This is a genomic window from Isoptericola sp. Y541 (assembly GCF_059445465.1).
Genome location: NZ_JCAIUJ010000007.1, coordinates 53992 through 164602, shown reverse-complemented (window position 1 = coordinate 164602; position 110611 = coordinate 53992). Strand labels below are relative to the sequence as shown.

Here is a 110611-nt window from a genome sequence, read left to right as displayed (position 1 = left end):
TGCGTCGCGGCGATCCACGGGCGGCCGTCGACAGTCACCCGGCGCAGCACCTCGGACAGGGGGCGGGGCTCCAGCGCCCTGGCATGGCGCAGCAGTCCGGCCGCGTCACCCACCGTGGCGTCGAGGCGGTGCCCCAGGATGTCGGGCAGGTCCCGCCCCAGCAGGTCGGGCGCGTTCGCCGACGCCTGGACCACGATGTCGTCGTCCACCACGAGCAGCACACCCCGCGGCTGGACGGCCCCGGGAGCGTGGATGGGCTCCGTGGCACAGGCCTCGAGGTCGACGTCGTCCACAGGGTCGTCCATCGTTGCCTCGCTCATTTTCGGCACACCGCCCAGGGCCGCACTTTCCCACGGCGACCGCCTCGCGCTCAACACGTCGCCCGGGGAGGGCTCAGGGCGCGGTGACGAAGACGTCGAAGAGCTCGGGGTGGTGGCCGTGCACCAGCACGGCGAACACCACGGCGTCGAACAGCAGGTGCACCGTCACAACGTACGGCAGGCTCTTGTAGCGGGCGAAGATCCAGCCCTGCACCAGCGCGAACGGCACGGTCAGCAGCGGCCCCCACTCGCGGTAGCCGAGCTCCCACAGGAACGACACGAAGATCACGGCCTGCAGGGCGTTCGCCGTCCACACCCCGAAGTGGCGCCGCAGCAGGGCGAACACCGTGCACACGAAGAACAGCTCGTCCCAGATGCCCACGGCGTTGACGCCGACGAACAGCCGCGCGATGTCCTCCCCGCCCTCCAGCGCCGGCCAGTTGAGGTACGCGCCCGACCCGAGGAAGTACCAGGGCAGCACCAGGTAGCCCACCAGCACCACGATCGCCAGGTACACGTACTGCCCCGGCGACCAGCGTCGCCCCGTCGCGATCGGGAAGCGCACCACCCCTGGCCCGGTCCCCCCTGAGCCTGTCGAAGGGTCGCGGAACAGGTACCGCGACGCCGCCCACGGCACCAGCACCGCCAAGGAGAGGACGACGGCGAAGCGCGCCATCCCGGCATCGGACAGGTCCGCCTCGAGCGAGATGGTGGAGATGATGCCGAGCGCGACGGCGATCAGCGCCAGGTCGCGGCCCAGCCGCCGGTCCACCAGGAGTCCCAGCCCGACGCCCGCGACCAGCGGCACGTACGCGACCGGGCGTACGTGCACCGCGAACAGGAGGACCGCCGACGCCGATACGAGCGCCGCGGCGACGAGCCGCAGCACCGTCCGCCGCGTCGAGGAGGCGGACGTCGGGGTGCGGGCGGCGATGTCCATCGTCCGGCGAGGATAGCCGTCCCCGTGGAACAATCCGAGCATGGTCGCGGGTCGACGGGCGCACAGCGGGGACGAGGGCGCGGCGCGATGACGACCTCCTACTCCTACCCTGCGCAGGCGCTCGAGGCGGCCGGGCTGGCCCGCGCCGCGGCAGACGCGTCGTTCGACCGCTTCGCCCGGCTGGTGCAGCGCCAGCTCGGGGTGCCCACCGCGCTGGTGACGATCGTCCTGCCCGACGCGCAGGTGTACCCCGGGGCCCTCGGACTGCCCGAGCCCTACCAAGCCGCCCGGCGCACCACCCTGACCGAACCGCTGTGCGGCGAGACCATCAGCCGGGGCGGCCCGCTGGTGGTGGAGGACTTGCGCGCCGACCCGCGCCTGTCGCAAACCGCGACCGTCACCGAGCTGGGCATGGGCGCATACGCCGGGTTCCCGATCTACGACCGCCACGGCACCGCAGTCGGCACGGTGTGCGCGCTCGACCAGGAGGCGCACGCGTGGAGCTCCACCGACCTCGCCACCCTCGCCGACCTCGCCGCCGCCTGCACCGCCGAGCTGCGGCTGCGCCTGGAACGGCATCGCGCCCACCGCATCCAGCAGGTCGCCGTGCACGCCACTCGACGCACCCGGATGCTCCTCGACCTCACGGGCCGGTTCGCCGAGGCGACCACCCTGGACGAGGTCGTCGACGCTCTGCGGGCCTCCGGCCAGGGGCTCGGGACGATCTGGGCCACGCTCGTCCTCGCCGACGGGGCGGGCGCGACGCTCACCCTCGTCGAGCGCGAGGGCGCCTACCCGTATCTGCCCCGGCAGTGGCGCCTCGACCACCCCGCCGTGGCCTCCGTGGCCCGCACCCGACGACCCACCTTCTATCGCGACGGCGCTGCGGCCCTACGCGACCAACCGTCGCTCGCCCCGTGGGTCGTCCCGTCGCTCGGCGGGCTCGCGCTGCTGCCGATGGTCACCGACGACCGCCTGCTCGGCATCGTCGTGCTGGTCTGGCACGGCCCGCACGACCACGGCGACGAGAACAGGCGCACGGCCGTCACGCTCGCGACCTGCGTGGCCCAGGCCCTGGTACGCGTCCGCGTGCTGGAGGACCGGCACCGTGTGGCGACCACGCTCCAGGCGGCGATGCTCACCGACCTCCCCCCCGTGCCGTACCTCGAGCTCGCCTCGACGTACGCGTCGGCCACCAGCACCGACAAGGTGGGCGGCGACTGGTACGACGCCGTCGTGCTCGATCCCCGCTCGAGCGTGCTCATGATCGGCGACGTCACCGGGCACGACATGCAGGCGGCCGCCCGGATGGGTCAGCTCCGCTCGATGCTGCGCACGCTGGTGTGGTGCCACGATGTGCCGCCGGCGCGGCTCCTGGGCGAGCTCGACCGCGCCAACCGAGGCCTGGCGCTGACGGCGACCGGCACCGCCGTCGTCGCCCGGCTGGACCGCACCGGCAGCGAGGAGCCCGGGGCGGCCGACGGCGGCTGCCGCGTCTGGTGGGCGAGCGCGGGCCACCCGCGCCCGGTCGTGATCCGGGCCGACGGCACCGTCGAGGAGCTGCCCGGCCACCCGGACCTCATGCTCGGCGTCGACCCGACGGCCCCGCGCCATGACCACTCCGCCGAGCTCTCCCCCGGCGACACCCTGCTGCTGTACACCGACGGGCTCGTGGAGTCGCGCACCGTCGACTCCACCGCCCGCGCCCGCGACCTGCACCGGACGCTGCAGGACCTGGCCGGCTGCCCGACGGCCGAGCTGCCCCGGCGGCTCGTGGACCGGATGGTGCAGGGCCTGCAGCGCGACGACGTGGCCGTGCTCGCCGCCCGAGTCCGCTGAGATAGTCCGGATCCCCGCGAGGTAGTTCGGATCCCCGCGAGGTAGTTCGAATCTCGGCGAGGTAGTTCGAATCTCGGCGAGGTAGTTCGAATCTCGGCGAGGTAGTTCGGGTCGGGCCGGTAGAGCCTCGGCAGGCGCGGTCAGGGGTGTGCGACGCCCAGCTCGACGAACATCGCGCGGTTCAGCCGAAAGGCCTCCTGGGCCTCGGTGACCGCGAGGTCGACCTCGGCGTCGTCGAGGTCCAGCGCGTCCAGTCGCTCGCGGTAGAGATCCTTGAACGGCTTGGCCTTGGGGATCTCGGGGAACGCGTAGAACTCCAGACCCGCGCCGGACTCCCCTGAGCCGGTCGAAGGGTCGAGCACGTAGTGGCGCTCGAGCATCCGCTTGATGACCTGGCCGCCCGAGAGGTCCCCGAGGTAGCGCGTGTAGGCGTGCGCGGCGTAGCACGCCACGTCCTCGGTGACGGCGAGCAGGCGCGCGACGTAGCGCTCCGTCGCCGGCAGCATGCGGACGACGTCGCGCCACTGCGGACCGTACAGGTGCGCGAGGTCGCGCTCGATGGCGGGCACGCGGGTCAGCTCGTCGAAGACGAGCCCTCGCCCGCGCGCGTCGTCCCGCATCCGCGCGCTGCCCCGCTCCAGGGCCGTGTAGACCGCGAGCTGCTGGGCGGCGAGGTCCGCGTACGCCGCGACGTCGAGCCGGCCGGCGAGGAGACGCTCCACGAACCCCTCGGACTCCGCCCGCGTGTGCTCGGCGCGCGTCCCCTCTCGCAGCAGGGTTGAGAGCAGCGCAACCTCCGTGAACATCGTCAGGGGACCTCCAGGTCGAGAACCGCCGGACGCCCGGCGCGACGTCGTGACAGTTCGTCACGACGTGGCGTCACCGTAGCAGGCAAGGTAAGCCTTGCCTACCTCTTGCCGAGTGGTCCTGGATCCCAGCGAGGTAGTGGGTGGGAACCGCGAGGTAGTTCGAAATTCGGCGAGGTAGTTCAAGATCCGGTGAAGTAGTTCAAGATCCGGCGAAGTAGTTCGGGACTACCTCGGCGATTCTTGAACTACCTCGGAGAAAGGGGTCGCGGGATGTCGGTGGGCGCGGGCACGCTGGGGCGATGACGACGACGCCCCCGGACGCCAAGCCCGTGCTCCGCCGCTACCTGCAGGCCGCCCGCGAGGCGCTGCTGTGGAAGGTCGAGGGTCTGCCCGAGCGGGAGGCCCGCCTGCCCCGCACCCCGACGGGCACCAACCTGCTCGGGCTCATCAAGCACGCGGCAACGGTGGAGATCGGCTACTTCGGCGGGGTGTTCGGGCGTCCGTGGCCCCGCCCGGACGAGACACCCTGGCTGGCGGCAGCCGACGCCCCCGACGCCGACGCCGACGCGCTGCAGGCGGAGTTCTTCGCGACCGCCGACGAGTCGGTCGAGCAGATCGTCGGCCTGTACCGGCGGGCGTGGGACTTCGCGGACGAGACCATCGAGGCGCTGCCCCTCGACGCGCCCGGGCGCGTCGGCTGGTGGCCTGCCGACCGGCACGACGTCACGCTGCACCAGATCCTGGTGCACGTGATCGCAGAGCTGCACCGGCACGCGGGCCACGCGGACATCCTGCGCGAGCAGGCCGACGGCGCCGCCGGACTCCGGGCGGACAACTCGAACCTGGCGGAGGGCTTCGACTACGCCGCGTTCACCGTGACCCTGCGCGGCATCGCCCAGCAGTTCCCCGAGGAGGTCCGATGACCGACGCCCACCAGCCCGCCGTCCCCACGATCCTCCAGGTGGTGGTGGACACCACCGACGCGCGGGGGCTCGCAGAGTTCTACCGCGAGATGTTCGGTCTCGCCTACCGGCCCGGCGACGAGCCGCCCGCTCACGGCGGGCCCGACCCGCGCGGCGCCGACTGGCTGGTGCTGCGCAACCCCGGCGGCGCGCAGCTCGCATTCCAGCAGGTGGAGACGCTGACGCCGTCCACCTGGCCAGACCAGACCGTCCCGCAGCAGCTGCACCTCGACACCACCGTGCCCGACGTCGCCGAGCTGGACCGCCAGCACCAGCGCGCACTGGCCCTCGGGGCGCGGCTGCTGCACGATCGGTCCGACGACCCGGAGGAGCCGCTGCGGGTCTACTCCGACCCCGCTGGCCACCCGTTCTGCATCTTCGTCGCTTAGAGGTCGCACGATGACCTTCACGGTGCTGGCGCGCGACGCCGCGAGCGGCGACGTCGGCGTCGCAACCGCGAGCTTCGTCCTCGCGGTAGGCGCGCGGGTCCCCGTGGTCGTCCGCGGCAAGGGCGCCGCGGCCGTCCAGGGCGAGACTCCGCTGCACGTACGGGACACCGTCCGCGAAGGCCTGCTCGCGGGCCAGTCAGCCCAGGACATCGTCGACGGCGTGGTCGCGGGCCTTCCCGCTGCCTCCCAACTCGGAGTCGTCGACTCCACGGGCGCGGTCGCGGTCCACAACGGCCCGGCGCTCGAGGCGCACGTGGCAGTCGCCCAGGTGCCGGGCCTGCTGGTGATCGCGAACCTGATGGAGCGCGCCGACGTGGCGGATACCGCGCTGCGCGACGCGGCCCCCATGCTGGGGCGGGCGACGCTGCCGGAGGTCCTGCTCGCTGCCCTGGCGGCGTCGGACGAGCGGGGAGGCGACCTGCGAGGGCGGATGTCGGCCGCGCTCGTGGTCGAGGGGCCGAGCACCGAGGACCTCCGGGTCGACCGGCACCCGCGGCCAGTCCCCGAGCTGCAGCGCCTCCATGAGGTGCACCTGGCGCACGCCGCCCTCGAGCGGACCCGGCGGCGGCACGGTGCGTACCGCGACCTCGACGACGTGCGGGCAGCTCATGCGCTCGCGCCCGAGGACCCGGTCTGCCTCGGCGCGCTGCTCCTGGCCCTCGTCCGGTCGGGGGCCGTCGAAGACGCCGTCGCCCACGCCCGCGCGCTGCTGGTGTCGGAGCCTCGGACCGCCGCACGCCTGCGACGCGCTGCCGCGACGGGTGACATCGATCCCGGCGCGGTCGAGGAACTCCTCCAGCAGGCCGGGGAGGGCTGACCGCCTCAGCCCCACTGCCCGGGAGACAATGGGCGGGTGCAGTGCCCCCACTTCGACGCCGGCCGCTGCCACTCGTGCACCCTGCTGGCGACGCCGTACCCCACGCAGGTGCGTGAGAAGCAGGAGCACGTGGCGGCCCTCCTCGCCGACGACCGGATCGCCTGGCTGCCGCCGGTGACCGGCCCGGAGTCCGGGTTTCGGAACAAGGCGAAGATGGTGGTCACGGGCACGGTCGACGACCCGGTGCTCGGCATCCTCGGCTCGACGTCGGGGCCCTTCGCCGGGCAGGGCATCGACCTCACCGACTGCGGCCTGTACCCGCCCGCGCTGCAGGAGTCGTTCCCGGTCCTGGCCGAGCTGATCACCCGCGCCCGGCTCCAGCCGTACGACCCGACGGCGCCGTCCCGCGGGCCCCGGCGCCGCGAGACCCCGCGCGAGTCGGCCTGGCGGGGCGAGCTCAAGCACGTGCTCGTGACTCTCTCCGCCGACGGCGAGCTCATGGTGCGGTTCGTGCTGCGCAGCCAGGAGCCCGTCGCCCGGATCCGCAAGCACCTGCCGTGGCTGCTCGGCGCGCTGCCGCAGGTGGCGGTCGTGAGCGTCAACGTGCAGCCCGCGCACGCCGCCGTCCTCGAGGGCGAGCAGGAGATCGTGCTCACCGAGCGGCAGTCCTTGCCGATGCGGCTCGACGGCATCACGCTGAACCTGCGCCCCCAGAGCTTCTTCCAGACCAACACCGCCGTGGCCACCGCCCTGTACGCGCAGGCGCGGGAGTGGGTGGGCGAGGTGGCGCCCGCCTCCCTGTGGGACCTGTACTGCGGCGTCGGCGGCTTCGCGCTGCACTGCGCCGCGCCGGGCCGTGCCGTCACCGGCATCGAGATCTCTGCGGAGGCGATCGCCAGCGCCGGCGTGACGCGGGACGAGCTCGCCCACCTGCCCGCGGGCACCACGGTCGGTGGGCACGACGCCGCGTGGTGGGCCGACGCCGTGCGCGACGTGCGCTTCGCCGCCGGCGACGCGACCGCCTTCGCCCGCGGCGGCGACGCGCCCGAGCTGGTGGTGGTCAACCCGCCGCGGCGCGGCATCGGCGCCGACCTGTCGCACCGGCTCGAAAAGTCCGACGTCGCGCACGTGCTCTACTCCAGCTGCAACGCCGTGACGCTCGCCGAGGATCTCGCGCGCATGCCGTCGCTGCGACCCCGCCGCGCACGGCTGCTCGACATGTTTCCGCAGACCAGCCACTACGAGGTCCTCGTCCTCCTCGAACGGGCGCCATTCGTCGGTTGAGCTTGCGCCGTCTGGGTTTCCTGGACGCCCGCTGAGGCTTACGCTCACGCCAACCGCACCCCGCAACGTCGCGCTGTGTGTCGGGGCCCGACCCGGGCCTCGCGGGGTCACCCATCAGGAGGTCGACCGTGAGAACAAAGATGTTCACCACGGCCGTCGCGACTGCCGCCCTCAGCGGGCTGGTCGTCGCGGCGTCCCTCACCCCCACCGCGACGGCGGCGCCGTCCGTGGTCACGGGCAGGCACGGCCCCGGCCCACACGTCCCGGGCCCGGACCTGTCCAAGAAGGTCACCGGCGAGCGCGTCTTCCGGCACCTGGAGGAGCTCCAGGAGATCGCCGACGAGAACGACGGCAACCGTGCCGCGGGCTCCGACGGCTACGAGGCATCCGCGCGGTACGTCGAGAAGACCCTGCGCAAGGCCGGGTTCACACCGGAGCGGCAGTACTTCGAGTTCGACACCTTCGACGTCCTCGATCTGGCCGTTGCGGTGCCGGGCGCCACGTTCGATCCTGCGGCGATGACGTACTCCACGTCCACGCCCGACGACGGCGTGACGGCCGGCCTGGTGCAGCCCGCGATCGTGGACGGCTGCCCGGCCAGCGACGACCCCGAGGCCCCGCACGACGACTCGTGGGCCGGCGTCGATGCCACCGACAAGATCGCCGTCGTGCAGCGCGGTGCCTGCACCTTCGGGGCGAAGGCCCTCGCCGCGGGCGAGGCCGGCGCGGCAGGGCTGATCATCTACAACAACGAGATCGGCGCGCTCAACGGCACCCTGGGCGAGCGCAACGACGGGTACGCGCCCACCGTGGGCGTCACGCAGGCGGAGGGCGAGTCGATCCTCGCGGTGCTCGCGGCCGACCCCGCCGTGCAGGCGTCGTTCGACCTGCAGGCCGAGATCGGCACCGCCGAGACGTTCAACGTCATCGCCGAGACCCGCAAGGGCCGCGACGACAACGTGGTGATGCTGGGCGCCCACCTCGACGGCGTCCCGGAGGGCCCGGGCATCAACGACAACGGCACCGGCTCGGCGGCGATCCTGGAGACCGCCGTCCAGCTGAACAAGAGCAAGAAGCTCAACAACACCGTGCGGTTCGCGTGGTGGGGCGCCGAGGAGCTGGGGCTCGTCGGCTCCACGCACTACGTGGACGATCTCGTCGCGAACGACCCGGAGGCGCTGGACGACATCGCGACCTACCTCAACTTCGACATGGTGGGCTCCCCCAACTACACGATCGGCGTGTACGACGCGAACGAGTCGACCTTCCCCGCCCCGGTCACGGTGCCCGAGGGCTCCGTGGCGACCGAGGCGCTTCTCACGGACTACTTCGACGCGATCGACCAGCCGTGGGTGGACTCGGAGTTCTCCGGCCGCTCGGACTACGACGCGTTCATCAGCAACGGCGTGCCGGCCTCAGGCCTGTTCACCGGCGCGGACGCCATCAAGACGGACGAGGAGGCCGCGATCTTCGGCGGCACGGCCGGCGAGGCGCTCGACCAGAACTATCACTCCGTCGGTGACAACCTGGCGAACGTGAACCCCGAGGCGCTCGACATCATGTCCCGCGCCATCGGGAACGCCGCCCAGCAGCTCGCCTGGAGCACCGAGGCGATCAACGGCGTCGAGCCCGGCCGTCCGGGTCATGGCCACGGTCACGGCCACGGGCATGGCCACGGGCACGGGCACGGTGGTGGACATGGTCACGGCCACGACCGCGGGGCGCACGGCTTCGACCGGCGCTGACGCGTCGCTCTCCTCGCTGGTTGAGCCTGTCGAAACCGGGTTTCGACAGGCTCAACCAGCGGTCGGTTTCGACAGGCTCAACCAGCGGTCGGTTTCGACAGGCTCAACCAGCGGTCGGTTTCGACAGGCTCAACCAGCGGTAGGCGTCAGCAGGAGCTCAGCCAGCCCGGCCAGATCCCGGTCCGGTCGAGGATCACGTCGGGCGGCACGCCCGGCGGCGCCTCGACCTCGACGCTCACGTCGGCCTCGTCGTTGCGCTTCGAGGCGATATACCAGCCACCGCCGTCGCACTCGCGTGCCCGGACCCAGCTGTTTCCGGACTTGACGCCGACGACCTGCTGCGTGTCCGGGTCGGACACGTCCACCCGGAAGACCCCGCGCAGCCCCGGCACCTCGGCGTTGACCGTGGTGCGCACGGGGTCGGGCTCGTCGGTCGGCGTCGGGTCGGGCGTCGGAGTCGGGCTGGGCGAAGGCGTGGCGGTGGGCGAAGGCGTCGCGGTGGGCGTGGCCGAGGGCGTCGGCGACCACGTCGGCGTGGACGTCGGCTCCGAGGTCCCGGTGGGTTGCGGCGCGGGGGCGGGGGTGGTCGACGTGGGCGCCGGCTCCGTGGGCTCCGTGCCCGGCGCCCCCGTGGGGGTCGTCGTCGGGGAGATCGGGTCGTCGGTGGACGGCTCGGTCGGCTCCGGCGTCGGCGCGGGGCCGGACGTGCCGCCGGGCGTCGGCTCGGGCGCGGCCTCCGGCGTCGGCTCGCCGCCGGGCGCGGGCGCCGCGGCGGAGGATGTGGCCGACGGCACGGGCGGGGCCGCCACGGGGCCGCCACCGCCACCGCTCATGGCGACCGCGACGGCAGCCACGGCGACGCCCGCCACGGCCCCGGCGCCGATCAGCCCGACCTTGCCGAGGTGGGTGCGCCGCAGCGCCAGCACCCGGACCCACTCCCACGCGACCGCGAGCGCGGTGCCCACGGGGCGGACCAAGGCGAGGGCCCCGGCCGCCGCCGACCCGGCGCCCAGCGCCCCCACGACCACCGGGGCCACCGCACCGCCCGCGACCGTGCCGGCGAGCAGCAGTGGGCCGGCGTCGCGCAGCGCCCAGCGGGCCTCCCGCACGTCGATGAACGCGCGCATGCAGCCGTCGCAGCCGAAGAGGTGGCTCTCGAGCGTGGTGCGGCGCCCCGGCGTGAGCCGGTGCCGCGCGTAGGCGTGCAGGGACTGCCGCGTGTCGACGCACCCCGGCGGGCAGGCACGGGTGTGCGCCGCCGCGAACGCCGCGGCGAGCCGCTGCTCCGCCCGCCCGAGCCGCCGCAGCACCGCCCGGCCGTGCAGGCCGAGCTCGGTCGCGATGGCGCCGAGGTCGCGGCCCATGACGTGCCGGTCCCACAGCAACCGCTGGTCGTCGTGCGGCAGGGTGGCGAGCACGGTGCGCAGCACGTCCGGGTCCGCGGTGCCGGCGGCGCCGGGTCCGCCGTCGCGCCCGGCCCTGGTGGCCACGGCCCGCATCCGCCGGATCACGTCGTCGACGGCGGACCGGCCCTCGGGCGCGTCGTCGCCGTGGATCGCGGTCACACGACGCCCCCGTCCCAGCATTTTCCAGCGGTCTCGCGGCGCGCCGACATGCGCGCCGGGGGCAATGATCGCAGCGACCCACGGGGCGAAAGCAAATCCCGGCGCCGTCCCGGGGCCCGGAACGGCGCCGTTTAGGGGTCAGCCGCGCACGGTCGCGAGCGGCTCGGCGTGCCCGCGGCCGGCCAGACCCATCAGCCGGTCGAGGGCCTGCCGCCCTGAGGCGAGATCGTCCTGCTCGCCCGCGCGCACCAGGGAGAACAGGTCCTTGGGGTCGTCCGGCTCGGCGACGAGGTCGAGGTGCTGCAGCAGCGCGGCGGGCACGTCGTCGCGCACGAACCGGAGCGCGGCCCAGTCCTCGACGGCGAACCCCACGGAGTCGAACACGGTGAGCGTCTCGTCGTCGCCGGCGCGGCGACCGTCCCGGCGCCCGGCGACTACTTCCCACAGCTCGGTGACGGCGATGTCCGGCGTCTGCTGGATCTCGCCCTCGATGCGGGTCTGCGGCTCGTACTCGACGAACACCTCGGCGGCACGCAGGATCGCCGGGTCGAGCTCGGTCTTGCCGGGGCAGTCGCCGCCGATGGCGTTGACGTGCACGCCCGGGCAGGCGAGGGCGGTGACCATCTCGTAGGTGAGCACGGTGGCGTTCGTCTTGTCGGCGGTGCAAGTAGTGACGACGTCGGCGCCCGTGACGGCGTCGGCCGCGCTCGCCGCCTCATGCACCTCGAAGCCGAGCGCGCGGGCGTTGCGCGCGAGCTTGGCCAGCGCACCCGGGTCGGTGTCCCACGCCCGCAGGTGCGTGACGCCGAGCTCGGCCCGCATGCCCAGCGCCTGGAACTCCGACTGCGATCCCGTGCCGATCAGCGCGAGGGTGCGGGAGCCGGGCCGGGCCAGGTGCCGCGCGGCGAGCGCCGACGTCGCCGCGGTGCGCAGCGCGGTCAGCAGCGTCATCTCGGCGAGAAACGTGGGATAGCCGTTGCGCACGTCGGCGAGGACGCCGAACGCGGTGACGGTCTGGAAGCCGCGGGCCGGGTTGCGCGGATGGCCGTTGACGAACTTGAAGCCGTAGGTGTCGTCGTCGGAGGTGGGCATGAGCTCGATGACGCCCTCGCGGGAGTGGGTCGCGATCCGGGGGCGCTTGTCGAGGTCGGGCCAGCGGGCGAAGTCGACGGCGAGGGCGTCCACGAGGCGGCCGATCACGGCCTCGGGCCCGCGGTGGGCGACCCACCGCGCCGTCGAGGCGACGTCGAGGAACGGGACGGTTGTCATGCGCGGGCCTCCGCTGGCGTGGTGGTGCTCGGGCGGGTCGTGGTGGGGGGTGCGGTCCGCAGCTCGAGCGTGCAGCACTTGACCGAGCCACCGCCCTTGAGCAGCTCGGACAGGTCGACGCCGACTGGCTCGAAGCCGCGCTCGCGCAGCCGCGCGTGCAGCCCGGTGGCCCGGTCGGTGAGGAAGACGTGGCGGCCGTCGGAGACGACGTTGAGGCCGAGGACGGCGGCGTCCTCGGGGGTCGCGAGGATCGCGTCCGGGTATCGCTCCGCGAGCACCGCCCGCGACGCGGGGCTGAACGCCTCGGGGAGGTAGGCGATCGTCGCCGGCGAGGTGCCGGTGTCGAGCACGGCCAGCGCCGTGTCGAGGTGGTAGAAGCGCGGGTCGACCAGCTCGAGCGTCAGGACGTCGACGCCCAGCCGCTCGGCGACCTCGGCGTGCGCGGCGCGGGAGGTGCGGAACCCGGTGCCGGCCAGCATGACGTCGCCGGCGAGGAGCAGGTCGCCCTCGCCCTCGTCCTGCTCGGCGGCCTGGCCGAGGCTCGTGACGCCGAGGGCCCCGGCGCCGGCGAACCAGGCCTCGTATGCCGCGCCCTCGGGCTGGCGCTCGGGGAACGTGAACCGCGCCGCCAGCGCCCGGCCGCCCACCACCACGCCGCCGTTCGCGGCGTACACCATGTCGGGCAGGCCCAGCACGGGGTCGATCACCTCCACCCGGTGGCCGTGCGCCTCGTAGGTGGCCCGGAGCCGCTCCCACTGCGCGACCGCGCGCGCGCCGTCCACCGGCACGCCGAGGTCCATCCAGGGGTTGATCTCGTAGACCACGTCGAAGTAGGTGGGCGGACACATGAGGTAGTGCCGCGGGGTCGCCGTGCGCTCGGTGGCCGGTGTAGTGGCCGGAGCGGGAGCCAGGTCGGGCTGGGGCGCTGAGACCGACGTCGTCGTCGGTGAGGTGAGGGCCGTCATAGCCGGACGCTAGGGCCGCGGTCGTTGCGCGGGATGCGCGATTCGTTGCGCGTCCTCGCGGTAGACCTGGCGGATCATGCGCGGGAGCTGAAGAATCCGACCATGGACTGGTCATGGACACGGTGAACCGGAAGATCGTGGGACACCTGCTGCGCGACGGACGGGCGACATACGCCGACATCGGCGCCGAGGTGAGGCTGTCCGCGCCCGCGGTCAAGCGCCGCGTGGACCTCATGCTCGCGCGCGGCGAGATCACCGGCTTCACGGTGCGGGTGGCGCCGGAGGAGCTGGGCTGGGGCGTGGAGGCGTACGTCGAGCTGTTCTGCCGCGGCAACGTCTCCCCCGCCACGCTCCGCCGCGATCTCGCCACGATCCCCGAGATCGTGCGGGTGGACACCGTGACCGGCGAGGCCGACGCGATGGTGCAGATCATGGCCGGCGGCATGACCGACGTCGAGCGCACGGTCGAGGCGATCCGCGGCAGCGCCCGCGTGGACAAGACGCGCACGTCCCTGGTCATGACGCGCGTCATCGACCGCCCCGCGCGGGCGGGGTCGCCGCCCTCGGGCGAGGCGTGAGATGCGACGCCCCACCGTTGCGCTCGCCATCACGCCCGCCGCTGCGCTCGTCGTGGCGCTGACCGGCGTGCTGGCTGCCTGCACGGGCACCGGGCCCGACACGCCCGACCTGCCCGGCGGCGTCGCCGAGCACCTGAGTTCGGAGCTGCGCCAGGACCGCACGCAGTACGCGGACCGCACCGCGTCGCTGCGCGTGGTCAACGACTCGGACCGGACGATGACGCTGCTCGGCGGCTCGCTCGACGCACCCGGATTCGGGCCGAGCGGCCCGGACGGCGACCCGCACGTCCGCACCCTCGCCCCCGGCGCGGGCCGCGACGTGCGGCTGCGGCTCGGCGAGGTGGACTGCGACGCGGACGCACCGGACGCGCTCGCCGGCAGCGCAGCCACCACGACCGAGGTCGCCACCGCCACCGTGCGGCTGGCGCCCGGCGAGGACGGGTCGGCCTCGGAGGGTGTCGACGTCGAGGTCGGCGTCACCGACCCGCTGGGCCGTCTCGCCGCCGTGCACGCGGAGGCGTGCGCCGAGCGGCTGGTCGAGTCCGGCGTCACGCTCCGCGTCACCGCGGTGGAGACTGCCCAGGTACGCACCAGGACGGGGACCGAGCCCGGCGGGCGCGTGACGCTCGCCGTCGACCCCGTGCCCGACGGTCCGGCCGTCGAGCTCGTGCGGGTGTCCGGCACGACGCTGCTCTCCCCCGCCGCCGGGGACGCCTGGTCGGGCGACGACCTGGCCGGCCAGGCGGACGGCAAGGTCGTGCTCGACCTCGTCCCCGCGCGGTGCGACCCGCACGTGGTGGCCGAGGACAAGCGCGGCACGTTCCTGCCCGTCACCGCGGACGTCGAGGGCGCCCGGCAGCCCGTCATCTACGTGCCTATGACCGACGAGCAGCGCGCCGCGACCTACGGCCTCGTGCACGACGCCTGCGGCTGGGGCTGAAACTTCACCCGCGGCGTGTCCCAATCGTTACCCGCCTCCGTCGCCACTATTGAGGCTGCATCAGTAGGCTCCCTCCAGACCTGTCGACGGCGACGGGCCACGGCCCGGTGCCGTGCTGGGACTGCGTCGACGACGACGCGGACTGGAGTGAGGCTCCGATGACCATGACCACCCCCGCGCGTCGCCGACCGCACCTCCCGACAATCTCGACGGTCGTCGCGCTCGCCGCGCTGGCCCTCGCCGCGCTCGTCGCGCTCGTCGTCCTCGTGCTGATGGACGGCCAGATCGCCGACGGCACCACCCGCCTCGACGCCGGGGCGGTGCAGGTCGACGACGGCGCGGCCCAGCTGTCCGAGGGCAGCGATCAGCTCGCCGACGGCGCGAGCACGCTGTCCGACGGGGCTGTGGAGCTCGCCGCCGGAACCACCCGCCTCGTCGACGGCACCGACGACCTGACCTCCGGGTCGGCCCGGCTGGCCACCGGTGCGGCCGAGCTGTCCGAGGGACTCAACGACCGACTGAGCCCCGGCACGACGCAGGCGTCCGCCGGGATCGTCACGCTGCACGACGGCACCGTCCAGCTCCACGCAGGCAGCGGAGAGATCGCTGACGGCGCCGCGCGAGCGAACGACGGAGCCGGCCTGCTTGCCGAGGGCTCCGGGCAGGCGGCCGACGGCGCCCTCTCGCTCGCCGGCGGGGCGTTCGCGCTCCGGGATGGCAACCACCAAGCGGCGAAGGGCGCCGGCGCGCTCGCCGAGGGCACAAGTCGGCTCTCGGCCGGTTCGGCGGCCATCGCAGACGGCGCCGACACGCTCGCGTCGGGAGCGGGTCAGGTCGCAACGGGGACCGGCGCCATGGTCACGGGGAGCGCGAAGCTCGCCACTGGCTCCGGCGACCTGTCGACCGGCGCGGCCGACCTCTCTGGCGGCGTCAGCGCGCTGTCACAAGGCATCGACGAGCTCGTCGGCAAGGGCAGTGAGCTTGCCGACGGTGCCCGCGAGGTCGCGACCGGAGCACAAGACCTGGTCGGCGGCGCCGACGCCCTCGCTGATGGCGCCCAGGCCGTTGCCGCGGGGGCATCGGAACTCTCAAAGGGTGCGGCTGCGGCCGCCACCGGTGCGGCGCAGGTGGGTGGCGCGACCGTGCAGCTTGTCGACGGCCTGAAGGGCGCCTCGTCCCGGGCAGCACAGGTCGCCGCGGGCACGAGCGGCCTCGCCGACAGTCTCGCGAAGCTGGCCGCCGCCACGGAGGACTCGGAGACCAAGGGACGCCTCGAGGCGCTCGCCGTGGAGGCCGAGAAGCTTGCCGGGGGTGCATCGAACGTGGCCGACGGCGTGGCGAAGGGCAGCGACGGTGCCGCTGCACTCTCCGCGGCGCTGCAAGGCGACGACGGTCTCGTCGCCGGAACTGATGCCGTGCGCCAGGGCGCGGCGGGCCTCGCTGCGGGTCTGACGAGCAAGGACGGCCTCGTCGCCGGAGCGACGAAGGTGGCCATGGGGGCGGGAGCCCTCGCCGACGGCAGCGCCCGCGTCAGCGGTGGTGTCGACGCCGTGCTTGAAGGCGGCGGCCACCTGCAGGAGGGAGCCCAGAAGACCGTTGATGGCGCGATCAGTGTCGCCTCGGGCTCCGCACGCCTCGACGCAGGAATGACGGACCTGGCGGGCAAGAGCGTCACTTTGAACGACGGCGCGCTGCAGATCTCGACAGGCAACACGACTCTCGCGGCCAACACGTCGACGCTCGCGACGCGGATGGGTGAAGCCGACACCGGTGCCCTCTCGCTGGCGGACGGGACGGCGAAGCTCACATCCGGTGCCGACGAGGTGGCCGGGGGCTCATGGTTGGTCGCCCTGGGTACCAACAGCGTTGCCAACGGCGCTGCCGAGCTCGCGGGTAACCTGCCAGAGCTCGCCGCCGGTTCGGCGACACTGGCCTCGAAGATCGGCGACGCGGAGGCAGGAGCCAGCAGGCTGGTCGACGGTCTGGACGAGCTGGCGACCGGCGCCACCGACGCCGCAGCCGGTGCCAAGCAGCTCAGCACCGGCGCACAGGACCTCGACGAGGGCGCCGGGGAGCTGGCGGACGGGTCGACGGAGCTCGCGGACGGCGCGGGCCAGCTGTCCACCGGCGCCACACAGCTCGCGGACGGCAGCACCGACCTCGCCGACGGGGCGGCCACGCTCGCGGCGGGCACCACGGAGCTCGCGGACGGCACCACCACCATGCGCACGGAGGTCGAGACGAGCCTCGCCGACCCCGCGGCACTGGCGGGCGGGCTGCTGCTGGCGCTCGGACTCCTGGGCGGGGTCGTGGCCCTGACGCTCCACCTCCGCCGGCGCGGGTAGCCGGGAGGACGACGGACGGCCCGGCTCGGGAACTCGAGCCGGGCCGTTCGTCGTGGTGCTACCGCTCCGGCGGGCGACCTACCAGGCGCGGCGTACGCCGGCCTTGGCACCGGTGACGAGGCTCCGGGCCGGGACGTCGTCGGCCACGACCGCGCCCGCGGCGACCACGGCGTCCCGGCCGATGCTGACGCCCGGCAGGATCGTCGCGCCCGCGCCGATCCAGACGTTCTCCCCGATGTCGATGGGCCCGCCGGTGAGGTACAGCCGCCGCTCGGCCGGGTCCACCGGATGGCTCATCGTGATGAACGTGGCCCGCGGGCCCACCATCGTGCCCTCCCCCAGCCGGATGCCGGCGTAGTCGAGGAACGTGCAGTTCTGGTTGATGAACACACGCTCGGCCAGGTCCAGGCGCAGCCCGTGGTCCGTGAAGAAGGGCGGGTAGACCGTCACCCCGGTGGGGAGCGAGCGCCCGAGGATCTGCTCGAACAGCGCCGCCTTGCCCGCGTCGTCCTCGAACGGGAGCACGTTGAGCCGCGACGTGAGCGCCGTGACCTCCAGGACCCGCTGGGACATCGCGGTGAACTCGGCCCCGAGGTGCCGCTCGGTAGCGGTCGGCACCTCGGGGTCATGGATGGGCATGAGCCGTTCGCTGGTCACCGCGCGATCCTCTCAGCGGCCACCGACGGTTCCCACGGCTCGGTCCCCACCGACTCAGCGCCCATCGACGACTCAGCGCCCGCCGAAGATGATCTCCCACAGGCTCTTGACCCGGATGGTGGTGGTCGTGGTGGCCGCCTCGGTCGCGTCGTCGCCGGAGTAGCGGAGCTCCACCTCGACGGTGCCGGGCGCGAACGGGCCGACGCGCAGCGCGGCGTCGCCCTTCTTGTTCAGCGTGTCGGCGTCCACCTTCTTGCCCTTGATCACCGCGGTGACCTTGCCGGTAGGCGTGCCGTCCGGGGTCTCGACCGAGACGTCGATGCGCGGCGCCTGGAACCAGGCGACCACGGTCTCGGGCGCGTCGACGGTGAGCGTCGGGGTGGCCTGGGCGGGCTCGGCCACCTCGATCGGCACGGTCACCTCGGTGCCGGTCGCGGCGCCGGTGAGGGTGAGCGACGTGGCGCCGGCGGGGGCGTCGGCCGGGAGCTGGACGCTCACGGATGCCGTGCCGATCGTGTCCTCCGGCGTGGCGCCGGCGGTGCTGTCCACGGCGGCGGTGCCGAGCGCCTGGTCGCCGAGGGACACGGTGAGCTCCGGGTCGGTGACGTCGCCCGGGGCCGACATCGACCAGGACGAGACGTCGAACGCGACGGTCGCGCCGGGCTCGTACGCCTCGGGGGCGTCGGTCGGGAACGAGACGCCGACGGCGCGCTGGCTCGGGTCGACGGCCAGCGGCTCGTCGGCGGTGTGCGCCGCCATGTAGTCGACGAAGGCGGTGAGGTCGGCCTTGCCGGTGTCGCGGGCGCCCGCGCCGTCCGCGAAGGCGCGGAAGTTGTCGCCGCCCGAGGCGAGGAACGAGTTCACCGTGACGGAGTACGACGTGGCCGGGTCGATCGCCTCGCCGTCGAGCCACATGCCGGTGATGCGGTCGCCCTCGTCGCGGTTCGCGTCGAACGTGGACGTGAACCCGTCCGAGACGCCGAGCCGCAGGAACGGGCGCGACGGCACGTTGCCGTCGGCGTCGCGCTGCCACTGCTGCTCGAGGACGGCCTTGATCTGCTCGCCCGTGAGGTCCATGTTGACGAGCGTGTTGGCGAACGGCTGCACGCCCGCCGCCTGCTTGTACGTGAGCGTGCGGGGGAACGCGTCCGTGCCGGAGCCCACCATGTCGGCCCGCAGGCCGCCCGGGTTCATGAACGCGATCTGCGCCTCGCCCGACTCCGGGGCCTCCGTGGCCCAGCGCTGCACCTCGGCCACGAGGTTGCCGAGCGTGGACTCGCCGCCGCGGTTCTCCGCGCCGTCGGCGAGCTTGGCGCGGTTGAACGCGCCGCCGATCTCGCCCAGCGGCTCGGCCCCGAGCACGTCGGCCTCGGCGACGGCGTCGTCGACGATGGCGGTGACGTCCGGGTCGGCCGGGTAGTTGCCGGCGAGCGGCAGGACGGCGGTCTCGACCCCGCCCACGTCGCCGGTCGCGGCGTCCACCGAGTAGGTGAGCTGGTTGAGGTTGTAGCCGTACTGGCCCGCGGACACGACCGGGCGGTCCGTCACGGCCTCGCCGGCCCACTCGTCCACGGGGAACGCGCAGTCGTAGGCGAGGTGCGTGTGCCCGGAGACGATGGCGTCCACCTCGGGGCTCACGTCGTTGACGATGCTCGCGAACGCGTTGTCCGCCGTCGGCATCGACGCGCAGTCCGTGGACTCCGCGCCCTCGTGCACCAGCAGGACGACGACGTCGGCGCCCTCGGCCTTGAGCGCGTCGGCCTCCTCGTTCGTGGTGTCGACGATGCCGGCCACCTCGAGGTCCGCGATGCCCGCCGGGCTGACCAGGGCGGGCAGCTCCTCCGTGACCGCGCCGACGAAGCCGACCTGCACGTCGCCGAAGTCCTTGATCCACGTGGCGGGGACGGCGTCGTCGCCGGTCGCCTTCACCTTGAGGTTGGCCGCGAGATACTGCCACTGCGCGCCGCCGTACGGGTTGGTGTCGGCGTCGTACGGCGCCATCACGCGGTTCACCAGGTCGTCGTAGCCCTGGTCGAGCTCGTGGTTGCCGACGGCCGAGACGTCGAGGCCCGCGGCGTTGAGGGCGTCGATCGTCGGCTTGTCGTGCTGGATGAACGACTCGAACGTGGAGGCGCCGATGAGGTCGCCCGCCGCCGCGAAGACGGTGTTGGGGTTCTCCCCGCGCAGCTGCTGCACCGCGCCGGAGAGCACCGCGGCGCCGGCCTCGGCGCCGTTCTCCTGGATGCGACCGTGGAAGTCGTTGGTGGCGAGGATCTGCACGTCGACGATCGGGTCGGCGCTGGCCGACACGGCGCCGGTGGCCGCCAGACCCGCGAAGGCGAGGGTCAGGCTCGCGACGCCGGCGGTCCGCCGTCGCACAGAGGGACGGGCGAGAGACATGGTGCGCTCCTGGGTATGCAGTGGTGACCGAGGCCACGCTAGCGGCGTCGTGCGACACCGGCGTGTCCCCGGGGATAACGATTCGGAAATCCCTCCCGCCGCGCCCCCGCGGGTGCCACCCTCGGTGGATGACACAGGACACGCGCACCGTCGTCGGCAACATCTCCGTCTCGCTCGACGGCCGGGTCAACGGGCCCGGCGGCGACAACGACATGGGCTGGGTGGCGAAGCACGCCGTGAGCGACGAGGCCTTCGAGAACCTCCTCGACCTCATGCGGACCAGCACCACCGTGCTGCTCGGCCGGTCGAACTTTCCAGGGCTTCGGCTCCTACTGGCCCGCGGTCGCGGACGACGAGGACGCGGACCCGCGCAGCCGGGAGTTCGCCCGCTGGCTGAACGACGTCGAGAAGATCGTCGTGTCCCGCACCCTCACCGAGGCGACCTGGTCCGGGTCGCGCGTCGTGGCCGACGATCCTGCCGACGTCGTCGCGGGGCTACGCGAGCGCTCCGGCGGGGACGTGTGGGTCATGTCGAGCCCGGTGCTCATCCGCCGGCTCGTCGCGGCCGGTCAACTCGACCGCCTGCGGCTGCTGCTGTGCCCCGAGATCTCCGGCGGGGGCCGACCGCTCTTCGACGACGGCCTCACACCGTCGAGCTGGCGCGTGACGAGCTCGACGCCGACCGGGTCAGGGGCGCTGCAGCTCGAGCTCGCCGTCGACCGCTGAGCCCGGCGGCACCACACCGCCCGCGGTGTCGGTTTCGACCCTTCGACAGGCTCAGGACGGCGCAGGCTCGACCAGCGTGGCGCTCAGGTGGCCGGTGCGGCGCAGCCAGCGCTCGGCGAGCAGCGTCGTCAGGGGCGGGACGGCAGCGGCCAGGGCGACCAGCGTGCGGAACCAGCCCCAGCGCAGCAGCACCGCCGCGACCAGCGTGATCACCACGTAGGCCACGAACGCCGCGCCGTGCAGGCGCCCGAACAGCCAGACGCCCGCCTCCGTCGTCCCGGTGACGTACTTGAGGAACATCCCCACGAGCAGGCCCGCCCAGGTGAACGCCTCGACGACGGCGATGACCGCGAACAAACGGCCGACGCGGGAGAGCGGGGGGCGGGTGGACGACAGGGTTGTCGGCGTGGTCGACGTGGGCGACGGCGCAGGCATGGCGGGCCTCTCGTGGTGCGGGCGGTCGGACCAGTCTGCCGTGATCAGACCGCGGCTCGGGACGGATCCAGGACGACGGGCTGCCGGATTGATCACGGCTTGCCGTCAGGATCCGTCGGACGGCGCGAGCGGGCCGTACGCCGCACGCCGGTCGGCGCCCGCGAGCGCCGCGGCGACGGCCGGCTCGTCGAGCACGTCGACCAGCCGCTTCTCCTCGTACCGGAAGTGGGTCTCCATGACGGCGTCGATGCCGTCGAGGTGACGTTCTAGCGTGGCGGCGTCGGCGCCGGCGTCCACGGCACGGGCGAGCTCGCCGAGCAGGTGGTCGAGCATCGTGTGGTCGCGCTGCAGCTCGGCGACGAGGCCGGCGAGGTCCGGCCGCAGCTCGAGCAACGCGGTGAAGACGGTGGAGTCCTCGCCGCGGTGGTGGCCTTCGAGGGCCCGGCAGAAGGCGTGGCAGTACAGGCCCGGCAGGCGGCGCGGGTCGGCGTCGGGGGTGGCGACCGCCTCGCGCGCCGCCTCGAGCGCGTCGCGCAGGCGGCCGTGGACGGCGAGCAGCTCCTGGCCCCACGCGACGAGGCGGGCGGTGTCGGAAGACGGGTCGGGGCTCGGGTTCGGGTTGGGGTTCTGGTTGGGCACGATGCGCCGACGATAGCAACGCGGGGCGGTCGAACCCCTGGTCACGGCCTCGCCGCCCGGCGTCCACCCGCGCGTCGCCGCGCGGTCGCCCGCCCCCGATGGGATGGTCGGGCAACAAACACGCTTCCACCAGCCCGACCAGCAGCCCGACCCGAACACGACACGGAGGACCACATGGATCACCGCAGCTCCGACGCTCCCACCGGCATCACCCGACGCGGCGCGCTGACCGCCGCGGGCACGCTCGGCGCCCTGGGCGTCGCCGGCGCGCTCGCCGCCCCGAGCGCCTCGGCGGCGACGGCCGCGACGACCGCCAAGCCGGGCAAGGGAGCGCTGTTCGGCCCTGCCAAGGGATCCACGATCCACGCGATGAGCTTCAACATCCGCCTGGACCGCGAGGACGAGACCCAGCCCGGCGAGCCCGACCACTGGCCCGACCGCGCGCCGCTCGTCACGGCGCTCCTCGCGCTGGAGCAGCCGACGATCCTGGGCGTGCAGGAGGCGGAGTTCCAGCAGCTGGTGGTCGTCGAGGACGGCCTCGGCACGCACTACCGCACCGTCGGGTACGGGCGGTCGGGCGGGGCGGACGGCGAGCACTCCGCGATCTTCTACGACGCCCGCCGCCTCACCCTTCTGTGGTGGGACCAGTTCTGGCTGTCGGACACCCCCGACGTCATCGGCTCGGCCACGTGGGGCAACTCGGTGACCCGCATCGTCACCTGGGCACGCTTCCGCGACGAGCGCACGGGGTCCGAGTTCGTGCACGTCAACTCGCACTTCGACCACGAGTCCGAGAACGCGCGCGTGCGCAGCGCCGAGGTGGTGCGCGACCTCGTGGCCGGCTTCGGGCTGCCCGTCGTCTTCACCGCCGACTGCAACGTGCCCGCGGGCGCCTCCGCGCCCTACGACGTCCTCGTCCCCGACGGCGGCCTGCTCGACGCGTGGGTGACCGCGGACGAGCAGCTCACCCCCGCGGTGGGCACGTTCCCCAACTACGACGAGCCCGTGCCCGACGGCGAGCGCATCGACTGGGTGCTGGCCACCCCCGGCACGCAGGTACTCGCCGCCGCCATCAACACCTGGACCAAGAACGGCCGCTACCCCAGCGACCACACGCCGATGCAGGCGCTGCTGCGGCTCAACTGACCCGCGGCCCGCACCCCGTCGTCGATGAGTTCGGCGGCCCACCGGCGTCCGACCCCCATGAGATCCACGATCGGGGCAGCGGGCATCGGTCCCGCCAGCGGCGACGCGCTCGGCCCGGAGAGGTTCGCCGAGGTTTCGGCCCTTCGACAGGCTCAGGACGGCGCGGGCTCAACCGGCGACGGGGTGCGGCTGTGCTTCCAGTCCGTCGGCGACCCGGCCGACCCGAACGTCCTGCTGGTCGGCGGCGTCGGGTCGTCGATGGACTGGTGGCCGGCGGACCTCTGCGCAACCCTCGCGGCACAGGGGCGGCACGTCGTGCGCTACGACCACCGCGACACCGGCCGGTCCACCACCGGCCGGCCCGGCAAGCCGGACTACACCGGGCGCGACCTCACGGAGGACGCGCTGCGGGTGCTCGACGCCGTCGGCGCCGTGAGCGCGCACCTCGTCGGCCTGTCGATGGGCGGCGTCATCGCTCAGGAGCTCGCGCTCGAGCACGCGGACCGTGTCGCGTCGGTCACGCTGGTCGCCACGAGCCGGGCCGTCCGCGGCCCCGACGACGCGGACCTCCCGCCGTCGGCGCCCGAGATCGCAGGGCTCTGGGACGGCCCCGCCCCCGATCCCGCGGACACGGCCGCGCTGATCGACGCCGCCGTCGCGGAGGACCGCGCGCTCACCGGCCGGGGTGACTTCGACGAGGCGCGCACCCGCGCCATCGCGACCCGCGCCGCCGAGCGCTCGATCGACCCGACCGCGGGCGCCAACCACTTCGCGGCAGAGGGCGGCGGCCCGTTCGCGGGCACGCTCGCGGACGTCCGCGTGCCCACCCTCGTGGTGCACGGCACCGAGGACCCGCTGTTCCCCGGCCATGGGGCGGCGCTCGCCGCGGCGATCCCCGGCGCCCGGCTGCTGCTGCTCGAGGGGATGGGCCACCAGGCGCCGCCGCCGTCGTCGTGGGACGTGCTGCTCCCGGCGCTCCTCGAGCACACCACCGAGCGCACCACCGGGCACACCACTGAGCGCACCACTGAGCGCACCACTGAGCACCCGCGCCGGTAGCGGGGAGAGGATGGCGGTATGTCGACCACCACCCTCACCACCTGGGGCCACGCCGGCGTCCGCCTGGAGCGCGACGGCCAGGCCCTCGTCATCGACCCCGGCACGTTCACCGACCCCCACATGCTCGACGGCGCCGCAGCGGTGCTGATCACCCACCAGCACGCCGACCACGTGGACCTGCCTCGCGTGGTGCCGGCGCTCGCCGCCGACCCGGCCCTGGAGCTGTGGGCCCCACGGCCCGTCGTCGACCAGCTCGGGGAGGCAGGCGCCCCCGCCGACCGGCTGCACGCCGTCTCCGGGGGTGACTCCTTCACGGCGGCCGGCTTCGCCGTGCAGGCCCTGGGTCACGTGCACGCCACGATCCACCCCGACATGCCGCCACCCGCCAACGTCGCGTTCCTCGTCGACGGCGCCGTGCTGCACCCGGGCGACTCGTTCACCCCCGCGCCGCAGGGCGCGACCGTGCAGGTGCTGGCGCTGCCCGTCGCCGGGCCCTGGATGAAGCTCGGGGAGGCCGTCGACTACGTGCGGCAGGTGGCGCCCCGCGTCGCCGTCCCCATCCACGACGCGATCCTCAACGACGCCGGCTGGGCTCTCGTCGACCGCATCGTCGGCGGGCTCGCGGGCGTCGAGTACCGCCGCCTCGCGCACGGCGAGGGCCTCGAGGTCCCCAGCGCTGGTTGAGCCCGTCGAAGCCGTCGGTTGAGCCTGTCGAGACCGTCGGTCGAGCCTGTCGAGACCGTCGGTCGAGCCTGTCGAGACCAGGTTTCGACAAGCTCAACCAGCGGGTATCGACAAGCTCAACCAGCGGCGAGGCGCCGCGTCGGCACGACGTCGGCGAGGGACGCCTGCAGGTCGGCCGAGCCGCCGGCGGGCCGGAAGCCGAGCGCCACGTTGATCGCGAGCATCGGCGCGTTCGTCTCGTTGTTCCACGTGGAGATGCGGCGGGTGTCGGGGCGCAGCCGGGTGTGCTCGCGCAGGTTCACGGCCTTCAGCAGCATGCCCAGCCGGTGCCCGCGGTGCTCGGGCAGCACCACGGTGCTGTCCTGCTCGGTGAGCTCGGGGCGATCGGCGTCCCAGATGAACAGCGTCATCCCCGCGAGGGTGCCGGTGGGCACGTGCTCCGCCACCGTCACCAGCGCGCCCTGCCCGCGCTCGGCGCGCTTGGCCTCCTCGAGCCGGATCCGCTGCCCGTCCCACTGCTCGACCTCCAGGGCGAGGCCACCGTTCGGCTCGTCCTCGGACAGGCGCTGCTCGAGGGCGGCGAGCTGGTCGACCCACGCCTCGGGCACCGGGTCCTGCCAGGTGTTCAGGCGGTAGGCGTCGCCCGCGTGCGCGGCGGCCTCGGCCACGAACCCCTCGACGACCTCGTCGGGCAGGGGGACGTCGAGCACGGAGCGTCGCGAGACGATCTCGAGCCCCAGCCCGGCGCGACGCGCGAGCCGCATCCCCGGCAGGTCGGCGGACACGAGGCCGTCTCCCTCCCGCGGCACGACGGCGTCCGGGGCGTCGGCGGGCGGCTCCTCGGCGAACTCGACCTCGGCGACGACGGTCGTGCGCCCCTCGGTGAGCGCGATCCGCCGCAGCCGGTCGGCGATCGCCGAGCCGATTCCCCGCCCGCGGTGCGACGGCAGCACCGCGATGCGGACGACGGCGAGGTGGCGGTTGTCCGTGACGGGCAACGTGAGGACCCCGTGCCCGACGACGCGCGGCGCCGCCCCGGGGGCGCCGGGACCGTCCTCGACCGCGACGAGGCGGTGGCGGCGCAGGTGCTCCTGGTGACGGTCGCCCACGAGGAGGTCGACGGCGCGGGGCGGGAAGTCGTCGTGACCGAGGTCGGCGAGCGCGACGGTGCGCTCGAGCTCGGCGATGCCGTGGTACGCCCAGGCGTCCGAGACGTCGAGCGTGTCCGGCCGGGGCGGGTCGACGAGGCGCCACGTCGGTGTGGCCGCTGCGGTGTTCATGCCCCTAGGGTGCGTCGCGGGCCGCGGCACCGTCACGCCAATTCTGCGCCGCCAGCAGCCATCGAACTGGTGGCCGGGCCCGGCAGGCGCCGCACCTGCGCGGCGTCCGGCAGCTTCGCCCACCAGTGGTCGTAGCGGCGGTACGGGTGCCGGTCCCGGTCGCCGAGCATCGCCAGCAGCGACGCCGCCTCGTCGGCCAGCGCCGCCCACACGGCGTCGGGCAACGGCGTGAACGCATGTGCCTCGACGCACGGCGCCCCGTCGGCGTCGTCGACCGTGCGCCAGACGCCCGCCACGTACCCGTCGACGAGCAGGGTCGGCAGGATGTCGCCGTTCAGGCGGGTCACGACCCGGCGGTACTCGGCGGGGATGAGGCGGCTGCGGTCCAGGTAGGCGAGCAGGGCGTTGTCCCACATGCCCAGCAGACGCGGCGGCGCCGGGGTCTCCGCCGCCGGGCGCAGGCCGCCCGGGACGTCGAGGAGCACCATGCCGTCGGGGCCCTCGAGCACCTCGAGCTCGTCGCCGAGCGCCGCCACCGCGGCGCGCACGCGGGCCCGTTGCACGGTGAGGAAGTGCGCGACGTCGAGCACGGACGCGGGGCCGAACGCCTCCAGGTAGCGCCGCACCAAGGGCACGAGGGCGGCGTCGGGTTCGCCGTCCAGCTCCGCCGGCACGGAGTCCTCGACGTCCGGTACCGCCACCGACTCGAAACCTGGCGCCGGCAGCCACGCGACCTTCGTCCCGAACGACCACGGGGCGTCGGTGGGCGCATGCACGAAGGGCCCGTAGTGCCGCAGCGCCCACCAGGCGCGCTTGCCGCCCTCGGGGTGGATCGCGTCGATCCACCCCACCAGCTCGTCCGCCGGGCGCGGCCGGTCGAGCAGCTCGAGCAGCCGGGGCCGCAGCGCGTCCGCGTCCGCGGGCGTGAGGCCGGTGTCCGTGAACCGGCGGTCGCCCAGGCGGGCGCCGCGCAGGGTGGGCTGCATGGCCGTGCGGAATCCGGGATGGTCCGCGGCGCCCACGGTGTGCAGGGTGATGCGCAGCAGCGTGCCCCGCACCAACGCCCGGCGGGCGTAGGCGGCGTCGAGGTCCGCGGGGTCGAAGTCAGCCACCCGGTTCCACAGCGCGAGGTACGGCGACGCGGGGTGCTGGGCCTGCAGCGCGACGAGGCGGCGCACCGCCGTCGTGGTCCCGCCGGGCCCAGGGAACGGCTCCCGGCGCAGCAGCAGCTGCCTGGCAAGGGTGGCCCGGTTGAGCTGGCGCGGCGCGATCGTCATCCGCCCAGGATCGCCGCCCGGTGCCGCGGCCCGCCACCCCTCGGCGCGTGCCGGCGAGCGCGGCAGGCTAGGGTGCCTCTCCGTGACGACCGAGACACCCCTACCGGTGACCACAGGTCGGCTCGTGCTGCGCGCGTACCGGCCGGAGGACCTCGAGCCCCTGCTCTCCTACTACTCCGACCCGGAGGTGGCGCGCTACCTGCTCGAGGAACCGTGGACGCCCGCGGACGGCGAGACCCAGCTCGCCAAGCGCCTGGCACGTACCGGGATCGACGGCCCCGGCTCCGCCCTCGCGCTGATCGTGGAGCACGACGGCCAGGTGATCGGCGACGTCTCCCTGTGGACGACGGGCGACACCGTCTCGCGTGGCGAGATCGGCTGGACGTTCCACCCCGAGCACACCGGCCAGGGCTTCGCGACGGAGGCCGCGCGCGCCGTCCTCGACCTTGCCTTCGACTTCTACCGCATGCACCGCGTGGTGGCGCAGCTCGACGCCCGCAACGCACCGTCCGCCCGGCTGTGCGAGCGGGTCGGGATGCACCGCGAGGGTTACCTGCGCCAGGACTGGTGGTCCAAGGGCGAGTGGACCGACACGCTCGTCTACGGCCTGCTCGCCGCGGACCGGAAGGCCGGCTGACCCCACCCGCGACGAGCTCGCGGTGCACGATGGGGCGATGACGTCCGACATCGTCGTCCGACCCGCCAACGAGGCCACCTGGCACGACCTCCAGGCCGTCTTCGGCCCCCGCGGCGAGGCCGCGCGCTGCCAGTGCCGGTGGTTCCAGACCCCCTCCGCCGAGTGGCGCGAGTCCGCCCGCGAGGAGCGCGAGGCCGAGCTGCGCCGCGACACACACTGCGGCGATCCGGCCGCCGACACGACGAGCGGGCTGATCGCCTACCTCGACGGCGAGCCGGCCGGGTGGTGCGCCGTCGAGCCCCGCACCGCGTACGTCCGGCTGCGCACGGCGCGGGTGCCCTGGTCGGGCCGCGAGGAGGACAAGGACGACGACGGCGTGTGGGCCGTGGTCTGCTTCGTCACCCGCGCCGGGTATCGGCGGCGCGGGATCAGCGCGGCCCTCACGGCCGCCGCCGTCGAGCACGCCCGCTCGCGAGGCGCGCGCGCCGTCGAGGGCTACCCGATGGTGATCGGGCCCGACTACAAGGACTCGTGGGGCGAGCTGTACGTGGGGGTGGCGTCGGTGTTCGAGGCCGCGGGGTTCCGCGAGGTGAGCCGCCCGACGTCACGCCGTGCGGTGATGCGCGTCGACCTGTGAGTCACCGCCGCTCGACGTGCTCCGCGAGGAACTCCGCCCACGTCTGCTTGCCGACCGCACGGTCCGGGGCCAGGTTGGCACCCGCCGCGTACGCGCGGGACGCGCCGCCCGGCACCCGGACCGGCACGGTCGGGCGCCGGGAGCCGACGGCGTCGAGGTAGCCGCGCACCATCGCCCGGAACGTGTGCACCTCCGGGCCGGCGACGTCGGGCACCCGGCCCTGCGGCTCACCGAGCGCCAGCTCCACGAGCCGTGCCGCCACCTCGTCGGCCGCGATCGGCTGCGCCCGCCAGCCCGAGGGCGTCGGCACCACGGGCAGCTTCGCGAGGCCCCGGGCGGCAATGAGCACCAGCTCGTGGAACTGCGTGGCGCGCAGGTTGGTCCACGGGATCCCGGAGCGCTCCAGCACGCGCTCCTGCGCCAGTTTGCTCGGCATGTAGCCGAGCACGCGGCGGTCGAAGCCGGTCCGCACCGGCACCTTCTCCGCGCCCACCACCGAGATATTCACCAGGTGCGGCCGCGTGCCCGCCTCGCGGATCGCGCGCACCAGCGTCTCCGCGGTCGCCTCGTTGTGCAGCTGGTCGCCGGCCAGGTGCACGACGACCTCCGCGTCGCGCACCGCTGCCGTCAGGCCTTCGCCCGTCGTCCAGTCCGCGACCGCGTACCGCACACCGTCCCCCGCCGCGTGCGGGCTGCGGCTGACGACCCGCACCTCCTCGCCCGCCCGCACCAGCCGCGGCACCACCAGCCTTCCGAGGTGCCCCGTGCCGCCGGTGACCACGATGCGTGAGCTCATCTGCCGTCCTCCTCCGTCGTCGCGCTGTCCGCGCGTCCTGCACCTCCGACGATGCGGAGGGCGAGGACGTGACGAGTGGCACGGGGCTCCGAGTGAGACCGACCGTGTACTGGGACCACAGCGACATGAGGGTCCGGCTGCGCACCCATGCCGGAGATGATCTGTGCCACCTCGCAGCAAGCCACCCGGACTCTAAAATCGGTGACCTTCACCAATCACACGGTTCACTTTCTAGATTGTTCCAGGATGGCACCGAGTCCAAATTCCATGACATGCACGAGCACTGTGACTGCGAGCGCTGTCCATGCTCCGACGAGCAGATTCGCAATAATGACGGCACCCAGCGAGAGAACCCAGCCGGCACCTAGCATTGAAACAGCGGCTCCGCGACCAGCCTTTGCTTCAAATCTGCGAACATATCGCACTGGTGAGGACGCATCATGCCGTCGTGCGAACAATGCGTGAGCAAGTACGCCGCTCGGCAGACTAGCGGCCGCGGCTGCCACCACCATCGCCCCGTACCCAATAACTGCGCCGCCAAGCGTCACGGCAATCGCCAGAACGTATGTGCCAATCCATCGGGCGCTACTAATTCTTTCCATGGTCCTCGTCGAGCGCTGACCCGCATTACCTGATTCAGCCATCATGGTTGCCCGCCAAAGACCATCTCGAACCGCCGATCATCGTCCCTCTACCTCTCGTCGCTACCCAACCCAGCTATCGACGCCATCGACGCGCCGAACGTATCCCGCCCAACTTCGAGGCAGGATACGCATCAGATTCTCGACGTCGTCCCCGGTGTAGGCCGCGTGCAGCACCGAACAAGACGAGGCCCTGAACTTCGTCCGCAATGCCGCTATCCCTCGCCCTTGCGGGTGAACTCGCGCGCAAGAAGGAGTTCAATCGCCAGCAAAGGAATGCAGACTGCTGCCGCAGATTGGGCCGCCCCGGTCCGCTCGGCGAGCCACACCACGCTGGCGATGAGCGCAACCTGTGTCGCAACAAGGAGCACGATCACGGCGAGCCTTCTATCCGAGCCGCGACCGCGCGCCAGGCGCTGCCATCGGTTCTTTAGCAGCCAATGGAAGCCCATAGGCATGGAGATTGCCCCGAATGCAACGGGAACCCAGATCACGATTGACACCGAGAATATGGCACCAAGAAAGATCGCGCCAATACAAACCACTAATGTCATTACGTCCCTAGACCGCCAGAACGCCTGATCCATTTCACGGAGCTTCTTATTCACTTCTGACACGTCATCGCCCTCGATTCGTCGCCATACCTTCACCAGCGGCGATCAACGCCCATCCAGGCTCTGACCAGCGAGTTGGCAGAAAGTTACCGCGGCAAACCAAGGCCTGAAGAGATTCGTAGCGGGTGAAAACCCGACCCGGCACGTGATGATGGTCACAGCAGGCATGATTCGGCAGTCGGGCGCCCCGGAAGGACGATGCCTCCAGCGCGCCGGTCCTGCAGTCGGAGCAGGGCCAAAACCAGGGTGTCGCGGATGTCGGTCAGCTCCGGCGTCGGCTCCCGACGACCGCTTCCAGGACGCGCGCGGCCAGCGCTTCGTGAACCGCGACGTTCGGGTGCAGGCCGTCGTCGCCGAGAGCGTTCGGGCCGACGCCGGACAGCACCGTCGAGCTGTCGACGACGAGATCGTTCGTCGCGGGCAGCCTGTCGGCGAGGGCACGCAGGCCGTCGTTCCTCCAACCGATCCCGGAGCCGCGGAAGAACGGGAACCGGCCGACGCGGGCCTCGTCGACTGGGTCGGCCTCACCCACACCCACGAGGCCCCGTCGTTCGGGAGGGCTCGTGCCCGCAGCTCGCTGAGGTTGCGCAGCGTCTACCAGGAGAGGTCCGTCGAGGGCTCTAGGAGCACCCGCAGGATCTCGAACCAGGACTGCCGGTCGGCCATGGTGCTCTCGCCGACGGCGACCAGGTGGGTGCCAGCTCTGAACGGGACCTCGCGCAGGAAGGCGTCGACGGGCGGCCGGCCGGCGACTCGGGCGGCGGCAGGCGTGCGCTGGCGGTCGAGCTCGTCGAGGAGCGACCGGAACTCCGACTCCTCGGCCCCGAAGTTGCCGGACAGGGTTCGTGCGCTGAGGTTCTGGGCGAAGGGGAGCACCCGCTCCGGTCGTTGGAACCGGACCAGCCTCTCGAGCATCGGGCTGATCATCGGGTCCCCTGCCTCGCCTGGGCGTCCGGCACCGGCCCGGATCGCCGCATCCACCCGAACTCGCCGGTCACTCGCGGGATCGTCCCGAGATCGTTCCAGTCGACCGGTCGCGTGGCGAAGGCCAGGATCGCCGCCAGTGCCAGGTGCAGCGGCGCGGAGAAGCTCTCGAACAGCGGGTCCTGATTCACGAGGTGGGTGACCAGGCCGCCCGCGGTGATAGTCATCAGCAGGGCCGCGCCGAGGAATCGGAATCGTGGGATGAGCAGCGCTGCGGCCCCGACCAGCTCGCCCAGCCCCACGGGGAACCGGAACCAGGACGGGTACCCCCAGTCCACGAACTTCACCGAGTAGGGCGGGCCGAAGAAGGTCTCACCGGGCAGGAACTTGGTGACCGCTCCCACGGTGAACGACACGACCAGCCAGACGATGAGGGCGATGAGAAGTCGGCGACGCCACTGCGCGGCAGGTGGGGTGGCTTCTGAGGTGATGGTTGTCATGTCAGCCACGCTAGGGAGGCAGGCGACGCCCGGGCTTCTCGATTCCTGATGGATCGTGCACGGGATCCCGATGGTCGGAGCGTGCACGTCCGGGCGACGAAGCTCACCGTCCACGGCGGCGACGTAGGCGCCGAGTTGCCCGACGAACGCCGGCTTTAACGGACCGACCTTGAGCTCCACCACGACGTACCGCGGCTGTTCCACGTGGAACAGCAGGAGGTCCACCGAACTCGGCCCCTTCACCGAGCGGCAGATGGAACTGCCGTCCGACCAGCGCCATGCCGCGACCGAACTCCAGGAGGGTGTCCTGCCCCGAGTGCCCCGCGTAGGTTCATCGCGATCTGGTACTCGAGGACGCTCCGCGACCAGGCGTCCACACCGCCGCCCGCTCGGCGTACCAGTCGCGGTCCTCGCGGCCGTCGAGGCGGTCGAGCAGCGCCCGCATCTACATGAGGTTCGACCGCGACCAACCGCGCTGATCGGGGAACTCGCGTTTGAGGTCTGCGGCGAGGCGGTCGACGACCTTGCTGCCCCAACCCGCGTGCTGCTGGCGATCGAGGATGTCCCGCCCGATCGACCAGTACAGACGCAGCACCTCGGTGTTCGCAGCCCACGGCAGCAAGACTCGTCGGTCGAGCTCGTCGAGACCACGGACCGGGTTTCGACAAGCTCAACCGGCGGATCGTGCCGACGACTCAGCTACCCACGTAGTCGGCCAGGTGCTCGCCGGTGATGGTGGACCTCGCGGCCACGAGGTCGGCGGGCGTGCCCTCGAAGACGACCTTTCCGCCGTCGTGCCCGGCGCCGGGCCCGATGTCGATGATCCAGTCGGCGTGCGCCATCACGGCCTGGTGGTGCTCGATGACGATGACGGACTTGCCGGCGTCCACCAGCCGGTCGAGGAGGCCCAGCAGGTTCTCGACGTCGGCCAGGTGCAGGCCGGTGGTGGGCTCGTCGAGGATGTACACACCGCCGGGGTCGCCCATGTGCATGGCGAGCTTGAGCCGCTGCCGCTCGCCGCCGGACAGGGTGTTGAGCGGCTGGCCGAGCTTCACATAGCCGAGGCCGACGTCCTCCAGGTGCGCCAGGATCTTGTGCGCAGCGGGGATCTTCGCCTCGCCCTCGCGGAAGAACGCGTGCGCGCGGGCCACGGACAGGTCGAGCACCTCGGCGATGTTCAGCCCGCCGAGTCGGTACTCCAGCACCGAGGCCATGAACCGCTTGCCGCCGCAGTCCTCGCAGGGCGTCTCGACGGTCTCCATGAAGCCGAGCTCGGTGTAGATGCGCCCGTTGCCCTTGCAGGTGGGGCACGCGCCCTCGGAGTTGGCGCTGAACAGGGCGGGCTTGACGCCGTTGGCCTTGGCGAACGCCTTGCGGATCGGCTCGAGCAGGCCGGTGTACGTGGCGGGGTTGGAGCGGCGCGAGCCCTTGATCGCACCCTGGTCGACGACGACCACGCCCTCGCGCCCGGCGAGGTTGCCGTGGATCAGGGAGCTCTTGCCGGAGCCGGCGACGCCCGTGACGACGGTCAGGACGCCGGTCGGCACGTCGACGTCGACGTCCCGCAGGTTGTTCTGCGACGCCCCGCGGATCTCCAGCGCGCCCGACGGCGTGCGCACCGACTCCTTGACCTGGGCGCGGTCGTCGAGGTGGCGGCCCGTGAGGGTGCCGCTAGCGCGCAGGCCCTCGACCGTGCCCTCGAAGCAGACCGTGCCGCCGTCCGTCCCGGCGCCGGGGCCGAGGTCGATCACGTGGTCGCCGACCGCGATCGCCTCGGGCTTGTGCTCGACGACGAGAACCGTGTTGCCCTTGTCGCGCAGGTCGACCAGCAGGGAGTTCATCCGCTGGATGTCGTGCGGGTGCAGGCCGATGGTGGGCTCGTCGAAGACGTAGGTGACGTCGGTCAGCGCGGACCCGAGGTGCCGGATCATCTTGGTGCGCTGCGCCTCGCCGCCGGACAGCGTGCCCGCGGGCCGGTCCAGCGACAGGTACCCGAGGCCGATCTCGACGAACTTGTCGAACAGGTGCAGCAGGCTCCGGACCAGGGGTGCCACGCCCGGGTCGTCGACGCCCCGCGCCCAGGTGGCGGCGTCCGTGATCTGCATCGAGCACACGTCCGCGATGCTGGCGCCGTTGACCTTGGCCGACCGAGCGGACTCGTTGAGCCGGGAGCCGCCGCAGGCCGGGCACGGCACGAACACGGCCGCCCGCTCGACGAACGCTCGGACGTGCGGCTGCAGCGACTCGGGGGCCTTGCTGAAGATCGACTCACGGAGCTTGGGGATGAGGCCCTGGTAGGTCATGTTCATCCCCAGCGCCTTGATCTTCTCCTTCTCCCGGTACAGGAAGTCGTGGCGCTCGGTCTCCGTGTAGTCGCGGACCGGCTTGTCGCCGTCGAGCAGGCCCGTCTCGGAGAAGCCCTTGACCATCCAGCCGTCCGCCTTGTAGCCGGGCACGAGGATCGCGCCGTCGCGCAACGACCTCGACTCGTCGACGATGACGGACAGGTCGAGGTCGGAGACCGTGCCGCGGCCCTCGCACTCGGGGCACATGCCGCCCAGGTACACCTGGTTGCGCACGACCTTCTTGTCGGTCTTGCCCTCGGCCTTGTCCGTGCTGAACACGCCGCTCGCCGTCGACGTCGGGATGTTGAACGAGAAGGCGGTGGGCGGCCCCACGTACGGGTCGCCGATGCGGCTGAACAGGTTGCGCAGCATGGCGTTCGCGTCGGTGACGGTGCCGACCGTCGACCGCACGTTGGCGCCCATCCGCTCCTGGTCCACCAGGATCGCGGTGGTGATGCCCTCAAGCACGTCGACGTCCGGGCGCGGCAGCGACGGCATGAAGCCCTGCACGAACGTCGAGTACGTCTCGTCGATGAGTCGCCGCGACTCGGCGGCGATCGTCGCGAACACCAGCGAGCTCTTGCCCGACCCGGAGACCCCGGTGAAGACGGTGAGCCGCCGCTTCGGGATCTCGACGTCGACGTCACGCAGGTTGTTCTCGCGCGCGCCCTGCACGCGGATGACGTCGTGCGCGTCGGCGGCGTGGGACGACGTGGTGCTCGGGGATTCCGTGGCGGTCACCTGGGGTATCTCCTTCGGGTCGAGTTGCCGGTCGAGCCTGCGCCGTCCTGAGCCTGTCGAAGGGTCGACACCTGGTTTCGACAGGCTCAACCAGCGGTGTCTCGACAGGCTCGACCGGCGGCTCGACCGGCGAGGTCTCGACAGGCTCAACCATGGAGGGCCTGAGGCCCGGGATGCACACGGCGGTCAGGCCTCGGCCGGCGTGAGTCGGACGACCGGGTACGGCCGGTCGCTCTTGCGCTGGTGCTTGTCGATGGTCGGGGCCGCTGCGGCGATGCGGGGCCAGACCACGGCCCGCTCCGCGTCGTCGAGCACGTGCGGCGTCACCGGGACGGTGCCGCCGCCGTGCAGCTCCACGGCGACCTGCTCCGGGTGCGCGGTCAGGTTGGCGAACCAGCCGGGGTTGCGGCTGCCGCCGCCGGAGGCGACGACCAGCCGGCCGCCCTCGCCGTCGTCGAACCAGGCCAGGGGGTTCTCCCTCGGCTCGCCGGTGCGGCGCCCGACCGTGTGCAGGACCAGCAGGTCCATGCCCATCATCTGCGCCCCCTTGCGCCGGATCTTGGCGGCCGTCGAGGCGTTCGCCTTGCGCTGCATCCACAGCGACAGCGCGCCGGGGGTGCCCTTCGGGCGTCGTGCCTGCTCCGTCGAGGTCATGGCGATCACCGGACCTCGTCGATGCGGACCATGTTGCCCGCGGGGTCGCGGAACGCGCAGTCGCGCACGCCCCACGGCTGCTCGGTGGGCTCGGAGACGACCTCGGTGTCGGCGGCCTGGAGCCGCTCGAAGGTGCCGTCGAGGTCCTTCGTAGCGAGGATGATCGACTGGTAGCTGCCCTTGGCCATCAGCTCGCGGATGGTGCGCTGCTCGTCCTCGGTGATGCCGGGGTCAGCGGCGGGCGGGTTCAGCACGAGCCGGACGTCGGGCTGCGACGGCGCGACGAACGTGAGCCAGCGCATCTCGCCCTTGCCGACGTCCATGGCCAGGTCGAAGCCGAGCAGGTCGCGGTAGAAGGCCAGCGAGGCCTCCGGATCGGTGTGCGGGAGGAACGTGGTGTGAATGGTGATGTCCATGGATTTCACGCTAGATGCACGTCCGTGGCCGGCGCTTCTCGATTCCTGATCGGTCTGGTGGCCTGCTTGGTGACGCACGACGGCAGCTCGCCCGCCCCCGCCGACCGGGCCCGCCGGGCGTACTCGCTGGGCGACATGCCCACCAGCTCCGTGAAGCGCGTGCTGAACGTGCCCAGCGAGGAGAACCCCACGGCGAAGCACACCTCGGTGACGTTGAGGTCGCCCCGCCGCAGCAGGGTCATCGCGCGCTCGATGCGCCGCGTCATCAGGTAGCTGTACGGCGACTCGCCGAACGCCTGCTTGAACTGGCGGCTCAGGTGGCCGGCCGACACGTGCACGCCGCGCGCCAGCGCCTCGACGTCGAGCGGCTGGGCGAACTCCCGGTCCATGCGGTCGCGGACGCGGCGCAGCAGCGCGAGGTCGCGCAGGTGGTCGGCGTCACTGCTGGTCACGGTGCGATGCTTCCACGGCCCTCCGACACCCGCCCAGCGGTCCGCGGCTGCCCCGACGGTGGTGTTCGGTCGGCGTCACTCCGCGAACCGCGCGTGCAGGTGCATGTCGTGCCAGCCGTCGGCGTGGCGCACGGACTCGCGCAGCACGCCCTCGGCGGCGAAGCCGGCCTTCTCGGCCACGCGGCACGACGGCGGGTTGGCGGTGGAGTGCACCAGCTCCAGCCGGTGGAAGCCCCGGCCGAAGGCCCAGCGGGACGCCGCCGCGAGCGCGGCCGGCGCCACCCCGCGGCCGCGGGCGCCCGGGGCCGTCCAGTAGGCCAGGACGCCGACCCCGTGCGGGTCGAACGTCTTGACGACCATGCGGCCCAGCACGGTGTCGTCCGCGGCGTCGGCCACCGCCCAGCTCGATTCGGTGCCCTTCTCCCAGCCGCGACGCCAGCCCTCGAGGATCTCGCGCGCCTCGTCGTCCGTGTCGAGCGTGCGCACGTGCCACCGCCTGATCGCCTCGTCCTCGTACACCGCGCGCACGGCGGGCGCGTCGTCGACCGGGCGCCAGGGGCGCAGCATCGCGCGCGCCGCGGGCACGTCGAGCACGGGCTGCTCGGGGTCTGTGAAGGGCGCGAACGTCACGGGCAGCAGCGTGGGCATCTCGCGATCCTGGCACCGCGCCGCGCGCCGTGCCAGCACCTTTGCCTGCTCAGCCGTGGTCGTGGCCGGCGACGGACCGCCGCGGGCCGTACCCGTCCCCCACGGCCTTTCCCGTCGTGCCCGCGTGGTCGGCGTGGTCGGCGTGTCCGGTCAGGTGCTCCGACGGCCCTGGCTGCGCGTCCGAGCCCGGCTCGACGACGAGCAGCTGGCCCATCATCCCCTCGTCCTCGTGCAGCAGCATGTGGCAGTGGTACATGTACGGCAGCCGAGAGTCGGTGTAGTCGTCGAACCGCATCAGCAGCCGGTACGTGCGGTTCGGTTCCAGGTAGACGGTGTCCTTGGGGCCCGCGAGCTCGGGCGGCGGTGCCTTCCCGTCGATCGTCAGCACCCGGAACTGCACGTCGTGCACGTGGAAGCTGTGCGGCATGGGAATGGTGTTGCGCACCTCCCACACCTCCGTGTCGCCGACCGTCGCGACCTCGTCGATGCGCCCGGCGTCCATCTCCTCGCCGTTGATGGTGCGCTCGTCGAGGTCGAACGTGCGGCGCACGGTGGCCTCTTCCTCGTGCAGCGCGTCCTCGTCGGCGTGCTCCGACGGCTCCCACGACGGCTCCGGGGACGGCGCAAGCTGGTCCGCCGCGCGCAGCTCCAGCACGTCGAACGCGTCGTTGCCGCCCATCGCGAACGGCGCGGCGACGCCGCCGAGGTCGGCCTCGAACGAGTGCAGGCGGGCGCTCTCGCCCGGGGACATCGCGACCACCACCTCGGCCCGCTCCCCCGGCGCGAGCCGCACCTGGTCCAGGCGGACCGGGGCGTCGAGCAGCCCGCCGTCCGTCGCGACGAGGTCCATGTCCCGGTCCTCGAAGCCAAGGGCGTAGGTGCGCGCCGTCGAGCCGTTGAGCAGCCGCAGCCGCACCCGCTCGGTCGTGACCTGCTGGTACGCGCCCGCGACGCCGTTCGTCACCACCGTGCCGCCGAGCGTGCCCGGCTCGCCGCCGTCGTCCTTCAGCTCGAGCTGCCCGTCGTCGTCGAGCACCTTGTCCTGCATGACGACGGGCACGTCGTCGACGCCGTACTCCTGCGGCAGGTCGGCGGCGCGCGAGGCGTCGTCGTCGAGCAGGAACAGCCCCGCGAGGCCGCGGTACACCTGGTCCTCCGTCTCGCCGTGCGGGTGCGGGTGGTACCAGAGCGTCGCGGCAGGCTGGTCGATCGTCCAGGCCGGGCGCCACGTCCCGCCGGGCTCGACCGGCTGGTGCGGCCCGCCGTCCATCGCGGCGGGCAGGTGCATGCCGTGCCAGTGCACGCTGGTCGTGGCGCCCAGGTCGTTCGTCACCTCGACGGCGACCTTCTCGCCGCGCTCGGCCCGCAGCGTGGGGCCGAGGTAGGGACCGTCGTAACCCCAGGTCCGGGTCTCGACGCCGGGCAACAGCTCCGTCGTCCCCTCCTGGGCGGTCAGGTGGAACGTGCGCACCCCGTCGACCACCTCCGACTCCGCGAGCGGCGGGATCGGGAGCTCGCGCGTGAACTCAGGCTCGTCCACCGTCGTCACCGAGCCGGGGATGCCGCCGCACCCGGCGGCCAGGAGCGCGACGACGGCTGCGAGCGCCGCCGCCGTCCCCCGCCTGTGCCGCGACCGGCGAGTCGTCCCCCGGGTCATCGGGCGTCGTCCCGCCTTGCCGAGCCCCACGCCCGCTGGATGCCGAGCGCGATCACGCCGGCGAGCGCGCCCCAGCCGGCGTCCATCGCCAGTGCGGGGATCGCCGTCCACGCGGCGCCACCGCCCATGCCCGCGCCCCCGAAGAGGGTGGACACGAGGATGGTGACGACGCCGAACGCGAGGCCCGTCATGGTCAGGGTCAGCACGGGCCGCGGCACGCGCCCGAACCCGACCACGCCGATCCACACGACGGCGGTGATCGCGATGATGCCGAGCGCGCGCGGCGCGCCCGAGCCGCCGATGCCGGCGAGCCCGGTGAGCGGCCAGAGCAGCGCCATCGACGCGAGCCCGGCCACGAGCGGCCAGGAGATGCCGGCCGTCGGCCTGGGGTCGGAGGTCTGCGGGAGGGGCTGGTTCGAGGTCATGGCTCGACGATCCCGCCGGAGCCCTGCCCGCCACATCGGCCCGGGAGCGTCTCCTGGTGTCGCCCCGGGGCGACACCGACCCTGACCCACCCCGGGGTGGCGTCACCTAGCCTGGCGGCATGACCTCGTCGATGCGGTCCGCCGGGATGCCCGCGCCGCCGAGCCCGTGGGTGACCGACGCCGTGCTGGCCCTGGCGACGACGCTGGTGATCGCCGTCGTCATCGCCGCGGACGGCGAGGGCATGGGCGGCACCGGGCCGGCGGCGTTCCTGTTCGCCGTGGGCTTCGGCGCACTGGTGCTGCTGCGCCGACGGGCCCCGCGCGTGATGCTCGTCGCGACGTTCCTCGGCGTGTGCGCCTACTACGCGCTGGGTTTCGCCCCGATCGGCATGGTGCTGCCGGCCGTCGCCGCGCTCTACGCCGCCGCCGAGCGCGGCCGCACGGGCTGGGCCGTCGGCACGGGCGTCGTGCTGATCGCCGTCGCCACCTATTTCCGGCTGGACGAGACCGACCCCAGCGCCTACCTGACCTCCTACGACCTGGTCACGAACGTCGCCCTCACCGCCGCGGCGGTGGGCCTCGGCGCTGCCGTCCGCCTCGCCCGCGACTCCCGCGAGCGCACCGCGCTGGTCCGGGACCTCACCGCCGCCGAGGAGGCGCACGCCGCTGCGGAGCGGCTGCAGGACGAGCGCCTGCGCATCGCCCGTGACCTGCACGACACCGTGGGCCACAACCTGTCGGTGGTCGCTCTGCACGCGGGCGTCGCGGCGGAGGCGGTCGGGCGGGACGACGACGCCGCACGGGGCGCGCTCGCGCACGTCCGGGAGGCGACGTCCGGCACGCTCGACGAGCTGCGGGCCACCGTCAAGGTGCTGCGCGGGCCCGGGCCGGCGGGAGCCGCGTCACGACGACCGGTGGTCGCCGGCCTGCGCGGCGTGGACGCGCTCCTCGAGCCGGCCCGGGCGGCGGGCCTGGACGTGGAGGCCGCCGTGACGGTGCGGCCGGGGGCGGTGTCCGACGCGACCGACGCGACCGCGTACCGGATCGTGCAGGAGGCGCTGACCAACGTGGTGCGCCATGCCGGAGCGCGGCGCGTGCGCGTGGAGGCCGCCGTCGCGGACGGCGTGCTGCGACTGTCCGTGGCGGACGACGGTCATGGCGCCGGGCCGCGGGCCTCGGCCGGCGCGGGTCTCGCCGGGATGCGCGAGCGGGCCGGCCTGCTGGGCGGCGCGCTCGACGCGCGGGACGCACCCGGTGGCGGGTTCGCCGTCGTCGCCGAGCTCCCGGCGTACCCCGGCTGAGCCCGGCTGCCCCCCGAACACGACGGTGCGGCAGTTTCGGCACGGTGCGGCAGTTCGAACTGCCGCACCGAACTCAAACTGCCGCACCGTCGCGCGGGCACCGGCACACTGGGCGGATGATCCGGATCGTGCTGGTCGACGACCAGGAGCTGGTGCGCGCCGGGCTGCGCCCGCTCGCCGAGCTCGACGGCGACATCGGCGTGGTCGGCGAGGCGGCCGACGGGCGCACCGGGCTCGCGCGGGTCCGGGAGCTGCGGCCCGACGTCGTGCTGATGGACGTGCGGATGCCGGGCCTGGACGGCATCGAGGCGACGCGGGCGATCGCCGCCGACCCCGCGCTGCGCGACGTCCGCGTGCTGGTGCTCACCACGTTCGACGAGGACGAGCACGTGACGGAGGCGATCCGCGCAGGCGCCGTCGGCTACCTGCTCAAGGACGTCTCCCCCGGCGACCTGCGCGCCGCGATCCGCACGGTCGCCGCCGGCGGGTCCCTGCTCTCCCCCGCCGTCACCGCCGCCGTGCTGCGCGCCGTCGCGGCCGGGCCGCGCCGCCTCGACGACGACGCCCTCGCCGGCCTCACCGACCGCGAGCGCGAGGTGCTGGAACGCGTGGGCCGCGGCCTCACCAACGACGAGATCGCCCGCGACCTTTACCTGAGCCCCGCCACCGCCCGCACGTACGTCAGCCGGCTGCTCACCAAGCTCGACGCCCGCGACCGCGCCGCCCTCGTCGTGCTCGCCTACGAGACGGGGCTGGTGCGCCCTGGCGGATGAAGGGCGCGTCGGCGTTCGCTGAGAGCGCGTCGGGTGCTCGACGGGCTCGCCCAGCTCACCGGGGTTGCTCGTCGAGGCCCACCAGATGCGCCAGACGTCACAGGCCGGGTCGTACAGACGCAGCTGTGACCGCTGCACCACGCCCCGTCGGGAGGGTGCCCGAGGTGTCGTCCGCGTTGCCCAGGCCGTCGAGGGTGGGGGCGACCGTGGCGACGGTGTCGAAGTCGTGCCGCGATCCCATGGGTCCTCCGCACCGTGTTGTCAGGAGCCGCGATCGTGGCACGCACCTCCGACATCGTGCGGCTCGTCGCCGTGCTCCTGCGCCCAGGCGGCCAGCGCGTGCAGGGGCCCGTCGTGGAAGCTCCGGCCGAGCGGCGTGAGCTCGTAGACGACGCCCGACGGCGCCTGCGGGTGGCTGCGGCGCGCGACCAGGCCGGCGTCGACGAGGCGGCCGAGGGCTTCGGTGAGGGGCTTGTCCCGCACCTGCCCGATGGCGCCGCGCAGGTCGACACGCCGGCGCGGCCCCTCCCCGAGCGCGGCGAGGACGACCCCGTCCCAGCGATGGCTGAGGAGGTCGGTGGCCGCCCGCACCCGGCAGTCGGCGACCCGGTCATCGAACTCGCTCGACAGCTCCGGCACGTCCCCATCCTGCCCGCACGGGACGCACCGTCCGGTGCGCGTCGTCCTTTCTACCGTGGGGCGCATGACCACGAACGCAGTTTCAGCACCGGCGCTCAGGATCGGGATCCTCGGCACGGGACACCTCGCTCGCGCCCTCGGCACGCCGTGGGCCGCGCACGGGCACACGATCGTCGTCGGGGGTCGTTCGCTGCCGAGGGCCCGCGCGCTCGCGTCCGGCATCGGGCCGGGCGCGGAGGCGACGTCGCTCGTCGACGCGGCGCGCGGTGCCGACGTCGTCCTGCTCGCAGTGCCGTGGGGCGCCGTCGACGACGTCCTCGCCCGGGCGGGCGGCGCGGCCGGCGTCCTCTCGGCCACGACGCTGATCGATCCGACCAACCCGGTGGCACACGGCGTGGGGCGGCACCTGCTCGACGCCGGCTCGGCTGCCGCGCACATCGCCGCCCGCGCGCCGGGCGCCCGCGTCGTGAAGGCGTTCAACGTCCACCCCGCGACGTACTGGGAGTCCGCCCGCCGCGACGACGTGGTGACCATCGCGGGGGACGACGCCGCGCTCGACGACGTGCGTCGGCTGGTCCGCGAGGTCGGGGCGACGCCGCACGTGCTCGGCGGGCTGGACCGCGCGCGACAGGTCGAGGAGCTGGCGGGCACGGTCATCGCGCTCGCCTTCGCCGGCGTCGACCCGCGGTCCGCCGTGCCCGGGTCGTAGGGGCCGACGCCTCAGACCAGGCCGAGCTCGCGCGCCCGGACGCCGGCCTGGAACCGCGACTCCGCGCCGAGTGCGCCCATCAGCTCGGCCACGCGGCGGCGGTAGGTGCGCACGCCGAGGCCCAGCATCCGCGCCGCCGCCTCGTCCTTGACGCCCTGCCCGAGCAGGTCCAGCACCTGCGGCGCGAGCCGGCGGATCTCGGCGATGCTCGCGTCGTAGACGTCGACGTCCGTCGCCGAGCGCCAGACCGCCTCGAACAGCGAGACGACGCCCTGCACGGTCTCGGGCTGTGTGATGACGCTGTAGCTGCGCCGCCCGGCGGAGACGTTCCCGGCGAGGATCGCGACCCGCCGGTCGAAGAGGATGGTCTCGTTGACCTCGTCGGTGGTGATGCGGACCTGGGCTCCGTGCGCCTCGCGGACCCGTGCCACCCCCTGCGCCGACACCGGGTCGAGGAGCACCCCCGGCCGGTAGACCTTCCGCACGTCCACCTGCCCGCGCCGGGCCCGGGCCAGGGCGTCGAGCTCGTCCGACATGTGGGTGATCGTCCAGGTGCCGAGGTCGTTCGCGGCGCACATGATCTCGGTCGCGGTCGCGAACAGGCGCGACGTGCGCGCGAGCAGCTCCTCGTCGCCGCGCACGATGGTGACTGCCTCGCCGGTCTGCATGGGATCGATTCTGCTCCCCGTGGCAGGCACCTGCCACGGTCGGCAACAAGCTGCCATCGTGATGGGCCCCGGCACGGGCCGATCGATGCTGGCTGCATGACGACGAAGACCACGACCCCCACCACGAGCACCACGCCCGACGCCGCCGCGGCGGGCACCTGGACCCTCGGCGACCGCACGGTCAACCGGCTCGGCTACGGCGCGATGCGGCTGATCGGCACGCTGGGCAACCCCGTGCCGCGCGACCGCAAGGACTCGATCGCCGTACTGCGCCGCGCCGTCGAGCTCGGCGTGAACCACATCGACACTGCGGCCTTCTACTTCTTCCCCACCCGCTCGGCCAACGAGCTGATCGGTGCGGCCCTCCAGCCGTACGCGGACGACCTGGTGATCACCACGAAGATCGGCGCCTCCCAGTCGCGCGACGGCGCGTTCGAGCCGTACGCTCGCCCCGACCAGCTCCGCAGCCACGTCGAGGAGAACATCCGGCAGCTCGGCCTCGACCAGCTCGACGTCGTGAACCTGCGCTGGGGCGCCGGCCTCACGACCGAGCCCGGCTCGGTGGCCGAGCACGTCGGCGCCCTTGCCGAGCTGCGCGACGCCGGCCTGGTGCGGAACATCGGCATCTCCAACGTGCTGCCCGAGCAGCTGACCGAGGCGCTGGAGATCGCCCCGATCGTGTGCGTGCAGAACCAGTACGGCCTGACGAACCGCGTCGACGACGCGCTGGTGGACCTGTGCGGCGAGCGCGGCATCGCCTTCGTGCCGTTCTTCTCCGTCGCCGCGTCCGTGGCCGGCGCCGTCCCCGGCGCCGCGGCCGACGACGCCGGCCGGTCGGTGGTCGAGGTCGCCGCCGCCGCCCACGACGCCACCCCGGCGCAGATCCGCCTGGCCTGGACCCTCCACCGCGGGCCGCACATGCTCGCCATCCCGGGCACCGGGAGCGTCGCGCACCTCGAGGAGAACGTCGCCGCCGGAGCCCTCCGCCTGACCAACGAGGACCTCGCCGCCCTCGACGGGATCGCCCCGGCCGCTCGCTGAGGCGCGGGCCGCCCCCCTCCCCCTTCGCACCCCCCCGGGAGTACAGGTCGCCGTGTACCGTCGGGCACATGGAGACGGTCACCCTCACGCACACGGCGGCGCTCGCGCGGCTGGGGCACGCCCTGTCGGACGGCACCCGCACGCGCATCCTGCTCGCGCTGCGCGACGCGCCCGCGTACCCGTCCGACCTGGCCGAGTCGCTGGGCGTCTCCCGGCAGGTGATGTCCAACCAGCTCGCGTGCCTGCGCGGCTGCGGGCTCGTCGTCGGGCAGCAGTCGGGTCGCCGCACCGAGTACCGGCTGGCCGACCCGCACCTCGCGCACGCCCTCGGCGACATGCTGCGGCTCGCGCTCGTCGTCGACCCCGACTGCTGCGGACCGGACTGCACCTGCGCCGCCGGCGCGCACCCGGGTCGCGCCCCTGCGGACGCCGCATGAGTCACGACCACGGCCACGCACACGTCGCCGCCGACCACCGGGGGCGGCTGGCGATCGCGTTCGGCATCACGGCCGCGATCCTGGTGGCGCAGGCCGTGGGCGCGTTCCTCACCGGCAGCCTCGCGCTGCTGGTCGACACCGCCCACATGCTCACCGACGCGGGCGGGCTGGCGCTCGCGCTGTTCGCGGCACACCTGTCGTTGCGGCCGGCGTCGGCCCGGCGCACCTGGGGGTACCGCCGCGCCGAGGTGCTGGCCGCGCTGGCCCAGGCGGCGGTGCTGCTCGCCGTCGGCGTGTACGTGCTGGTGGAGGCGGTGCTGCGGCTCGCCGACCCGCCGGAGATCCCCTCCACCCAGCTGGTCGTCTTCGGCGTGATCGGGCTGGCGGGCAACCTCGCGTCGATGGCCGTGCTGGCGAGCCGGCGGGACGCCAACCTCAACCTGCGGGCCGCGTTCCTCGAGGTGGTCAACGACGCCCTCGGGTCCGTGGGCGTCATCATCGCGGCGATCGTCATCGCCACCACGGGCTGGCAGCGGGCGGACTCCGTCGCCGCCCTGCTCATCGGGGCCCTCATCCTGCCGCGGGCCGTGCGCCTGCTGCGGGCCGCCGGCTCCGTGCTCCTGGAGTCCGCCCCGCCCGGGCTCGACCTGGACGAGGTGCGCGCCCACCTGCTCCGCGTGGAGCACGTGCGCGAGGTGCACGACGTGCACGCCTCCCTCATCGCCACCGGGCTGCCCATCCTGTCCGCGCACGTCGTGGTGGGCTCCGGCTGCTTCACCGACGGGCACGCCGGGCGCATCCTCGACGAGCTGCAGGAGTGCGTCGCGACCCACTTCGACGTGTCCGTGGAGCACTCCACCTTCCAGGTGGAGCCCGACACCCACCCGGAGCACGAGCACCCCACCCACGCCTGAGCCCGCCGGTGTGTCGGCCGTCATACCGGCGCCCGGGAGGCGACGCCTATGCTCCGAGCGTCATCTCCTGAAAGGCGTCGGCGTGCCCCGTACCCAGCTCCCCCTCATCGCCACCGGGCAGCCGCAGCCCCCCGCCAAGCGGTTCCGGCCGTGGCGTGACCTGCCGGTGGTGGTATGGCTCCTGCTGGTGGTGGTCGCCGCCCTCGTGCACCCGTGGCTAGCGGCACCGCGCTGGCTGATGCTGCACCTGCTGTTCCTCGGCGCGATCAGCCAGGCGATCCTCGTGTGGTCGGAGCACTTCACGCTCGCGCTGCTGCACGCGCGCGCCACCGAGGCGGACGTGCGGCGGCAGACGGCGCGACTGGTGCTCCTCAACGGCGGCACGGCGCTGGTCGTCGTGGGGGTGCTCACCGGCTGGTGGCCCGTGACCGTGGCGGGCGCGGCCGCCGTCGCCGGCGCGGCCGGGTGGCACGGCGCGGCGCTGTACCGGCGGCTGCGCGGCTCGCTCGGCGGCCGGTTCACGACGACGGTGCGCTACTACGTGGCGGCCGCCGCGATGCTGCCGCTCGGCGCCGTGCTCGGCACCCTGCTCGCGCACGGCCTGCCCTCGGCGGCCTCCGCCCAGGTGCGCCTCGCCCACGCGCAGCTCAACGTGCTCGGCTGGATGGGCCTGACCATCCTCGGCACCCTCGTCACCCTGTGGCCCACGCTGCTGCGCACCCGCATGGACGACGCCTCGCTGCCCGCCGCCCGCCGCGCCCTGCCCGTGCTGGTCGCGGGCCTGGTGGCGGCCGCGGGCGGCGCCGTCACGGACCTCCTGTGGGTGACGGCGGCCGGGCTCGCCGCCTACCTCGCGGGCGCGCTGCTGCTGCTCGTGCCGCTCGCGCGCACCGCCCGCCGGCGGCCGCCGCGCACGTTCGCTGCGGCGTCCGTGGGGCTCGGCATGGTCTGGCTCGTCGCCCTGCTCGTCGTGCTGCTGAGCGGCGCCGTCCGCGCCGCCGGCGGTGGCGGGTGGGCGGTGGCCGCTACGACGCTCGACGACGTCGCGCCGTACCTCGCCGCGGGCGTCGCCGCACCGGTACTGCTCGGCGCCCTGTCGCACCTCGTCCCGGTATCCGTATCCCGCGGGCCTGCCGCCGCGAAGGCCGCGCACGCCGTCATGGACCGCGGCGGCTGGTTCCGCCTCGTCGCCGCGCACGGCGCGCTCGTCGTGACGGCGCTGCCCGTTGCCTCGCTCGTGCGCGTGCTCGCCTCCACGCTCTACCTCGCCGCCATGGCCGCGTTCCTGCCGCTCATGGTCCTGGCGATGCGTGCCGCCCGCCGCGCCGCGGCCGGAACTCCCGACGCCGCCCAGCCCGACGCCGCCCAGCCCGGCGCCGCTCCGGTGGCCGGGACGGCCCGCGGCCCACGACGCACCGTGCAGGCCGTGACGGGCCTCGTCGCCGTGACCGCCGTCGTCGCGCTCGGGGCGGGCCTGGACCAGAACGCCGTCGGCGGCGCCCTGGCCGCAGCGGCCGGCCGCACGACGGGCGCCGAGGCGCCCGCAGCCGCCACGGGCGAGTCGCGCACCGTCGAGGTCGAGGCCCGCGACATGCGCTTCTGGCCCGCCACCGTCTCCGTGCCGGCCGGCACGCACCTCGTGCTCGAGGTGACCAACACCGACGGCGCGGACGTGCACGACCTCGTCCTGGCGACCGGCCAGGGCACCGGACGTCTCGCACCCGGCGAGTCCGCGACCGTCGACGTCGGCGTCGTGACCGGGGCCGTGGACGGCTGGTGCTCCATCGCCGGGCACCGCGCCATGGGCATGACGTTCGACGTCGACGCGACAGGCAGCGCGGTCGACGACGGCTCCGGCGGGATGTCCGGGCACGACATGGCCGGCGGCGACGCGACCGACCCCGCGGGGGACGGCGCGTCGTCCGCCGCCGACGACGTGGTGCCGGGCGCCGAGCCGCCGGCGGGGTTCACCGCGCGCGACGCCGCGCTGCCCGACCTGCCCGCCCCGCGCGCGGACGGACGCCCGACCGTCCACCGGCAGACGCTGGAGATCGTGGAGAAGGAGGTCGAGGTCGCCCCCGGCGTCACGCAGACGCTGTGGACGTTCGGCGGTGCGGCGCCCGGCCCCACCCTGCACGGCCGGGTGGGCGACATCTTCGAGATCACCCTCGTCAACCACGGCAGCATGGGGCACTCGGTGGACTTCCACGCCTCGTCGCTCGCTCCCGACGACCCCATGCGCACCATCGCGCCCGGCGAGTCCCTCGTCTACCGGTTCACCGCCGAGCGCGCGGGCGTGTGGATGTACCACTGCTCGACGATGCCGATGACGGCGCACATCGCGAACGGCATGGCGGGCGCCGTCGTCATCGAGCCCGACGACCTGCCCGACGTCGACCGCAGCTACCTCCTGGTGCAGTCGGAGCTGTACCTGGGGCCACAGGGCGGCACCGTCGACGTGGACCAGGCGCTCGCCGCGGACGGCGAGGACCTGGTGGTGTTCAACGGCTACGCGGACCAGTACGCCGCGCGCCCCCTCGAGGCGACGGCCGGCGAGCGCGTGCGGGTCTGGGTGCTGGACGCCGGGCCGAACCGGCCGTCGTCGTTCCATGTCATCGGCTCGCAGTTCGACCGCACCTGGGCGGAGGGCGCGTACCTGCTCGGAACCTCCGACCGCCCCGCCGACGGCCGTGACGGCGGGTCGCAGGCACTCGCGCTGCAGCCCGCGCAGGGCGGGTTCGTCGAGACCGTCTTCCCCGAGGCGGGCCACTACCCGTTCGTCACGCACGTCATGGCCGACGCCGAGCGCGGCGCCCGCGGCGTGTTCGACGTCTCCTCCCCCTGACGACACCCCGGCCGCCTGGTGCTCGTGTCCCCCGCCGCGCGATGCTGTGCTGTGCTGTGCACATGTCCTCCTCCGTCGACATGGAACCGACCGGCCACCCCGACGAGCCGCACGTCGGCGGCCTCGCCCAACGGCTCAACTGGCTGCGCGCCGGCGTGCTCGGCGCCAACGACGGGATCGTCTCCGTCGCGGCCGTCGTCGTGGGCGTCGCCGGAGCGACGCCGGAGCGGGCCCCGGTGCTCACTGCCGGGCTCGCAGCCCTCGTGGGCGGCGCGATCTCCATGGCGCTGGGCGAGTACGTGTCCGTCTCCAGCCAGTCGGACAGCGAGAAGGCGCTCATCGCCAAGGAGAAGCACGAGCTGGCGACCATGCCCGAGGAGGAGTTCGACGAGCTCGTCGGCCTCTACCGCCAGCAGGGGCTGAGCGAGGGCACGGCGCGGCAGGTCGCCACCGAGCTCACCCACCACGACGCCCTCGGCGCCCACCTGTCCGCGGAGCTCAACATCGACCCGGACGACGTCGTCAGCCCCTGGCACGCCGCCTGGGCGTCGCTGCTCGCCTTCCTGTCCGGCGGCGTCCTGCCGATGCTCGCCGTGCTGTTCCTCCCCGAGCCGTGGAAGATCGGCGGCACGTTCGTGGTCGTGCTCGCCGCGCTCGGCGCCGCCGGCTCGATCGCCGCGTGGATCGGCGGGTCGTCGCGCGCCCGGGCCGTCGCTCGCGTCGTGATCGGCGGCGCGCTCGCGCTCGGCGTCACGTTCGGACTCGGCTCGCTGCTCGGCACCTCCGGCGTGGTCTAGCCACCCGACCCCGCGACCGGGCGCCCGGGGCGCATGGGGCGCCCGGGGCGCATGGCTCGGGGCTCAGACGGCGCAAGCTCAACCAGCGGGGACGGCGAGGACGGCGAGCAGGTCGGCGTGGATCAGCGCGCCGCCGTCGAGCGTCGCGGCGATCACCTGCCGCGCCGGGCGGTCCGCCGGGTCGGGGAACATCGCCGTCCACTCCCGGTTGAGTGCCCCCCGGTCGCGGGGGTCGGCGAGGCGGACGGTCAGCTTGAGGATGTCGCCCGTGCCACCGCCCGCGGCCTCCATCAGGGCGCGCACGTGCCGGAAGACGTTCGCGCACTGGGCGTCGAGCCCCGCCGGCAGCTCCTGGGTCTCCGGGTCACGACCCGTGAGCGCCCCGGAGGCCAGGAACGGCCCGATCCGGCTGGCGGCCGGGACCGGGTTGGCGTGCCCGAACCCGGGGACCTCCACGATCACGCGCCGGGCCCTCCTGACACCCACGATTCATCCCTCCGCGACGACGGTGTTCTCGAGGGCACCGAGGCCCTGGATCTCCGCCCGCACGACGTCGCCGACCTTGAGGAAGTTCCTGGTCGGTGCGCCGATGCCGGACGGCGTGCCGGTGGCGAGCACATCCCCCGGCTCGAGCGTCATGACCTGCGTGAGGTAGGCGATCTGCTCGTACACGTCATAGATCATGTCGTCGGTGCGCCAGTCCTGCCGCACCGCGCCGTTCACGGTGAGCCGCATCCCCAGGTCGAGCGGGTCGGCGACCTCGTCGTCCGTGGTGAGCCAGGGGCCGAGCGGGCCGTGCGTGTCGAACGACTTGCCCAGCGTGAACGTGGGCGAACGCTTGACCAGCCAGTCCCGCACGGACACGTCGTTCGCCACCAGGTACCCCGCGATGACGGACCGCGCGTCGGCGGCCGGCACGTGCTTGCAGCGGCGGCCGATGACGACGGCGAGCTCGATCTCGTAGTCCAGCTCGTCGGAGACGTCGGGCTTCACAACGCCGGCGTGCGGCCCGACGATGCACGAGACCTGCTTGTTGAACCAGAGCTGGCTGGTGGGGGTGGGGATGCCCGCCTGCCGCGCCTCCTCGGCGTGCGCGGCGTAGTTCATGCCGATGCCGAGGTACTTCTGCGGATCGTCCACGGGCGCCTCGAGGACGACGTCGGACAGCGCGTGGATCTCCCCGGTCGCGGCGGCGATCGGGCCGCGCAGCGCGTCGAGCTCCGGCAGGATCGCGCGCAGCGACGTGCCAACACCGGGGACGTCGGAGACGTCCGTGACCGTGAGGGTGTCCGGGGCCGCGACGTCGCCGTCGACGCGCCCCAGGCGGACCGGGCCGTCGCCCACGCGGAACCGTGCGATCTTCATCCTTCGTCTCCCTCCGTCGTCGAGTCCGTCGTCGAGCCCGCACGCTCCGAGGGCAGCGCGCCCCACGCCTGCTCGCTGTCGGGCGTCATCTGGAAGCTGACGAACCGCCAGCCGTCGTCGCCGCGGGCGAGCACCTGCGTCACGACCCCGGCGAGCACCCGCTCGCCGCCGTCGGGCGCGCGCATGCGGTTGACGATCCGCCCGGTCACGACGGCGACGTCGCCCACCACCCGCACCGTGAGCTCCCCGCGGTCGATGTCGAGGTACGCCTGCCGCGTGGCGACGTGCTCCAGCAGCTGGGCCTTGGTGTGCACTAGGCCGGGCGCGTGGACGTGCACCAGCGAGTCGTCGAAGATCGCGTCGAGCGCGTCGAGGTCGACGGCGAGCAGGGCCGCGCGGCGCCGGTCCTCGACCGCCAGGATCTCCGCGCGGGTCGCGTCGTCCGCGGGCCGCACCGTGGGGGCGGGTGTGGGGGTCATGCCTGTCCTCCCTGGTTTGTCGGGGGTCAGCGCGTCAGCGCGTGGTCGGTGCGGAATCCGGTCGTCTCGCCGTCGCCGTAGCCGGGGCGCGGCTGGCCGACCATCGCGTGGTACTTGCTGAAGATCTCGTCGGCCTCGGCCAGCGGAAGCACCTGCTCGATGTCGTCGAACGGCTCGCAGTTCGTGCGGTCGGCGACCATGCGGCGGATCACCTCGTACCCCTCGCCGCGGTGGGCCATGACCATCCCGTTCACCTTGGGCAGCCGCTCGGCCGCGAAGGCCTCGAGCGCCTCGGCCGGGTCGTCCATGGTGGCGAGCTTCTCCGCGAGGACCGCGCCGTCGACGATCGCCTGGCACGCGCCGTTGCCGCCGCGCGGGTACATCGCGTGGGCGGCGTCGCCCACCAGCACCACGCGGCCGTCGGTCCAGCGCTCCAGCGGATCGTGCCGGATCAGGGGGAACAGGTACACCTCGCGGGCGTCGCGCAGCATCTGCTGCACGTCGAGGAACGGCAGCTTCACGGTGTCGAAGAGCGGCACGATCTCGGCGACGTCGCCGACGGCGTTCCAGTCCTCGACCGTCTGGTCCCGCTCGCGCTCCACCACCCAGTTCACGAGCGTCTTGCCCGTGCCCTCGAAGTCGTCGGCGATCGGGTAGACGATCATCGTCGCGATCTGCGGGGCGCCGATGTGCAGGATCGTGTGGCCGTCGCGGTACGGCTCCATCAGCGTAGTGCCGCGGTACATCGTGATGCCGGAGTAGTGCGGATCGGCGCTCTCGGGGTGCATCTGCCGGCGCACCACGGAGTTGATGCCGTCGGCCGCGACCACCACGTCGGCGCGCACCTGGCCGCGGGTGCCGTCCGCGTGCTCGACGTCGAGCGTGACGCCGTCGCCGTCCTGCGTGTAGCCGAGGGTGCGCACTCCCTGCACGACGGCGTCCGCCCCCAACCGCTCGAGGACCGTGCGGTACAGCAGCATCTGCAGATAGCCGCGGTGCACGAAGCGCTGCTCGTGCAGGTAGCCCATGTGCACGCCGCACAGCTCGGCGTAGATCTCCTGGCCGTGGTTGTTGTAGAAGATCGACTCGCGGGCGTCCACCGAGATGGCCCGGAACTCCTCGAGCAGGTCGAGCTCCTCGAGCTCCTTGGTGCCGTATACCTTGACGTCGATGCCGACGCCGAGCGGCCGGAGCTCCGGCACGGTCTCGTAGATGCGGGGGCGGAAACCGCGCTGGTGCAGTCGCAGCGCGGCCGCCAGGCCCGCCGGGCCGGCGCCGATGATGGCGATGTCGAGCTGGGGGTCGGGCATGTGGTCCTCGTTCTCTCGGTCGTCGCGGTCGACGTCGGTCGCGACGGGTCGTGGAGCGTCAGGCGTCGGCCGGGCGCAGGTCGGGGAACAGCTCCCGCAGGAACCTGGTGGTCGCGGCCCACGCGCGCTCGGCGCTGCGCGGCTGGTACGCGACGACGGACGGGTTCGGAGAGAACCGCGCCCGTAGGCTCGTGAACGCGTGCACGGTGCCGCCGTAGAGGTCGAGCTCCCAGTCGACGCCGGCTCCGGTCAGCGATCCCTGGAGCGTGGCGCGCTGGTCGGCGGTCGCCATCGGGTCGTCCGCGCCGGTGCACAGCAGCACGCGCGACGTCGGGTCGCACGCGCTCCAGCCGGCGGCGGGGTCGAGCAGGTCGAGGCCGGCGTGGACGGCGACGGCTCCCCGCAGGTCACCGCCCGTGCGCAGGTGCTCGAGCACGGAGGACCCACCAAAGCAGTAGCCGAGCGCGGCCAGCGCGTCGCCGTCCACCTCGGGCTGCGCGACGGCGGCCTCGTGGGCAGCGGCGACGCGCGCGACCCACCGGGGCCGGTCGGCCACCATGCCGCCGATGAGCGGCCCGATCTCGGGCTCGGCCGTCGGCCGGGTGCGGTCGCCCCACACGTCCGCGGCGAAGACGGCCAGGCCGAGCCGGGCGAGGCGCCGGGCGATCGTCAGCATGTCGTCGCCCAGCCCGAAGGCGTCGTGGACGAGCAGGACGGCGGGGCCCGGCGTGGCCCAGTCGGGCGCGCACAGGTGCCCGACCATCCGGGTGCCGTCGTGGGTGTACTCGACGTCGCGCGAGACCAGGTCTCCCATGAGCCGCCTTCCGTGTGCCGTGGGGGTCGAGGAGGTCGCGGACCGGGACGGCGCGGGTGAAATCCCCGGCGACGTCGCCGGGGCGTGAACCCTCGCTCGACGGTGAAGCGTGCGCCGATCGTAGGGACACTTCGTACACGATTTCAAGTGTGGAGCTGCATGAGGATCTTGACCCGGGTCGCGATCAGTGCTGTTCTGGGGCCACACAAGGCCAGGGAGACGACCGGGGAGACGACCGGGGAGACGGGGTCGTGAGACCACGACCGCCGAGCAGGGTTGATCAGCCCTCCCCGATCTGCATATGATTTCGGACACGATCCGGCCAATCGGCCCGGTCGTTGGCGAAGCACACCGAGGTGCTCAGGAACGACCGCGAGGGAGCAGCCCACGACATGACCGTCGTCGACATCAACATCCACCACCTGCCCGAGGATCTCTTCACGAACCCGAAGATCCTGGGCGGCTTCCTGAACAGCGCCCCGCGCGGGTTCGGCGAGATCGCCCGCGTCGAGACCATGGAGAGCGGCAAGAAGCACCTCATCCTCGAGAAGCCGGCCGGCCACCAGAACCTCAACTACGTCGAGGGCGACTACTCGGCCGAGGCGAAGCTCGCGGCCATGGACGACGCCGGCGTCGACTACGGCATCATGCGCGTGCCGGTGTGGCAGGAATGGCTGGACCTCGAGACCTGCAAGGCGGTCAACGACAACGCGGCCGACATCGTCAAGCGGTCGAACGGGCGCCTGTTCTTCACCGCCTGCGTGCCGCCGTGGGGCGGCAAGGAGAACATCGACGAGCTCAAGCGCTGCATCGACCTCGGCGCCGTCGGAGTCCAGGTCTCGTGCCACTACGGCCAGCTCTACCTGGACGACCCGGTCTTCGAGCCGTACTTCCGGGAGATCGAGAAGCTCGACATCCCGGTCATCGCGCACCACACGCCGCTGCCCGTCGAGTGGCGCTCGGTGGTCGACTACACGAACCTGCGGCGCGAGTACGGCCGCATCGTCGACCAGGCCACCGCCGTCGGGCGCGAGCTGTTCAGCGGAATGTTCGACCGCATGCCCGGCCTGCGGTTCGTCCACACCATGTTCGGCGGCAACTGGTTCGCCAACCAGGCGCTGCTCACGCCGCACGCGTCGAACAAGAAGGAGTCGGTCACCCGGCTCGACCCGACCGGCGGCGACAAGATCCAGCGCTACCTGGACAACAACCTCTTCTTCGACATGACCCACCCCCACTCGTGGGGCAAGGACCAGGTGGAGGCCGCGGTCAAGATCAACGGCGCGGACCACCTGCTGTTCGGCTCCTCGTTCCCCGTGTTCTACGGCTGGATGAGCCAGGGAGTCGAGTTCGTCAAGAACGAGCTGGAGGTCAGCGACGGGGACCGCGAACTCATGCTCTCGGGCAACGCCGTCCGCCTGTTCGACCTCCCGATCTAGGCCCGCTTTCCCCTCACCGTGCATGCCGGCGCAAGGAGGCGCCCCCATCATGTCGAAGACGACATCGTTCCTCGTGCGGAGCCTGGCCTCCGCGACGATCCTCACGCTCGCCCTCAGCGCCTGCACGGCCTCGACCGGCGAGGCGGACGGGGACGGCGCCACCGCGAGCGCCGGCAGCGGCACGGTCGCGGGCTCCGTCCTGCGGGTCAACTGGGGCGGGTTCCCGGAGAGCTGGGCGCCGGGTGCCGAGATGGAGGCCGGCTTCCTGCGCGTGCCGTACGAGAACCTGGTCGCGCTCGGTGACGACGGGGAGATCGAGCCCGTCCTCGCGACGAAGTGGGAGCAGACCGACGCCGCCCTGACGCTCACGCTGCGCGAGGGGGTCACGTTCCACGACGGCACGCCGTTCGACGCCGACGCCGTCAAGGTGAGCCTCGAGACCGTGCAAGGCACCCCCGGCCCGTACGCGGGGCCGTTCCAGGTGATCGAGTCGATCGACGTCGTGGACGAGCACACCGTGAAGCTCAACCTCGTCGAGCCGACCCCGTCGCTGCTCACGACCCTCACGACTCGCGCCGCGCCGATGGCGAGCCCGAAGGCGATCGAGGCGGGCACCATCGCGCAGGTCCCGGTCGGGACGGGGCCGTGGGCGTACGACGAGGCCGCGTCGGTGCCGGGCACGCGCCTGGTCTTCGGCCCCGCGGAGGACTACTGGGGCGACCCGGTGGGCTTCGAGACGGTGCAGATCGTGGCGATCCCCGAGGACAACTCCGCCACGGCGGCGCTGGCCAACGGTGAGATCGACCTCACCGACACGGAGACGAGCCAGTTCAGCACCATCGACGGCACCCCCGGCGTCGACCGGCTGTCGTACCCGGCCATCCGGAACAACCCGATGTTCTTCGACCGGGGGCCCGGTGGGATGTTCGAGGACGTCGCCGTGCGACAGGCGGCCTGCACCGCCATCGACACCGAGGTGCTGGCCGAGCTGGAGCCGGACTGGACGGTGCGCACCCAGCACTTCGCCGAGGGCGAGCAGGGCTACAACCCCGACATCGCCGGGTACACGCACGACGCCGCCGAGGCGCAGAAGCTCTACGACTCCGCCGGCAACCCGCCGGTCGACGCCGAGATGCTCGCCACCGTGTTCAACGAGAACCAGATGAAGATCTACGCCGAGCAGATGGGCGAGATCGGCATGAAGGTCAGCGTGCAGAGCGCGCCGCCGCCGCAGTACTTCTCGGAGTGGAACAGCGGCAAGTACCCGCTGGGCCTCGGCGGCAACGACGAGCTGACGCCGTTCGACTGGTACCAGGCGTGGTTCGCCGCCGACGCGCCGGGCAACCCGTCGGGCGTCGAGAGCGACGAGCTCAAGGCCGCCGCGGACGCGGCGATCGCGGCCGGCACCGGCGACGAGGCCGACGCCCTGTGGGCCGAGGTCACGAAGATCATCTCCGAGGAGGCCCTCACCTGCGCCCACGTGGCCGGCGAGGAGCTGCTCGCCTGGAACACCACCACCGTGACCGGCGTCGAGGCGCCCACCCAGCCGTGGGAGACGAACCTCGTGAACTTCCGCGCGCTGCGCCCAGCCAACTGATGGGGAAGCTCGTCGCCTACCGGCTGCTGTTCGCCGTCCCGCAGCTGGTGATCATCTCGATCCTGGTGTTCTCCCTGACGTACCTGGTGCCCGGCAGCCCCGCCGCCGCGATGCTCGGCACGTCGGCCACACCTGAGGCGATCGCGCAGGTCGAGGCTCAGCTGGGCCTCGACCGGCCGCCGGTCGAACGGTTCGTCGAGTGGTTCGGCGCGCTGTTCTCCGGCGACCTGGGCAGCTCGTTCCGCGCGGGCATGCCCGTGACCGACCTCCTGGCCCAGCGCCTCCCCGCAACCCTGTCGGTGGTGCTGGGCGGCATGGTCGTCGCTCTGGTGCTCGGGGTGGGGGCCGGCGTCTTCACCGGCACCCGCCCCGGCACCCTGGCCGACCGCCTGGTCACCGGCGGTACGGTGCTCGGCCTCGCCATCCCCGAGTTCTGGCTCGGCCTGCTGCTGACCACGGTCTTCGCCGTGCAGCTCGGCTGGATCCCGATCGTCGCCTGGACGCCGCTCACGGCCGACCCGCTCGCCTGGCTGCAGGGCATCGTGCTCCCGTCGCTCGCCCTGGGCGTGACGGGCGGGGCGATCATCGCCCGCCAGACGCGTGCTGCCGTCGTCACCTCGATGGCCGCGCCCTACGCGGACACGCTCACCGCGGCGGGCATCTCCCGCCGCCTGCAGATCACCCGTTACGGAGTGAAGAACGCCCTCGTGCCGGTGCTCGCCTCGACGGGCGTCACGTTCGCCATCCTCATCGGCGTCAGCTTCGTCGTCGAGAAGGTGTTCGCCCTGCCCGGGCTCGGCAGCCTCATGCTCACCAGCGTCATCGGGCAGGACTTCCCTGTCGTGCAGGGTGTCGTGCTCATCACCGCCGTCCTGGTGATCGTCGTCAACCTCGTCCTCGACATCAGCTACGGCCTGATCAATCCTCAAGCGAGGCCCCAGTGAGCAACGCCGTCACCGTCGGCCCGCCCGCAGACCAGCCGCCCCCCGGCACGCAGGCACGCAGCGCCGGGCAGGCGTGGCGTCGCCTGCGCGGCCAGCCCTCGACGCTCTTCGCGGTCGTTGTGCTGGCCGTCCTCGTGGTCGTCGCGCTCGCCGCGCCGCTGCTCGCCCCCTACGCGCCGGAGGCGACCGACTTCGACGCCCCCCTGTCCGGCCCGACGGCGGCGCACCTGCTCGGCACGGACGACCTAGGGCAGGACCTGCTCAGCCAGGTGATCTACGGCGCCCGGACGGCGCTGCTGGTGGCGGGCGGCTCGGTGCTGCTCGCGATGCTCATCGGCGTTCCGATCGGGCTGGTGCTCGGCTTCAAGGGCGGCTGGTACGACCGGGTCGGCTCGCGCGGCCTCGACATCGCGGACGCGCTGCCGGGCCTCATGGTCGGGTTCGTGGTCATCGCGATCCTCGGGCGCGGGATGGCGGTGCTGATCCTCGCGATCGGCCTCGTGTTCTGCATGAACTTCGCCCGCATGACCCGTGCCATCACGCTCACCGAGCGCAAGAAGCTGTACGTCGAGTCGGCGCAGGTCTCGGGGTTACGCCAACGTCAGATCGTCTTCGGCCAGGTGCTGCCCAACCTGGCCGGGCCGCTGGCCGTGCAGGGCGCCGTCTTCCTCGGGTCGGCGATCAAGGTCGAGGCGGCGCTGTCGTTCCTCGGCCTCGGGCTCGGCGACGACCAGCCGTCGTGGGGCGGCATGCTCGGCGTCGCCGCCGAGCACCAGGCCGATCACGCCTTCATGGCCGTGGCCCCGGGCGTCGCGATCGTCCTCACCGTGCTCGCGTTCAACCTGCTGGGCGACGGCATCAACGACGCGCTCTCCGGCCGCCGCAAGTCGCTGCGCCGCACCGCCGTCCTCGGCCGGGTCCTGCCGCCGGTGGTCTCGACAGGCTCGACCGACGATTCGCCGGTTGAGCCCGTCGAAACCAGCTCGCCGGTTGAGCCTGTCGAAACCAGCTCGCCGATTGAGCCTGTCGAAACCAGCTCGCCGATTGAGCCTGTCGAAACCAAGCCCGTCGAGGCCCGGGTTTCGACAAGCTCAACCAGCGGGCCGACAACCTCAACCAGCGACACCGCGGTCCTCGACGTGCGCGGCGCGACCATCGTCGCCGACCGCCCGGACGGCACCACCGTGACGCTGGTGCACGACGTGTCGCTGCGCGTGGCGCGCGGCGAGATCCTCGGCCTCCTCGGGGAGTCCGGCTCCGGCAAGTCGATGCTGGCGAAGGCGATCCTGGGGCTGCTGCCGCCGGGGGTGCGCCTCGCCGCGGGGTCGATCCGCCTGAACGGCACGGAGCTCACCGGGTGCTCCGAGCGTGAGCTGCGCACGGTGCGCGGCACGGGCATCGGCGTCGTGCTGCAGAACCCGCAGGCCAACCTCTCCCCCGTGCACACGGTCGGCCGCCAGCTCGTCGACGTGCTGCGGGCGCACCACCCGCTGACGAAGGCGCAGGCGCGGGCGCGGGCCGCCGAGCTGCTCGACCTCGTAGGCGTCGACGAGGCGCGCCGCCGCCTGGGCCAGTACCCGTACCAGTTCTCGGGCGGGATGGCGCAGCGCGTGGCGATCGCCATCGCCCTGGCGGGCGAGCCGGACCTGCTCCTCCTCGACGAGGCGACGTCCGCCCTCGACGTCACCACGCAGAGCCAGGTGCTCGACCTCGTGCTCGACCTGCGGGAGCGGCTCGGCATGGCGATCGTCAACATCACGCACGACCTGGGCGTCGCGGCCGAGACGTGCGACCGCGTGGCCGTGCTCTACCGCGGCGAGCTGATCGAGGTGGACGACGTCGTGTCCCTCTTCGACCGCCCCAACCACCCGTACACGGCGGCGCTGCTCGCCGCGCACCCGACGGCGGACCACGACGTGGAAGTGATCGCGTGAACGACTCCCAGCAGCCCCTGCTCGACGTCCGCGACCTGCGCGTGGACTACGACGTCGCGGGCGCCGCGGGGTGGCGCCGGCGCACCCTCACGGTGGTCAAGGGCATCAGCTTCACCATCGCACCGGGCGAGACATACGGCCTGGTGGGCGAGTCTGGCTCGGGCAAGAGCACCACCGGGCGGGCGATCCTGCGCCTCGCCGACGTCAGCGGCGGCGCGGTCCTCGTCGACGGCCAGGACGTCGCCGCGCTGGGCCGGCGCACGCCCCTGTCGTACCGGCGCGACGTGCAGGCGGTGTACCAGGACCCGGGCGCCTCGCTGAACCCGCGCCACCACGTGGGCCGCGCCGTGACCGAGACGCTCGCCCGACACGGCCTCGGAACCCGCGAGGAGCGCCGACGGCGCGCCGTCGAGGCGTTCGAGCAGGTGGGCCTCACCGCGGCGCACCTGTCGCGCTACCCGTCGGAGCTGTCGGGTGGCCAGCTGCAGCGCGTCGCCATCGCGCGGGCGCTGGTGCTCGAGCCGCGGCTCGTGGTGTGCGACGAGGCCGTGAGCGCGCTCGACCTGTCCACGCAGTCCCAGATCATCTCCCTGCTCATGGAGCTGCAGGCCTCGAACGGCGTCAGCTACCTGTTCATCACGCACGACCTCGGCGTCGTGCGGCACGTCTCCCACCGCGTCGGCGTGCTGCGCCGCGGCGAGCTCGTGGAGCAGGGCGAGACCCGGCGCGTGCTCGACGCGCCGCAGCACGAGTACACGAAGGCGCTGCTCGCGGCCAGTCCCGCCTCGCACCCGGACGGCCGCGAGCAGCGCCGGGCCGAGCGCGCCGCGCGCCGCGCCGCAACCGCCCAGGAGGCAGCAGCATGACCGACGAGCACCTCGACGACTTCTTCTCCACGGCCCGCGTGACGGGCCGCGACGCGGAGGTGACGTTCGCCGAGGACACCTACCGCGACCACCTCTACAACCTCGACGACCCCGTGCTGGCGAAGTGGCGCGGCCTCGGCTACGCGGAGTTCTCGGCACGCAAGCGGGAGCCCGGCTTCGTGCAGGAGCTGCTGGCGTCGTGGCGGGCGCTGTACGACGAGCCGTTCGTCGGCATCACCACCGACGGCGCCGTGCGCGACGTGCACCGCCTGCGGCCGGTGACGCCCGCCGACCCCGAGCCGGCCCGCGCGGCCGAGCGCCTGCTGGGCCTGCTCGACGACGACCAGCGCGTCACGTTCGCCCACGAGCTCGGTGCGCCCGAGTGGCGGGCGTGGAGCAACCCGGAGTTCGTCATCCACGAGGTCGGGCTCCGCCTGGAGGAGCTGGGTGCCGAGGCGGTCGACGCCGTGCTCGCCATGATCGAGGCATCGCTGAGCCCCGCGGGCTACGAGCGCGTGCGCGAGGCCATGGAGCTCAACGCGTTCCTCGGCGACCTCACCGACCTGCCCGGCCTGATGAACGAGAGCAGCTACTGGGTGTCGCTCTTCGGCGAGCCCTCGCCCGACGGCGCCTGGGGGTGGCAGCTCTTCGGCCACCACGTGGCCGTCCACTTCGTCTCCGTGGCCGGGCGGCACGTCGTCGCTCCGGTGTTCCTCGGCGCCGAGCCCGCGGAGTCCGACGGCGCCCGGCCGCCCCTGTTCGCCGCGCGGCAGAAGCTGGCGCTCGAGCTCGCGTCGTCGTGGACCCCCGCCCAGCGCGCCGAGGCCGTGGTCTACGAGTCCGTGCTGGACCCGGCGATGCCCGAGGGTCGGCTGCACCCGGCGGACGAGCGGCACGTCGCCGGCGCCTTCCGCGACAACCGCGTGGTGCCGTACGAGGGCATCCGAGCGTCCGAGCTCACCGACGAGCAGTGGGGCGTGGTGCGCGCCGTCGTCGAGGACTTCCACCTGCTGCTCGCCGCGCCGCAGCGAGAGCTCACGCTGGACGACGTGGACGCGTACCGCGACGAGACGCACGTCTCCTGGTACGGCGCCACCGACGGGACGCAGCCGTTCTACCTGCGCATCCACAGCCCCGTGGTCCTCGCCGAGCTGGACCACCACGCGGGCGTGTGGCTGGGCAACCAGCTACCCGCCCGGTTCCACGTGCACACCACGCTGCGCCTGCCGAACGGCAACGACTACGGCCGCGCGTACGTGGCCCAGCTCGCCGACTGACGCTGGTCGAGCTTGTCGAGACCACCCGCTGGTTTCGACAGGCTCAACCGGCGGCGTTCTCGCGCTCGAGCTGTGCCTCGTGCTCCGCGATCGCGATGACGGTATTGAGCTCGTGCCGGCGCGCGGCAGTCTCGATCATCTCCGGGTCGGCGCCGCCCTCGATGAGGTCGACGAGGCCGTCGTGCTCGGCGAGCGAGGCGTGCGCGCGGCCCGGGGCGTACCAGAACGCCGAGCGGCGGATGAGCTCGAGCCGGGTCCACTCGTCCTCGACGAGCCCGGCGAGGCGCTCGTCGTCGCACCGCGAGCACAGCAGCTGGTGGAACTCGCGGTTGAGCGCGCCGAACCGGGCCGGCTCGAAGTTCGCCAGCGCCTCCGCCATCTGCTTGTTGAGCGTGCGGGCTCGCTCCAGGTCCTCGGCGGACAGGTGCGGCGCGGACAGCGCGGTCGCGTAGCCCTCAAGGCGGGCCAGGAGCTGCATCGTGCGCTCCCACGACCCGGTGTCGAACGTCTTCACGACGGCGCCGGCGTGGCGAACGATGTCCACCCAACCCTCGGCCTCGAGTCGCCGCAGCGATTCCCGCCAGGGCACGGAGCTGATCCCGTAGTCGCGCACGAGCTGGTCGATCACCAGGCGATGGCCGGGCCCGAACGTGCCCTGCATGATGCCCTGGCGCAGGATCTCGTAGCACTGATCCGCCTTGCTTGCCGCCACGGCCACAGCTGCCTCCTCGGAGTGGGTGCGCGGTACCCCTCCGCGTCGTCGCGGAGGCGGGTCGGCACCGTCGTCAATCGTCGGAGGAATCATATCGAAGATCGCACATGATTCATGCTGGTCCGGCGGTGATCGTGTCGAGCAGCCGCGCGACCTTCGGGTCACGACCGGCGGCGCCCGGGCGGGTGAGGACGAGGGCGCGCAGGCCGGCCGGGTCGGGCTCGAGCCGCCGGACGGCGAGGTCGAACCGCCCGAGGCTCGCACGGTCGGGGTCGGGGAGGATCGCCCGGGCGGCGCCCGCCTCGATCAGCGGGATCCCCGACTGGATCGTCTCGACGGTGCGGACGGCGGCGGGGGTGACGCCGTACCGGCGCAGCGCCGCCTCCACCGCCTCCGGCAGGCTCGGCACCGCCGCGGTGCGCCGCGGCAGCAGCAGCACCTCGCCGTCGAACGCGTGCAGCGACAACGGCTCGTCCGGGTCGGCACCGGCGTCCACGCACTCGGGAGGCAGCGCGGCGACGAGTGGCACCTCGCCCCAGTCGACGACGTCCAGGACGCCGCGGTGGCGGGCCACGAACCGGCGCGGGTCGGCGACCATCACCGCGGCGAGGTCCACCGTGCGCTGCTGCAGCATGTCGATCGCCGTCCACGGCGGCGGGTCCACGAGCCGCACCTCGACGTCGGGCGCCACCTCGGCATGCGCCCGCAGCAGCACCGGCAGCCGGTGCCACATGAGCACGGGCACGGCCGCCACCGTGAGAGAGCCGGCCGTCCCGGCGCCGAACCGCCCGAGGGCCGCGGTCATGTCGTCGATCTCACCCAGCACGCGCGACGACGCGTCCAGCAGGTAGCGGCCCGCGCTGGTGGGCTCCACGCCACGCGAGGTGCGCACCAGCAGCCGGACGCCGACGTCCGCCTCGAGCTGGGAGATGGCGACGCTCAGCGGCGGCTGCGAGATGTGCAGCCGAGCCGCGGCCGCGGTGATCGACCCGGCCTCGACCACGGCGGTGAAGTACCGCAGATGACGCAGTTCCATAGCCCCGATGATAGGCACCACCCTCCGCCATACCTCTGCCCTATGCCTGCGAGAGGACATCGGTAGTACTCCCGCGGCACCCCCGCTGCCAGACTCCGAAGATGCTCCCCACCACCAACCCCGCCCCCCCGTTCACCATCACGCGGGCCAGCCACGTGGCGCTCGGCGTCACCGACCTCGAGGCCAGCCGCGACTTCTACCGCGACGTCATCGGGCTCGTCGTGACCGAGGAGACCGACGACGCGGTCTACCTGCGCGGCCTGGAGGAGGACGCCCACCACAGCCTCGTGCTCGAGCGCGCCGCGGAGGCCAGGGCGCTGTGCGTCGGGCTGCGCGTGCGCACCGACGCCGACGTCGCCGCCGCCGAGCGACACTTCGCCGCCACCGGCGTCGAGCACGAGCGCGTGGAGCGGGACCACCAGGGCCCCACCCTGCGGTTCCGCGACGCCGTCGGCACCCACATGGAGATCACGTCCTCGATGGACCTGGTGCCGCGCAAGATGGCGGACTTCCACGACTTCACCGCCGGGGCGCCGCAGCGGCTCGACCACTTCCAGGCCGTGACGCACGACGTGCAGGCCGCCACCGACTTCTGGACCGGGCTCGGGATGCGGATGTCGGAGTACACGGCTGAGTATTCGGAAGCAGCCGGCACGGACGAGCTGTGGGGCACCTGGATGGAGGTGAAGGGCAACACGCACGACCTCGTCTTCACCAACGGCCGCGGCCCGCGCCTGCACCACTTCGCGTACACCGTGCCCGATGCCGCCTCGCTGATCCACGCGGCCGACGTCACCGGCTCCCTCGGCTTCGGCCAGGAGATCGACCGCGGGCCGGGGCGGCACGGCATCAGCAACGCGCTGTTCCTCTACGTGCGGGACCCGGACCAGCACCGCATCGAGCTCTTCACCACGCACTACCAGTTCATCGACCTCGAGAGCGAGCCGCTGCGCTGGGACGTGAGCAACCCGCGTCGTGCCCAGCAGTGGGGGATGCCGGCGTCGGAGCGGTGGTTCTTCGAGGCCAGCGAATTCCCCGGCCAGCCGGTGCTGGAGCCGCTGCTGCAGGCCACCCCGCCCACGCTCGAGGCCTACCTGGGCCTGCACTGATGCGCGACGGCGGCCCGCTCTCCGGCGATCCCGGGCCGGGGGCCCCGGCCGGGGCCTTCCGCGCCGCCCTCGCCGCGGCGCACCGCCCCCTCGCCGGGCTGTGGGTATCCAGCGGCAGCCCGCTCGTCGCAGAGATCTGCGCCGACGCCGGGCTGGACTGGTTGCTGATCGACACGGAGCACGACCAGCACGGCCCGCGGTCGGTGCTCGCCCAGCTCCGTGCGGTGCAGGGCTATCCCGTGACGCCGGTCGTGCGCGTGCCTGCCGGCGACCCCGCGACGCTCCGGCGGGTGCTCGACCTCGGAACGCGGGACGTCGTCGTGCCCGTCGGCTCCGCCGCCGACGCCCGGGCGGCCGCCGAGGCCGTGCGGGCATCGCGCAGTGTCGGGACCTTAGTCGTGCAGGTCGAGAGCGTCGAGGCCGCCGCCGCGGCGGCGGAGATCGCCGCCGTCGAGGGTGTGGACGGCGTGTTCCTCGACCCGTCCGACCTCGCCGCGTCCATGGGGCTGCTCGGCCGGCAGGCGCACCCGGACGTCGTCGCGGCCGTGCTGCGCGCCGTCGACGCCGTCCGCGGCGCCGGCGTCCCCGTGGGCGTCGTCGCCTTCGACCCCGACGTCGCGGACTCGTACCTGGCGGCCGGCGCGTCGTTCGCCCTCGTCGGCGCCGACGTCACGCTGCTCTCGCAGGGGACGGCGGCGCTCGCCGCCCGCTTCGGTCGCGCCGAGGTAGTCCGAGATCCCGCGAGGTAGTCCAGGATCCCGCGAGATAGTCCGAAAATCGGCGAGGTAGTTCGATTCTCGGCAAGGTAGTGCGCTACCTCGCGGCCTCGCGAACTACCTCGGCGATTTTCGGACTACCTCGCGGACAGGGGGAGCCGGTTGAGACCGCCGGACTACCTCGCGGGATCTCGGACTACCTCGCGGGTAAGGTCTGACCACTGCCTGCATCGATGGAGGACCTGCCGTGCCCGAGAACGCCCTCGACGCCGTCGTCGACCTCGACGTCCCCGGCCCCACCATCAGCCGGCACCTGTACGGCCACTTCGCCGAGCACCTGGGCCGGTGCGTGTACGAGGGCTTCTGGGTGGGTGAGGACTCCGACATCCCGAACGTGGGTGGCATCCGCACCGACGTGGTCGAGGCGCTGCGCGAGCTGCAGATCCCCAACCTGCGGTGGCCCGGCGGCTGCTTCGCCGACACCTACCACTGGCGCGACGGCGTGGGCCCGACGGCGGACCGGCCGCGCATCGTCAACACCCACTGGGGCGACGTGGTGGAGGACAACTCCTTCGGCACGCACGAGTTCATGGCGCTGTGCGAGCTGCTCGGCACCGCCCCGTACGTGTCGGGCAACGTCGGCTCGGGCACGGTGCAGGAGACCGCCGACTGGGTCGAGTACCTGACCCGCGGCGACGACTCCCCCATGGCCCGCCTGCGCCGGGAGCACGGCCGCGACGAGCCGTGGGGCGTCGCGTTCTTCGGCATCGGCAACGAGCCGTGGGGCTGCGGCGGCAACCTGCGGGCCGACCAGTTCGCCTCGCTGGCCCGGCAGCACGCGACGTACGCGCGCGACCACGGCGGCAACCGCCTGGTGCGGGTGGCCGCGGGCGCGTCGGACGACGACTACGCGTGGACCGAGACGCTCATGCAGCAGGTCGCGACGCTCGGTGACGCCGACCCGCGCGACCTGTGGCAGGCCGTGTCGTTCCACTTCTACACGTTCGCCGGCACGTGGGGCGAGAAGGGCTCCGCGACGCGGTTCAGCCGCGACGAGTACTGGGCCACCATGCGGAAGGCCCTCGACGTACGGCGCATCCTCGCCGGGCACTCCGCCGTCATGGACGCCTACGACCCGCAGGCCAAGATCGCCCTCGCGCTCGACGAGTGGGGCACCTGGTGGGACGTGGAGCCCGGCACCAACCCCGGGTTCCTGTACCAGCAGAACGCGATGCGCGACGCCCTGGTCGCGACGGTGCACTTCGACGCCTTCCACGACCACGCCCGCCGGCTGCGCCTGGCGAACATCGCCCAGACGGTGAACGTGCTGCAGTCCATGCTCCTCACCGACGGCGCGAAGATGATCAAGACGCCCACGTTCCACGCCTTCGCGATGAGCGCCGGGCACCACGACGCCGCGAGCCTGCCGGTCCGCGAGCGCGCGGCGCGGGCCACGCACGACGTCGACGGGATGCCCGTGGGCACGGTGTCGGCCTCGGCGTCCACGAAGGACGGCGCGGTGCTGGTGTCGCTGACGAACCTCGACCCGGACGCCGCCTCGACGGTGCGGATCGACCTGCGCGGGCAGGCGGTGAGCGACCCCGTCGCCACGGTGCTCGCCGCCGACGACCCGGCCTCGCACAACACGTTCGACGCGCCCGACGCCGTCACGCCACGCGCGCTCGACGGCGTGCGCCTGACCGGCGGCGTGCTGACCGCCGAGCTGCCGCCCGCGTCGTTCGCGACGGTGCGTCTCACCCTCGCTGGTTGAGCTTGTCGAAACCATCGGCCTGTCTGCCCTGTGGTCGCATGCTTGGCCGCGGCGTGTCGGCCCAGTAAGTCGGCCAGATGACCGGGTGTGGCGAGACGCGAATTCCCGTCGACCGACGGCCCGGCGCCCGCGAGACTCCGAGGATGACGATCACGCGCCGCAACCCCGCCGGCCTCCACGCCACGCCCGGCTACCACCACGTCACCGTTGTCGAGGCGGGCCGTACCGCGTACCTGGCGGGCCAGTGCCCGCTCGCCGCCGACGGACGGCTGGTCGGCGCCGGCGATCTGGGCGCCCAGGTCGACCAGGTTGTCACCAACGCACTGCTCGCGCTCGACGCCGCAGGCGCCGCACCGAGGGACGTCGTGCGGTCCGTCGTCTACGTGCGCAGCGACGAGCAGTCGGAACTGGGCGCCGTGTGGCAGCGCCTGTCCGGCTCGCCGCTGGCCCCGGCGCTCACCTCGGCCAGCACCCTGCTGGGCGTGGCGCAGCTCGGCTTCGCCGGGCAGCTCGTCGAGGTGGACCTGACCGCCGCTCTCCCGCCGGAGGCGTGAGTGCGGTCGTCCCGGCGTCAGCGGCCCAGCACCTCGCGCTCGTGACCCTTCGACGGGCTCAGGACGACGCCTCGGGCCGGAGGTCCAGGCGGCGCAGGAGCTGCGCGTTGAGGGCCACCACCACGGTGGACAGCGACATGAGCAGGGCGCCCACCGACATGGGCAGCACGAACCCGATCGGCGCGAGGACGCCCGCGGCGAGCGGCACGCTGATCAAGTTGTACCCGGCGGCCCACCAGAGGTTCTGCTTCATCTTGCGGTAGCTGGCGCGGGACAGCTCGATGACCGACAGCACGGACCGGGGGTCGTCGCTGGCGAGGATGACGCCCGCCGACGCGATGGCGACGTCGGTGCCGGCGCCGATCGCGATGCCGACGTCGGCCTGGGCGAGCGCCGGGGCGTCGTTGACACCGTCGCCGACCATCGCGACCTTGCGGCCCTCCGCCTGCAGCTCGGCGACGCGGGCCGACTTGTCCTCCGGGCGCACGCCCGCGAAGTACCGGTCGATGCCGAGCTCGCGCGCCACGGACCGGGCCACGGCCTCGGCGTCGCCGGTGATCATCACCACCTGCACGCCCCGCCGCTGCAGCGCCTCGACCGCCTCGGCGGACTCCGGCCGCACCTCGTCCGCAAGCTTCAGCCCGCCGACGACGACGCCGTCGCGCACCACGTGCAGCACGGTCGCGCCGTCGTCCTCCGCCGGTTGAGCCACCCCCGCCGGTCGAGCCTGTCGAGACCCGGTTTCGACAGGCTCAACCAGCGACTCGACCGACAGCGACTCGAGCAGCCGCGGCCCGCCGACGCACACCTCGTGGCCGTCGACGGTGGCAGTCACGCCCACGGCCGGCGACGACGAGAAGTCGGCTGCGCGGGGCACGGCCAGCCCGCGGTCGGCCGCGGCCCGCACGATCGCCTTGGCGAGCGGGTGCTCGCTGTCCGCCTCGGCCGCGGCGGCGAGCGCCAGCACGGCGTCGGCGTCCAGCCCGCCCGCGGCGCCGTCGGCGGCGACGACGTCGGACACGGTCGGCTCGCCCTTGGTCAGGGTGCCGGTCTTGTCGAACAGGACGGCGTCGACGGTGCGCATGCTCTCGAGCGCGAGCCGGTCCTTGACCAGCACTCCCCCGCGGGCGGCGCGCTCGGTCGCGATCGAGACGACGAGCGGGATGGCCAGTCCGAGCGCGTGCGGGCAGGCGATGACGAGCACGGTGATGGTGCGCACGACGGCGTCGTCCGGCATGCCGAGCGCGGTCCACGCGATCGCGGTGATCACGGCGGCGCCGAGGGCGAACCAGAACAGCCAGCCGGCGGCGACGTCCGCCAGGCGCTGGGCCCGGGACGACGACGCCTGCGCCTCGGCGACGAGCCGCTGGATGCCGGCGAGCGCGGTGTCGTCGCCGGTGGCCGTCACCTCGACCCGCAGGCCGGAGTCGGTGGCGACCGTGCCGGCGGTGACGGCGTCCCCCGCGGCGCGGGCCACGGTGCGCGACTCGCCCGTCACCATCGACTCGTCCATCTCGGCGCGGCCGTCGACCACGCGGCCGTCGGCGGGCACGCTCGCGCCCGGGCGGACGACGACGACGTCGCCCACGCGGAGGTCTGACGGCGCGACGGTGACGACCTGCTCCCCGTCCGGCCGGTGCTCGACGCGCTCGGCCTCGTCGGGCAGCAGCGCAGCGAGCGAGTCGAGCGCGGAGGTGGTCTGGGCGAGCGAGCGCATCTCGACCCAGTGGCCCAGCAGCATGATCACGACCAGCAGCGCCAGCTCCCACCAGAAGTCGAGCTGGCGGTCGAGGACGCCGAGGCTCGCGCCGAGCGACGCGACGAACGCGACCGTGATGGCCAGCCCGATGAGCAGCATCATCCCGGGCTTGCGGGCCTTGAGCTCCGACACCGCGCCCGTAAGGAACGGGCGGCCGCCCCACACATAGATGACCGTGCCGAGCACCGGCGAGACCCACGACACCCACGTCGCGCCGGGCAGGTCGTAGCCGAGCACCATCGCGAACATCGGTGACAGCGCGACGGTCGGCACCGCCAGAACCAGCATGATCCAGAACAGCCGGCGGAACTGGCCTACGTGATCGCCGTGGCCCGCGTGCGCGTCGTGACCGGCGTGCTGGTCGTGGCCGGCGTGCGCGTCGTGACCGGCGTGCGCGTCGTGACCGGCGTGCGCGTCGTGACCGGCGTGCCGGTCGTGGCCGGCGTGCGCGTCGTGCTCAGCGTGCTGGTTCTCCGCCATCATGCCCGTTCGCCTCTCGCCGCTCATACCCCTATAGGGTATCGATGCTGCAGAACTTATACCTCCAGAGGGTATTCCGCAACGGGGAACACGCACGCCGGTCAGACACGGGTTCCGACGGCTCGCAGCGCCTTCCGGGCATGATCGCAAGATGCCCATGCCCACGCGACACGGAGCGACGAGGAGCCCGATGACCGACGTCCCCGACCCGGACCGACTCACCCCCAGCAGCCGCGAGGACCTCACCAACGTCATCTTCCTCAAGAACCAGGTGACATCGCCGTTCCTCGAGGTCGGGGAGTACACCTACTACGACGACGAGGGCACCCGCCCGCCGTTCGAGCAGGCGAACGTGCACTACCTCTACGGCCCGCAGCGGCTCGTCATCGGCCGCTTCACGACCATCGCCCCGGGCGCGGCCTTCTTCATGCCGGGCGGCAACCACCCGATGGCGGGCCCGTCGACGTACCCGTTCACCATGTTCGGCGGCGCGTGGGCCGACGCGACGCTCGACGCGTTCCTCGCCATCGAGCAGCCCGGCGACACCGTGATCGGCAACGACGTCTGGATCGGCCGCGAGGCGACGATCCTGCCTGGCGTCACGATCGGGGACGGCGCCGTGATCGGCGCGCGCGCCGTCGTGACCAAGGGCGTCGGCCCTTACGAGGTCGTCGCCGGCAACCCGGCGCGAGTCGTGCGCACCCGGTTCGACGACGAGGACGTCGAGCGGCTGCTGCGCGTGCGCTGGTGGGACTGGCCCGTCGAGCGCATCACCGCCCACGCGGCGACGATCATGGCGGGCACGCCCACCGAGCTGGAGCGGCGGGCCGACGCACCCTGATCGTCGGCCATCGACACCTGCCGAACATGCAGCTGCGCGCGACATCCGACGTCATACCGCGCGCCATCGCATGTTCGGCAGTGAGGCGGGAACAATCCCGCGGGGCCCGACGTTGCGCGGTGGTCTCCCGTACAACGTACGAATCGAGGTCCAGTGCCCCAGCCCGCACCGCAGGTCTCCACCACCACCACCGTGACCGCCGCCGACGCCGTCGGCAGCGCGATGGAAGAGGAGCAGCTCGTCCTCGACGCCGCCTGGCAGCGGCGCAGAACCCTCCTCGACGAGCTCGAGACCACCCTGGCCTCCGCCCGCCCGGACGACGCCACCGGCGCCGCCCGGATCGGCCGGCTGCGCGGCCGGCGGGCGGAGCTGCGGCACGCCGACCAGGGGCTCGTCTTCGGGCGCATCGACGGCGACGACGGCAGCGTGCGGCACCTCGGCCGCGTCGGCCTGCCTGGCGCCACGGAGGACGACGAGCCCCTGGTGGTCGACTGGCGCGCGGCCGTGGCGCGCCCGTTCTACACGGCCACGCCCGTGGACCCGCAGGGCGTGCGTCGCCGGCGGCACGTGCGCACCCGAGGGCGCTCGGTGGTCGGTGTCGACGACGAGCCGCTCGACGGCGGCCTGGACGACTCGGGCCTCGTCGGGGAGGGCGCGCTGCTCGCCGCGCTCGACGAGCGCCGCACCGGGCGAATGGGTACCGCCGTCGCGACCCTGCAGCGGGAGCAGGACGACGTGGTGCGCGCCGACGCCCGCACGCCGCTGGTGGTACAGGGCGGCCCGGGCACCGGCAAGACGGTGGTGGCGCTGCACCGGGTCGCGTACCTGCTGTTCGCGCACCCGCACCTGGCCGAGCGCGGGGTGCTCGTGCTCGGGCCGTCGAAGCGGTTCCTCGACTACATCGCCCAGGTGCTGCCGGCGCTCGGCGAGTCGGCCGTCGTCTCCGCCACCTGCGACACGCTGGTGCCCGGCGTCCGGCCCACCCGCGCCGAGTCCCGCGACGTCGCCGAGATCAAGGGCCGGTCCCTCTGGCTGCCCGTGCTGCGCCGGTTCGTGTCGTCGCTCGAGCCCGCCGACGGCGCGCTCACCCTCGTGCTCGACGGCGAGGAGTACGTGCTGTCCGCGGCACAGACGGACGCCGCCCGGCGGGCCGCGGCCGGCTCGGGCTCGTACCACCACTCCCGCGAACGCGTGATGGACCGGGTGCACGACCTGCTCACCGACGCGGTGGCGGACCACCAGGCCGAGCTGCTCGCCCGGGCGGAGGAAGGGTTCGAGGACGTGCTCGGACGACTCGACGCCAGGCTCGCCGCCTCGGACGACCGCGCGGCCGCCACGGGTGCTACCGGGTCCGACGTCGATGGAGTGCTCTCCGACGACGACCTCGAGGCGCTGCGCGCGCGCATCGCCGTCGACCCGGGCGTCGCCGCGACCCTCGACGCCTGGTGGCCCCGTCGCGACCCCGCCGCGGAGCTCGCCGACCTGCTGCACGACGCCGACCTGCTGAGCACCCACGCACCCGAGCTCACCGACGCCGAGGTGGCGCACGTCGCCGGTGAGCCGGCCGACGACGGCTGGGCCGGCAGCGACGTCCCGCTCCTCGACGCCCTCGCCGACCTCCTCGGCTCCCCCGACCACGACGCCCGCCACGGCGGGCACGACGGCGGGCACGACGGCGGGCACGACGGCGGGCACGACGGCGCGTTCGTCGCCGGGCGCGCGGCGGCCACGCGGGACTGGACGTACGGGCACGTCGTGGTGGACGAGGCGCAGGAGCTGTCCGGGATGCAGTGGCACATGGTGGTGCGCCGCTGCCCCACCCGGTCGGTCACCGCCGTCGGCGACATCGACCAGGCCTCGTCCGCGCACCGGCAGACCGACTGGGGCGAGGCCGTGGGCGACGCCCTCGGCGACCGCTGGCGGCGGGCCGACCTGACCATCTGCTACCGCACGCCGCGCGAGGTCATGGAGCTGACCGGCCCGGTACTGCGGCGGGCCGGCAGCCGCAACGACCCGCCGCGCGCCGTCCGGTCCGCCGCGGTCGCGCCGTGGCGCCGGGAGGCGGACGAGAGCGGCTGGACGCACACCGTGACGGCCGCCGTCGCCGAGCTCGGCGACCGGTACGACGGCGGCACGGTGGGCGTGGTCGCCCCCCTGACCAGGCTCGACGCGCTCCGCGCCGCGCTGCCGGCCGGCATCCCCGCGATGTCCGCGACCGACGCGAAGGGCCTGGAGTGGGACGCGGCCGTCGTCGTCGACCCCGACGGCATCGCCGCCGAGCCACGCGGCTGGAACGGCCTGTACGTGGCACTGACCCGCTGCACGCAAGAGCTGGGCCAGGTCACCATCGCTGGTTGAGCCTGGCGCTGGTTGAGCCTGTCGTGATCGCTGGTTGAGCCTGTCGAAACCGGGTTTCGACAGGCTCAACCAGCGGGAGCTAGCTCAACCAGCGGGAGCTAGCTCAACCAGCGGGAGCTAGCTCAACCAGCGGGAGCTAGCTCAACCAGCGGGAACTAGCTCAACCAGCGAGGGGAGAGCCTCTGACGTTCCTCAAATCGCCTGCGGGTCTGCGCGCCGGGACACGATGATGATGGGGCGACATCTCCGCCGCGAACGCTGTGAAGTGAGGAACTGCCATGCGCGTCCTGGTGACCGGAGGCGCCGGGTACGTCGGGTCTCACACGGTGCTCCAGCTGATCGGGGCCGGGCACGACGTCGTCGTCGTGGACGACTTCTCCCGGGGTGCACCCGCCGCTCTGGAGCGCGTCGAGGTCCTGGCCGGCCGGCCCGTGCCCGTGCACGCGTTCGACACCGCCGACATCGACGCCCTCGAGCGGCTCTTCGACGCCGAGGGCTTCGACGCCGTGATCCACCTCGCGGGGGTCAAGGCCTGCGGCGGCGCGCGCGGCGCGCGACCGCTCGACTGCTACGAGACCAACCTCGGCACCACGTTCACGCTGCTGCGGTGCATGGCCTGGTACGACGTGAACCGGCTGGTCGTGTCGTCGTCGTCGGGCGTGTACGGGGAGGGCCGCGACCTGCCGCACCGCGAGGACGCCCTCTTGGCGCCCACCGACCCGGTGGGCCGCAGCCACGCCATGAACGAGCAGATCCTGCGCGACGTGGTGGCCGACGCAGGCCCGAAGGTCCGCGTGGGTGTGGTGCGCCACTTCACCGCGGCGGGCGCACACCCGTCCGCGACGATCGGTCCCGACCACGCCGGGGCGTCGGCAAACCTGCTCCCGGCGATCGCCGAGGCCGCGACCGGGCGCGAGCACCTGGTGGTGCACGGCGACGACCATCCCACCCCGGACGGCACGGTGATGCGCGACTACGTGCACGTCGACGACCTGGCCGCGGGACACGTCGCCGCGCTGGCCGCCCTCGACGACACCGACCGCCCGCTGTCGACCTGGAACCTCGGCAGCGGCCGGCCCACCAGCGTCCTCGAGCTGGTCCGGGCCTTCGAGTCGGTCACGGGCCGCACGGTGCCGTACCGGGTCGCGCCCCGCCGGGAGCACGACGTCGCCGTGTCGTACGCCGACGCCGCCCGCGCCGACGCGGAGCTGGGCTGGCGCGCCACCCGGAGCGTCGAGGACATCTGTCTCGACCACTGGCGCTGGCACCAGCGCAACCCGGCCGGGTACCCGGCCACGCTCGCCCCCACCACCCCATGGCGCGGGGGCGTCGGGCACCGGCTGCGGCTGGTCTCCCAGGTCCCCGCCGTCTCGTCCTGGTAGATCAGTCCCGGTAGATCAACCCGGTAGATCAGTCCTTGGTGGCCCGGTAGTACCGCAGCGCGCCGGGATGCAGCTCCACCGGGTCGGTGAAGATCGCCCGCACCCGGTCCAGGTTGGCCGCCGACGGCACCTGCGCGGAGATCTGGGACCGTGCGTCGAACAGCGTGGACACCAGCGTGCGGGCCTCCGCCGTGGGCATGTCCGCGCGCACCATGAGGAAGTTCGGCACGGCGAGGGTCTCGACCGCCGCCGGGGACCCGTACATCCCCTCGGGCACGATGCCGTGCCGGTAGCCGCTGCCGTACATGGAGCGCACCTCCTCGACCACGTCGCCGAGGGGCACCAGGCGCACCGGGGTGTCGTCCACGAGCGCCGTCAGTCCGGGGGTGCGCAGGCCGCCGGACCAGAAGAACGCGTCGATCTCCCCTGCCCGCAGGGCCGTGATGGACTCGTCGAGGCCGAGGCTGGAGCCGGTGAGCTTCTCGGCGGGCAGGTCGGCGGCCGCGAGCACCCGGTTCGCGATCAGCGCGGTGCCGGAACGGGGCGCGCCGAGGGAGACGCGCTTGCCCCGCAGGTCGGCGAGGGTGCGGACGTCCGAGTCCGCGGGCACCACGAGGTGCACGAAGTCGTCGTAGATGCGCGCGAGGGCGCGCACGTCGAGCGGCTCGGCGAACTCGCCGTCGCCGGCCACGGCGTCGCGCGCGGCGTCCGCGGCGCTGAACGCGATCTGCGACGTGCCGGCCGCCAGGCTCTCCAGGTTCTCCACCGACCCGCCGGTCTCGGTCACCTCGACGGGCACGCCGTAGCGCTCCTCCAGCGCCTCCGCGAGGCCGACGCCGTACCCGTGGTAGATGCCGGTCGAGCCGCCGGTAGAGACGGTGAGCGCGTCGGGGCGCTGCCCCTCCCACGGGTCGTCGGGGGCCTCGCCCCCGACACAGCCCGCCAGCACCAGCAGCGCGAGCAGCCCAGCGGCGAGCGGCGCCGCTGGGCGGTGGGCGCGGTGGGCGCGGTGGGCGCGGGTCGACGCGACCACCAGAGCGCTCACGACGCGCCGCCCTCAGGCAGCGCCGGCACCCGCAGCCGCACCTCGAGGCCGCCGCCGTCCGGCAGGGAGAGCCGCAGCCCGCCGCCGCCGGTCGCGAGCAGCTCCGAGGCGATCGCCAGGCCGAGCCCCGAGCCGCGCACCGTGCTGTGCCCGGGCGAGCGCCAGAACCGCTCCGCGAGCCGCTCAAGCTCCTCCTGCGGCACGCCGGGACCCTGGTCGCGGAGGGCGATCTCCACCAGGCCCCCCACGGGTCCGCGCTCCGTGCTCTCGCCCGTCGTGCCGTCGGGCACCGCCGTCACCGTGACGTCCACCCGCCCGCCTTCCGGGGAGAACTTCACCGCGTTGTCCATCACCGCGTCGAAGGCGCACTCGAGCACGATCTCGTTCACCTCGGCCCAGGCCTCGCCGTGGCCCTCGACATGGCCCTCGACGTGCAGCTCCCGGCCGACGGCGAGCACCCGCCACCCGTCCACCCGCCGCGCGACCAGCTCCGTCACGTCCACGGGGTGCGCGCCGGCGGCGAGGTTCGCGTCGTCGGCCAGCAGCAGGAGGGCGTCCAGGATGTGCGCCAGACGCACCGCCTCGGCGCGCACGTGCGCCACCTCGGTGGCGTGCTCGGGCTGCGTCGACAGGGCCAGGTCCTCGACCCGAAGCATCAGGGCGTTGAGCGGGTTGCGCAGTTCGTGCGAGGCGTTCGAGACGAACTCCTGCTGCCGGTTCATGGAGTGCTCCACCTGCGCGGCCATCGCGTTGAAGCGCGTGATGACCTCCCGCAGCTCGGGCGGGCCCGCCGACGGCGGGATGCGCGCGTCGAGGCGGCCGCGGCCGATCTCGCCCATCGCCGTGTCGACCGCCCGCACCGGGCGCAACACCCAGCCGGCGGTGCGATGGGCGATGACGACGGCGAGCACGCACATCACCAGGCCGGCCGCGACGAGGATCCCCCAGCTCGACCAGATGCTGCGCGACACCTCGTCCGCGTCGGAGACCGTGACGACCGCGCCGACCAGGTCCCCGCCGTCGTACACCGGCTCCGCCACCACCACCCGGGCCGCCTTCCACGGCAGGGAGCTCAGCACCGACTCGCCGCGCCGTCCGGCGAGGGCCGCCTGCCGCTCTTCGACCTGCTCGACGTCGAGCCCGCTGGAGGCCCACGTGGCGCCGGACTGGTCGACGACGGCCGCGTCGACGCCGTACACCTCCCGGTAGCGGTCCAGGTCGCCCTTGACGATCTCCGGGGCGTCGGCAGCGAGCGACTGGCGGGCCGTGATGACGAGGTATCCGGCGTCCGCGAGGCGGTCGAGGTAGACCTCCTGCTGGTTGGCGCGCGCCACGTTGCCCGCGTACGCGGCGCCGAGCAGCGCCAGCACGAGCACGCACGGCACGAAGAGGATGATCGCCAGCCGGGTCCGCATCGACGCCTAGGCCCCCGCGCCGCCGTGCGCGGCACCTTCGGTACCTCCGGCACTGTCGCCGCTGTCGGCACCGTTGGCACCGTCCGGCGCGGCCACGCGGTAGCCCACGCCGCGCACCGTCTCGACCACATCCGGCTCGCCGAGCTTGCGGCGCAGCGACGCGACGTGCACCTCCAACGTGCGGCCGAGCCCCTTCCAGCTGGACCCCCACACGTCGCGCAGGATGCGCTCGCGCGTGAGCACCGAGCCGCGCTGCCGCACCAGCAGGGCGAGCAGGTCGAACTCCTTGCGAGTGAGCTCGACGGTCGAGCCCACCGCACGGCGCACCTCGCGGCGCGCCAGGTCCACCACGACTCCGCGCACCCGCACCCGGGCCGCCGCGGCGTCCGCCCGCGGGCCGTCCCACTCGCGGCCGCGGCCGCGGCGCAGCACGGCGTCGATGCGCGCGAGCACCTCACGCACGTCGTACGGCTTGGTCACGTAGTCGTCCGCGCCCAGCTCGAGGCCGCGGATGCGGGCGTCGAGGCGGGTGCGGGCGGTGACCATGATGATCGGGGTGTCGGAGACGCGGCGGATGCGGCGGCAGACCTCGAAGCCGTCGATGTCGGGCAACGACAGGTCGAGCAGCACCAGGTCGGTGCCCGGGCTCAGCTCCTGGAGCGCGGACGCGCCGTCGCGCGCCCGGACCACCTCGTAGCCGTGCCGCCCGAGCACGGACACGAGCGCGCCGGCGACATGATCGTCGTCCTCGACCACGAGCAGCTGCACGGGACCATCCCTCCGCCGGGCGCCTGGAGCGCACAGGTTAGCGGAGGGCCCTGACCTCGACCGGACCGCGAGACGGCAGCCGCGGCGTCACAGCCACCCCACGCGCCGGAAGACGCGATACAGCACCACGCAGCCCACCACCATGAGCGCCAGCGCGAACGGGTAGCCGAGCAGCCAGTGCTGCTCGGGCATGTGCGTGAAGTTCATGCCGTAGATGCCGGCCACCACGGTGGGATACACCAGGATCGCCGCCCAGGCGGAGATCTTCCGCATGTCCTCGTTCTGCCGCACGGACACCTGCGACAGGTGTACCTGCAGCATGTCGGAGAGCAGGTCGTCGTGGGCGTCGAGGTGGCGGTCGACCCGTTCGACGGTCGACGCGACGCGATCCAGCGAGCGCCCGTCCGCGACGACGCGATGGGAGTCGCTCGTGTCGGTAAGCTCCGGCAGCTCCGCTGCGATCGGCAGCAGCGCCCGTCGCGCCTCAGTGATCTCGCGCTTGAGGTCGTAGATCCGCTGCACCGGGTCCTCCACGTCGGGATCGAAGACGATCCGCTCCGTGTCCGCCACCGCGTCCCCGAGCTCCACCTCGACGTCCGACGCCTCCCCCACCAGGCCGAGCACGATGGCCAGCGCGATCCGCTGCGCCCCCTCGCCGTGCGTCGAGCCCGCACCGCGCAGCCGCTCGAGCGCCCGCTCGTGCACCCTCGCGCCGCCGGCCTCGTACGTCAGCACCGCGTCCGGCCCGGCGAGGATGCCGAGCTCGCCCGTGTGCGCCTGGCGGTCGTCCTCCGTGAACCACACGGTCGGGGTGACGACGGCCACCCAGTCGTCGTCGAGCCACCGCACCGCGGCCGTCGGGCGCCGCGGCAGCTCCCGCGCGATGGCGTGCACCCCGCTGAGACGCTCGTGCAGCGCCGGGTCGATCGCCGCGGCCGCGTCGAGGAACGCCCGCTTGTCCGTCGCGTGCACCCAGCGCGCGGCGTGCGCGTCGTCGGCGGCGTCGACCGGCGGGCCGTGCGTCCCGACGAACCACTCCGCGGATCCGGTTCCTGAGGTCTCGTCGTCCGTCACTCCCGCATTCTCGGGCGAACAGGACAGGTCTGCGCGGTGGACCTCTTGACGAGGCTCGGTTCAAAGTTCATAGTTCATGATCAATAGTCAGACGTACGCCCGAACGGAGCCGTCCGTGAACTGGATCGTCATCGGGGGATCCCCCCTCTCGCCGGGGGCGCTGCTCGCCGCGGCGGCCCTCGCCGCAGCTGCCCTGCTCTGGTGGGACGGCCGTCGGACGACTGCACCGACTGCGGCCGGGATCCGCGCCGTGCGGCACGCGACCCTCACCAGTGCGACGGCCTTCGCCCTCCTCGCCGTCGGGTTCGCCGCCCCGGTGCTGTGGGCCGTCGTCCTCCTGCCGGTGCAGATCCCGACGCGCACCATCGCCGTCCTCCCGCTGCTCGGCCTCTGGGGGTTCCTCGGCGTCAGCGCCGTCGGAGAGCTCACGTGGCCGAGGCCCCGCGGCGAGAGCCGGCAGGCACGCCTGGTCACCCGGACGACATCGGACGTCGTCGCGACCTGGGCACGACGACGCGTGTGGATCGTGGTGGGCGCGCTCGCCGTCGTTACGGTCGTCCTCGGCCTCGCCGCGTCCGGGCCCCGCACCATCTCGCGCATCGAGGCGGGCCGGGTCGTGCACACTGTGGGCCCGTTCCCCGGTTGGCTCTGGACCGTCCCGATCCTCGTGGCGGCGCTCGTCGCCGCGGCGCTGACGGAGGCGGTCCTCCGGCTCGTGGCCCTGCGGCCTGCCGTCTGGGACGTCGACGAGACGTGGGACATGTGGCTCCGACGGCGGATGGCGCGTCGTGTCGCCCGGGTGGCGCAGCTCGTCCTCGGCCTCGCGCTCGCGGGCGTCCTCGGCCTGGCCGGGCTGTCGCTGCGCATGCTCGGGCTCGGCAGCCCCGGCGTCGACGGGACGTCCGGACCCCCCGCGCCGGGCTTCGTCGTCATCGGTGACATCACCCTCTGGATCGCCGTCGCCGTCGGCCTCGGCACGGTGCTGGCGGCAGCATGGCCCGTTCGCGACCCGATGCCGACGGCGACGACACGCCCCTCGGCCGAGGGGGCACGGTCATGACGCTCACCGTCGGGGTGGACACGACGTCGACGGTGCCGCACTACGAGCAGCTCCGCTCCCAGCTCGCCGCGCTCATCACCGCGGGGACCCTGGCCGACGGCGAACGCCTCCCGACGGTCCGCGCGCTCGCCAACGACCTCGGCATCGCCCCGGGCACGGTGTCCCGGAGCTATCGCGACCTGGAGGCGACCGGGCTGGTGCGCTCGCGCCGCCGGGTCGGCACGCTCGTCACCGCTCCCCCGGCAGCTCTCGACCGTTCCGCCGTCACCGGTGCCGCGCGCCGCTTCGTCCAGCTGGCGCGCGACCACGGCCTGACGGACACCCAGGTCCGCGACGCCATCGCAGCGGAGCTGGTGCTGTCACGGGCGCCCTCCTCGTCGCTGGCAAGCAGGGCCGTCAGGACGTGATCACGTCGGCAGTTCGGGTTCAGGTCGGCAGTTCGAACTGCCGACCTGCGCCTCAACTGCCGACCTGAACTGCCTCCTCGACCGGCCGGGCGTCCGCGGCGCGCCGCGCTACGGCCGCGGCGCCCACGCCCGCCGCGACGAAGATCGCCCCCAGCACGAGCCAGCCGGGCGTGCCGAACCGGATGGGCAGCGCGGTGACGACCACCGGCGCGGCCATCCCCGCCAGGGCGTAGCCGGTCTGCGACAGGCCCTGGTAGGCGCCGGTACGACGCGGGTCGGCGAGCTCGAACGCCATCCCCCAGCCGCCCGCCTCGGACATGACCTCGCCGAGCGAGTGCGCGACGGCGGCGAGCACCAGCAGAGCCGTCGCCGCCACGAGGCTCCCGTGCCCGGCCGCCGCGTACAGCACGCACGCCGCCGCGAGCAGCACGGCCCCGCGGCGCACGGCCCGGCCCGCGCCCCGCACGTCGTGCGTGCCCCCCGACGCCCGCACCTGCAGCAGCGCCACCATCGCGGTGTTGACCACCAGCAGCGCGGACACGACGGCGGTGGGGGCGTCGGTGGTCGCGACCCACAGCGGCACGCCCACGGTCATGACGCCGAACTGCATGGCCACGACGGCGTTCAGGACGACGCTCGCCACGTACGTCCGGTCGCGCAGCGGGTGCGGGGCGACGGTCGCGGGCGCCGGGTCGGCGCCGGGCGTGGGGGCGGGAGCGTCGGCGAGCAGCCGCGCGGCCAGGTCTGGCACCCGGCGCGGCAGCAGCACCAGCGGGACGACCGCGAGCAGCAGCAGCACCGCCGTCGCGACCATCGCGGTGCGGTACGCCGCGGCGGTGTCGAGCAGGAGGGCAACCGCTGCGGCGAGCGTGCCCAGCCCGATGAGGACGTTCGTCACGACCCGCAGCCGCGCGCGTACCTCGACGCGTTCGGGACCGGTGAACCAGCGGGCGAGCAGCGCCAGCCGCGCGGTGGCCTGCACGCCGCGGCCCGCGCTGACGACGACCGCGACCGCGGTGAAGGTCACGGCGTCGGCGCTGAACGAGTATGCCGCGAGCGCCACCGCCTGCGCCACCAGGCCCCACACCTGGACCCGGTGCGCGCCGCGCCGGTCCGACCAGCGCCCCGCGAGGAACGACCCGACCACGCCCGCCCCGCCCGCGATCCCCAGGCCGAGCCCGACCGTGCCGGCCGACAGCCCGATCACGCGCGTGAAGTACAGGACCGACACCGTGTAGAAGACGCCGGTCGAGGTGGCGAAGGCCATGGTCGAGAACGTCAGGGCGCGGGCCACGGGGTCCCGTGGGAAGAGGGTCTGGATCACGGCACCAGTAGGCGATGCCCCGGCGCCCGGCACGAAAGGATGTAGCGCTGCCCTTCACCTATGCTCACGGGTTGGGACGAGCGGCGGCACGAACGACGGGACGGACGCGCTGATGGGATGGATGCGCTACGAGCTGGCGGGTATGGACCTCGCCGACGTGCGGTTCGCCGTCTCCCCGCTGAACGAGCTGGTCCTGTCGCTGCGCACCTGGCGCGAACCGGGCCGCTACCCGCTCCACCTGCCGTGGTTGCGGCACACCCAGGAGGCCCGCTCGCGTCTCGACGGCGAGATGCTGCTCGCGCTGACCAACGAGGTGCTGTGGACGCCGGACTTCCTCACCCCGCGCCCGCGCAGTCCGCTCACCCGGATCGACGACGAGCTGGCCGTCGTCGCCGCGACCGCGGACGACGTCGTCGCCCGCGAGCTCGCCGCCCTGAACCCTGGCGGCCGCCCCGCTCCGCTCCGCGACCTGCTCCCCCGCGTGCGGCGACGGCTGCTCGATGCGCTGACCGCCTACTGGGACGCGTGCTTCGCGCCGTACTGGCCGCGGATGCGCGCCGTGCTCCAGGCCGATGTCGTGCACCGCGGCGCGGTGATCTCCGCGCACGGCGCGGGCGCGATGTTCGCCGACCTCTCGCCCCGCGTGTCCTTCGCCGACGGCGTGGTGAGCGCGCGGCTCGGGAGCTCGACGAAGGATCTGCGACGGGCCACGACCGGCGAGGGCCTGACGCTGGTGCCCACGCTGTTCACCAGTGGCGCGTCCGCCCCCATCTCCGCCGACGAGCCGCCGATGATCATGTACGGTGCGCGCGGCAAAGGCACGCTGTGGCAGGCGGAGCAGCACGTGGCGGACGCGGCGCTCGTGGCCGTGCTGGGCCGGGCGCGGGCGGGGCTGCTCACGACCCTCGAGCACCCCGCGTCGTCCACCGAGCTGGCCCGGCGCCTGGACGTGACCACCAGCGCCGTCAACCAGCACCTGCGCGTGCTGCGCGACGCGGGCCTGCTCACCTCCGCGCGCGCCGGCCGGTCCGTGCTCTACCTGCGCTCCGAGGTGGGCGACGCGCTGGTGGGCGGCTCGACGACCTGACGCGGGCTCAGCGCGGGACGACGACGACACGCGCCAGGTGCGCGTCGAGCACGTCGAGCGCCCATCCGGGGTCGTCGCCCGGGTCCTGCCGCACCACGTGCAGCGCCAGCCCGTCGACGAGGGCGTGCAGCCCGCGCACCTCGAGGTCGGTCGCGGCACGGCCGGTGAGCGCGGCGAGCGCCCGCGCGCACACCCCGCGGATCGCGTCCTGGGTGTCGCGGTGCCCGGCGCGCAGGGCCGGGTCTGTCATGGCCGCGGTGCCGAGGGCGAGGTAGGCCTCCATCTCGATGCGCCGCTCGGCGTCGAGGGGCAGCAGCTGGGCGAGCAGCGCGCGCGGCCCGCCGGCGCTGTCGAGGTCGACGGCGTCGACCCGTTCCTCCAGGCGTTCGAGGACCAGCGCCACCGCGCGCTCGCGCACGCTCGCCACGGTGGGGAAGGTGTAGCGCAGCGAGCTCTGCGGCAGGCCGGCCTCGGCGGCGACGTTGCGGACGGACAGCGCCTCGAGACCATCGCGCACGAGGACGCGCCACGCGGCCTCGGACACCCGGCGCCGGCGTTCGTCCCTGTCGAGTCGTTGCGGCACCCCGCCATGTTCGCACAGTCGTGCGAAGTGTGCTAGAAAGATCTTCGCACGCTCGTGCGAAGACGACCGTCGAAGGGAGATGAGCAGGAATGGACTGGCTGATCCTGATCGCCGCCGGCGTCCTCGAAGCCGTCTGGGCCACGGCCCTGAGCGCGTCCAGAGGCTTCAAGCGCGTGGTGCCGACCGTCGTCTTCCTGGTCGCGCTGGCCCTGAGCATGTGGGGGCTGGCGCACGCGATGCTGACCATCCCCGTCGGCACCGCCTACGCGGTATGGGTGGGCGTCGGCGCCGTGCTGACGGTCGTCGTCGCGATCGCCCGGGGCGAGGAGCGACTGTTCGTCGCCCGGGCCCTGCTCCTGGCCGGCCTGGTCGGGTGCGTCGTCGGACTCAAGGTGGTGAGCTGAGATGGCAGCTCGGATGACAGCTCGGACGGCATGGGCGATTCTGCTGGTCAGCGCCGTGCTGGAGGCCGTCTGGGCCACGGCGCTCGGCGCGTCCGACGGGTTCTCGAACCCCGGGGCCACGGCGCTCTTCGTGGTGGCGCTGGCCCTGAGCATGCTCGGCCTCGGCTACGCCGCCAAGCAGATCCCGATCAGCACGGCCTACGCGATCTGGACCGGCATCGGCGCGGCGCTGACCGTCGCCTGGGCGATGTTCAGCGGCACCGAGGCCGTCACGCTCCTCAAGATCCTGTTCCTCGCGGGGATCATCGTGTGCGCCATCGGGCTCAAGGTCGTCAGGGACGCGCCTCGCGACGGTGCACCACCTGCGCCGCGGCCTGGTCCCGCGGCATGAGCAGCACCTGGTCCACGTTGACGTGCGACGGCCGGGTGGCGATCCACGCCACGGTGTCGGCGACGTCGTCGGCCGTGAGCGGCTCGACGCCCGCGTAGACGGCGTCGGCCCGCTCCTGGTCGCCCTTGAAGCGCACGAGCGAGAAGTCGGTGTGCACCATGCCGGGGTCGATCTCGCTGACCCGCACCGGCTGGCCCAGCAGCTCGAGGCGCAGCACCCGCGTGAGCGCGGCCTCGGCGTGCTTGGCCGCGTTGTACCCGGCGCCGCCCTTGTAGGGCTCGCGACCCGCGATGGAGCCGATGGTGATGACCTGGCCGTCGCCGCTGGCGATCAGGCTCGGCAGCAGCGCCTTCGTGACGCGCACGGTGCCGAGCACGTTGATGTCGTACATGCGCTGCCAGTCGGCGAGGTCGGCGTCCGCCACGGAGTCCGAGCCCAGCGCGCCGCCCGCGTTGTTGACCAGGAGGTCGCAGCGTCCGAACCGCTCGTCGACCGCCCGCGCGAACGCCTCGACTGACGCGTCGTCCGTGACGTCGAGCGCGATCGCGGCGCCGCCGATCTCGGCCGCCACCTGCTCCAGGCGGTCGAGACGCCGCGCACCCAGCACGACGTCGAACCCGCTCCCGGCCAGCGCCCGGGCGCTGGCCGCCCCGATCCCGCTGCTGGCTCCGGTGACGACGGCGACGCGGGTGGAGCTCGGCACGCTCGGCATGGTGGTGGCCTCCTCGGGGGGACGGGATCGGCCCGGCGGCACGGCGGCCGCGAGCTCTCACGATCGTAGTGGCCGATCGTGCGCATGACCTCGCAAGTCATGGCACGACCGCCTCACGTCGGGCAGCGTGGGCCTCGCCGCCATTCACCTGGGCGGCTCCACGAGAGGGAGGGACGTCGCCATGGCTGCCTACGTGATCGCGCATCTGTACGAAGCTGCTCCGCACCCGGAGATCGCCGAGTACATGGAGAGGATCGCCGGGACCTTCGCGCCGCACGGCGGCCGCTTCCTCGTCCACGCGACGCAGCATGAGGTCAAGGAGGGCGGCTGGCCCGGACACGTGGTGATGATCGGCTTCCCGGGGATCGACGAAGCACGCGACTGGTGGGCCTCACCGGCGTACCAGGAGATCGCACCGCTGCGCTCGGATCACATCGAGGGCGACATCATCATGGTCGAGGGCGTCCCGGCGAGCTATGACCCGACCGGCGCCGCGGAGGCGATGCGGGCCGCCCTGGCCTGACCAAGGCCGCGCCGGGCCGGGTGCTCGGCGAATTCGGTGGGCGGGCGCACCGGCGTCGATCCGCGTCCCGTCACCGACCCAGCAGCTGCCGGGTGCGGTCGTCGGCGGGCAGGAAGGTCTCGAGATGGAGGCCACCGAGGGTGACGTCGGAGGCGCTCTCGATCCGGCTGGCCACGCTGAAGAGGCGGAGCACCTCGTCGCTTCCCTCGATCTCCAGCGGGACGACGGGGTCGACCGACGGACGGGCGGGTGGCCCTCCGCCCGAGGGGTAGGCGGTGACCTCGTCCTGGAGCTCGACCAGGTCCGGGTCCCCGCCGGTATGGGCGATGCGCTGCTCGAGCTGGTGCAGCAGGTGCGCGCGCCAAGTGGGCAGGTTGCGGATGCGCGGCGCGAGGCCTCGCGGGTGCAGGCAGAGCCGGATCACGTTCAGCGGCGGCTCCAGCAGACGCGGGTCACAGCCGGCGACCAGCGCATCGACGGGTTCGTTGGCGTCCACGACGTCCCAGTGGTCGTCGAGGAGCAGGGCCGGGTACGGCCTGTGGGCGTCCAACAGGGACCGCAGCCCGGCCATCACCGGCGCGAGAGCCTCGTCGTCGGTGGCCCGGTGCGGGTAGCGAGGAGCGAAACCCCCGGCCAGCAGAAGTCGGTTCTGCTCGCCCGAGGGCACCTGCATCGCCCCGGCCAGCCGGACGATCATCTCGGGCGTCGGCCGGGACCGTCCGTTCTCGACGAAGCTCAGGTGCCGGGTGCTCACCTCCGCCTGGGTGGCGAGCGCGAGCTGGCTGAGGGATCGCAGCTCGCGCCAACGGCGCAGCTCGCTGCCGACCGACGGGAACGGCACCGGTGAGGTCATGCCCGGAGTGTAGGGAGCCCGCGTCCCGCCTCTACGGCGCGACCGATGTTCGAGGCAGTCCTGCGGACGTACCGAGCGGTCACGTCCGGCCGCGCGACACCCCCGCCGTGGCGAGCAGGTCCTCGTGCAGCTCCATCCACACCCCGTGCACGGACCGCGCGCCGACCCCGGCCACCCGCGAGCCGTCACCACCCATCGCCGCGGCCAGCGCGTCGTCGAGCCGCTCGTCGTAGCCGGCGAACCGGTCGAGGACGGCGGCAAGCCGCGCGAGCAGCGGCCGCACCCCGTCGACGACGTCGGCCAGCTCGTCGAGCACCCGCCCGTCCCAAACGGCGTCGCCGTGGTCGTTGACGTCGAGCCGGCCCGCGGGACCGGGTCGCAGCTGCCAGTCGGTACACGCCTGCCGCAGGCGGCCGTTGAGCGGGTCGAAGGGGTCGAGCACCTCGCGAACGACGGTGGTGGCGCGCCCGGTCGGGTCGCCCGCCAGCTCGGCCGCGACGAGGCGCCCGTCCTCGACTCGGCCGCGCTCGGTGAGCGACCAGCCGCCCGACCCGACGAACTCCGCCCAGGTCACGTGACCGTAGGCCTCGAGGTCCAGCAGGGTCTCTCGTACGACGCGGACGTCCAGACCGTAACGCGCGGCCGCGGCCGCGTCGTCCGCCGTGCCGAGCACGCGCACGGCGTGCAGCACGAGCAGCCCGGGCTCCGAGGCGGCGCTCACGACGACTCCCCCGACCGCTCCCCCGACCGTGCGACCAGCCGGTCGAGGCGCTGCTGTACCGCCTGGGGCGAGCCGAGCCGCATCGCCGCGGCCATCCGCCCCCAGGTGTGACCGGCCGCCCGCGCGGAGAACAGCGCCGCCGTCTCGAGCTGGTCGGCCTCGGCGCGCGCCGCCGGGACCAGGGCGAGCGCGGCGAGCGCACCCGCGGCGTCCTGCTCGGGGGTGAGCTCGCCGCGGGCGGAGCGCCACAGGTAGTGGCGCACGAGGTCCGTCGCGGACGGTGGCACGGACGCCGGCTGCCACGGGCGCGGCTTCAGCGCGTCCGCGCCCAGGTCGAGGAGGGTGCGGCGGCCCCGGGCCTCGGCGTCCGCCGCGTGCTGGTCCGTGGCGTGGTCGGCGTCGTGGGGGTTGCGATCCATCCCGCGACCGTGCACCATCAACATCCCGTTGTCAACGTGCTGTTGATGACGATGGCCTTCGTCCCCGCACGTCACTCTCCGGGCGGCGGAAGGCGACGCACGGGGACGGAGGTGGGCGTCCGGCCCTCGACCTCCGTCCGGGAACGTCGCCGACGGAGGGCTCATGGATGACGCACAGGGACGGAGGTGGAGCGTGACCCTGGCAGTTCCGCTGGACGCCGCGACCGCGGCGCACGGCGGCAAGGCCGCGACGCTCGCGCGCCTGCGGCGGCTCGGGCTTCCCGTGCCGGACGGCTTCGTCGTGCCCGCCGCGGTCGTCGACGAAGACCTGGCCGCGGCGGTCCTCGCCGGGCTCGACGAGCTGACGGGCACCGGCGCACCCGCCGACGCGGCCCTGGCGGTGCGGTCGTCGGCGGCCGACGAGGACGGTCCGGCGGCCTCGGCGGCGGGGCAGTACGACAGCGTGCTCGGGGTGGTCGGGGCGGACGCCGTCGTCGCCGCGGTACGCGCCTGCCGCGCCTCGGCCTCCGGGCGGCGCGCCGTCGCCTACCGCTCCGCGACGCGACAGCCCGGCGCCGGTGCACCGCCCGGCGGGCTGTCCGACGAGCCGTCCGACGAGCCGTCCGACGAGCCGTTCGATGAGCCGTTCGATGAGCCGGGAGTCACGGTGCTGGTGCAGCGCCTGGTCGACGCCCGCGCCGCCGGCGTGCTGTTCACCGGCGACGGGCGCACCGTGATCGAGGCGTCGTGGGGGCTCGGCGAGAGCGTGGTGCAGGGCGCCGTCGACCCCGACCGGTTCACCGTCGTCGACGGCCAGATCGCCGACCGCCGCACGGGGTCCAAGCGCACCCGGGTCGACCGCTCCGCCCATGACGCGGCCCACCGCACGCTCACCGGCACCACCACCCGCGAGGTCCACACCCCCGATCAGGACCACCCCTGCCTTGACGACGCCACCGCGCTCCGCCTCGCCGCGCTCGGCGAGAGCGTGGCACACCTGCTCGGCGGCCCGCAGGACGTGGAGTGGGCGGTGGACGACGACGGCACGGTGTGGCTGCTCCAGGCCCGCCCGGTGACGGCCGCCCTCCCCGCCCCCCGCTGTGAGCGCGCGGATGACCCTGTTTCGAGCACCGAGGTGGGCCAAACGCGCGCTCACAACACTCGGGGGGTCCTCACGGGGACGGCGGGCAGCGGCGGACGGGCCAGCGGGCCCACCCGGGTGGTGCGTGGCCCTGACGACTTCACCGCCGTCCGCCCGGGCGACGTGCTCGTGTGCCGGGAGACGGACCCGGCGTGGACGCCCCTGTTCGGCATCGTGGCGGCGGTCGTCACCGAGATGGGCGGGCTGCTCTCGCACGCGGCGATCGTCGCGCGCGAGCTGCGGCTGCCGGCGGTGCTCGGCGTGCCCGCCGCGAGCGAGGCCCTGCGCGACGCCGGCACCGTCACCGTGGATGGCGACGCCGGCACGGTGGACGTCGCCCCAGGTCACGACTGACGCCAGCCCCAGGCCGCCCGTGGACGCGCCGTCCACGGCGTGGGAGCATCCGGCCATGACCCCGACCGGACCGCGCCCTTCGGCGGGCCTGGCCGGGCCCCGGGCTGCCGTCGACGACGCGATCGGGCCTTTCACCGACGAGCGGCCGTGCGCACCGTGGGGGCTCCGCGTTCTCGCGACGCTGCTCGACTCCGCGCTCGTGGCGGCGGTGGTCTTCCTCGCGACGGGGGCGGGGCCGACGCTCGCCGCGCTGCCCGGCCTGGGCAAACCCGGCGGGACCGGCGGGAGCGGCGGTGCGGCGTGGACGGCCGGGACCCTGCTGGCGCTCGGCGTCCTCCAGGCCTACACCGGCATGACGCCGGGCAAGCGGGTGGCGCACGTCGCGGTGGTCGACGACGGTTCCGGCCGGCCCATCGGGCTGTCCGGTACCGTGCAGCGCTGGTTCGCGCACGTGCTCGACGCGATCTTCCTCATCGGCTACATGCGCTCCGCCTTCCGCCGCGACGGCCGCACCTTCGCCGACTCCCTGCTCGGCACCGTCGCCGTGCGCACGACGACACCCGAGCCGCACCCCGGCGTCGCACGCCTCCGCGCCGCCCGCGACGTGCGGGCGCCGTGGCTGGGCTGGCCCCGCCGCCTGACGGGCGCCGTCGCGCTCGTGCTGTGCGCCGCGGCCGTCACTATGGGCGTGGCCCACGGCCTGGCCGATGCCTCCCGTGCGGACGCCCCCTGGTGGTCCATTCCCCGCGCCGACGTCGCGTCGGCCGCGCCCTGGACGACCGCGCACTGACCCCGCGGGGTCGCGGGAGATCAGGGACGGAACGACGTCTGCCCGTGCGGGGACTTGGCGAACGCGAGGACCTTGTCGGCGACGACGCGGAAGACCAGCGCCCGCTGGCCGCGCGGGTCGAACGACTCGTCGTCGTTCTCGAAGTCCCAGGCGTCGCCGTACTTGGCACGGAACGCGTCGGCAAGGCGCCGCAGCTCCGCCTCGCCGGTGACCCGCACGGCGGAGCCCTCGACGACGACGTCGAGCCCGTCGTCCCACGCCTCCGACCCGATGGTCACCGCCACGTGCGGGCCGGCGGCCAGGTTGCGGGCCTTCTGCTCGTCGGGGCCCGTGCAGAACACGAAGCCGTCGTCGGTCCACAGCCCCACGAGGGGCGTGACGTGCGGGCGACCGTCCGCCCGCACGGTCGTGAGCCGGTAGAGGGTCGCGGCCGTCAGCGCGGCCTCGACCTCCCGCCACGGCGTCGGCTCCGCGGCCTCGCTGAAGCGTGCGTCCAGGGTTCCGGTGTTGGTCATGTCGTGGCAGACCGGCTGGGGCGACGGAACTCGTCGCCCCAGCGATCGCGGACGGCGCGCACCAGTATCAGCACGCCCGCCGCCGCCCCGGCGCCGACGACGGTGAGCAGCACGCGCTCGCCCACGCCGGCGACGGCCGGCCCGCCGGGAGCGACGGCGATCACCGTCACGGTGAGCAGCGCCGCGAACACCCACATCGGCGCGACCAGGTAGGCGACCACGGTCGCGACGCCTCCGACGACGACCAGCGTCATGACCACGGCATGGGGCGGGGCGATCTCCGCGAGGCCGGCGGCGACGAGCCCGCCGAGCACGGTGCCGCCCGCGCGGGCGAGGGCCCGCGACGAGATCTCGCCCGTGCGCGGCACCAGGACGACGTAGAAGGTGAGCAGGAGCCACCACGAGTGCGTGTCCGGGTAGTAGGTCATCGCCCACCAGGTGCCGACCCCGGTCAGCAGCACGAGGGCACCCGTGTAGAACGCGGTCTCCGGCGCGGTCGCCGGCACCTCGCTCCGGCGGCGGGCGTCACGGGTGAGGACCGCGACCAGCAGCGCCGTCCACAGCCCGCCCGCGAGCACGGTGAGCGCCACCGGCCACGACCCGGCGAGCGTGCGCGGGTCGGCGGCCCCGACCGCCACGGGTGAGACCGTGAGGATGGCGGCCGTCGTCGCGGCCGGCGGTCCGCCCGCCGTCCAACCCCGGCGGGACGCGAGGCCCAGGGCCGCCGAGACGAGCACGACGAGGAGCGTCGCCGTCCACACCTGCCGGCCCGCCAGCGGCGCCACCAGGGCCAGGAGCCCGGTCACCGTCGCGACCGCCCACGGCCGCCGGGGCGAGGCGAGCGCGGCGGTCGTCGCCGGCAGCATCCCGAGGTAGTACGGCAGCACGAACGACGGTGCGGCCACGACCAGCACCACGGCCGGAGCGACGGCAGCCAGCGCCGCCGCGAGGAGCCGGCGCCGGGACGGGTGGGCCACAGGTGCCGGTGGTGCCATGTACCCCAGGGTGCCTGGCCCTACTTGATCGCGCCCATCGACAGGCCGCGCACCAGCTGCTTCTGCGCGATCCAGCCGGCGAGGATCACCGGCAGCGATGCGAGCAGCGCCGCGGCGCACAGCCGCGCGAGGAACAGCCCCTCGCTCGTCATCGTCGACACGATGAAGATCGGCACGGTGGCAGCCTGCGACGCGGTGAGGTTGAGCGCGAAGAAGAACTCGTTCCACGCGAAGATCACGCAGATGAGCGCCGTCGCGGCGATGCCGGGCGCGACCATCGGGATGAGCACGGAGCGCAGGGTCTTCATCAGCCCCGCGCCGTCGACGGCGGCGGCCTCGAGCACCTCGGCCGGGATCTCCTGGAAGAACGAGCGCATCATCCACACCGCGATGGGCAGGTTCATCGCCGTGTACAGCACGACGAGGGTCCAGATGTTGTCGAGCACCTTGAGCTGCCCGGCGATGACGTAGATCGGCACGATGACGGCCACGACCGGCAGCATCTTGGTGGAGATGAAGAAGAACAGCACGTCGCTGACCTTCTCCACCGGCCGGATCGACAGCGCGTACGCGGCGGGGATGCCGAGGATCAGCACGAGGACCGTCGACACCCCGGTCGCGATCGCCGAGTTCGCGACATAGGTGCCGGACTCGCCGATCACCGCCCGGAACTGGTCGAGCGTCGGGCTGAAGAACCAGGTGGGCGGGCTCGACGACGCCTGGCTCTCCTGCTTGAAGGCCGTCGTCGCCATCCACAGGACGGGGAAGAAGAACCCGAGCGCGAGGATCCAGGTGACCGTCGTGAGCAGGCCGCCGGTGACGCGTCCGCGCCGGCGCTCGGTGCGCGCGGGCAAGGGACGCGGGGCGGGTGTGCGCGTGGCCGTTTCGGTGGCGGTCATGCTCACTCCTTGACGTCGAAGCTGCGGAAGATGAGGCGCAGCGCGAGGGAGGCGACGATGATCGTGGCGATGACGACGACCACGCCCATCGCGGCGGCCTGCCCGACGTCGAAGCCGAGGAAGGCGCGCTGGTAGATGTAGAACGGCAGGTTGGCGCTCGCCGTCCCGGGGCCGCCGGCGGTCATCAGGTAGATCTGGTCGAACGTGTTGACCACGTAGATGATCCCGAGCAGCACGCCCAGCTCGATGTACCGGCGCAGCTGCGGCAGCGTGATCGAGCCGAACGTGCGCCACCACCCGGCGCCGTCCATCGCGGCGGCCTCGAGCACGTCCTTCGGCTGGGCCTGCAGCCCGGCGAGCACGAGCAGCATCATGAACGGCGTCCACTGCCACACGAGGGCCATGAGGATCGCGACGATCGGGTACGTCGAGGTCCAGTCCACCGGGTCGATACCGACCAGCCCGAGCGTCCAGTTGACCAGCCCGTACGTGGGGTTGAGCATCGCCATCGACCACAGCACCGAGCTCGCGACCGGCATGATGAGGAATGGCGTGATGAGCAGCGTGCGGGCCACCCCGCGGCCGCGGAACGGGCGGTCGAGCAGGATCGCCAGCACGATCCCCAGGACCATCGCGACGAGCACGCACCCGAGGGTGATGACCACCGAGTTGAGCGCCGTCTGGCGGAACACCGAGTCGCGGGCGATGTCCGCGTAGTTGGCGAGCCCGACGAACTGGTCGGACTCCGGGTTCAACAGGTTCCGCGAGCGCAGCGAGTACCAGATCGTCACGAGGAACGGGATCTGCGTGACGACGATCGTGAAGATCAGCGCGGGCAGCAGCGGCCCACGGCGGCGCCAGCGCTCGGCGCGCGAGTACCGGTGCTTGTCGGACCGCGCGGCCCGCTGGGCCTGGGCGCGGCGGAGGCTCCCGGCCTGCGCGGTGACGGCGGTCATCGCTCGCCCCTCTCTCGGTAGGTCTCGGCGACGGTCTCGGCGTAGCGCTGGGACTCCTCGAGCGCCGCGTCCACCGTCTTCTGACCGGCGACGGCGGCCGAGATCTGCTGGCCCACCCGGGTGCCGAGGTCCTGGAACTCCGGGATCCCGACGAACTGGATGCCCGGGTACGGGACGGGCTGCACCATGGTGGCGTCCTGCGTGGCCTCGTTCATGGCCGTCAGGGTGGCGTCGGCATACGCCTCGGAGACCTCCGCGTACTCCGGGATCTCGTATGTCGACAGCCGGCTGCCGGGCGGCACCCGCTCCCAGGAGAGCTGCTCGCCGACCAGCCTGATGTAGTCCTTGTCGGTCATCCAGGAGACGAAGTCCCAGGCCGCGTCCTTGTGCTCGCTGGTGGACGGGATCGCGAGCGACCACGAGTACAGCCAGCCGGCGGCGTCGGTCTTCTCGACCGGCGCGGGCACGTACCCGGTCTTGCCCGCCACGGTCGACGACGCCGGGTCCTCGATGGAAGAGACCATCGAGGTTGCGTCGTACCACATGGCGGCGTTGCCCTGGGCGAAGCGGGTGAGGCAGTCGCCGAAGCCCGACGTCGCGGCGCCGGGCTGCCCGTTCTCGCGCACCGTGTCGACGTAGGTCTGCACGGCCTCCTTCACCTCGGGCGAGTCGAGCCGGGCGTTCCAGTCCTCGTCGAACCACTGGCCGCCGAACGTGTTCATCACGGTGGTCAGCGGCGCCATCACCTCGCCCCAGCCGGCCAGGCCGCGCAGGCAGATGCCTGAGAAGTCCTGGGCCGGGTCGTTCAGCTCCGCCGACAGCTCGCGCACGTCGTCCCAGGTGGGTCGGTCGGGCATGGTCAGGCCCTGCTGCTCGAAGAGGTCCTTGCGGTACGCGAGGAACGACGACTCCCCGTAGAAGGGCACCGAGTACAGGTCGCCGTCCACCGACAGCGCCTCGCGCACGCTGGGCACGAAGTCGTCGGGGTCGTAGCCCTCCGTGGCGTCGGCGTACGGCTGCAGGTTCTCGATCCAGCCGTTCTCGGCCCACATCGGCGTCTCGTAGTTGGAGATCATCACGACGTCGAACTCGCCGCCGCCGGTGGCCACGGACGCGGTGATCTTCGCGCGGGCCTCGTTCTCCGGCAGGCTCACGAACCGCACGTCGATGCCGGGGTGCTCGGCGCGGAACTCGTCCTGCAGCGAGATCGCATCCTGCATCTGGGGGTTGGACACGATGGCGACGACGATCTGCTCGCCGTCTCCCCCGCCTGTGGCGCCGGCGCCGGCGCACGCCGTCAGGCCGAGCCCGATGGCGGCGGCGCTCACCGCAGCGGCCAGGGATCTGCGCCGGGTTCGTGATCCGAACATCGCTGTCCTCACGTCGCTGGTCGGTTCGAGCAGTGGTCCGTTCGAGAGCCATGCGCACAGATGAGATGCGGCGCTGCGCTCATCTGCCAGGACAGTAGTTCGTTATGCTCAGGTGAGCAAGGCCTTGGCGCTCACACGTCGGTGGAGCCTGTCGAGACCGCGAACCGGGTTTCGACAAGCACAACCAGCGATCGGGTTTCGACAAGCTCAACCAGCGATCCGGTTTCGACAAGCTCAACCAGCGATCAGAAGGGTGGTTCCGTGACCGACGCCGAGCACGCCCGGCTCCTGGTGGAGGTGAGCCGCGACTACTACATCGACGGCCGCTCCAAGGTGGAGATCGCCCAGCAGCACGACATCTCGCGGTTCCAGGTGGCACGCCTCCTGACCGAGGCGCGGGAGACCGGCGTCGTGCGCATCGAGATCTCACCGCCCGCCCACCTGGACGGCGACCGAGCCGCCCGCCTCGCCGAGCGGCTCGGCGCCCGACAGGTGGTGGTCGTGCCGTCCGGGACCGGGCTCGACACCGCGCGGGCAGCCGTGGCCCAGGCCCTCGGTACGGTGCTCGGCGAGCGCGCCCGCCCGGGCACGACGATCGGCGTCTCCTGGTCGCGCACCATCGAGGAGGCCGTGCACCACCTCGGCACGCTGCCTCCGTGCGACGTCGTCCAGCTCGTCGGGGCGCTGCCGGTGAGCGGCGCCGGCGACTCGCTCGGGCTGATCCAGACCTTCCGCGCCATGCCCGGCGTGCGCACGTGGCCGGTGTGGTCGCCGCTGCTGGTCAGCGACCCGGCCACCGCCGCCGGCATGCGGCGGCAGCCGGAGATCGCGGCGGCGCTCGACCGCGCCGACGCGCTCGACCTCGCGGTGATCGCCGTCGGCGCCTGGACCGACACCGGCTCCACCGTGTACCCCCAGGTCACGGGCGACGAGCGGCGCGCGGCGGCCGCCGGCGGCGCCGTCGCCGAGTGCTCGGGGCGCCTCTTCGACGCCGAGGGCAGGCGCGTCGTGACGCCGCTCGACAGCCGCGTCGTCGGCGTCAGCCTCGACCAGCTGGTACGCACGCCCGAGGTGGTGGCCGTGGGCTACGGCGCGCAGGCCGGGGCCGGCCTGCGCGGCGCGGTGCTGGGCGGCATCGCCACCGTGCTCGTGTGCGACGAGGCGGCGGCCCTCGAGATGGAACGCCTCGCGACCGAGGCGGACCGCACGGCCGACTGAGCGTTGTCCCAGGTCGCTCCCGTCGTTCGCGTTGCGGGCACCCGCGGCTGCGCCGAGCCTGAGGGTGAGCAAGGGAGGCCACCATGACCGAGACCGGCGAGCATCGCTCCAGGCCCGACGACCGGCCCGACAACCGGCCCGGCGACCGGCCCGGCGACCAGCGCGGCACCGACGTCCCCGACACGCCGCGCGCCCCCGCGGACGCGCCCCGACCCTCGGGGGGCCGGGCGCTCAAGGCCACCCTGCGCGAGTTCGGAGCCGACCAGTGCACCGACCTCGCGGCCGGGCTGACGTACTACGCCGTCCTGGCCTCGGCCCCGGCGCTGCTGGCGCTCGTGTCGATCCTCGGCCTGGTGGGCGACGCCGAGAAGGCCATCGACTCGGTGATGACCATGGTCGAGGACTTCCTGCCTGCGGACATGGTCGCGATCGTCGAGCCCCTGGTCGACACGGCCGCGAACTCCACCGGCGCGGGCGTCGCGCTCGTCGTCGGCCTCGTGCTGGCGCTGTGGTCGGCTTCCGGGTACGTGGGCGCCTTCGGCCGGGCCATGAACCGCGTGTACGGCATCGCGGAGGGTCGCCCGATCTGGAAGCTACGGCCGGCGATGCTCGCCCTGACGCTCGTCGTCGTGGTCCTGGTGGCGCTCGTCGTCGCCAGCCTCGTGCTCTCCGGGCCGATCGCCCGGTCCGTCGGCGAGGCGGTCGGGCTGGGCGACGTCGCGATCACCGTCTGGAACATCGCCAAGTGGCCCGTCGCGCTGATTCTCGTGGTGATCGTGATCGCGATGCTCTATCACTTCACGCCCAACGTGAAGCACCCGCGGTTCCGCTGGATCAGCGCCGGCGCGGTGGTCGCGATCGTCGTGTGGGCGATCGCGTCGGCGGCGTTCGGGTTCTACGTCGGCCGATTCGGGGACTACGGCTCGTACGGCATCCTCGCGGGCGTCATCGTCTTCCTGCTGTGGCTGTGGATCACCAACCTCGTGCTGCTGTTCGGGGCGGAGCTCGACGCCGAGATCGAACGCAGCCGCGAGCTCAACGACGGCATCGCGGCCGAGGAACAGGTCCAGCTCCCGCCGCGCGACACCCGCGCCAGCGACAAGAAGGCCGCCAAGCGCGCCGATGCCGTCGCCGACGCGCGGGCCGTGCGGGAGGCGGCCGCCCGCGGCAACGCTGGTTGAGCCTGTCGAGATCCGCTGGTTGAGCCTGTCGAAACCGAGTCGTGGTCTCGACAGGCTCGACCGACGAGTCGTGGGTTCGACAAGCTCAGCCGGCGACGAGCGCCTCCACCGTCGCCCGCGCGCCCAGCGTGTGCAGGGAGTCGAGTGCCGCGGTGTACGCCGCCACGAACCGCGGCTCGGACGCCAGGTCGCCGAAGAGCTCCTCGTCGCGGACGAAGGCGAGCGGGTCGTCGCCCTGGCGGGCCGCGGCGGTCTTCAGCCGGTCGGCGAGACGGTCGACGATCTCGATCGGCTCGCCCTGCTCGTCGACGGCCTCGTCGTACCGCGCCCAGGCCGCGATGACGGCGGCCGAGCGGTGGATCTCGCCGCCCGAGGCGAGGTTGGCCCGCACCACGGGCACCAGCCACTTCGGGATCCGGTCGGACGACTCGGCGCACAGCCGGGCCAGGGTGTCGCGGACGTGCGGGTTCGCGAACCGCTCGATCAGCGTGGCCTCGTACTCCTCGAGGTCCACGCCGGGCACGGGCTTCAGCGTCGGCTCGCCCTCGCGCGCCATGTAGTCGCGCAGGAACCGCACGAACGTGTCGTCGGCGCAGACCTCGTGCGCGTACCGGTAGCCGGCCAGGTAGCCGAGGTAGCACAGGGCCTGGTGGCTGCAGTTGAGCAGGCGCAGCTTCATCAGTTCGTACGGCTCGACATCGTCCACCAGCTGCGCGCCGACGGTCTCCCAGCGCGGCCGCCCGCCGACGAAGCGGTCCTCGATCACCCACTGCGTGAACGGCTCGGCGACCACGGGCCACGCGTCGTCGACGCCGAAGCGCTCGGCGACCATGGCACGGTCCTCGTCCGTGGTCACCGGCGTGATGCGGTCCACCATCGAGTTGGGGAACGGCACGTGCTCCTCGATCCAGGCGGCCAGGTCGGCGTCCTTGAGCCGGGCGAAGGCCGCGAACATGCGGTGCGCGACATCGCCGTTGCCCTGGATGTTGTCGCAGCTCTGCACCGTGAACGGCGTGATCCCGCGGTCACGACGACGGCGCAGCGCCTCGGTGACCAGCCCGAACGTCGTGGCGGGCACGGCGCCGGGCTGCAGGTCCGCCTGCACGGCCGGGTCGGCAGCGTCGAACTCCCCCGTCACCGGGTTCACGTTGTAGCCGCCCTCGGTGACGGTGAGCGAGACGATGCGGATCTCCGGCGACGCCATCTTCTCCAGCACCGCCTCCGGGTCGTCGGGGGCGAGCAGGAACTCGACGATCGACCCGATGACGCGCCCCTCCAGCGTGCCGTCCGGGTGCTTGAGCACCAGCGTGTACAGGCCGTCCTGGGTGGTGAGGGCGTCGCGCATGCGGGCGTCGTGCGGCAGCACCCCGACGCCGCAGATCGCCCAGTCGAATGCCTCGCCCCGGCTCATCAGCCGGTCCAGGTACATGGCCTGGTGCGCGCGGTGGAACCCGCCCACCCCGAGGTGGACGATCCCGGCGCGCAGCCGCGAGCGGTCGTACGCCGGCACGGCGAGCGGCAGGTCGCCGTCCGCCAGGGAGGCCACGGTGTCGGCACTGAGTGCAGTCATGGTGCGTCCTTGCTCGGTCGAGGTGCGGGAACCCCAACGTAGCAAACGAGCACAGACGAGCACATTGAACGGCACAGATGAGCACGCGCCGTCGGAGGTGCGTCCAGGCGAGCCGGCTCAGCGACGCGTGAGGCGCACCACCGGGATGACCCGCGACGTCTTGCGCTCGTACCCTGCGATGCCGTCGGACATCGCCTTGAACCGGGCCCAGGCCTCGTCCCGGGCGTCGTCCAGGAGCTCATCGGCGCGCACCTCGACGACGCCGTCGTCCGGGGTTTCGATGCTCACCTCGGGGTGGGCCAGGAGGTTGTGGTACCACGCGGGGTTCGCGGGGCTGCCCGCCGCGGAGGCCGCGATGAGCCATGACTTCTCGTCGTCACGGATCGCCCCGAGGGGGACTACGCGCTCGGTACCCGAGCGCGCGCCCCGGTGGTGCAGCAGCACCAGCCTGCGCCCGATCCCCATGGTTGTGACGGACCCGTCGTTCGCGCGGAACTCTTCGATGATCTGCTGATTCCAGTCGGCCATCCGGGCAGTATCACCCGGCCGCTCTTCCCACGGCGGGCGCCGTGCCGGTCTGCCGCACACCACCGTCACCCGTCCGGAAGTCCACCAGCCGTGCGCCGGTCAGCGCACAGGACAGCCCGCGCCGGTCGCGGGTCGCCAGCACGCCGACCAGCGCGGCGAGGGCCACCGCGTGCTGCAGCGTGCCCGCCCACGCGTTCGAGGCGTCGCCGGGGGGCACGGCCTCGACGATCCCCAGCAGCCCGTACAGCCCGAGCAGCGCGTACCCGCGGGCGACGCGTTGCCCCCGCGAGCCGCGCGCGAGCTTCCCGTCGCCGTCGGGCCAGCGGGGCTCCAGCCACACCGCCCGCTGACCGAGCGACGCCCCCGACCCGAACCATGGCGGCAGCCCGAAGACGAACACGACCGGCAGCACCGTGACGAGCAGCGCGTCGGCCCAGGTGGTGGTCGACGGGAGGTCCCGGCCGGAGACGAGGAGCCCCACCCGCCACGCGAGCTGCAGCGCCACCCCCAGGACGGTCGCCGCCGCCAGGTCGGCCGCCATCCCGAGGACCCTGCGCCAGAACGTCACCGGCCGGGGATCCAGGCGTGCCGCCGCCAGTTCCCGCGCCTGCGGCATCCAGCGCAGCACGACCGGCGCCACGAGCGCGCCGAGCAGGCCGCCGAGGGTGTTGGCCAGCACGTCGTCCACGTCGGCGACGCGATAGGAGCAGGGGATCAGGCCGAGGACGCCGGTGAACTGCACGCTCTCGACCGCCGCCGACACGAGCAGCGCCGACACCGTGGAGGCGAGCACGCCCCAGCCGAGGTAGCGCCGAGCCAGCACGCCCCACGGCACGAACAGCAGCACGTTGAACGCCACCTGCAGGACGGCCGTGCTGCGCAGGGTCGCGAGCGTGCCGAGCCCCGCCGTGTCCCGACGGATGTCGTCGAGCGAGTGCAGCGGCGCCAGCTCGGCGCCGGCCACGCCGTGGGCGGCGCACCACTGCGCGAGGTCGCCCAACGGCAGCGGCAGCAGTGTGTACGCGACCAGGGTCACGACGTACACCGCGAGCGCCGCCGCCCCCAGCACCCGCCGCGCGTCGAGCCGCCCGTACCGACGTTGCTGCATCAGGAGCACCGGGATCAGCACCCCGAAGAACACGAGCACCCCGAAGGTCACGCCGATCATTGCCTGCCAGGTCCATTGCTGCACGCAGCGACGTTAGTCGCCGCAGCGATGATCACCCCTGTCGAGCCACCGCTCGCTGGCTGAGCCTGTCGAGACCGAGTCGTGGTCTCGACAGGCTCGACCGACGAGCTCGACGAGCTCGACGAGCTCAGCCGGCGGGGAGGGTCATCGCGCGCAGGTCGTCGAGGGTGCCGTCGAAGACGTTCATGTCGATGTGGTCCTCCTCGCCGTCGTACCCCGGCAGGGTGTCGCGGTCGGAGTACTGCCAGAACTCCCAGTCCCGCCGCGGCAGCTCGGGGCTTCTGGCGACCGAGCGGATCCACAGGGGGAAGTCGTCGTAGTCATCACCGAGGTAGTCGGCCCGGATCTGCTGGGTGGTGTAGATGATCGGGGCCACCCCGTAGTGCTCCTCGAGGGCGGCGAGCATCGGGTCGAGGATGCCGCGCAGCTCGTCGCCCGACGGCGGGTCGGCGACGAACTCTGCGTACAGCTCGACGTCGACCACGGGCGGGAGCGAGCCGGCGGCGGCGGGCACGGTGTCGATCATGTGCCGCGCCTGGTCGGCGCCGGGGCTCTCGAAGCTGAGGAAGTGGTAGGCACCCACCAGGAGGTCGGTGTCACGGGCAGCGTCCCAGCTGGCGGCGAACCGCTCGTCCACGTGACTCGACCCCTCTGTGGCCTTGATGAACGCGAAGTCGACGTCCTGGTCGGCGAGCACCGGCCAGTCGATCTCCCCCTGGTAGGCCGACACGTCGACGCCGCGCACGGCGTACCGGTCCGCCGCGAACCGGTTGGGCCACAGGACCCCGTTCCACACCAGCACGGCGAGCAGCGCGAGCAGCACGACCACGCCGCCGGCGATGCCCAGGCCCCATCTCAGCCGGCGTCTGCCGGTCCTCGCGACACTCACCCGCCGATCCTCCCGGATCGGCACCGTGCGCGGCCAACCAGGGTGCCGGCCGGACGGGCGCCGTGGCGCCGGCCACGGGATGATGCACCCATCCGAGCAGGGGAGCTACGTGTCCGACGCCACCAGTTCCGACGCCACCAGTTCCGACGCCGCCGGTGAACCCGCGGCGCCACGCCCGGCCGCCTCGACACCGACACGCCTGCTCCGGACGGCGGCCCGGATCCCGTTCACGCTCGGCGTCATCGGGGTGGTGCTCGTCCTCGGCGTCGTCACGGGCGCGCTGTGGTCGCCGTTCGCGGACCACTCGTGGTTCCAGAACGTCGCCTTCGGCGCCCCAGCCTTCGCCGAGGGCCGCTGGTGGACTCCCGTCACGGGCTCGCTCTTCGCCCTCGATCCCCGGGGCTACCTGTCCGTCGCCGGGGTGTTCCTCGTGTTCGTCGGCTGGGCGGAGCATCGGCTGGGGACCCGGCGCGCGGTCATCGCGACGGTCACCTGCCAGCTCGTGGGCGTGGTCGGGACGGCGGGCGGGATCGCGCTCCTCGCCCGCACCGACTGGGGCTGGGCGGACCGCCTGGCCGGGGTGCGCGACGTCGGGTTCAGCGCGGGCGTCGTCGGAGCCGTGACCGTGGCGGTGCTGAGCCTGGCGCCCCCGTGGCGGTTCCGCGTGAGCGCCCTGATCGCGGCCTACGTGCTGATCCTCCTCGTGGCCCAGGGCGGGATCGCGGACGTCGAACACCTCGTCGGCTGGGTGGCCGGGCTCGTGATCGCCCGCCCGCTGCTGGGCGCGAGACTGGGCCGCCGCACCCGCGCCGGGCGCATGCAGCGGGACCGGGGGGCGGCCGCCGGGTACTTCGCGATCTCGGCCCTGCTGGTGATGCTCACGAGCTTCGCCGCCGGGCCCACGGTCGGCCCGCTCGGCGCCATGGCGGGCGACGACTGGCCGACCGGCATCCTCGTGGTCGTCGTCGACCTGGTGCTGGCCGTCGGGCTACTGCGCGGCCGGCGCGCCTGGTGGCTCGTGGCGGTGGTGCTCACCGTGCTCGGCGCGGTCTCCGAGGCGCTGCTCGTCGTGACCACCGCCGCGGCCGACCGCGTCGAGCCGCTGTACGTGCTCATGCTGCTGCTCGACGCCGGCGCGCTGACCCTGCTCGTCGTGCGCCGGTCGTCGTTCCGCGCCCGCCGCCACGCGCGGCCGCCGGCCGCGGCCTACCTCGACCAGGACGACGCACGGGCCGCGCTCCGGCGCCTCGGGGCGAGCCAACGGCTGTCCTGGATGACGACCTGGGACGGCAGCGAGCGCTGGACGCCCGAGGGCCGCGACGGGTACGTCGCCTACCAGGCCCACGCCGGCGTCGTCGTCGTCCTCACGGACCCGGTCGGCGACGGTCCCGGCGGCCGCGCGGAGCTGGTGGACGCCTTCGTCGAGTCCGCGACGGCGGCTGGGTCCGGGTCGTGCTTCGTCTCCGCGAGCGAGGAGGTCGCGTCGATCGGGCGGGCGCGCGGCTGGACGCTGGTGCCCGTGGCCCAGGAGGCCGTGATCGAACTGCCGGGGCTGGAGTTCCGGGGCAAGAAGTGGCAGGACGTGCGCACGGCGCTCAACCAGGCCACCAAGCACGGCGTCGAGCACCGGCTGGTGCGGCTGGCCGACGAGCCGCCCGAGACGCTCGCGCAGGTGCAGGCGATCTCCAAGGCCTGGCTGGGCGACAGCGACCTGCCGGAGATGGCCTTCACGCTCGGCGGGGTCCGCGAGGCCCTCGACCCGGAGGTGCGGGTGGGCCTCGCGGTCGACGGCGAGGGGCGGGTGCACGGGGTGACGAGCTGGCTGCCCGTGCACGCGCCCGGCGGCGAGGTCGCGGCCTGGACCCTCGACGTCATGCGGCGCGCGCCCGACTCGTTCCGCTACACGATGGAGCTGCTCATCGGGTCCGCCCTCACGGAGTTCCGGGACGAGGGGATCCAGGTGGCCTCCCTGTCCGGCAGCCCGCTCGCGCGCGGGGACGAGCCCTCCCCCGCGGGTCTCGACGCGGTCCTCGACCGCCTCGCGGAGCGGCTCGAGCCCTTGTACGGGTTCGAGTCGCTGCACCGCTTCAAGCTGAAGTTCCAGCCGCGGAACGTGCCGCTCTACCTGGTCGTGACCGAGCCGGCGACGCTGCCGCTCGTCGGCCTCGCGCTGGTGCGGTGCTACCTGCCCGACGCCCGCGCCCGCGAGCTGGTGGCAGCGGCCCGCTCCGCCCGGTCGTCCCGGTCGTCCCGCGGCTGAGGCAGCCTCGGACCTGCGGAGACGCGGGGATCGCCCATCGTCGCCCGGAAGTTGCTATGGTGCCCGGTTCACGACCCACCTGGAGGCGAGTGGAGGTGAACTCACGTGGCCAAGAGCTCGAAGAAGCAACCGTCGCTCAGTCTGAAGGAGAAACGCGCGCAGAAGCGCGAGAGGACTGCCGAGACGGACGTCAAGGCGCGTAAGCGCTAACCCGACCCGTCGCGGGCCGGTCGCCCACCCGGCGACCGGCCCGATCTGTCGAAGATGCCTCTTCCCCGCACGGCTCGTCGAAGTGCCCGGGGCCATCGTTCGGGAACACCCCGGCCCCCTTGCGCGTTATGTCACAAGACCCCTAGCACGACGAACGAGGAGCACCGTTGCGACGCATCCCCCGAAAGGTCGAGATCGAGTACGAGCCGGGGCGGTTCACCCGCTACCTCCGGCATGACAACGGCGAGGGCTATGTCTCGCCCCACGCGAGCGTCCACCCCGACGCCACCATCAAGGCCGGCGCCTACGTCGAGGCCGGTGCCCGCGTGGGCGCGCACGCCCGCGTCGGCAGCTTCAGCTGGGTGGACGTGGACGCCGTCGTCGGGCGCGGCGCGCGCGTGGACGAGAACGTGCACGTCGGCGTGCGCAGCGTGGTCGGCGACGACGCCCGCATCGGCTCCGGTGCCCGGCTCGGCGCCGACAGCCGCGTCCCCGCTGGCACGATGGTTCCGCAGGACGCGATCGTCCCCGACGGCGCCGTCGCGCAGGGCACCCGGCGCCGCAAGGACTTCGGCACCGCCGCATAGGCCCCGACTGGTGTCAGGGCTGCCGCGGCTTGTTGCGGCCCCCCATCCCGGCGACGATCGACACGCCGATCACGGCCAGGACGATCTGGAAGAGCAGCTCCCACCAGTCGAACCCGTCTGTGTCGTTCACGCCGATCAGGTCCGCGATCCACGTGCCCAGCAGTGCCGCGACGATCCCCACGAGGATGGTCGCGATGATCGAGATGTTCTGCTTCCCGCGCGCGAACAGCCGCCCGAGGGCCCCGATGATGGCGCCGACGATGATCGCGGTGATGATGCCGGAGATGGTCACGGTGCTGCTCCTTTCTTAAGGACGGACGCGCGCCGCGTCCGCCTCGAACCTACGGCCACTCCTGCGTGCCCGCCCCTTGAGCGCGCCCGTCGGGGCTGGTGACGGCGTCGCGATGTCACGGGCAACCGTCCGCGGCACACGCCTCAGGACCGGTCGACGTCGAGCTCCGTCCGCCCCACGTGCCAGCGATCGGCGAGCGTGGCCACCCCGGCGTCGGTGACGACCAGCCCGCGCGTCGTCCCGCGTCGCTCCACCCACCCCGCCTCGAGGAACCGGCCGGCGACGGCGACGCCGAGGGCGCCTGCGAGGTGCTCGCGCCGCTCGGTCCAGTCGGGGCAGGCACGGACGAGCGGGCGTCGGGCCCGGCGGAGCGCGTCGACATCGACCCCCTCGGCAGCCAGGCCGTCCTCTCCGTCGGCGGTGACGGCGAGCCCGTCGCCGTCGAGCCAGCCCCGCGCCACCATCGCGTCGCGGAGCGCCACCCCCAGCCGGCCGGCCAGGTGGTCGTAGCAGAGCCGGGCCCGCGCCAGTCGGCGCGCCTCCCCCGACTGCCGCAGGCTCACCACCCGGGCGGGGGGGCACAGCTCCCCGAGCGCCTCCAGCGCGGCGGCGACCCCGGCGCCGGCGAGCCGGTAGAACCGCTGCCTGCCGCGGGGTTCCGCGACGACGAGCCCCGCCTCCACCAGCGCCGCGAAGTGCTCGCTCGCCGTCGAGCGCCGCACGCCCGCCGCCGTCGCGAGCTCGCTCGCCGGGCGGCTGGACCCGTCCATCAGGAGGTTGAGGACCGTCGAGCGCACCGGCGCCGCGAGCGCCTGCCCGATCACCGTGAAGTCCACGCCGGTCACTCCCCGGCCCGCGCCCGCACTCGTCCGTCCGCTCATCCGTCCACCGTAGGACGACGACGGTTCGGCCATCGCCGAACCGTTCCCGGCCTAGGGTCCGGCGCATGACGCAACCCACCGCCCGCCTGCAAGACCTCGAGGTCGTCCTCGAACACCGCCCCGGTGCCCTCGCCGCCCTCGGACGCGCCCTCGGCGCCGCGGGCGTGAGCCTCGAGGGCGGCGGGGTGTTCGCCACGGGCCGCACCGCCGTCGCGCACTACCTCGTCACCGACGGCGACGCGGCGCTGGCCGCCGTCGAGCGTGCCGGGCTCGGCGCGGCCCGGGCGCGCGACGTCGTGACGCTGCGCCTCGACCAGGAGACCCCCGGCCAGCTCGGTACCGTCGCGGGCCTCCTGGCCGACGCCGGCGTGAACGTCGAGGTCCAGTACAGCGACCACGCCGGGAGCCTCGTGCTCGTGGTCGACCCCGCCCACCGGGAGGCCTGCGCCCAGGTCGCCGCCGAGTGGACCAGCGCAACCAGCTGACGCACGGCAGTTCAGGTCACGGTGCGATGCCCGCGGCTTGGGGAGCTATATAACTCCCCGGCACTCCTGCACGGAGTGATACAACTCCCCGGCGAGGACCCCTCGCGACGTTGTCCGACGTCGAGATCGCACGGTCCCTCGGTGTCGTCGAACCGGGTGCGTCGAGGCAGCCGGGTCGGCAGCCCGGCGACCGCTCAGGACAGGACCAGCACGAGGCCCACGACCGCCAGCAGGCAGGTGCCCGCGCAGACGAGGGCGATGCGGCGGCCGTGCCGCAGCCGCGGCTCGTCGCTGGCCAGGTGTTGGCTCGTGTGGCGGGCGTGGCGCCTGGTGAACCACCACAGGGGCGGGACGGCGGCCAGCGCGAGCGCGGCGACGAGCGCCAGGGCCAGGGGCGCCTCGACTCCGGGGAGGGCGTGGACCGCGACCAGGCAGACGGCGGCGAACGACAGCAGCGTGCGGCGCCAGGCGAGGGCCGTACGCTCCGCCTGGAGCCCGCGGTCGCGGTCGGGGCCGACGAGCGGCGGGTCGGAGGTCATCGCTGCTGGGTCATCGCAGCAGCAGCGCCAGCAGGACGAGGATGCCCACCACGCAGACGGTGACCACCAGCACGAACCCCGTGAGCGCGCCGGGGAGCGCCCCGTGCTCGCGCATCGCGCGCTCCGTGCGCGCCCACTCGATCGCGGAGACGACGGGGACGAGGGCGCCGGCCACCAGCAGCACGATCGCCGCAGCCAACCGCAGCCGCGGCTCCATCGGCAGGTCGAGCGCCTCGAGCGCGGTGCCGCCCGCGATGAGGCCGAGGGACGTGCGGATCCACGCGAGGATGGTCCGCTCGTTCGCGAGGGAGAACCGGGGGTCGGGCTCCGTGCCCTTCTCGTAGACCCAGCGCGGGAAGCGTTCGCGGCTCACGCGGCGCTCCCGGCGCCGCGGTCGGATCGGCACGTCACGAGGCCCGAGCCTAGCGACCGTCCCCGCCGCGGGCGAGGCCCCGGGCCGGGCGTCGGTGGCCGTGGCTAGCGTCGGCGGCATGTCGTCCCCCGTCGCGTCCGCCTTCCTCGCCCTGCACCGCCCGGGCGACCCGCTGCTGCTGCCCAACGCCTGGGACGCCGGCTCCGCGCGGATCCTGGCCTCTCTCGGGTTCACCGCGCTCGCGACGACGAGCAGCGGGTTCGCGGCCACGCTCGGGCGGCCGGACGGCGCCGTCACCCGTGCCGAGGCGCTCGACAACGCCGCGGCGCTGGTCGCCGCCGTCGACCTGCCGGTGAGCGCCGACCTGGAGAACGGCTTCGCCGACTCCCCCGCCGACGTCGCGCGCACCGTGGCCGACGCGCGCGGGACGGGCCTGGCCGGGTGCTCGATCGAGGACCACACGGGTCGCACCGACGACCCGATCTACGACCGCTCCCTCGCCGTCGAGCGGGTCGCGGCGGCCGCCGAAGCGTCGGGCGGCGGCCTCGTCCTCACCGCGCGCTGCGAGAACCACCTCCACGGCCGCGGCGACCAGGCGGACACGATCGACCGGCTGCAGGCGTACCAGCAGGCCGGCGCAGACGTCCTCTACGCGCCCGGGCTGCGCGAGGCCGGTCAGATCGCGACGCTGTGCCGCGAGGTCGACCGGCCGGTCAACGCCCTGCTGCTGGCGGGCGGGCCCACGCCGGCCGAGCTCGCGGAGGCGGGCGTCGCACGGATCTCCGTGGGCGGCACGTTCGCGTGGGACGCCCTGTCCGGGCTGGTCACCGCCGCGCGGGAGCTGCTCGCGGGCGACGTCGGCTTCCTCGACCGCACGGGCCCAGCGCGCGAGGTCATGGGGCGCGCATTCCACGCCTGAGACCTCACCGGCCCGCCGGGAGCACCACCGTGTGCACGCAGCGCCACCGGGCGTCGTCGTGCACGAACGTGTCGACCGACCATTCCTCGTCGCGGAACGGCGACCCGCGCCACGTCCCCGCGGAGACGCCCCGCCCGAGCGTGACCGCGACGTCGTCGTGCACGCGCACCGCGATCAGCTCGGACGACAGCTCCGAGTGCACCAGGTCCCCCGAGGCGACGAGCGTGAGGAAGCCGGCGCGCTCCTGGACCTCGCCGTCCACCCCGACGATCGTCCAGCCGGGGTCGACGAACTCCTCGATGGCGCCCGGGTCGTTCGCCACGATTGCGGCGCCCCAGCGTCGCAGCAGCGCCGCGAAGTCCGCGGCGTCGTCGTCGGTGCCGTACTCGCCCATCCCGGACCTCCGTCCGCCGGGCCCACCGCTCGATCATCGCCCCTGGGCCGCGCGCTGACGACCCGGGGCCGGGCGCGCTCAGAGAGGTTCGACGAAGGCCCGCACGAGCGGGTGGATCGGCAGGCCCGCGGACGCGCCGAGGTGGGGCTGGAAGAGGCTGGCCACGAAGAACGGGTGGCCGGTCAGCTCGAGCACCTCGGCGCCGGCGTCGTCCGCGACGGCGCCGACCACGACGCCCGCGCGCTCCAGGGCCCGCACGGCCTCCGGCGTCGGCGCGTACTGGCAGTAGTGCATGCCGACGAACGGCTCGGCGACCCACGACGCGAACCGCGTGCCCGCGACCCGGCGTCACGACGCGCTCTTCGCCGTACAGCGAGCAGGCGAGGGCCGCCACGACGTTGTCGTCGGCCTCGCCGTCGGCCTCGGCATGGCTCGCGGGGCCGCCCAGGACGTTCCGGGCGAGCTCCACGACCGCGTACTGCATGCCGGCGCACGTACCGAGGAACGGGACGCCGCCCTCGCGGGCCGCGGTGATCGCGCGCAGCACGGCGGCGTCGTCCGCGTACGGCGACCCGGGCACGAGCCACAGGCCGTCGTACGCGGCGACGTCGAACGGCGAGTCGGTCGGCACCCACACGGCCTCGACGCCGAGCTCGTCCGCGAGCCGCGGCACGAGGGCGTCGAGCTCCCGGTGGCTGGTGTGGTCGCCGTGGTCGCCGAGCAGCGCGATGGTCATCGCCGCACCGTACCGGCACGGGCCGCCACGCATTCGGGCGGGCGCCGCGTCAGCCCCCGTTGGACTGCCGCACCCCCTCGGCCAGCGCGTCGAACCGATAGACGAAGCCGCCCGCGGGTCCGCTCACGGTCACGTAGGCGTCCGTCGTGCCGGGCCGGATGGCGAGGTTCGTCGCCGACTCGAGGCCCTCGTCGGCCGCGGGGACGGCGATCGTGGCCAGGGGCGTGCCGTCCGGGGAGTAGACGAGGATGCGCGGCTCGCCGTGCACTCCCTGGTAGACGTTCCCCGCCGCGTCGACGGCGTTGGAGTCGGTCTGCGTCGTGCCGCCGTCGACGTGGATCGCCGTGTGCCCCGACGTCACGGCGGTTCCGCCCTCGTCGAGGATGAGGTGGTCGATGTGGTTCGCGTCGAGCTGGCTGACCCAGAGCGCGCCGCCGTCGAGGTCGAACGAGATCCCGTTGGGGTTCGGCTGGTGGTCGGCAAGCACGGTCGCATCGCCGGTGTCCCGGTCGAACCTCAGCACCCGCCCCGACGCCTCGGCGTCGGGGTACGTCGTGTACGCCGAGTCCGTGACGAACATGTTCCCGGCGTCGTCGAACGTCAGGTCGTCCGGTTGCGTCGTGCGACCGTCGACCTCGCCCTCGGCGACCACCTGCGGGTCCTCGCCATCGGGCGTGACGCTGATGACCCGGCCGCCGGCGTAGTCGGTGAGGTACAGCCGCCCGTCGTGCGGGCCGAACTGTGCCGACGTGTACACCCCGGAGTCGTCGGTGAACACCGGGCTCACGTCGCCCGACCCCAGGTCGATCGCCATCACCTTGGGGTCGCCCGCGGGCGCGGTGACGTCGACGAGGTAGAGCCTGCCGTCCTCGCCGAACGTCGGGCCCTCGAGCAGGGTCATCCCCGTCTCGTCGTGCACCGAGGTCACCTGGAGCACGCGCTCGGCGGTCCGTTGCTCGGGGACGGCGGCCGCCCCCTCCTCGGACCCACCGGGCGACGCCGCGCACCCGGCCAGCGGCAGCGCGAGGGCAGCCGTCACCGCCAGGGCGATCGGGCGGCCGGAGCGGTCACTGTTCGTGCTGCGCACCGGTCAGCCCTCCGCCCGGTCGACCTGGCCCACGGGCATCACGAGCACGTCGTCCATGCCGCCCTCGCGCCACTCGGCGAGCACCCGGTGGAACGCGACGGGGCCGGGGCTGAACCCGTTCACACGAGAGCGCGGCCTGCCCTCGGCGTTGTAGTAGCCGGGCGTGCACTCGGCCTGGAAGTCGACGTTGTCCACGGCGACCTCCGCGATCGTGTCGCACCAGCCCTGCACGGCCTCCGCCGTCGGCTCGACGTAGCGGGCGCCGGCCTTGCGCGCCTCGGCGACGACGGCGGCGATGTGGCCGGCCTGCTCGGACAGGATGTGCACGAAGTTCACGGAGTTCGCGTTCTGCATGGTCCCCAGGTGGAACAGGTTGGGGAAGCCGTGGGAGTAGAAGCCGTGCAGGGTCCGCGGGCCGCGGCCCCACGCCTCGAGCAGCGGGGTGCCGCCGCGGCCGTGCACCGGGAGCGTGCCCGACACCACGCCGGAGACGCCCGTCTCGAATCCCGTGGCGAAGACGACGCAGTCCACCTCGTACTCGACCTCCGAGCCCGGGTCCCCCACGACGACGCCCGTCTCCGTCATCCGCGTGATCCCGCCGTGGTCGGCGGTGTCCACGAGGGTGACGTCCGGCCGGTTGAACGCCTGCAGGTACTGGTCGCTGAACCCGGGGCGCTTGCACATGTACCGGTACCAGGGCTTGAGCGCCTCGGCGATGGCGGGGTCGTCGACGACGTCGTCCACCCGGGCCCGGATCTCGTTCATCTTCGCGAAGTCCGCGAGCTCGTCGAGCCGCTCTCGCTCCTCGGGGTCGAGCGTCGTGTCGACGGCGCCGCTGATCATCTTGCGCTGCAGGCGTGCGGTGGAGGTCCAGCCGTCGCGCGTGAGGTCCTCGTCGACCTCCTCGCCCGCGAGGATCGCGAGGAAGTTCTCCATGCGCTCGCGCTGCCAGCCCGGAGTGAGCGAGGCCGCCCACTCCGGGTCGGTGGGGCGGTTGTCGCGCACGTCCACCGACGAGGGCGTGCGCTGGAAGACGAACAGGTGCTGCGCGTCGCGGGCGACGTGCGGGATGGCCTGCAGCCCCGTGGCCCCGGTGCCGACCACGGCGACCCGCTTGTCCGCCAGGCCGGTGAGTCCGCCGTCGCCGCCCCCGCCGGTGTAGCCGTAGTCCCACCGGCTGGTGTGGAAGGTATGGCCGCGGAAGTCCTCGATGCCGGGGATACCGGGCAGCTTCGGCTGGGAGAGCGTGCCCGAGGAGACGACGACGTGCCGGGCGCGCATCGCGTCGCCCCGGTCGGTGCGCACGAGCCACTCGGCGGCGTCCTCGTCCCACGTCAGCTCGGTGACCCGGGTGTGGAAGACGGCGTCGCGGTACAGGCCGTA

111 protein-coding genes and 3 pseudogenes (2 of these 114 running past the window's edge) are annotated in these 110611 nt (G+C 73.3%); 50 read left to right on the top strand and 64 right to left on the bottom strand.

What is annotated here, in order from left to right:
• A protein-coding gene (locus AC1C2V_RS15880) for a SpoIIE family protein phosphatase (RefSeq protein ID WP_495390606.1) crosses the window boundary here: on the bottom strand, positions 1-305 show its 5' portion. Its footprint begins 1903 nt before the window's first position; the window shows 305 of its 2208 coding nt (coding positions 1-305); it begins with the start codon at positions 303-305; its stop codon lies off the left edge, out of view.
• Between the two features lie 88 nt (positions 306-393).
• Positions 394-1260 carry a CPBP family glutamic-type intramembrane protease gene (locus AC1C2V_RS15875; RefSeq protein WP_495390605.1) on the bottom strand — a complete coding sequence of 289 codons (867 nt, stop codon included), beginning with the start codon at positions 1258-1260 and terminating at the stop codon, positions 394-396.
• A gap of 87 nt (positions 1261-1347) precedes the next feature.
• Here AC1C2V_RS15875 and AC1C2V_RS15870 point away from each other — a divergent pair, with 87 nt between their 5' ends.
• The gene (locus tag AC1C2V_RS15870) at positions 1348-3099 is read left to right on the top strand and encodes a SpoIIE family protein phosphatase (RefSeq protein ID WP_495390604.1); all 1752 of its coding nucleotides are present in this window, start codon (positions 1348-1350) and stop codon (positions 3097-3099) included.
• 140 nt (positions 3100-3239) lie between these two features.
• Here AC1C2V_RS15870 and AC1C2V_RS15865 read toward each other — a convergent pair whose 3' ends face one another.
• Positions 3240-3905 (bottom strand): biliverdin-producing heme oxygenase, encoded by a 666-nt coding sequence (locus AC1C2V_RS15865; protein ID WP_495390603.1) that lies wholly within the window; start codon positions 3903-3905, stop codon positions 3240-3242.
• 302 nt (positions 3906-4207) lie between these two features.
• On the opposite strand from AC1C2V_RS15865, the gene AC1C2V_RS15860 reads away from it, so the two are divergent.
• The 5 genes from AC1C2V_RS15860 (at position 4208) to AC1C2V_RS15840 (ending at position 9165) form a co-directional block, all read left to right on the top strand.
• On the top strand, positions 4208-4831 hold the full coding sequence (locus AC1C2V_RS15860) for a DinB family protein (RefSeq protein WP_495390602.1): 624 nt from the start codon (positions 4208-4210) through the stop codon (positions 4829-4831).
• Positions 4828-5259: a VOC family protein gene (locus tag AC1C2V_RS15855; RefSeq protein ID WP_495390601.1), complete on the top strand. Its 432-nt coding sequence runs from the start codon at positions 4828-4830 to the stop codon at positions 5257-5259. The genes AC1C2V_RS15860 and AC1C2V_RS15855 overlap by 4 nt, the downstream gene beginning before the upstream one ends.
• A 10-nt stretch (positions 5260-5269) precedes the next feature.
• Positions 5270-6136 carry a DUF1028 domain-containing protein gene (locus AC1C2V_RS15850; RefSeq protein ID WP_495390600.1) on the top strand — a complete coding sequence of 289 codons (867 nt, stop codon included), beginning with the start codon at positions 5270-5272 and terminating at the stop codon, positions 6134-6136.
• A 36-nt stretch (positions 6137-6172) separates the two neighbouring features.
• On the top strand, positions 6173-7420 hold the full coding sequence (gene rlmC, locus AC1C2V_RS15845; RefSeq protein WP_495390599.1) for a 23S rRNA (uracil(747)-C(5))-methyltransferase RlmC: 1248 nt from the start codon (positions 6173-6175) through the stop codon (positions 7418-7420).
• 128 nt (positions 7421-7548) lie between these two features.
• A complete protein-coding gene (locus AC1C2V_RS15840) occupies positions 7549-9165 on the top strand; it encodes a M20/M25/M40 family metallo-hydrolase (protein ID WP_495390598.1) in 1617 nt (538 codons plus the stop codon).
• Positions 9166-9311: 146 nt separating this feature from the next.
• Here the strand turns inward: AC1C2V_RS15840 and AC1C2V_RS15835 are convergent, their stop codons facing one another.
• From AC1C2V_RS15835 to ddaH, 3 genes are all read right to left on the bottom strand, one after another.
• Positions 9312-10730, bottom strand: a complete 1419-nt coding sequence (locus tag AC1C2V_RS15835) for a zf-HC2 domain-containing protein (RefSeq protein ID WP_495390597.1) — start codon at positions 10728-10730, stop codon at positions 9312-9314.
• Positions 10731-10868: 138 nt separating this feature from the next.
• Complete coding sequence (ocd, locus tag AC1C2V_RS15830) at positions 10869-11999, bottom strand: ornithine cyclodeaminase (RefSeq protein ID WP_495390596.1); 1131 nt, start codon at positions 11997-11999, stop codon at positions 10869-10871.
• Positions 11996-12964: a dimethylargininase gene (gene ddaH / locus AC1C2V_RS15825; RefSeq protein WP_495390595.1), complete on the bottom strand. Its 969-nt coding sequence runs from the start codon at positions 12962-12964 to the stop codon at positions 11996-11998. Before ddaH ends, ocd begins: the two co-directional genes overlap by 4 nt.
• A gap of 113 nt (positions 12965-13077) precedes the next feature.
• On the opposite strand from ddaH, the gene AC1C2V_RS15820 reads away from it, so the two are divergent.
• From AC1C2V_RS15820 to AC1C2V_RS15810, 3 genes are all read left to right on the top strand, one after another.
• The gene (locus AC1C2V_RS15820) at positions 13078-13542 is read left to right on the top strand and encodes an Lrp/AsnC family transcriptional regulator (protein WP_495390594.1); all 465 of its coding nucleotides are present in this window, start codon (positions 13078-13080) and stop codon (positions 13540-13542) included.
• A gap of 1 nt (position 13543) precedes the next feature.
• The gene (locus AC1C2V_RS15815) at positions 13544-14482 is read left to right on the top strand and encodes a hypothetical protein (protein ID WP_495390593.1); all 939 of its coding nucleotides are present in this window, start codon (positions 13544-13546) and stop codon (positions 14480-14482) included.
• Positions 14483-14640: 158 nt separating this feature from the next.
• Positions 14641-16827: a hypothetical protein gene (locus AC1C2V_RS15810; RefSeq protein ID WP_495390592.1), complete on the top strand. Its 2187-nt coding sequence runs from the start codon at positions 14641-14643 to the stop codon at positions 16825-16827.
• A gap of 78 nt (positions 16828-16905) precedes the next feature.
• On the opposite strand, the gene AC1C2V_RS15805 is transcribed toward AC1C2V_RS15810, so the two are convergent.
• On the bottom strand, positions 16906-17484 hold the full coding sequence (locus AC1C2V_RS15805) for a DapH/DapD/GlmU-related protein (RefSeq protein WP_495390591.1): 579 nt from the start codon (positions 17482-17484) through the stop codon (positions 16906-16908).
• A gap of 72 nt (positions 17485-17556) precedes the next feature.
• Positions 17557-19884, bottom strand: a complete 2328-nt coding sequence (locus tag AC1C2V_RS15800) for a bifunctional metallophosphatase/5'-nucleotidase (protein WP_495390590.1) — start codon at positions 19882-19884, stop codon at positions 17557-17559.
• Positions 19885-20274: 390 nt separating this feature from the next.
• Here AC1C2V_RS15800 and AC1C2V_RS15795 point away from each other — a divergent pair.
• Positions 20275-20610 (top strand): annotated as a pseudogene (locus AC1C2V_RS15795) (dihydrofolate reductase family protein); the annotation flags it as partial.
• A gap of 51 nt (positions 20611-20661) precedes the next feature.
• On the opposite strand, the gene AC1C2V_RS15790 reads toward AC1C2V_RS15795, so the two are convergent.
• Entirely contained in the window at positions 20662-21045 is a 384-nt protein-coding gene (locus tag AC1C2V_RS15790; protein ID WP_495390589.1) for a DUF3817 domain-containing protein, read from the bottom strand.
• Between the two features lie 105 nt (positions 21046-21150).
• Positions 21151-21684, bottom strand: coding sequence for a hemerythrin domain-containing protein (locus AC1C2V_RS15785; RefSeq protein ID WP_495390588.1), 534 nt, complete (start codon positions 21682-21684; stop codon positions 21151-21153).
• 174 nt (positions 21685-21858) lie between these two features.
• On the opposite strand from AC1C2V_RS15785, the gene AC1C2V_RS15780 reads away from it, so the two are divergent.
• From AC1C2V_RS15780 to AC1C2V_RS15770, 3 genes are read left to right on the top strand one after another with little or no spacing between them, the layout of a single operon-like run.
• A complete protein-coding gene (locus tag AC1C2V_RS15780; protein ID WP_495390587.1) occupies positions 21859-22830 on the top strand; it encodes an endonuclease/exonuclease/phosphatase family protein in 972 nt (323 codons plus the stop codon).
• A 57-nt stretch (positions 22831-22887) separates the two neighbouring features.
• Positions 22888-23889: an alpha/beta fold hydrolase gene (locus AC1C2V_RS15775; protein ID WP_495390586.1), complete on the top strand. Its 1002-nt coding sequence runs from the start codon at positions 22888-22890 to the stop codon at positions 23887-23889.
• A gap of 18 nt (positions 23890-23907) precedes the next feature.
• Entirely contained in the window at positions 23908-24573 is a 666-nt protein-coding gene (locus tag AC1C2V_RS15770) for an MBL fold metallo-hydrolase (RefSeq protein ID WP_495390585.1), read from the top strand.
• Between the two features lie 116 nt (positions 24574-24689).
• Here the strand turns inward: AC1C2V_RS15770 and AC1C2V_RS15765 are convergent, their stop codons facing one another.
• Complete coding sequence (locus AC1C2V_RS15765) at positions 24690-25853, bottom strand: GNAT family N-acetyltransferase (RefSeq protein ID WP_495390584.1); 1164 nt, start codon at positions 25851-25853, stop codon at positions 24690-24692.
• A gap of 32 nt (positions 25854-25885) precedes the next feature.
• Positions 25886-27130 carry a winged helix DNA-binding domain-containing protein gene (locus AC1C2V_RS15760; protein WP_495390583.1) on the bottom strand — a complete coding sequence of 415 codons (1245 nt, stop codon included), beginning with the start codon at positions 27128-27130 and terminating at the stop codon, positions 25886-25888.
• Positions 27131-27212: 82 nt separating this feature from the next.
• Here AC1C2V_RS15760 and AC1C2V_RS15755 point away from each other — a divergent pair, with 82 nt between their 5' ends.
• Both AC1C2V_RS15755 and AC1C2V_RS15750 read left to right on the top strand, forming a co-directional pair.
• Entirely contained in the window at positions 27213-27767 is a 555-nt protein-coding gene (locus tag AC1C2V_RS15755) for a GNAT family N-acetyltransferase (protein WP_495390582.1), read from the top strand.
• 37 nt (positions 27768-27804) lie between these two features.
• Positions 27805-28404 (top strand): GNAT family N-acetyltransferase, encoded by a 600-nt coding sequence (locus AC1C2V_RS15750; RefSeq protein WP_495390581.1) that lies wholly within the window; start codon positions 27805-27807, stop codon positions 28402-28404.
• A gap of 1 nt (position 28405) precedes the next feature.
• On the opposite strand, the gene AC1C2V_RS15745 is transcribed toward AC1C2V_RS15750, so the two are convergent.
• The 14 genes and pseudogenes from AC1C2V_RS15745 to AC1C2V_RS15680 form a co-directional block, all read right to left on the bottom strand.
• Positions 28406-29200 carry an SDR family oxidoreductase gene (locus AC1C2V_RS15745; RefSeq protein WP_495390580.1) on the bottom strand — a complete coding sequence of 265 codons (795 nt, stop codon included), beginning with the start codon at positions 29198-29200 and terminating at the stop codon, positions 28406-28408.
• Between the two features lie 856 nt (positions 29201-30056).
• Positions 30057-30449, bottom strand: coding sequence for a hypothetical protein (locus AC1C2V_RS15740; protein ID WP_495390579.1), 393 nt, complete (start codon positions 30447-30449; stop codon positions 30057-30059).
• A 268-nt stretch (positions 30450-30717) separates the two neighbouring features.
• Positions 30718-30993 (bottom strand): hypothetical protein, encoded by a 276-nt coding sequence (locus AC1C2V_RS15735; protein WP_495390578.1) that lies wholly within the window; start codon positions 30991-30993, stop codon positions 30718-30720.
• 56 nt (positions 30994-31049) lie between these two features.
• Positions 31050-31370 carry a hypothetical protein gene (locus AC1C2V_RS15730; protein WP_495390577.1) on the bottom strand — a complete coding sequence of 107 codons (321 nt, stop codon included), beginning with the start codon at positions 31368-31370 and terminating at the stop codon, positions 31050-31052.
• Positions 31371-31378: 8 nt separating this feature from the next.
• Complete coding sequence (locus AC1C2V_RS15725; RefSeq protein WP_495390708.1) at positions 31379-31879, bottom strand: DoxX family protein; 501 nt, start codon at positions 31877-31879, stop codon at positions 31379-31381.
• Between the two features lie 123 nt (positions 31880-32002).
• A pseudogene (locus AC1C2V_RS15720) lies at positions 32003-32059 on the bottom strand (hypothetical protein); the annotation flags it as partial.
• Between the two features lie 265 nt (positions 32060-32324).
• Positions 32325-32474 carry a DUF1016 N-terminal domain-containing protein gene (locus AC1C2V_RS15715; RefSeq protein WP_495390576.1) on the bottom strand — a complete coding sequence of 50 codons (150 nt, stop codon included), beginning with the start codon at positions 32472-32474 and terminating at the stop codon, positions 32325-32327.
• 100 nt (positions 32475-32574) lie between these two features.
• Positions 32575-34965, bottom strand: coding sequence for an ATP-binding cassette domain-containing protein (locus tag AC1C2V_RS15710; RefSeq protein WP_495390575.1), 2391 nt, complete (start codon positions 34963-34965; stop codon positions 32575-32577).
• A gap of 186 nt (positions 34966-35151) precedes the next feature.
• Complete coding sequence (locus AC1C2V_RS15705) at positions 35152-35619, bottom strand: nitroreductase family deazaflavin-dependent oxidoreductase (RefSeq protein ID WP_495390574.1); 468 nt, start codon at positions 35617-35619, stop codon at positions 35152-35154.
• A gap of 5 nt (positions 35620-35624) precedes the next feature.
• Positions 35625-36035 carry a VOC family protein gene (locus tag AC1C2V_RS15700; protein ID WP_495390573.1) on the bottom strand — a complete coding sequence of 137 codons (411 nt, stop codon included), beginning with the start codon at positions 36033-36035 and terminating at the stop codon, positions 35625-35627.
• Between the two features lie 5 nt (positions 36036-36040).
• Positions 36041-36487 carry a helix-turn-helix transcriptional regulator gene (locus AC1C2V_RS15695; protein WP_495390572.1) on the bottom strand — a complete coding sequence of 149 codons (447 nt, stop codon included), beginning with the start codon at positions 36485-36487 and terminating at the stop codon, positions 36041-36043.
• A gap of 75 nt (positions 36488-36562) precedes the next feature.
• Positions 36563-37135, bottom strand: coding sequence for a GNAT family N-acetyltransferase (locus AC1C2V_RS15690; protein WP_495390571.1), 573 nt, complete (start codon positions 37133-37135; stop codon positions 36563-36565).
• 49 nt (positions 37136-37184) lie between these two features.
• A complete protein-coding gene (locus AC1C2V_RS15685) occupies positions 37185-38792 on the bottom strand; it encodes a multicopper oxidase family protein (RefSeq protein ID WP_495390570.1) in 1608 nt (535 codons plus the stop codon).
• Positions 38789-39217 carry a hypothetical protein gene (locus AC1C2V_RS15680; protein ID WP_495390569.1) on the bottom strand — a complete coding sequence of 143 codons (429 nt, stop codon included), beginning with the start codon at positions 39215-39217 and terminating at the stop codon, positions 38789-38791. The genes AC1C2V_RS15685 and AC1C2V_RS15680 overlap by 4 nt, the downstream gene beginning before the upstream one ends.
• A 119-nt stretch (positions 39218-39336) precedes the next feature.
• Here AC1C2V_RS15680 and AC1C2V_RS15675 point away from each other — a divergent pair, with 119 nt between their 5' ends.
• Both AC1C2V_RS15675 and AC1C2V_RS15670 read left to right on the top strand, forming a co-directional pair.
• Entirely contained in the window at positions 39337-40518 is a 1182-nt protein-coding gene (locus AC1C2V_RS15675; protein ID WP_495390568.1) for a sensor histidine kinase, read from the top strand.
• A gap of 116 nt (positions 40519-40634) precedes the next feature.
• Positions 40635-41291, top strand: a complete 657-nt coding sequence (locus AC1C2V_RS15670; RefSeq protein ID WP_495390567.1) for a response regulator — start codon at positions 40635-40637, stop codon at positions 41289-41291.
• A 261-nt stretch (positions 41292-41552) separates the two neighbouring features.
• On the opposite strand, the gene AC1C2V_RS15665 is transcribed toward AC1C2V_RS15670, so the two are convergent.
• Positions 41553-41930, bottom strand: a complete 378-nt coding sequence (locus tag AC1C2V_RS15665; RefSeq protein ID WP_495390566.1) for a winged helix-turn-helix transcriptional regulator — start codon at positions 41928-41930, stop codon at positions 41553-41555.
• Positions 41931-41994: 64 nt separating this feature from the next.
• Here AC1C2V_RS15665 and AC1C2V_RS15660 point away from each other — a divergent pair, with 64 nt between their 5' ends.
• Positions 41995-42639 carry an NADPH-dependent F420 reductase gene (locus AC1C2V_RS15660; protein ID WP_495390565.1) on the top strand — a complete coding sequence of 215 codons (645 nt, stop codon included), beginning with the start codon at positions 41995-41997 and terminating at the stop codon, positions 42637-42639.
• Positions 42640-42650: 11 nt separating this feature from the next.
• On the opposite strand, the gene AC1C2V_RS15655 is transcribed toward AC1C2V_RS15660, so the two are convergent.
• Complete coding sequence (locus AC1C2V_RS15655) at positions 42651-43307, bottom strand: DNA-binding response regulator (protein WP_495390564.1); 657 nt, start codon at positions 43305-43307, stop codon at positions 42651-42653.
• A gap of 96 nt (positions 43308-43403) precedes the next feature.
• On the opposite strand from AC1C2V_RS15655, the gene AC1C2V_RS15650 reads away from it, so the two are divergent.
• The 5 genes from AC1C2V_RS15650 (at position 43404) to AC1C2V_RS15630 (ending at position 49341) form a co-directional block, all read left to right on the top strand.
• A complete protein-coding gene (locus AC1C2V_RS15650) occupies positions 43404-44348 on the top strand; it encodes an oxidoreductase (protein WP_495390563.1) in 945 nt (314 codons plus the stop codon).
• Between the two features lie 68 nt (positions 44349-44416).
• Complete coding sequence (locus AC1C2V_RS15645; protein WP_495390562.1) at positions 44417-44785, top strand: ArsR/SmtB family transcription factor; 369 nt, start codon at positions 44417-44419, stop codon at positions 44783-44785.
• Positions 44782-45699: a cation diffusion facilitator family transporter gene (locus AC1C2V_RS15640; RefSeq protein WP_495390561.1), complete on the top strand. Its 918-nt coding sequence runs from the start codon at positions 44782-44784 to the stop codon at positions 45697-45699. The genes AC1C2V_RS15645 and AC1C2V_RS15640 overlap by 4 nt, the downstream gene beginning before the upstream one ends.
• A gap of 82 nt (positions 45700-45781) precedes the next feature.
• Positions 45782-48544: a multicopper oxidase domain-containing protein gene (locus AC1C2V_RS15635; RefSeq protein WP_495390560.1), complete on the top strand. Its 2763-nt coding sequence runs from the start codon at positions 45782-45784 to the stop codon at positions 48542-48544.
• A 62-nt stretch (positions 48545-48606) separates the two neighbouring features.
• A complete protein-coding gene (locus AC1C2V_RS15630; RefSeq protein ID WP_495390559.1) occupies positions 48607-49341 on the top strand; it encodes a VIT1/CCC1 transporter family protein in 735 nt (244 codons plus the stop codon).
• Positions 49342-49419: 78 nt separating this feature from the next.
• Here AC1C2V_RS15630 and AC1C2V_RS15625 read toward each other — a convergent pair whose 3' ends face one another.
• The 5 genes from AC1C2V_RS15625 to AC1C2V_RS15605 are packed head-to-tail and all read right to left on the bottom strand — an operon-like array spanning position 49420 to position 53309.
• Positions 49420-49827 (bottom strand): RidA family protein, encoded by a 408-nt coding sequence (locus AC1C2V_RS15625; protein WP_495390558.1) that lies wholly within the window; start codon positions 49825-49827, stop codon positions 49420-49422.
• 3 nt (positions 49828-49830) lie between these two features.
• Positions 49831-50706, bottom strand: a complete 876-nt coding sequence (locus tag AC1C2V_RS15620) for a fumarylacetoacetate hydrolase family protein (protein ID WP_495390557.1) — start codon at positions 50704-50706, stop codon at positions 49831-49833.
• Positions 50703-51185: a YybH family protein gene (locus AC1C2V_RS15615; RefSeq protein ID WP_495390556.1), complete on the bottom strand. Its 483-nt coding sequence runs from the start codon at positions 51183-51185 to the stop codon at positions 50703-50705. The genes AC1C2V_RS15620 and AC1C2V_RS15615 overlap by 4 nt, the downstream gene beginning before the upstream one ends.
• A 26-nt stretch (positions 51186-51211) precedes the next feature.
• A complete protein-coding gene (locus tag AC1C2V_RS15610; RefSeq protein WP_495390555.1) occupies positions 51212-52495 on the bottom strand; it encodes an FAD-dependent monooxygenase in 1284 nt (427 codons plus the stop codon).
• Between the two features lie 58 nt (positions 52496-52553).
• On the bottom strand, positions 52554-53309 hold the full coding sequence (locus AC1C2V_RS15605; RefSeq protein ID WP_495390554.1) for a dienelactone hydrolase family protein: 756 nt from the start codon (positions 53307-53309) through the stop codon (positions 52554-52556).
• A gap of 392 nt (positions 53310-53701) precedes the next feature.
• On the opposite strand from AC1C2V_RS15605, the gene AC1C2V_RS15600 reads away from it, so the two are divergent.
• The 6 genes from AC1C2V_RS15600 to AC1C2V_RS15575 are packed head-to-tail and all read left to right on the top strand — an operon-like array spanning position 53702 to position 61366.
• Positions 53702-54748 carry an amidohydrolase family protein gene (locus AC1C2V_RS15600; protein WP_495390553.1) on the top strand — a complete coding sequence of 349 codons (1047 nt, stop codon included), beginning with the start codon at positions 53702-53704 and terminating at the stop codon, positions 54746-54748.
• 49 nt (positions 54749-54797) lie between these two features.
• Entirely contained in the window at positions 54798-56345 is a 1548-nt protein-coding gene (locus AC1C2V_RS15595) for an ABC transporter substrate-binding protein (RefSeq protein ID WP_495390552.1), read from the top strand.
• On the top strand, positions 56345-57289 hold the full coding sequence (locus tag AC1C2V_RS15590) for an ABC transporter permease (protein WP_495390551.1): 945 nt from the start codon (positions 56345-56347) through the stop codon (positions 57287-57289). Before AC1C2V_RS15595 ends, AC1C2V_RS15590 begins: the two co-directional genes overlap by 1 nt.
• Positions 57286-59223 (top strand): dipeptide/oligopeptide/nickel ABC transporter permease/ATP-binding protein, encoded by a 1938-nt coding sequence (locus AC1C2V_RS15585; RefSeq protein ID WP_495390550.1) that lies wholly within the window; start codon positions 57286-57288, stop codon positions 59221-59223. Before AC1C2V_RS15590 ends, AC1C2V_RS15585 begins: the two co-directional genes overlap by 4 nt.
• A complete protein-coding gene (locus AC1C2V_RS15580; RefSeq protein WP_495390549.1) occupies positions 59220-60089 on the top strand; it encodes an ATP-binding cassette domain-containing protein in 870 nt (289 codons plus the stop codon). The genes AC1C2V_RS15585 and AC1C2V_RS15580 overlap by 4 nt, the downstream gene beginning before the upstream one ends.
• Entirely contained in the window at positions 60086-61366 is a 1281-nt protein-coding gene (locus tag AC1C2V_RS15575; RefSeq protein WP_495390548.1) for a DUF3500 domain-containing protein, read from the top strand. The genes AC1C2V_RS15580 and AC1C2V_RS15575 overlap by 4 nt, the downstream gene beginning before the upstream one ends.
• Positions 61367-61409: 43 nt before the next feature.
• Here AC1C2V_RS15575 and AC1C2V_RS15570 read toward each other — a convergent pair whose 3' ends face one another.
• Both AC1C2V_RS15570 and AC1C2V_RS15565 read right to left on the bottom strand, forming a co-directional pair.
• Positions 61410-62084 (bottom strand): GntR family transcriptional regulator, encoded by a 675-nt coding sequence (locus AC1C2V_RS15570; RefSeq protein WP_495390547.1) that lies wholly within the window; start codon positions 62082-62084, stop codon positions 61410-61412.
• 106 nt (positions 62085-62190) lie between these two features.
• Positions 62191-63114 (bottom strand): LysR family transcriptional regulator, encoded by a 924-nt coding sequence (locus tag AC1C2V_RS15565; protein WP_495390546.1) that lies wholly within the window; start codon positions 63112-63114, stop codon positions 62191-62193.
• Positions 63115-63215: 101 nt separating this feature from the next.
• Between AC1C2V_RS15565 and hpaD the strand changes: the two genes are divergently transcribed.
• From hpaD to AC1C2V_RS15545, 4 genes are all read left to right on the top strand, one after another.
• On the top strand, positions 63216-64223 hold the full coding sequence (gene hpaD, locus AC1C2V_RS15560; protein WP_495390545.1) for a 3,4-dihydroxyphenylacetate 2,3-dioxygenase: 1008 nt from the start codon (positions 63216-63218) through the stop codon (positions 64221-64223).
• Positions 64223-64972, top strand: a complete 750-nt coding sequence (locus AC1C2V_RS15555) for an aldolase/citrate lyase family protein (RefSeq protein ID WP_495390544.1) — start codon at positions 64223-64225, stop codon at positions 64970-64972. Before hpaD ends, AC1C2V_RS15555 begins: the two co-directional genes overlap by 1 nt.
• A gap of 214 nt (positions 64973-65186) precedes the next feature.
• Positions 65187-66710: an alpha-N-arabinofuranosidase gene (locus AC1C2V_RS15550; RefSeq protein ID WP_495390543.1), complete on the top strand. Its 1524-nt coding sequence runs from the start codon at positions 65187-65189 to the stop codon at positions 66708-66710.
• A gap of 143 nt (positions 66711-66853) precedes the next feature.
• Positions 66854-67264 carry a Rid family hydrolase gene (locus AC1C2V_RS15545; RefSeq protein ID WP_495390542.1) on the top strand — a complete coding sequence of 137 codons (411 nt, stop codon included), beginning with the start codon at positions 66854-66856 and terminating at the stop codon, positions 67262-67264.
• A 58-nt stretch (positions 67265-67322) separates the two neighbouring features.
• Here AC1C2V_RS15545 and AC1C2V_RS15540 read toward each other — a convergent pair whose 3' ends face one another.
• Entirely contained in the window at positions 67323-69530 is a 2208-nt protein-coding gene (locus AC1C2V_RS15540) for a heavy metal translocating P-type ATPase (protein WP_495390541.1), read from the bottom strand.
• A gap of 163 nt (positions 69531-69693) precedes the next feature.
• Between AC1C2V_RS15540 and AC1C2V_RS15535 the strand changes: the two genes are divergently transcribed.
• The 3 genes from AC1C2V_RS15535 (at position 69694) to galE (ending at position 74084) form a co-directional block, all read left to right on the top strand.
• A complete protein-coding gene (locus tag AC1C2V_RS15535; RefSeq protein WP_495390540.1) occupies positions 69694-70344 on the top strand; it encodes a CatB-related O-acetyltransferase in 651 nt (216 codons plus the stop codon).
• 153 nt (positions 70345-70497) lie between these two features.
• Positions 70498-72702, top strand: coding sequence for a HelD family protein (locus AC1C2V_RS15530; protein WP_495390539.1), 2205 nt, complete (start codon positions 70498-70500; stop codon positions 72700-72702).
• Between the two features lie 278 nt (positions 72703-72980).
• Positions 72981-74084, top strand: coding sequence for a UDP-glucose 4-epimerase GalE (gene galE, locus AC1C2V_RS15525; protein WP_495390538.1), 1104 nt, complete (start codon positions 72981-72983; stop codon positions 74082-74084).
• 28 nt (positions 74085-74112) lie between these two features.
• Here galE and AC1C2V_RS15520 read toward each other — a convergent pair whose 3' ends face one another.
• The 4 genes from AC1C2V_RS15520 to AC1C2V_RS15505 all read right to left on the bottom strand — a co-directional run bounded on the left by AC1C2V_RS15520 (position 74113) and on the right by AC1C2V_RS15505 (position 78386).
• Complete coding sequence (locus AC1C2V_RS15520) at positions 74113-75129, bottom strand: TAXI family TRAP transporter solute-binding subunit (protein ID WP_495390537.1); 1017 nt, start codon at positions 75127-75129, stop codon at positions 74113-74115.
• Positions 75126-76544: a sensor histidine kinase gene (locus AC1C2V_RS15515; protein ID WP_495390536.1), complete on the bottom strand. Its 1419-nt coding sequence runs from the start codon at positions 76542-76544 to the stop codon at positions 75126-75128. Before AC1C2V_RS15515 ends, AC1C2V_RS15520 begins: the two co-directional genes overlap by 4 nt.
• 6 nt (positions 76545-76550) lie before the next feature.
• A complete protein-coding gene (locus AC1C2V_RS15510; RefSeq protein WP_495390535.1) occupies positions 76551-77312 on the bottom strand; it encodes a response regulator transcription factor in 762 nt (253 codons plus the stop codon).
• An 87-nt stretch (positions 77313-77399) separates the two neighbouring features.
• Complete coding sequence (locus AC1C2V_RS15505; protein ID WP_495390534.1) at positions 77400-78386, bottom strand: CorA family divalent cation transporter; 987 nt, start codon at positions 78384-78386, stop codon at positions 77400-77402.
• 115 nt (positions 78387-78501) lie between these two features.
• Here AC1C2V_RS15505 and AC1C2V_RS15500 point away from each other — a divergent pair, with 115 nt between their 5' ends.
• Positions 78502-79446, top strand: a complete 945-nt coding sequence (locus tag AC1C2V_RS15500) for a hypothetical protein (RefSeq protein ID WP_495390533.1) — start codon at positions 78502-78504, stop codon at positions 79444-79446.
• Positions 79443-79853: a GntR family transcriptional regulator gene (locus AC1C2V_RS15495; protein ID WP_495390532.1), complete on the top strand. Its 411-nt coding sequence runs from the start codon at positions 79443-79445 to the stop codon at positions 79851-79853. The genes AC1C2V_RS15500 and AC1C2V_RS15495 overlap by 4 nt, the downstream gene beginning before the upstream one ends.
• Positions 79854-79905: 52 nt before the next feature.
• Here AC1C2V_RS15495 and AC1C2V_RS15490 read toward each other — a convergent pair whose 3' ends face one another.
• Entirely contained in the window at positions 79906-81177 is a 1272-nt protein-coding gene (locus AC1C2V_RS15490) for an MFS transporter (RefSeq protein WP_495390531.1), read from the bottom strand.
• 112 nt (positions 81178-81289) lie between these two features.
• On the opposite strand from AC1C2V_RS15490, the gene AC1C2V_RS15485 reads away from it, so the two are divergent.
• Positions 81290-82264: an ArsR/SmtB family transcription factor gene (locus AC1C2V_RS15485; protein ID WP_495390530.1), complete on the top strand. Its 975-nt coding sequence runs from the start codon at positions 81290-81292 to the stop codon at positions 82262-82264.
• A gap of 7 nt (positions 82265-82271) precedes the next feature.
• Here AC1C2V_RS15485 and AC1C2V_RS15480 read toward each other — a convergent pair whose 3' ends face one another.
• On the bottom strand, positions 82272-82847 hold the full coding sequence (locus AC1C2V_RS15480; protein WP_495390529.1) for a TetR/AcrR family transcriptional regulator: 576 nt from the start codon (positions 82845-82847) through the stop codon (positions 82272-82274).
• An 89-nt stretch (positions 82848-82936) separates the two neighbouring features.
• Between AC1C2V_RS15480 and AC1C2V_RS15475 the strand changes: the two genes are divergently transcribed.
• Both AC1C2V_RS15475 and AC1C2V_RS15470 read left to right on the top strand, forming a co-directional pair.
• On the top strand, positions 82937-83251 hold the full coding sequence (locus AC1C2V_RS15475; RefSeq protein ID WP_495390528.1) for a DMT family transporter: 315 nt from the start codon (positions 82937-82939) through the stop codon (positions 83249-83251).
• 13 nt (positions 83252-83264) lie between these two features.
• Positions 83265-83642, top strand: coding sequence for a DMT family transporter (locus AC1C2V_RS15470; protein WP_495390527.1), 378 nt, complete (start codon positions 83265-83267; stop codon positions 83640-83642).
• Here AC1C2V_RS15470 and AC1C2V_RS15465 read toward each other — a convergent pair.
• On the bottom strand, positions 83584-84354 hold the full coding sequence (locus AC1C2V_RS15465; protein WP_495390526.1) for an SDR family NAD(P)-dependent oxidoreductase: 771 nt from the start codon (positions 84352-84354) through the stop codon (positions 83584-83586). The two genes, AC1C2V_RS15470 and AC1C2V_RS15465, sit on opposite strands and share 59 nt — an antisense overlap.
• A 181-nt stretch (positions 84355-84535) precedes the next feature.
• Here AC1C2V_RS15465 and AC1C2V_RS15460 point away from each other — a divergent pair, with 181 nt between their 5' ends.
• Positions 84536-84877 (top strand): DUF1330 domain-containing protein, encoded by a 342-nt coding sequence (locus AC1C2V_RS15460; RefSeq protein ID WP_495390525.1) that lies wholly within the window; start codon positions 84536-84538, stop codon positions 84875-84877.
• A 70-nt stretch (positions 84878-84947) separates the two neighbouring features.
• On the opposite strand, the gene AC1C2V_RS15455 is transcribed toward AC1C2V_RS15460, so the two are convergent.
• The 3 genes from AC1C2V_RS15455 to AC1C2V_RS15445 form a co-directional block, all read right to left on the bottom strand.
• Positions 84948-85730, bottom strand: coding sequence for a helix-turn-helix domain-containing protein (locus AC1C2V_RS15455; RefSeq protein WP_495390524.1), 783 nt, complete (start codon positions 85728-85730; stop codon positions 84948-84950).
• Positions 85731-85809: 79 nt separating this feature from the next.
• Complete coding sequence (locus AC1C2V_RS15450) at positions 85810-86451, bottom strand: transcriptional regulator (protein ID WP_495390523.1); 642 nt, start codon at positions 86449-86451, stop codon at positions 85810-85812.
• A complete protein-coding gene (locus AC1C2V_RS15445) occupies positions 86448-86870 on the bottom strand; it encodes a DNA-binding protein (RefSeq protein WP_495390522.1) in 423 nt (140 codons plus the stop codon). The genes AC1C2V_RS15450 and AC1C2V_RS15445 overlap by 4 nt, the downstream gene beginning before the upstream one ends.
• Positions 86871-87063: 193 nt before the next feature.
• Here AC1C2V_RS15445 and AC1C2V_RS15440 point away from each other — a divergent pair, with 193 nt between their 5' ends.
• Complete coding sequence (locus AC1C2V_RS15440; protein ID WP_495390521.1) at positions 87064-88365, top strand: PEP/pyruvate-binding domain-containing protein; 1302 nt, start codon at positions 87064-87066, stop codon at positions 88363-88365.
• A 55-nt stretch (positions 88366-88420) separates the two neighbouring features.
• Positions 88421-89155, top strand: a complete 735-nt coding sequence (locus AC1C2V_RS15435) for an RDD family protein (protein ID WP_495390520.1) — start codon at positions 88421-88423, stop codon at positions 89153-89155.
• 20 nt (positions 89156-89175) lie between these two features.
• Here AC1C2V_RS15435 and AC1C2V_RS15430 read toward each other — a convergent pair whose 3' ends face one another.
• From AC1C2V_RS15430 to AC1C2V_RS15410, 5 genes are read right to left on the bottom strand one after another with little or no spacing between them, the layout of a single operon-like run.
• Positions 89176-89670, bottom strand: coding sequence for a pyridoxamine 5'-phosphate oxidase family protein (locus tag AC1C2V_RS15430; RefSeq protein ID WP_495390519.1), 495 nt, complete (start codon positions 89668-89670; stop codon positions 89176-89178).
• Positions 89667-90665, bottom strand: a complete 999-nt coding sequence (locus AC1C2V_RS15425) for an FUSC family protein (RefSeq protein WP_495390518.1) — start codon at positions 90663-90665, stop codon at positions 89667-89669. The genes AC1C2V_RS15430 and AC1C2V_RS15425 overlap by 4 nt, the downstream gene beginning before the upstream one ends.
• A gap of 20 nt (positions 90666-90685) precedes the next feature.
• A complete protein-coding gene (locus AC1C2V_RS15420; protein ID WP_495390517.1) occupies positions 90686-91564 on the bottom strand; it encodes a carbohydrate ABC transporter permease in 879 nt (292 codons plus the stop codon).
• Positions 91565-91566: 2 nt separating this feature from the next.
• On the bottom strand, positions 91567-92520 hold the full coding sequence (locus AC1C2V_RS15415; protein ID WP_495390516.1) for a carbohydrate ABC transporter permease: 954 nt from the start codon (positions 92518-92520) through the stop codon (positions 91567-91569).
• On the bottom strand, positions 92517-93890 hold the full coding sequence (locus AC1C2V_RS15410) for an ABC transporter substrate-binding protein (RefSeq protein WP_495390515.1): 1374 nt from the start codon (positions 93888-93890) through the stop codon (positions 92517-92519). The genes AC1C2V_RS15415 and AC1C2V_RS15410 overlap by 4 nt, the downstream gene beginning before the upstream one ends.
• A gap of 261 nt (positions 93891-94151) precedes the next feature.
• Here AC1C2V_RS15410 and AC1C2V_RS15405 point away from each other — a divergent pair, with 261 nt between their 5' ends.
• Positions 94152-95108 carry a sugar-binding transcriptional regulator gene (locus AC1C2V_RS15405; protein ID WP_495390514.1) on the top strand — a complete coding sequence of 319 codons (957 nt, stop codon included), beginning with the start codon at positions 94152-94154 and terminating at the stop codon, positions 95106-95108.
• Positions 95109-95191: 83 nt separating this feature from the next.
• Complete coding sequence (locus tag AC1C2V_RS15400) at positions 95192-96289, top strand: YihY/virulence factor BrkB family protein (protein ID WP_495390513.1); 1098 nt, start codon at positions 95192-95194, stop codon at positions 96287-96289.
• An 85-nt stretch (positions 96290-96374) separates the two neighbouring features.
• Here AC1C2V_RS15400 and AC1C2V_RS15395 read toward each other — a convergent pair whose 3' ends face one another.
• The 4 genes from AC1C2V_RS15395 to AC1C2V_RS15380 all read right to left on the bottom strand — a co-directional run bounded on the left by AC1C2V_RS15395 (position 96375) and on the right by AC1C2V_RS15380 (position 100465).
• Positions 96375-97859, bottom strand: a complete 1485-nt coding sequence (locus AC1C2V_RS15395; protein ID WP_495390512.1) for a mannitol dehydrogenase family protein — start codon at positions 97857-97859, stop codon at positions 96375-96377.
• A 117-nt stretch (positions 97860-97976) separates the two neighbouring features.
• Complete coding sequence (locus tag AC1C2V_RS15390) at positions 97977-98387, bottom strand: nitroreductase/quinone reductase family protein (protein ID WP_495390511.1); 411 nt, start codon at positions 98385-98387, stop codon at positions 97977-97979.
• 10 nt (positions 98388-98397) lie between these two features.
• Positions 98398-99579, bottom strand: coding sequence for a VanZ family protein (locus AC1C2V_RS15385; protein WP_495390510.1), 1182 nt, complete (start codon positions 99577-99579; stop codon positions 98398-98400).
• Between the two features lie 124 nt (positions 99580-99703).
• Positions 99704-100465 (bottom strand): GH25 family lysozyme, encoded by a 762-nt coding sequence (locus tag AC1C2V_RS15380; RefSeq protein WP_495390509.1) that lies wholly within the window; start codon positions 100463-100465, stop codon positions 99704-99706.
• A 109-nt stretch (positions 100466-100574) separates the two neighbouring features.
• Here AC1C2V_RS15380 and AC1C2V_RS15375 point away from each other — a divergent pair, with 109 nt between their 5' ends.
• Both AC1C2V_RS15375 and AC1C2V_RS15370 read left to right on the top strand, forming a co-directional pair.
• Complete coding sequence (locus tag AC1C2V_RS15375; RefSeq protein WP_495390508.1) at positions 100575-102725, top strand: bifunctional lysylphosphatidylglycerol flippase/synthetase MprF; 2151 nt, start codon at positions 100575-100577, stop codon at positions 102723-102725.
• A 377-nt stretch (positions 102726-103102) separates the two neighbouring features.
• Positions 103103-103522 carry a transferase gene (locus AC1C2V_RS15370; RefSeq protein WP_495390507.1) on the top strand — a complete coding sequence of 140 codons (420 nt, stop codon included), beginning with the start codon at positions 103103-103105 and terminating at the stop codon, positions 103520-103522.
• Positions 103523-103535: 13 nt separating this feature from the next.
• On the opposite strand, the gene AC1C2V_RS15365 is transcribed toward AC1C2V_RS15370, so the two are convergent.
• Together AC1C2V_RS15365 and AC1C2V_RS15360 are read right to left on the bottom strand one after the other, a co-directional pair.
• Positions 103536-103814: a GlsB/YeaQ/YmgE family stress response membrane protein gene (locus AC1C2V_RS15365; RefSeq protein WP_495390506.1), complete on the bottom strand. Its 279-nt coding sequence runs from the start codon at positions 103812-103814 to the stop codon at positions 103536-103538.
• Between the two features lie 143 nt (positions 103815-103957).
• The gene (locus AC1C2V_RS15360; protein WP_495390505.1) at positions 103958-104695 is read right to left on the bottom strand and encodes a metalloregulator ArsR/SmtB family transcription factor; all 738 of its coding nucleotides are present in this window, start codon (positions 104693-104695) and stop codon (positions 103958-103960) included.
• 65 nt (positions 104696-104760) lie between these two features.
• Between AC1C2V_RS15360 and AC1C2V_RS15355 the strand changes: the two genes are divergently transcribed.
• Positions 104761-105180, top strand: coding sequence for a hypothetical protein (locus tag AC1C2V_RS15355; protein ID WP_495390504.1), 420 nt, complete (start codon positions 104761-104763; stop codon positions 105178-105180).
• A 194-nt stretch (positions 105181-105374) separates the two neighbouring features.
• Here the strand turns inward: AC1C2V_RS15355 and AC1C2V_RS15350 are convergent, their stop codons facing one another.
• Together AC1C2V_RS15350 and AC1C2V_RS15345 are read right to left on the bottom strand one after the other, a co-directional pair.
• A complete protein-coding gene (locus AC1C2V_RS15350) occupies positions 105375-105719 on the bottom strand; it encodes a DUF202 domain-containing protein (RefSeq protein ID WP_495390503.1) in 345 nt (114 codons plus the stop codon).
• Positions 105720-105729: 10 nt separating this feature from the next.
• Positions 105730-106092 carry a YidH family protein gene (locus tag AC1C2V_RS15345; RefSeq protein WP_495390502.1) on the bottom strand — a complete coding sequence of 121 codons (363 nt, stop codon included), beginning with the start codon at positions 106090-106092 and terminating at the stop codon, positions 105730-105732.
• Positions 106093-106210: 118 nt separating this feature from the next.
• On the opposite strand from AC1C2V_RS15345, the gene AC1C2V_RS15340 reads away from it, so the two are divergent.
• Positions 106211-107011 (top strand): isocitrate lyase/PEP mutase family protein, encoded by an 801-nt coding sequence (locus AC1C2V_RS15340; protein WP_495390501.1) that lies wholly within the window; start codon positions 106211-106213, stop codon positions 107009-107011.
• A 4-nt stretch (positions 107012-107015) separates the two neighbouring features.
• On the opposite strand, the gene AC1C2V_RS15335 is transcribed toward AC1C2V_RS15340, so the two are convergent.
• From AC1C2V_RS15335 to AC1C2V_RS15315, 5 genes and pseudogenes are all read right to left on the bottom strand, one after another.
• Positions 107016-107405 carry a nuclear transport factor 2 family protein gene (locus AC1C2V_RS15335; RefSeq protein ID WP_495390500.1) on the bottom strand — a complete coding sequence of 130 codons (390 nt, stop codon included), beginning with the start codon at positions 107403-107405 and terminating at the stop codon, positions 107016-107018.
• A gap of 78 nt (positions 107406-107483) precedes the next feature.
• Entirely contained in the window at positions 107484-107699 is a 216-nt protein-coding gene (locus tag AC1C2V_RS15330; RefSeq protein WP_495390499.1) for a hypothetical protein, read from the bottom strand.
• A gap of 37 nt (positions 107700-107736) precedes the next feature.
• Positions 107737-108141 (bottom strand): annotated as a pseudogene (locus AC1C2V_RS15325) (glutamine amidotransferase-related protein); the annotation flags it as partial.
• Between the two features lie 49 nt (positions 108142-108190).
• On the bottom strand, positions 108191-109228 hold the full coding sequence (locus tag AC1C2V_RS15320) for an SMP-30/gluconolactonase/LRE family protein (protein ID WP_495390498.1): 1038 nt from the start codon (positions 109226-109228) through the stop codon (positions 108191-108193).
• A 3-nt stretch (positions 109229-109231) separates the two neighbouring features.
• A protein-coding gene (locus tag AC1C2V_RS15315; protein WP_495390497.1) for a flavin-containing monooxygenase crosses the window boundary here: on the bottom strand, positions 109232-110611 show its 3' portion. The gene runs 468 nt beyond the window's last position; only the last 1380 of its 1848 coding nucleotides appear in the window; its start codon lies off the right edge, out of view; it ends in the stop codon at positions 109232-109234.

Coding starts and splice junctions, on each gene's coding strand:
- AC1C2V_RS15875 (WP_495390605.1), bottom strand. CDS start 1,260: ATGGACATCGCCGCCCGCACCCCGACGTCCGCCTCCTCGACGCGGCGG.
- AC1C2V_RS15870 (WP_495390604.1), top strand. CDS start 1,348: ATGACGACCTCCTACTCCTACCCTGCGCAGGCGCTCGAGGCGGCCGGG.
- AC1C2V_RS15865 (WP_495390603.1), bottom strand. CDS start 3,905: ATGTTCACGGAGGTTGCGCTGCTCTCAACCCTGCTGCGAGAGGGGACG.
- AC1C2V_RS15860 (WP_495390602.1), top strand. CDS start 4,208: ATGACGACGACGCCCCCGGACGCCAAGCCCGTGCTCCGCCGCTACCTG.
- AC1C2V_RS15855 (WP_495390601.1), top strand. CDS start 4,828: ATGACCGACGCCCACCAGCCCGCCGTCCCCACGATCCTCCAGGTGGTG.
- AC1C2V_RS15850 (WP_495390600.1), top strand. CDS start 5,270: ATGACCTTCACGGTGCTGGCGCGCGACGCCGCGAGCGGCGACGTCGGC.
- ocd (WP_495390596.1), bottom strand. CDS start 11,999: ATGACAACCGTCCCGTTCCTCGACGTCGCCTCGACGGCGCGGTGGGTC.
- ddaH (WP_495390595.1), bottom strand. CDS start 12,964: ATGACGGCCCTCACCTCACCGACGACGACGTCGGTCTCAGCGCCCCAG.
- AC1C2V_RS15820 (WP_495390594.1), top strand. CDS start 13,078: ATGGACACGGTGAACCGGAAGATCGTGGGACACCTGCTGCGCGACGGA.
- AC1C2V_RS15815 (WP_495390593.1), top strand. CDS start 13,544: ATGCGACGCCCCACCGTTGCGCTCGCCATCACGCCCGCCGCTGCGCTC.
- AC1C2V_RS15810 (WP_495390592.1), top strand. CDS start 14,641: ATGACCATGACCACCCCCGCGCGTCGCCGACCGCACCTCCCGACAATC.
- AC1C2V_RS15800 (WP_495390590.1), bottom strand. CDS start 19,884: ATGTCTCTCGCCCGTCCCTCTGTGCGACGGCGGACCGCCGGCGTCGCG.
- AC1C2V_RS15790 (WP_495390589.1), bottom strand. CDS start 21,045: ATGCCTGCGCCGTCGCCCACGTCGACCACGCCGACAACCCTGTCGTCC.
- AC1C2V_RS15780 (WP_495390587.1), top strand. CDS start 21,859: ATGGATCACCGCAGCTCCGACGCTCCCACCGGCATCACCCGACGCGGC.
- AC1C2V_RS15775 (WP_495390586.1), top strand. CDS start 22,888: ATGAGATCCACGATCGGGGCAGCGGGCATCGGTCCCGCCAGCGGCGAC.
- AC1C2V_RS15770 (WP_495390585.1), top strand. CDS start 23,908: ATGTCGACCACCACCCTCACCACCTGGGGCCACGCCGGCGTCCGCCTG.
- AC1C2V_RS15765 (WP_495390584.1), bottom strand. CDS start 25,853: ATGAACACCGCAGCGGCCACACCGACGTGGCGCCTCGTCGACCCGCCC.
- AC1C2V_RS15760 (WP_495390583.1), bottom strand. CDS start 27,130: ATGACGATCGCGCCGCGCCAGCTCAACCGGGCCACCCTTGCCAGGCAG.
- AC1C2V_RS15750 (WP_495390581.1), top strand. CDS start 27,805: ATGACGTCCGACATCGTCGTCCGACCCGCCAACGAGGCCACCTGGCAC.
- AC1C2V_RS15745 (WP_495390580.1), bottom strand. CDS start 29,200: ATGAGCTCACGCATCGTGGTCACCGGCGGCACGGGGCACCTCGGAAGG.
- AC1C2V_RS15730 (WP_495390577.1), bottom strand. CDS start 31,370: ATGCTCGAGAGGCTGGTCCGGTTCCAACGACCGGAGCGGGTGCTCCCC.
- AC1C2V_RS15725 (WP_495390708.1), bottom strand. CDS start 31,879: ATGACAACCATCACCTCAGAAGCCACCCCACCTGCCGCGCAGTGGCGT.
- AC1C2V_RS15705 (WP_495390574.1), bottom strand. CDS start 35,619: ATGACCTCGACGGAGCAGGCACGACGCCCGAAGGGCACCCCCGGCGCG.
- AC1C2V_RS15700 (WP_495390573.1), bottom strand. CDS start 36,035: ATGGACATCACCATTCACACCACGTTCCTCCCGCACACCGATCCGGAG.
- AC1C2V_RS15690 (WP_495390571.1), bottom strand. CDS start 37,135: ATGCCCACGCTGCTGCCCGTGACGTTCGCGCCCTTCACAGACCCCGAG.
- AC1C2V_RS15685 (WP_495390570.1), bottom strand. CDS start 38,792: ATGACCCGGGGGACGACTCGCCGGTCGCGGCACAGGCGGGGGACGGCG.
- AC1C2V_RS15680 (WP_495390569.1), bottom strand. CDS start 39,217: ATGACCTCGAACCAGCCCCTCCCGCAGACCTCCGACCCCAGGCCGACG.
- AC1C2V_RS15675 (WP_495390568.1), top strand. CDS start 39,337: ATGACCTCGTCGATGCGGTCCGCCGGGATGCCCGCGCCGCCGAGCCCG.
- AC1C2V_RS15670 (WP_495390567.1), top strand. CDS start 40,635: ATGATCCGGATCGTGCTGGTCGACGACCAGGAGCTGGTGCGCGCCGGG.
- AC1C2V_RS15660 (WP_495390565.1), top strand. CDS start 41,995: ATGACCACGAACGCAGTTTCAGCACCGGCGCTCAGGATCGGGATCCTC.
- AC1C2V_RS15655 (WP_495390564.1), bottom strand. CDS start 43,307: ATGCAGACCGGCGAGGCAGTCACCATCGTGCGCGGCGACGAGGAGCTG.
- AC1C2V_RS15650 (WP_495390563.1), top strand. CDS start 43,404: ATGACGACGAAGACCACGACCCCCACCACGAGCACCACGCCCGACGCC.
- AC1C2V_RS15645 (WP_495390562.1), top strand. CDS start 44,417: ATGGAGACGGTCACCCTCACGCACACGGCGGCGCTCGCGCGGCTGGGG.
- AC1C2V_RS15640 (WP_495390561.1), top strand. CDS start 44,782: ATGAGTCACGACCACGGCCACGCACACGTCGCCGCCGACCACCGGGGG.
- AC1C2V_RS15630 (WP_495390559.1), top strand. CDS start 48,607: ATGTCCTCCTCCGTCGACATGGAACCGACCGGCCACCCCGACGAGCCG.
- AC1C2V_RS15620 (WP_495390557.1), bottom strand. CDS start 50,706: ATGAAGATCGCACGGTTCCGCGTGGGCGACGGCCCGGTCCGCCTGGGG.
- AC1C2V_RS15615 (WP_495390556.1), bottom strand. CDS start 51,185: ATGACCCCCACACCCGCCCCCACGGTGCGGCCCGCGGACGACGCGACC.
- AC1C2V_RS15610 (WP_495390555.1), bottom strand. CDS start 52,495: ATGCCCGACCCCCAGCTCGACATCGCCATCATCGGCGCCGGCCCGGCG.
- AC1C2V_RS15605 (WP_495390554.1), bottom strand. CDS start 53,309: ATGGGAGACCTGGTCTCGCGCGACGTCGAGTACACCCACGACGGCACC.
- AC1C2V_RS15600 (WP_495390553.1), top strand. CDS start 53,702: ATGACCGTCGTCGACATCAACATCCACCACCTGCCCGAGGATCTCTTC.
- AC1C2V_RS15595 (WP_495390552.1), top strand. CDS start 54,798: ATGTCGAAGACGACATCGTTCCTCGTGCGGAGCCTGGCCTCCGCGACG.
- AC1C2V_RS15590 (WP_495390551.1), top strand. CDS start 56,345: ATGGGGAAGCTCGTCGCCTACCGGCTGCTGTTCGCCGTCCCGCAGCTG.
- AC1C2V_RS15575 (WP_495390548.1), top strand. CDS start 60,086: ATGACCGACGAGCACCTCGACGACTTCTTCTCCACGGCCCGCGTGACG.
- AC1C2V_RS15565 (WP_495390546.1), bottom strand. CDS start 63,114: ATGGAACTGCGTCATCTGCGGTACTTCACCGCCGTGGTCGAGGCCGGG.
- hpaD (WP_495390545.1), top strand. CDS start 63,216: ATGCTCCCCACCACCAACCCCGCCCCCCCGTTCACCATCACGCGGGCC.
- AC1C2V_RS15555 (WP_495390544.1), top strand. CDS start 64,223: ATGCGCGACGGCGGCCCGCTCTCCGGCGATCCCGGGCCGGGGGCCCCG.
- AC1C2V_RS15545 (WP_495390542.1), top strand. CDS start 66,854: ATGACGATCACGCGCCGCAACCCCGCCGGCCTCCACGCCACGCCCGGC.
- AC1C2V_RS15540 (WP_495390541.1), bottom strand. CDS start 69,530: ATGAGCGGCGAGAGGCGAACGGGCATGATGGCGGAGAACCAGCACGCT.
- AC1C2V_RS15535 (WP_495390540.1), top strand. CDS start 69,694: ATGACCGACGTCCCCGACCCGGACCGACTCACCCCCAGCAGCCGCGAG.
- galE (WP_495390538.1), top strand. CDS start 72,981: ATGCGCGTCCTGGTGACCGGAGGCGCCGGGTACGTCGGGTCTCACACG.
- AC1C2V_RS15515 (WP_495390536.1), bottom strand. CDS start 76,544: ATGCGGACCCGGCTGGCGATCATCCTCTTCGTGCCGTGCGTGCTCGTG.
- AC1C2V_RS15495 (WP_495390532.1), top strand. CDS start 79,443: ATGACGCTCACCGTCGGGGTGGACACGACGTCGACGGTGCCGCACTAC.
- AC1C2V_RS15485 (WP_495390530.1), top strand. CDS start 81,290: ATGGGATGGATGCGCTACGAGCTGGCGGGTATGGACCTCGCCGACGTG.
- AC1C2V_RS15475 (WP_495390528.1), top strand. CDS start 82,937: ATGGACTGGCTGATCCTGATCGCCGCCGGCGTCCTCGAAGCCGTCTGG.
- AC1C2V_RS15470 (WP_495390527.1), top strand. CDS start 83,265: ATGACAGCTCGGACGGCATGGGCGATTCTGCTGGTCAGCGCCGTGCTG.
- AC1C2V_RS15465 (WP_495390526.1), bottom strand. CDS start 84,354: ATGCCGAGCGTGCCGAGCTCCACCCGCGTCGCCGTCGTCACCGGAGCC.
- AC1C2V_RS15460 (WP_495390525.1), top strand. CDS start 84,536: ATGGCTGCCTACGTGATCGCGCATCTGTACGAAGCTGCTCCGCACCCG.
- AC1C2V_RS15455 (WP_495390524.1), bottom strand. CDS start 85,730: ATGACCTCACCGGTGCCGTTCCCGTCGGTCGGCAGCGAGCTGCGCCGT.
- AC1C2V_RS15445 (WP_495390522.1), bottom strand. CDS start 86,870: ATGGATCGCAACCCCCACGACGCCGACCACGCCACGGACCAGCACGCG.
- AC1C2V_RS15435 (WP_495390520.1), top strand. CDS start 88,421: ATGACCCCGACCGGACCGCGCCCTTCGGCGGGCCTGGCCGGGCCCCGG.
- AC1C2V_RS15430 (WP_495390519.1), bottom strand. CDS start 89,670: ATGACCAACACCGGAACCCTGGACGCACGCTTCAGCGAGGCCGCGGAG.
- AC1C2V_RS15425 (WP_495390518.1), bottom strand. CDS start 90,665: ATGGCACCACCGGCACCTGTGGCCCACCCGTCCCGGCGCCGGCTCCTC.
- AC1C2V_RS15420 (WP_495390517.1), bottom strand. CDS start 91,564: ATGACCGCCACCGAAACGGCCACGCGCACACCCGCCCCGCGTCCCTTG.
- AC1C2V_RS15415 (WP_495390516.1), bottom strand. CDS start 92,520: ATGACCGCCGTCACCGCGCAGGCCGGGAGCCTCCGCCGCGCCCAGGCC.
- AC1C2V_RS15410 (WP_495390515.1), bottom strand. CDS start 93,890: ATGTTCGGATCACGAACCCGGCGCAGATCCCTGGCCGCTGCGGTGAGC.
- AC1C2V_RS15400 (WP_495390513.1), top strand. CDS start 95,192: ATGACCGAGACCGGCGAGCATCGCTCCAGGCCCGACGACCGGCCCGAC.
- AC1C2V_RS15395 (WP_495390512.1), bottom strand. CDS start 97,859: ATGACTGCACTCAGTGCCGACACCGTGGCCTCCCTGGCGGACGGCGAC.
- AC1C2V_RS15390 (WP_495390511.1), bottom strand. CDS start 98,387: ATGGCCGACTGGAATCAGCAGATCATCGAAGAGTTCCGCGCGAACGAC.
- AC1C2V_RS15360 (WP_495390505.1), bottom strand. CDS start 104,695: ATGAGCGGACGGACGAGTGCGGGCGCGGGCCGGGGAGTGACCGGCGTG.
- AC1C2V_RS15355 (WP_495390504.1), top strand. CDS start 104,761: ATGACGCAACCCACCGCCCGCCTGCAAGACCTCGAGGTCGTCCTCGAA.
- AC1C2V_RS15350 (WP_495390503.1), bottom strand. CDS start 105,719: ATGACCTCCGACCCGCCGCTCGTCGGCCCCGACCGCGACCGCGGGCTC.
- AC1C2V_RS15340 (WP_495390501.1), top strand. CDS start 106,211: ATGTCGTCCCCCGTCGCGTCCGCCTTCCTCGCCCTGCACCGCCCGGGC.
- AC1C2V_RS15335 (WP_495390500.1), bottom strand. CDS start 107,405: ATGGGCGAGTACGGCACCGACGACGACGCCGCGGACTTCGCGGCGCTG.
- AC1C2V_RS15330 (WP_495390499.1), bottom strand. CDS start 107,699: ATGCACTACTGCCAGTACGCGCCGACGCCGGAGGCCGTGCGGGCCCTG.